Consider the following 115,343-nt stretch of genomic DNA (forward strand, 5'->3'; position numbering starts at 1 on the left):
GAGCGGATCTCGATAGATTTCAGGTTTTTCGCGCAATCTATTTAATGAATCGTTATGTTTTTCAATATCCACCTGCACTTCCTCTATTAAACTGTGAAGCTCTGTTTGTGGATTGGAGATAAATCTGTTAACATCCCACTTTATCGATTCCTCAAACAATTCTAATTGCTGTATAAATGAATGGATTATTTCCCCTGCTATTTCACTATAATCGGCATTTTCAATATAGTTTTTATATCTGCTATGGAGCATATCCTTATTTTTTGAAATGGAGCCTAACACTTTTCCTACACCTTTTAATAACAGTTGAGAAGGATTATTTCGTAACAATATATTCACCTTGTCAAAACGTAGCGCTCCTCTTGATATCCGTTCGATATCTCGTTTCCAGTCATCCAATACTTTAAAGTCACCCGACAATACCATTTTCTCTTCATGAAATTGTTGGTTCATACTTTTGGCTAATTCAGTACATCTATTTTGGCTGTCTTGGAACTCTCTTTCGCAATCCTCTATCCATTCCTCAAAGTTTTGTTTAAACTTGATTAGAACATCATTCTCCATGTAGTCCGCAATCCGCTTATTCATTTCTTCATTTAAGACAATATGGAGTTTGGAAAAATCACTGTCCTCCTTCACTAATTCAGAACAATTTCGAAGGATTTTAGGCAATTCCTTCTTAACATTATTGCTTACACTATTTTTTAATTTACGGAACGAATCTGCCATAATAGTGGCTTTTTCTTTTTCCATCTTACCTAACAGACTTTGAATATCATGCAGTTCTGTTAGGACTTCCTCGTTCCAATTAATTTCTTCTAAAATAACATTTTCCAATTCTACCTTTTGTTCCAACATAAATTCGATTGCAGCTTTAATCAAATTCCGTATTCTGGATGGACTTGCCACATCCATATTGAATTCATCTAGCATAGGCTTTATATATTCAGATAAATCTTCTAACAAACCTTCTTTCTCCGCCCATGATTTAATCGAATCGAAAAATTTCATTCCTTCTCGTCTGCCATTATGGTTAGGTGTTGAATTCTCAAAATGGTGTTCGGCCTCATGAATCAAAGTGGCAGCAAGCTCAGTTGGAAAAATCTCTTCCCAGGCAAGTATTGCGGTTGACGAAGCTAAAGTATCTGAAACAGAAGACAACTCAATCCAATTCGTTAAATGATTCTTTACTAAATTCGAAATATCCTCTATTAAAAGTCCTCCGCTAATTAAATAGAAATACGATTCTTCAAATAAGTTCGGAAGCTTCTTGCAAATATAAGAGGCTTCCATGCGATGATTCAATAGAAGTTGGTTAATCGCTTCTAGCCATGGAACATAAACGTCACTTTGCTTATAACTGTTCCACAATCCTTCCGTCAGACTTTCAAAACGGTATGGATCGATGTGTAATAATGTTACTAACACTTCATTAAAATAGTTTGGTTCAAAGTTAGATGTGAAACCTTGTCTAGCATATCCTTCTAAAATCTCAAACCATGAAAGAGATTCCGTTCGTATCGCCTCATTAACTGCAAGCTCTACCGCGTTATCCCAATCTTTGATATCCTCAAAATAAGTCTGAGCTATTTCTGTCACATTGGTATAATCTGGATTTAACTTAACAGCTTTTTTAAGGCTATTAACAGACTTTTCGTGTTGACCTTGTTGTATGTACAGTGAAAATAACTGTAGCAATACTTCCGACTTCAACTTAACGGATTCCGTTTGAACTTCCATATAAAATTTTTCTGCATGTTCCAATAATCCCATTTCCATATGGGTATCTGCTATATTTTTCTGAGCCCATGAAATGAATTGTTCGTCTAAAGGATATTGCCACTTATAAATCGCCGCTTCATAATCATGATTCAAGAAGTAAACTTCCCCTTGAGCAAAACGAATAGCGGATAGTTCTGGCCGTTCCTTTTGCATTTCCTCCTTGTACATCTCACCCAAAATCTTGATTGGGTGTTCTTCTTTGTTTGTATCTATAATCGTTTGATAATAGGATTTATTAATTAGTTCGTTCTCGGTTGACACGATAATCCCCCACATCATTTTTATTTTTTATGTGATTACAATTTTCTAGGATACATAATTAAAATGAATCTATCATTCTCGTACCAATCACCATTTTAACAGTAATATCACTTTTTACAATTTACTTCTCCTTGTTTTTCTATCATAAGGAATACAAATTGAGGATGGAATAGTTACTATTATTCATATTATGTATGGAGGAAAGGACATCGAGCCAGAGCTGAAAAAGATTAAGTGAATGATTAAGTGGAATCTATTAAGCATAATTTAGGGTCAGTCCCCTACTACGTTAAAACTCTAACGCAGTTGGAAACTAACCCTATCATGCTTTAATGTATAAAATTCCTTCCCATTACCAATTACCAAAATCCTCCGAAACCCGTGTAACCATCGAGTTATAATCATCCTTTTTGCTAACAGGGTACGTAATACGTAGATGATAAATAACATCATCTCTCAGCACACCTTTAACATATAGGATTTGATCCCCTTTCGTATAGGATAGAACATACCAATTATCACCAAGTCTCTCATACGCAATAGAACTGGATATATCTTGAAGTGTCCGATTGTAATAAGTTTCGATTGTTTCATTTTCTTCAAGGATATTGGCATGACCTCCATAAACTACAATCGTTGCTTCTCCATTGGAAAATTCTCTACCGTCATCATTGGTAGGCGGCTCTCCTTCTATAAAAGAAGTAGGATGTTCCACTGTAAATCCAAACCTTCCATTGATATATGTCTCATACGTAAAAGATTCTCCTTGTTCCGAATCCGGTTCCTCTTGTTCATAATCATAAACGATGCTCGTATCTTTTGAGCTAATGGCCATATAATAATTATCCATTTTAAATACATATGCTTTACCTGACGCTTCTTCAGAATGATACTCTTTTACAAATTCAGGTGATTCGTAAAAGGATTCCAGTAATTTTGCAGCTTCTTCTTTTGTAAGCTTAATATCCTTGCCATACAGTGACTCTGATTCCCAATGATTGATTTTCCAACCATTCTCTTCTTTAAGTAAACGAATTTTCCACAATATACCCATATTATCTATTTCTGTCGCTGGAGCTACCGCTGAAACAGATAGTTCATCTTCTTTTTTCTGTTCAATTGTAAACTGCGCATCATAGTTAATAAACGACGGTAGAAAAATTTGATCACATTCACAATAAAACTCTGTCGACACTTCTTTCAGCGTGGAATTTATAAAATCCTTTGTTGCGTAATTTGTAAAATCGAGTTTCATTTTTTCAAATTCAGCTGGATTCTCGAAACTCCAATGATGATCTTCTCCCGATTTGATAAACACATTCGTTATTTCATCAATATTTTCCTTTAAAATATCTCGGACTTCACTTTTATTTAATTTTACAACTTCTTCTTTTTTTATCCCTGAATTTGACTCTTTTTCAACCTCATTTGATGAATTTGTTTCTTCTGAAATCTCATCTTTTTCTGTCGAATCCGATTCTTCTTGAATTCCGTTGCTTGTTTGTTCTTGATTGGAACAAGCTGTAAACAACAAAAGTAAAAGTAATAAAAGAACCCCCAACGTACGCTTCATTTTCTTCCCCCTTAATATTAAAAAAGCATTTCGTAAATACAGGAAAATAATACCACTAAATTATACCAATTTTCTTATCTAGGTCATAGTACTTTAGGACATAACTCCTCGTACCATCGAGCTACATCAAGATACAATACATAACGATTTTGTTGATAAACAACTAAAAATCATGTACTCTTTATTAATGCAATAAAAAATAAGACCTTTTCTTCTTTTCAAGAAAGAGATACTGGTCCGATGAATCATTGGCGGTTGAACTTCTTGATTAAGTTTCTTTGTGAAATCCAGCAAGCTAGGCTGAGAGATAAGAGGAATTTTGTATAGATATGAGGCCTTATTGTTTTAAAATGAGGTCTTTTTTTCGGGTCATAGAATTAGACAAAGACGTATCCCGTTTTACTTTTTGGAGGTAGACAATGAAGAAAGGAAATCCATGGGCGCTGATCCCATTTGTTGTTTTTTTAATTTTATTTATCGGTTCAGGGATTATCGCAGGTGATTTTTATGCCTTTCCTGTTATTGTAGCCATTGCCATTTCAGGTGCTGTGGCTCTGGCAATGAACCAGAAAGAACCGTTCGCGAAAAAAGTTGATATTTTTTGCCAAGGCGCCGGAAACGTAAATGTCATGCTAATGGTCGTTATTTTCCTCTTGGCTGGGGCCTTTTCTGAGGCTGCAAAAGGCATGGGCTCGGTGGACTCCACGGTTAATTTTGCTTTATCGATCATTCCACAAAACCTGCTTGTCGTAGGCTTATTCATTATCGCCGGCTTTATCTCCCTATCCATGGGTACATCGGTTGGAACAATTGTTGCACTGGCACCAGTTGGAATAGGGATAAGTGAGCAAACCAATCTTTCCATGGCTTTAGTAATGGCAGCAATTATTGGCGGTTCGATGTTTGGCGATAATTTATCCTTTATTTCCGATACAACAATCACTGCGGTTCGTTCACAGGGCGCTCAAATGAAGGATAAATTTAAGGTGAATTTTTGGATTGTATTGCCCGCAGCTATTGTAACGTGCATTATTTTAGGGGCAATTACAATGGGTGAAACGGCACAAGTAGAGCATCTAAGCTATAATTGGGTAAAAATTCTTCCCTATGTTTTAGTTATTATTTTTGCGTTAGCTGGTATGAATGTTTTCCTTGTTCTGGCATCAGGGATTGTGCTCGCCGGGGCTGTTGGCTTAGCGGATGGCAGCTATAGTATTATGAGTTTTTTGCAAAAGATTGGTGAAGGAATGGTAGGCATGTATGAAATGGCCTTTCTTGCCATATTAATAGCTGGAATGGTAGAAGTTATTAAATTTAACGGTGGAATCGACTACCTGCTTCACCTTGTGACACGAAGAATTAAATCGAAAAAGGGTGCTGAATTTAGTATTGCCGGTCTTGTTGGCCTAACGGATTTATCAACTGCTAATAATACGATTGCTATTTTAATTGCCGGCCCACTTGCAAAAAACATTGCTGATCAGTATGAAATTGAGCCGCGGAAATCTGCAAGTCTATTAGATATTTTCTCCTGTGCGATCCAGGGCCTTCTACCATATGGGGCCCAGTTCCTGGCAGCTGCAAGCGTAGCCGGAATATCGCCAGTCAACATTTTGCAATACTCTTTCTATCCAATCCTCATAGGAATCTGCGGAATCATCGCAATCCTCATTGGATACCCAACAAAAGAGACATAGGGACAGTTCCTCGTCCCGGTTATCAAGACTGAACAAGAACAACTGCAGCAAACTATCCACTCGGGTAAGGTGCTCCTACCTGAAAACCTGCTTTAAATGATAACGAACATTACTTTAGTCCTTTGTCAGCATTCATTTGCGACAAAGGGCCTTTTTATTGGTCTTGAAATAATATTTAAGCATTGCTTGAAAACTTGACATTCGTAAACGTTACAGCGAATGCCAAGTTTTCTAAAGTAAGTCCTATTATGATTTTACAAATTGTTATCTACCTAAACTTTTCATTTTCCCAGCAATTCAGCCCCAGCTATTCCGGGATGCGTCATTTCATCTGGATTTAATATCAAATTTAACTCTTCTTCTGTTAATACACCAGACTTTAAACATAGTTCCCGGATTGGAGTCCCGCTTTGTATTGCCTCGTGTGCAATTCTGGATGCTTGCTCATATCCAATATGGGGGTTAACTGCAGTAATAAGTCCGGCACTCTTTTCAACGTACGCTTGCAATCTCTCTTCATTGGCCTCGATTCCTTTTAAGCAATTGTCTGTAAACGTATCGAAAGCATTATTCATCATCGTGATAGATTGTAGCAAATTAAAGACGAGTACAGGACCCATGACATTCAATTCTAGCTGTCCTGCTTCGGATGCAAGTGAGATGGTATGGTCGTTACCTATCACTTGGAATGCCACTTGATTAATCACTTCCGGTATCACTGGATTTACTTTTCCGGGCATGATGGAAGAACCAGGTTGCCTTGCAGGTAAACGGATTTCACCTAAACCAGCTCTTGGACCTGAAGCCATTAAACGTAAGTCATTCGCAATTTTTGACATATTAGTCATACAAACCTTCAATGCGGATGAGACTTCTGTATAAGAATCTGTGTTTTGCGTGGCATCGACAAGATGTTCCGCGCCAACTACCGGAAGACCGCTAATATCAGCAATGTAAGACACAACTAATTTGATATAACGGGGGTCCGCATTTAAACCGGTGCCGACAGCGGTTGCTCCCATATTTAATTCATATAAATGTTGGCGCGATTGTTTAATCCGTTTGATATCGCGTTCCACTACACGGCTATAGGCTGCAAACTCCTGACCAAGTCGAATTGGCACGGCATCTTGAAGATGGGTGCGTCCCATTTTAATGATAGGATCAAATTCTTTTGCTTTCAGCTGAAAAACAGAATGCATATGCTCCATCGTTGCTAATAACTTTTCCAATAGTTGGAGCACCGCAAGATGAATCGCCGATGGAACGGCATCATTCGTCGATTGTGACATATTGACATGAGTATTCGGGCTGCAATAGGAATAGTCCCCTTTTTCCTTTCCCATTAATTCAAGTGCGCGATTAGCAAGAACCTCATTTATATTCATATTGATGGAAGTTCCCGCCCCACCTTGAATAGGATCAACTATGATTTGATCATGCCACTTACCCTTCATCATTTCATCCGCAGCCTTGGCGATTGCTTTACCAACAGCCGAATCGAGCCGCTTCACGTCCATATTCGCAAGCGCGGCTGCTTTTTTTACAATAGCCATTGCCGTAATCAAATTTTCATGGATACGGTACCCTGTGATAGGGAAATTTTCAACCGCACGAATGGTTTGAACTCCATAGTAAACTTCAGTCGGAACTTCCTTTGTCCCTAGGAAGTCTTTTTCCATTCTCGTATGACTCATTGTGATTGACAACATTCTCACTCTCCTACATATATAAAAACCGTTCCTATTTTTTTAAAAAACAGGAGCTATTCGTTTTTTCCCAATTTAATAGTTAAATCCCCTGCCATTGATGTTTCCATAATCTCTTTGACTTTAGCTAAAGAATCCGTTTGTCCAAGCGCCCACATTAATTTGGCAACGATGGCTTCTGTGTTCATATCTCCGGCTAAGATAACTGGATGCTTGGAAGCCTTGCGTCCCACTTCATACAGCAGCAAATCCGCTCCTTCTTCTAGGCATTGAGTCGTAATGACAATAGCAATACCTTTTTCTGTCAGTTCCTTAACTTTTGCAAGCAGATCTCTTCCTAAAAAAGGCAACCCACCACTTCCAAAACTTTCAATAATAATGCCTTTATAGGACTTACTCAAGTAATCGAAAATCTCAGGTTTCACTCCAGGATACAATTTCATAACAAATACATCTGGGCATAAATCCGTATTATATACAAGCTTTTGTAGAGAGGGCTCTAATTTTTGGTGATAAGTCACTTCCCCTTCCTTGACATACGCAACATACGGAGAATTAATGCTCTCAAACGCATCGTAGCTTTTTGTCCGCATTTTAATCGCCCTCGTTCCTTGTATAACACGTCCATCAAAAACGACAAACACACCGCCAATATCCTCGCAGGCGAATCTTAGTGCATCTGCAATATTTTTCTCAGCATCGTTTTCCTTAAAACTGATTGGAACTTGTGAACCGGTCAAAACAACTGGTTTATCCAATCCCTGAAGCATGTAAGACAGTGCTGCCGACGTATACCCTAACGTATCCGTTCCGTGCGTAATCACAAACCCGTCATAATGTTCATAATTATTAAAAACGGACTCAGCAATTTTTACCCAATGCTCTGGCTGCATATTGGTACTATCTATACTCATTACTATTTTACTATCGATATTCATCTGGTCATGTATTTCTGGAAGGAAATACAGTAATTCCTTTGCAGTTAATTCCGGAGCAAGTCCCTCATCTCCGACCACAGAAGCAATTGTTCCACCAGTAGCTAACATTAATATTTTCTTCATATGCAATCTCTCCATAGTCATTCGCCAGAAATGCGTAATTATAATTTTTATAAATGTATTACTCTAAAATAATATAACATACTAGCGGGACATAGGGACAGGTTCCTCGTCCCAAAATGTTTCTTCAAGATCTGCTACCTTGCTCATTATATTTTCGTATGCATTTTTCCTCGATCTATGGTAAAATACAACTAAATCAATAAGGTTATCAAGAGTGAACGAGAGTCCTGGCTCAACGACTTCACAGCAACCTACCCCAAGGGTAAGGTGCTCCTACCAGCAAAGCTTGCTTTGAATGATAACGAACGGTGCTTTAGCCCTTTGTATGCATTCATATGCTGCAAAGGGCTTTTTCATTGGTCTTGATACCTATTGATAAACAATAGGAGGTTATACAGATGAATACAACAGGATTTATTCGTGGTTATATGGCCAAAAATCTGGAAGGAGAAAAATTTTTAAATCATGTAATCGAGGTCATTGAAAAACAACTTCAAGAGTGGAATGAAAACTATAAAATCGAGGTAACTAAAACGGAAGGCTACAGCCTATCTGTCCAAGATAGTACGCAAACTGCAAAAATATCCATTTCCAATTCTTTGTTAGAATCGCTTCAGCTTCAATCGCCTTACTCCTTGGACCGATATATTTGGATTGAACTAAAGGAAAACGGAGTGGAAATTGGAGATGCGAATGATAATTACTTAGATTATGTATTTAGGTAAGTAGCGGGATTTTCCCGCTACTAATAAACGCCCTTAGTAACAAACATTCAACCTTTAAGTCATTGCCGTTAAATAAGGTGTGTAAAAAACCACTTACTAATTTGCAAGTGGGTTAATCCATGTGTTATTTTGAACGGGTGTCTAAAAACATTATCAATCTATTTATCTCTGTTTTGAAGGAAAAATCGTATAGGACCATGAATATATAAAATCGATAATAAACACTAATCCCCAAACCATAGAAATCCCATATAACGTTTCATTGGAGTATGGTGTTTCTTCAACATTTTCAGTACCTACCCACGATAAGTCTGTTAAATAGGCTAACGCTTGTTCCATACTATCTAGGCTATAAGACAAAAATATCAATTGTGCAATCATAAAAAGCAGAAAATGAATCATAGAACTATAACGATATTTTTTAGCAATATACCTAGGATCCTTTTGTTTCTTTATCACGTATTTATCTCTTTCCGTCAGTAGATCTATTCCTCGCCAATTCCCTATTTTTAAACGCATCCAACGATCAAGCTTCTTGAAATCACTAATCCCAAACGTACAGGCATAAATAAGAAATATCGTAATGATGATTTGAAATGTAGAAAATTCACCTGTTTCCATATAAATAAAAAATGCTAAACCAGCTTCCAAGAATAGTAATAAAATAAAAACAAATAAAAAAGATAAGCTTAATTTCTGTTTGTTAAATCCATAACGAACAATACCAAATAACAAAATGAAAACTACTGATAAAACTTCCACTAAAATAAATATTTCCCACTGGTATCTCAAAATAACATCCATTTTTACTTCCACCCTTTATATATAAAGTCCATACATATCCGAAGTATATAGTTACATCATATATATGTCAATGATTAAACTGAAAATTCTGATAACCCACTTTTAACATATTACATACGAAAATTTCCCTGTTAAAAATTTTTTTAATCGAAAAACAGTGTGGAAATCAACATATCGCACTTTTTGTATCAATAGCTCAAAGTATAGTAATTTAAAAATTTTGATTTAGAAAAAAATCGAATACTATAATCTTTATGCTTTAGCATTCGAATAGAAATCCTATTTCTGCTTTACACCGCAAGAACCGAATACTTATTATTAAGCGTTTTAACAATGCTGCCTATGTAGTATTACAGGGGGATTTTAAAAGCAAAAGAATATAGCTTTTCAGCTAATTAGTCTCAGTACTTAACACTTCTAGCATACGAACTGGATCAAATCCAAAAACCCACTCCCCATTAATGTTTGTTTGAGGAACAGTGAATCTTCGCGTTTTTCCAATCAGTTTTATCATCACTATTGGATTAAGGTCCACATTAATTTCTTTATAGTCTATATTCATATTGGTCAAAAAGTCCCTAACCATACCACATACCGGACACATTGTGGTGGTATAAAGTATTACATCTTCATTCATACTGCATAGCCTCTATTTCAAATATTTATTTTAGAAAAGCAGTCCCGTCATTGGTGGGACTGCTTATGGTATTACCTACTTTTATTAAAACTGACACTGCAAATCAAAAAAAAATTCTCTTTTTAAGTTTCTTCAAGTGATTGAATAAACTAATTAAAAATCGTTCAAGTGAGCGGTGGTAACATTTATGTTGTGCGTGCAACATGATTCAAACTTTAATTAGCACTTTCGACTATGGAAGTTTACTCTCGGTCGAATTCAACCTCTTTTCATAACCTCTCGACCGTGACAGAGCTTCTCTCGGTAGAGTTCAACCTCTTTTCATGTCTTCTCGACCGTGACAGAGCTTCTCTCGGTAGAGTTCAACCTCTTTTCATGTCTTCTCGACCGTGACAGAGCTTCTCTCGGTAGAGTTCGACCTCTTTTCATGTCTTCTCAACCGTGATAGATCCTCTCTCGGTAGAGTTCGACTTCTTTTCATGTCTTCTCAACCGTGATAGATCCTCTCTCGGTAGAGTTCAACCTCTTTTCATGTCTTCTCGACCGTGACAGAGCTTCTCTCGGTAGAGTTCGACCTCTTTTCATGTCTTCTCAACCGTGATAGAGCTTCTCTCGGTCGAATTCAACCTCTTTTCATGTCTTCTCGACCGTGATAGAGCTTCTCTCCGTAGAGTTCAACCAATAAAAGCTCCACCGCTTTACTCGGTATTACCACTCCAGTTATTCATTCCACCAACCATATCCTCAACCTTATAGCCTAATGCTTCGAGAATTCCACAAGCAGCTTTACTACGGTTACCAGATTGGCATGTGATAATATAAGTTTGATTCTTATCTAATTCACCCTTGCGTAAAGCAAGTTGACCTAATGGAATATGCCTTGAACCGGGGATTTTACCGGTAACTACTTCGCTAATTTCACGAACATCAATAACCGTTACTTCTTCCCCATTCTGAATACGTTCAGCTACCTCTTCTGGTGTTACTTTATTCGCCACGGTCTTCCACCTTTCTTATAGCCAAGCACTCATGCCACCCTTAACATTGTAGATCTTATCAAAGCCTTGTTTCTTAAGAAATTTTGCCGCCTTTGCACTTCTCATTCCACTTTGACAGATAACAACGACCTCTTTTTCCTTATCCAGTTTATCTATTTTGTTACCCAAATTTGATAAAGGAATATTTTCAAAAGGTTTGCGGTGATTTGCTTTATATTCACCAGGCGTACGAACGTCAATAAATTGTACTTTGTTATCCTTGAATTTATCTTTTGCTTCTTGAACACTTATATTCGTAATGCCTTTAACTGGCATAAATCGATTAATTAAAAATGCAATAACGATAATTAAAAATATCCATTGTATGATATCCATTATTATGCTCCTATTTCGTGATAGTTTAATAGAAATGAAGTATTTACTCTATTTCTCCTTCCCAGTCAAGCATGCCCCCTACCATATTTGTCACATCATAACCATTTTGGATTAATAATTGACATGCATTACCACTTCTACCACCTGAGCGGCATACCATGAAGTAATGTTCATTTTTATTTAACTCATCTAGGCGTTCCGGAATTTGGGCTAGTGGGATATGTTTTGCGCCACGGATTTTACCAGTAGCGACTTCCTCATCTTCTCTAACGTCAATAATATTCAGTTTTTCACCTGAAGCTAACTTTTGTTCTAATTCTTTTGCTGTAATTTCTTTCATTTTAAATACCTCCAATTACTTAATTTTAATATGAATTACATGGACTTATCTATATTTTAAAAGTAAATCTATCACTTTGTTAAAAAAATTTCTGTATAATGACTTCTCTTTGCAACATGTCACCTACATTAAAATATCAAACCAAATCTTCATTGCAGTACCCGCAATCATCAGCGCTAATACAACTTGTAAAATTCGTGTATTCGTCTTTTTGCCAACTTTTGCCCCAAGTGGTGCTGCTATGAAACTCGCTATAATCATAATTAACGCCGGCCAAAAATCTACTTGGCCAGTAACAAGTTTACCAATACTTCCCCCAATAGAAGAAATAAATGTAACGGCTAGACTTGTTGCAATGGTCATGCGTGTTGGTATGTGTAGTATCGTTAACATGATAGGTACGAGTAAGAATCCTCCTGCTGCACCAACGATTCCTGAACCGATTCCAACGATTAACGCTAGTATTGCTGCCAGTGGCTTATTAAATGTCACTTCATCTAGTCGCTTATCATCTACTTGCTTTCTCGGAACAAACATCATGACAGCGGCAATTAATGCCAAAATGCCATAAACAACATTAACAGCCTCTTCTGATAATAGACTTGATCCATAGCTACCGATAAGACTACCAATAATAATAGCTCCGCCCATATATAGAATCAGTTGTTTATTTAAATAACCACCTTTACGGTATGCCCATACCCCTATAAGCGAACTAAATAAAACTTCTATAGCACTAATACCCGAAACCTCATGCGCTGTAAAAGCCGCCAATCCAAACATAGGTGGGATATACAGCAACAATGGATATTTAACGATTGCCCCGCCAATTCCTAACATTCCCGATAAAAATGAACCTATAAAACCAAGGCCAAAAATGACAATAAAAAACGTCAGATCCATTCGTATATCCTTCTTTCTATCTAATGAAAGTCATTACTACTCGCCTATTTAATTATGCTTTTTGAATATGGAAGATAATAACATCAGCTTCTTCTCTTTGATTGATTATGGAGTGACCTCCCGATTTTGCCCATGCTGGAATATCATTTAATGCACCTTTATCTGTTACTTGTACTTCTAATACTTCACCAGTATTAATAGCATCCATTGCTTTTTTCGTTCTAACAATTGGCATTGGACATGCTAATCCTTTTGCATCTAATGTTTTTGTAATGTTCATTTGATTTACCTCCACTGTAGTTTTTTTCTAAACTGCGCCTTTTCTTGATTCAACGCTGATTAACTTCAATTAGCGAACCGCACAACGATTTGGTCCAATTTCCATTTCGGTTTGTTCGTCATGATCAGGAGTAATTTTCCCCATGTTTACTTGACGAATTTTTTCATATGCATTTGGCTGTGGTGGTAGATTATCTGTAACCGTACGACGGAATTCTTCTTCGTCCTCGATGTTAAGACCATGGTTTTGTTTAAATAGGTCTCCTAGTCTTCTAGCTACGGTACCATCTTCATTTAATTCATCAATAATCATGAAATGTGCAGGTAATACTACTAAGTCTACTGCTAGTTCACGATAACGGGAATATAATGTTTCTCGTAGATCACCAACCCAATCTTCTGCAAGTCCTGCTAAATCTGGACGACCAATAGAGTCGATAAATAAAATATCACCTGTTAATAAAAATTGATTGTCAATAACAAATGAAGTAGAACCAATCGTATGACCAGGTGAGTATAGGGCATTTACATCAATTTGAGATGAACCAATCGTAACATGTAAGCCATCTGTTAATGCTGTATAATCAAACACTACTTCAGTCGCATCTTTTGGTGGTAAATAGTAGGTTGCGCCTGTTGCTGCAGCAATTTGACGTCCACCTGAAATATGATCTGCGTGTAAATGTGTATCAAAGACATGTTTAATTTCCACACCCTTAACTTTCGCAAAGCTTGTAAATACATCCGTGAAGCGAACTGCATCAATAATTGCAGCTTCCCCTTCCGAAATCACCATATAGGATAGGCAACCTTTACCAAGGCGAACAAATTGGTATAGTTCACCACCATTTTCTAAATCAGCCACTTTGATTGGTTCTAAGTAGCTACTCCAAGCCTTCATTCCACCTTCAAGATAGGCTACTTCACGTCCCTCTTCTGATAACATTTCAGCTACCATAATAGAAGATCCTTCTTTCGCACATACGACTAGAACTTCTTTATCCATTGGAAGCTTAGGTAGGATTTCTTCTACACCATCTAATAATTCAAAGTAAGGAATATTTAAATACTCAAATTTATGTCCTTCTATTTTCCAATCGTTAAAAGCATCTGGATTACGTACGTCTAAAATAAATAATTCTTCATTATCAATTACTTTTCGAGCTACTTTTGCTGCAGTCCATTTATTTACAGTCATTTAAACAATTACCCCCTTAGGTATATTTCTGTTAATTTTTTTGCAGTGGAGAATCCCCCACTGCATGATGTTTTTCAAATCAATTAGAAAGTTAATGTCGGTGCTGCATCTTTCGCATATTCTAGGAATGTTACCGCTCCACCAACTTCGATTCCATCCACGAAATCTTCTTTCGTAAGACCCATAACATCCATAGTCATTTGGCAAGCAATAAATTTAACCCCAAGCTCTTGAGCCATCTCTACTAGTTGTGGAATAGTAGGAACGTTTGCTTTTTCAAACCCTTCAGCAAAATGTTCTTTACCTGCTGGCATTTCTAATGCATGCATTCCTTGTTTGTGAATTAAGTTTAATCCTTCAAAAGTGAAAAAGATTTGTACCTCTTTTTCTGAAGCTGCTGCTGCCGTTGCGATATTGAATACTTTGTATGCATCAAACATTCCACCGTTTGCTGCGATAATTGCTACTTTATTTGACATAATTAAATTCCTCCTAGACTTCTTTTGATATTTTACCGTTCCACTCATTCATACCTGGTAGAACGTTATAAACTTTCGTAAAACCATTGTTAGCTAAAAGTTGTGCCGCCAAATCAGAACGTCTTCCTGTACGGCAAATCACATATAATTCTTTCTCTTTATCCAATTCGTCCATGCGAGATTCTAATTCTCCCATTGGAATAGAAATGGCACCTTCCATATGACCAAATGCATATTCCGCTGCTTCGCGTACATCTAGAATGAATCCATCACGTGATTCCAGTTCGTCAAGTGACACAGTGTGTTCAAATGTTTTTTCCACTTCCAGCTCATTCGAACCTTTGCGAATGTAATGGTAGAGTACTTCGCCATCTTCCACTGTTCCTAAATATTGGTGTCCGACAGAACTTGCCCAAGCAGCTAAATCTGCTTTTGACCCTTTGTCAGTTGCTTGAATTTCCAATACTTGACCTTCTTCCAAATCAGTGATTGCTTTTTTTGTTTTTACAATCGGCATTGGACATGCAAGACCTTTTGCATCAAGCTGAAGATTTGTTTGAATCATACAATTACCCCCCAAGGTATTATTTCAACTAAAAAAAATGAATGGTTGATATTTATTTAAATATTTTCCACTGATTTCATCCGTGTAAATCAACTACATGTCTTATAATATACCCCAAGGGGTAAAAAGTCAACCCTATTATCGATATTCTTTTTACCGTTCATTTAATCGCAACAGACATCGTTTTTTTTCCAGCTTTCTAGCTCTTTCCCATCATATCTTACTAGATAATTTTAAAATTTGGTTAGGGGAATAGTAAAGTGAAACTCATTCAGTCGGGGTTTTCTTTCATCCCACCAACTGAATGATAGTTGAGCTTATCAGGGCGCTACTGGCTGTTGTCCCCCACTTAAATTTCTTGGTTTTACTCGACTTTTGAAGTGGGGGTCTTACGAGGCACAAAACATTACAGTGGGACGAGTAATCGGAGTCCCAGGACGTGCGAGTGCTGACATTGCAATAGGACATTGCGCTTATAGTCAGCCAAGCCAGCCAGTTAAGACGTGATAAAAAGAGACCATGATAATTCTTAAAAAAATATTTAATGCTAGAATGTGTTTATTTTCATAGATTAATTCCCAAATATGAAAAAAACCTCATAAGTGTTGGCAATCAACATTTATGAAGTTTCATAAACTTATTCCATTTCTTTCTTATTTTGTTTACGTAACACGATTAAAATTACTGGAACTAGTAATAAAGAAACGAAGCCACTTCCTAACGATAGAACAGTAAAGCTTGAACCTGCTACGATCATACCAGATAAAGCACCGCCAGCAGCACCGGACAATGCGATAAGAACATCAACCGTACCCTGAACTTTTGCCCGATTGGTTGGTGTAGTACCATCAACGATAAGTGCTGTTCCACTGATTAAACCAAAATTCCAACCTAGTCCTAAAAGAATTAAAGCTACAGTTAGCAGAACAATTGATTCCATAGGAGCAAAAGCAGCAAGTAATCCAGCTAGTAATAGAGTTATACCTGAGGCAATTCCCATTACCTTTCGTCCAACTTTATCTACAAGAACTCCCGTAACAAGTGACGGCAAATACATGGCCCCAATATGAAAGCCAATAACTAATCCTACTGCCGAGAGCCCGTGGCCGTGTTCCTCCATGTGTACTGGAGTCATCGTCATAACAGCAACCATCACAATTTGCGTCACTACCATAACTGTTGCACCAATGGTTATCGTTCGTTGATTCAGTTTTGAATCATTCACTGTTTGATGATTTGTTTTCTCTTCGTTCTCATCCTTACTTTTTGAGATTGCTTGTGCAACTTTAAGTGGATCTGGGTGAAGCAAAATAAGAAACACTAACCCAGCCAACAGAAATGCAGCACCAGCTAAAATAAATGGTCCTGCTAATGCTGGTACACCAATTGACAACGCGAAATTACCCATAACATCCACTAGGTTTGGCCCTAATACAGCACCAAATGTTGTGGATACCATTGCCATACTAATGGCAGTAGCACGTTGCTTGTCACTAGCTAAATCCGTTCCAGCATAACGAGCTTGTAAATTCGTAGCTGTACCTGCACCGTAAACTAATAAGGCGATAAAAAGAAGTACAACATTATGAAAGATAGCGGCAAGCACAACACCTACTGCACCTAAGCCACCTGTGATAAAACCTGATGCAAGGCCAATACGACGACCATAGCGTTGAGAAAGATTTCCGACAATCAACGCTGCCCCCGCCGAACCTAACGTAAATAATGCAATAGGTAAACCAGCTAGTGTATTAGAACCTAACATATCTTCAGCAAGTAAAGCACCTACTGTAATACCGGCTGCTAGACCAGCCCCACCAAGGATTTGAGCAATTATAATAATAACTAATGTACGTTTGTACAGTTGTTTTTGTTTTTCAGGATTATCTATATAGCTTTGAATTTCATCTATATGTTTATCCATATCTTATATCCCTCCTAAAGCAATCCACCAACATACCCCTATGGGTACATCAGGAACATACTTCATTATATATTTACGCAAGAAATTTTGCAACATGTTATTTAGCTTTATGAATTGAAGTTGGATTTGCAGCGTCGGAAAAGATGTTGTTGCTTTTATAGTAGCTTCTATGTACATTTACTGCTTGATTATCTTGTTTTTTATTATCTTTTACTTGTTCCGGTAACATTTAGCATAGCCCTAGTAAGAAACCAACAAATATTGGCAAAAATCCCCTAACCGCTCTACCAAAGTTAAAAATAGTATTTGTCGCTGTACTGAGGGTTTGTACTGGATAAAAACTACTGCTTATTAATGCTCCGTAGCTCGCAAACATACCATTTGAAAAGAATCCTACGATGGCCCCACGGATTTCGAGTAGGCGATATAATTACTAACCATACCTTTCACAGTGCCAATATGTACGGACGCACCTAATACATGTAGCCCTTTCAGACGTATATGATCTAAACTATAATACCTCCCACTCCTATTGTTATTTAAAAAATGTTCCATGTAAAAAACCTCACAAGCCCTAGATTCAGCTAGTGAGGTTTGTATGTTGTCGATTACGTAAGGCATTTCTAATATTTTTAGCCTCTTCAGGAGTAATCGTTGGTATTTTCATAATGAAGTAGTAATGTTTAATCATACAAAGAACAATCATCATGATTTTGACAAATAGAAAGTCCACATATATAACAGAAAATAAAATAAAGGAATCGGCAATTAGGTTAATGCGAATTTTTTCTTTTCTTGTCATACCTTTATTTTCCCGAATTCGTACTACATATTCCATGTAAAAAGCCGTGCCCTTGAACCAATTTTCCACCCGTTTGGAACTTCTAGCAAAGCAAAAGGCTGCAAATAAGAAAAACGGGCCTCCCGGAAGTACAGGTAGTACTACACCAGCTACACCGATTCCGAACGAAATAAAGCCTAAAACAACGAATATGAAGCTTTTTATTTTTCTTATGGTAATCCACCTTACCTTATTTATGTTCTTGCATTACTGCTATAGACATGATTGTACACGGAATTTGACTTTAAATCAAAGGAAGAGAAAGTGGTATTTTATTACATTTTCCTTCATTGTTTAGTGTCGGACCTACTAACGCTTACTACTATTGTAGTTTAAAAAAGGGCCCTTCCAAAACAGAAGAACCCCCCAAGAAAAACAGTCTTATAATTTATTTAAAATTTCTTTAATAAATGCTGGCTCATCCTTTGGTGTACGAGAAGTGATAATATTTCCGTCCACCACTACCTCTTGGTCCATAAAGTTAGATCCAGCATTTTTCAAATCATCACGGATTCCGATAAATGAAGTTGCTTTTACCCCATTTAGAATGGATGCACTAATCATTACTTGCGGGCCATGACAAATACCAGCTATCACTTTGCCTTGTTCATTTGCTTGTTTTACGAATTCCACTACTTTGTCATTTACTCGAAGTGCCTCTGGTGCTGATCCACCAGGAATAATAACTGCATCATATTCGTCAGCCTTCACTTCGCTTATAGAAAGGTCGGAAGTATAAACCGCTCCTTTCTTTCCTTTAAGTTCAGCTCCTTTTACAAGACCTACAACAACGGTTTTGTGGCCTGCCTCATTCATTGCATCATAAGGGTTTTTCATCTCCGAGTCTTCATAACCATCAGCAAGTAAAAAGCATACATTTGCCATTTTGTATCCTCTCCTATGTCATTTGGATTTAATTATATTTTAAATGATTCTTAAGGGCACTTCAATCAAAGTGATGCCTTGGAATAATACATGTCTTTTTCGTAAGCAAAGAAATATTTATACTATCCATATTCCGGATAAATATCATCTTCAAGACCCAGTTTAGAAGCTTAAGCGCCCCTGGGTATAGTACATATCATCATTTTCTCTTTTTTATGAGTCTGTAACAGGCTTTAAAGATAATATAAAGAATGCCAAGTGGGGCTATGTAAAAACTTAAATAATAGATTAACACATGAATGGCAAACCTAAACTGGTAAAAATATCCAGATAGGAACGACTGCTTTTTCGCTTTATAATCAAATTTGAATCCCAACAGGACATCATAAATGATTCTCGCAAAGGGATACAATATAAACGAAACAATAAGAAACGGTATATAATCATCATCATTCGCCCAATAAAAAAAAGAAATGTAACACCTGTCAAGATTAAACTGAATCCGTATGATTTCAATATATATTTTCCATTAACTTGTCTATAAGATTTTTGTTGTTTATTATCAGCATTCATTTGATCATAAAGTTGATTATAAAATTCATTGGCATGCCTATTTAATCTATCTAATTCGTACACAAGTCTGTCTCTATCTTTGCGTTTAATTTGCCCCCACGCAATAGCAAACGGAGAATAATTCATTACATCATTAAGCTTATTGAGCTTTCTCGTTGTATTGGACATACGTTCACGATATTTTTCCTCATCTTGTAACATAATTTCTATAAATTTATTAAAATGGACATTTTGAATGTTATAGCCTTTTATATCCTCCCATTTAATAGGAACCGCGTTCTTGGATGAAGCACTAATAATTAATTTTTCTTCCGTTAAAATGAGGTAAGGTTTAGGACTCAGTATTTTTTTGAATATACCTAAGATCAATAAGCCAAAAAACAATGCAATAAATGCGCCCACACTACTAATAAAAAAATCCCCCTCTTTATAAGCAACCCCGCATATCAATCCACCAAATACTGTAAAGACCAGCACCATAATGAATAAAAGAAAGTTTTTTACCTTTGGTGAATAAAAATATAAATCTTGTGCATTTTCCATAGTAACCTCCATAATTGCTGGCATGATAATATCCTAAGGTTCTAAATTAAAGTTTGGTCAAAATTGGCGTATAAAAAGAACATAACCATTCATAATATACATCTATTTATTATTAAATTAGCATTCTATACAACTATCATATAATGAAAAAACCTACTGGATATTGGAAAGAAATATATTCATGTGTATCATGTTAACTAGGAAAAAGCATCTTATAGTTTAGGGGAAATGAAGGGGGATTTTATGATAGTTACTAAAACTTGGGTGTCAGTCCTCCACTTTGTTAACGTACTGGAGGACTGACGCTTTTAGATTTTATCCTGTTCCTGGAGGTTTTATGAAATAAACCCCGCCACGTTGTTACTCTTGGGCTGACGTCTAAATACGCATCAATGCGCCATTAGACTTTGGCAACTCCTGATCCCTTATCTGATTCATTTTACAGAAATGTTCAAAAAAGCGTTGTGCCAGCTCCCGTTCCTGTGGGTCACTTTTCAAGGAAATGATATCAAACAAAATTTGGGCCATCCATAAATTATCGAAATAACGATATTTTCCTGTATTCCATGTCATTTTGTGGGGGAATTTTTCATTAACATAATATTTCCAAAAAAGCATCTGTTCCGATTCTTGTTCTGTAAGTTGGAGTTTGTATTCAGTGTGAGCAGGAATATATCCATCTTCACAAAGCTTACCGATAAAATCTTCATTCACCATATAGACTCCTAAGATACGTCTGTCCTTTTCAGGCATGCTGGAATCTCTCGCTGTTAAAAGGCAAGCGCTATTTTGGTGCATACGGATGGGTTTGTTTGGCTTCCCTTTGTTAGTACCACTTTTTATAACGCCTGAAAAAACCTTCCACTCTGAAAAAGAACTATTCTGTTCTTCCGTGTCACACCAAAATACCATTTGTGATTTGGGATGAAGTTTATGATTTTTCATAAGTTTTTCATGTTCCAAGCGAAGTTGCTGTTCTTTATGTTGTCGTATTCTCTCCTCTTCCTTCTTCCATTCTTCCTTCTTTCGTTCCATTTCCTTTTTTTGTATTACTTTTTCGAGTGAATTAGCAGCATTTTCATCATGCAGTTTTAGGTGCCTTCTAAATACATCGGGGAAAACAAACTTTTTATTTTCCGTTGCGAAATGTATTTCAATAAAAGAATCATTATATTTAACTATACTACCTGTGCCAAAAAACTTGTGTGTAACTTTCTTATTGATTAGATTCATTACCCTAGTCCTCCTTGTAGTATGAAAAATCGATTCACTATAAATATAAGATAACAATTTATAATTCCTATCAACTAACTTCAAAACCACCAATTGTTTAAATCTTAACTTTGTTGCAGTAGATGACTTCACCGGTAATATTCATATTCGAGCACCTTTCCATTACATAAAAAAGAAAACAAAAAACGTATTCCATCTAAAAATAGGAATTGAAATACGATTAAAAAACAATTATAAGACTATTGTAACATTTATTTGGAAATATCACAAATTTCTTATTGACAATACATTTTATTGTAAGGTAAAATAAAAGATTATTTGAAGCGCAATTAGAGTTCTGATGCTATTTTTTTATTAGAAAACTTGGCATTCGCCAAGCCTTTGGGCGAATGACTTAGTTGCACTTATGCATATCTTTACGGTGGGGCGAGTAACCGAGCCCAGACGGGAAAGATTTTATGCTTTCCTATCTGCTAAAAAATAAATAATCCCTCACTGACTTTTTGCAGTCACACAGTGAGGGATTGCACATTGTTAGTTAGCTTCAACCACTACTCCGAAAAAACTTTCTCATTTCTATCCTTTATAATATCTTGAATGATTTCAATATGAGTGGCAGCCCACGCACTCTCGCGAAAATGTAAAATAACACTTATTGCCAAAAAAAGTAAATAAATGAAGCTAAAGAACAACCATAGCATACTCCCATCTTTAAAAAGAAAATCTTCTAAATGTGTGGAAAATAAAAAGAGCAGCCATGGTATCGCGGTTACAAAGATAGGTATCATTCCTGATCCATTCTTTTCTTTGATCATGCGATAATGGATCAATTTTAATACGTCAGTCTCTACGGATTGATAAAAAGTACGGATTTCTTCAATTTCTTTTAAGTATTTTATCTCCCGAATCTGATGAGGTGTTTTTCTTATATGGTAGTAAATTTTATGTGCATCCCCACGCAAATTAAACATATCACGACATCCTTTTTCATTTGAATAAACTATAATTTTTTATTTCTTCTAAGATTGGAAAGTTTACTCATTTGGCTTTAACTTATGTTTTTAGCTTGTGTGGAGTTGTAAATATTTATTCTAGTGAGGGTAACTTTAAAAGTTAGGCTTTTGGTTGGATATTTTTTAACAACATACAAAAACTAACCCTAGTTATCTTGGATAGTTTGAAGAATGAACTAAATTACACACTGGCACCCATTGGCCTTATGGGTTGCGGAGCGCTCGTTTTTCTCTTGCGTTCCGGCACTCATTGGTCGTATGAGTTGCGGAGCGCTCGTTTTTCCCTTGCATTCCGGTACTCATTGGTCGTATGAGTTGCGGAGCGCTGGTTTTTTCCTTGCGTTCCGGCACTCATCGGTCTCATGAGTTGCGGAGCGCCGATTTTTCTCTTGCGTTCCGGCACTCATCGGTCTCATGAGTTGCGGAGCGCTGGTTTTTTCCTTGCGTTCCGGCACTCATTGGTCGTATGAGTTGCGGAGCGCCGGTTTTTCTCTTGCGTTCCGGCACTCATCGGTCTCATGAGTTGCGGAGCGCCGATTTTTCTCTTGCGTTCCGGCACTCATTGGTATGATGGCAAAACTAAAGAGAACATAATAAGAGCATATACGTATGATATAGACTTTTTGCATTCATCACTTCTCAATCAGTCCAAACTCATCTATAATGGTTAGTAGGAGGTGAAAAAATGGAACAGGAAACTATATTAAAGGAAATTCTACATGCATTAAACATTCATTCAGAACAAATCGAGAAGAAATTTGATGTATTGAATTCTAAGATGAACAACCTTGAATCTAGAATGGATAACTTTGAATCTAGAATGAACAATCTTGAATCTAGAATGGATAACTTTGAATCCAGGATAGATAATTTGGAATCTAAGATGGATAATCGCTTTGATCGACTTGAAAAGAAGGTCGATGGAATACGAGTAGAATTAACAGAAACACAAGAAACTACGGATTATTTGTTGAGTAAAACTGCTCAGCACGAGAGAAAACTTCGCGAACTTTCCAAACAGCAACGATAACCTACCTCATGTTGCATTTCCTCAATCAAACAATCCCTTCCCAAGGTTTCTCAAACTAGCAAATTGATAATGATAGTTAAGGTTGAAAAGCATTTCCTATTACATTAATGAGAAAAGCTTTTTAACGATGTCCATGAAGATGAAATTTCAATTCTTTATCATTTTATATATGATTTTCGATATTTCCATAAACAAATCAGAACCTTTGACATTACATACTATTCATAATAGAGTTATAAGCTATATGCTTAAAATAAGTTTAAGCTTCTAAGATTAATAGAATAGATACATCATGTTAAAGGGAGTATTGGTATGTGTGAGAATTTCAATTTTATATGAAGATAATCATCTATTACTTGTGGAGAAACCAATAAACATACCTGTCCAGGAAGATCGTACAGGTGATACAGACTTTCTTTCTATGTTGAAACAAGATTTAAAAATTAGATATCAAAAACCAGGAAACGTTTTTCTTGGCCTTGTTCATCGTTTAGATCGTCCTGTTGGTGGTGTAATGGTTTTTGCAAAAACATCAAAGGCGGCTTCACGTCTGTCGGATTTAATACGGAGACAGGCAATCAAAAGAAATTATTTGGCTGTAGTAAGGGGGGTACCAGAAAAAGATCAAGCAACATTGGAACATCACCTTATGAAGAACAACCGTGAAAACAAAGTTTATGCGGTTGCAGCCAGTCATAAGAAGGGAAAGAAGGCGCTTCTTGACTATAAAACGATTACCAAAACAGAAAAATTAAGCTTGCTTTCCGTTCAACTTCACACAGGTCGGCCGCATCAAATACGCGTTCAGCTTTCGGAGAATGGAACGCCAATATACGGAGATCAAAAATATGGACAAAATGTAAATCGACCTGGACAGCAAATTGCGCTTTGGGCACACTCGTTACGGTTCGAACACCCAGTAAAAAAAGAAATAATAGAAGTCATTTCCCATCCGCCAGAAGAACAATATCCATGGGGAATTTGTAAGAACTTGTTAAAAAAGTTGAAGCATGATGACGTTCTTTAAGAGAACAATCGATAATTTTACGCGAATGAAGGCACGATGAAAGCATCTATACTGCTCATTGTGCCTTTTCCTTGTTCTATATTTACCGGAAGAATGAAATCACTGAAGTAGCGCATCCCCCTCCGTTCTTTACAAATTTTACATATACCTTGCAAAATTTGTACTCTTCTATTACTAGCGTTAAACTAAATAAGGAATATTATTGAAGAATTGGAAAGGAGGTTTGAATAAGTAATGCGAGGGCAATCATTAGAAACTGAACAAAAAAGAGGTACATTCTTATTACTTGCTGGAATATTATTATTTGCCACTACTTTACGCGCCCCTTTAACATCCGTCGGTTCATTAATTTCCGTAATTCGTGATAGTCTAGGGGTTAGTAATGCAGTAGTTGGAATTATTACGACAATACCACTTCTCGCCTTTGCACTTGTTTCTCCTTTTACACCGAAAGTAGCTAATCGCTTTGGAATGGAGAAAACGATTTTCCTATCGATGATCGTGCTTTTTATTGGAATAATCATCCGTTCCGTTACTGGTGTTGAAACATTGTTTATCGGTACCGCCTTCATCGGGATTGCCATTTCTTTTGGAAATGTGTTATTACCAGGTTATATTAAAATGAGCTTCCCATTAAAAATTGGATTAATTACAGGAATTTATACCGTTTTTATGAATATGTTTGGTGGATTAGCATCGGGGGTAAGTGTACCGTTATCCAACATAGGCAAATTAGGATGGCAAGGGGCGTTAGGGGTTTGGGCGATTTTAATTATATTTGCGCTCATTCTTTGGTTTCCGCAATTACGTCATCCTAAAGAAACATCTAAGTCCGATTCAAATAATAAAAGAAAGAAAGCTACTATGTGGACTTCTTTTACAGCTTGGCAAGTTACTATTTTCATGGGATTCCAATCTCTCATGTTTTATACACCGATGACATGGTTGCCAGAAATATTACAATCAAATGGATACTCGGCGAGTGAAGCAGGTTGGATGCTATCGTTGATGCAATTCTCCCTCATTCCCACATCGTTTGTCTTACCGATTATTGCTGATAGAATGAAGAATCAAAAAGGGTTAGGTGCCTTTACAGGGGCTGTTTTTATTTTAGGTATATTCGGTTTATTAAATGGTAATCCTGGCTTAATTATGATTTCAGTGGTCATGATAGGTATTGGTTGTGGTAGTGGCTTTAGTTTATCCATGATGTTTTTTACATTACGAACAAAAGATGGATATGACGCGTCGGAACTATCCGGAATGGCACAATCATTCGGTTACTCACTTGCCGCACTTGGACCAGTATTATTTGGTGGGTTACATGACTTTACGGGAAGTTGGACTGCTCCATTATTAATGTTATTATTTGTTTCTATTATCATTCTTCTTGCTGGGTGGCTTGGAGGTAGACAGGTAATAATTAATGAATAAAAAAATGTCAATCCCCGCTTCTCTGTCCATTAAGTGAAGCGAGGGACTGATCCTAATTTTTCCGCCATTGAACTGAATCTCTTCTGTTTTTATAAAACAGGGTAGTCCTAAAGACTTAATTATGACTATACCTTATTTTTAGTTCCATTCATTGTCTTATGTATTCTACAATCTAATACTCCCAATAATTTACATTTCTACATACATATGATAAATTAGTATTAGGAATAATTACTTAGTAAAAAGTGAAAAAGGCAAACCTTTTCGAAAGAGAGGGACGCAAAGCCACAGGTCTAATACCGATTGGTCATGACAGCTGGGTTACCGTATTCTTTTTAATACTTTGATGTTAAATGTAGTTCTACATGGATAAAAGTTGCGCCATTTGAAGACTATCTAAGATTACTAACTTTAATCATTCATGTTTAGAAAGAGTGAGAGGCTATCCCAAACTTGAGATAGCCTCTTTTTTTGTATTTGTGTCCGCTTTGCTGTTTCCAATTACTACTATTTTCATTGTAAATAATGAGAATCACAAAACATCTCAGAAGGAGGATACATAAATGCAGCATATGCATGGAAGTCATAACGGATATTTGGTTGCTCTTTCCTTTTTTATAGCGTTTATGGCTTCTTTGACGGCGCTCGATATTGCAAGGAGAATCAATTTTTCAAAAGGATGGAATAAGAATTTATGGTTATTAAGCGGGGCTATCGCCATGGGTATTGGTATTTGGGCTATGCATTTTGTTGCTATGCTAGCTTTTCGATTACCCTACTCTATTCAGTATGATATATTTACTGTTATTATTTCTATCCTTGTGGCTATAGTTGCTTCATTGTGTGGACTATATTTCACAAGCAGACAGAATACAACCATTGTTAAATTAGTCATTGGTGGTTTGTTCATGGGAATCGGAATTAGTAGTATGCACTATATTGGAATGGCTGCTATGAAAGGAGTACATATTACCTATGATCCTTTACTTTTCACTGCCTCAATATTCGTTGCAATCGTTGCATCGATTGTGGCATTGATGCTAGCATTTAAGTTTCGTGAAAATCAAAAGGGAATGGTCTCGGTAGAAAAATTAGGTAGTGGACTGATTATGGGTCTTGCTATTGCAGGTATGCATTACACCGGAATGGCAGCAGCATCTTATGTGCCTGATCATGAAGAATTAAGTAATTTTACCTCTTCTTTAATCAACATTCATACCATCGCTGTCTTAGTATCCATCGGCACCATTGTCATACTTGGGGTTACAATAACCATTTCTACTATCCTAGAAAGAAGGCTAAAGCAGGAAAAGGCCTTTAAATTATCTATTCTTGAGTCTGTAATAGACTGCGTAATGATAATTGATCACCAAGGAAATATTGTAGAATGTAATCCTGCAGTCAGTAGAACATTCGGTTATTCCCAGGAGGATCTTATAGGCCAAAATATGGAGAACACACTATTAGCACAGGCGCTCACGTCCAACGACAAAGACATTGTACTAGGAAAACGAATGGAAGTTACAGGAAAGCGGAAAGACGGTACTGAGTTTATACTAGAGATGACAATTACTAGAATTAAAAAAGAAGGATCACCTGTTTTCACTGTATACGCCAGGGATGTTACCGACGCAAAAGAAACAGAGGCCACCATTCGAAAACTGGCTTATAACGACACTCTAACCGGTTTACCTAACAGAAGATTTTTTCATAAATACATAACAAAATCATTAGAGGAAACAAAAAAAGGAAAGTCGCAAGCTGCTGTATTATTTTTAGATTTGGATCGATTTAAAATGATCAATGACTCTTTAGGTCACGATTTCGGTGATTTATTGCTAATGGATGTAGCTGAAAGATTGCGCGGTTGTATAGGGGGTAAAGGGATTGTTTCCCGAAATGGAGGAGATGAATTTACCATCTTTCTTCAGGATACCAATAAACAAGAAGCAAATGTTATTGCTAACCTCATTATTCAATCATTAACCCATCCTTACCATATAAAAACCTTAGAAATATTCATCACGACTAGCATTGGAGTGGCGATGTATCCAAGGGATGGTACAGATAAAGATTCTCTTATTAAAAACGCAGATACAGCTATGTATGACGCAAAATCTCGAGGAAAAAATCGACTCTCCTTTTTCCAACAAGAAAGCGAAACGGAGAATAAACAAAACCTTCATTTAGAAAGTGAATTACGAAGAGCTTTAGAGCAGAAAGAATTCGTTTTATATTATCAGCCTCGACTTCATATTCAGACTGGAGAAATTATTGGCGTGGAAGCATTAGTGCGTTGGATCCATCCAGAAAAAGGCATTATTCCACCTGGTAAATTTATACCTCAAGCTGAAGAATCGGGACTTATTATACCAATTGGCAACTGGGTTTTGAAAACAGCAATTGCACAGTGTAAACAATGGCAGGAAAATCTATTTCCCATCCAAATGTCAGTTAATCTTTCTGCCTTACAATTCAAACAACATAACATTGTAGATGTCATTTCAGAAGCACTTGAAAAGGAGCAATTAGACCCTTCACTGCTAAATCTTGAAATTACAGAGAGCATGGCGATGGATGTGGAGAATTCTGGAAAAGTATTAGCGGATTTGAAGAAATTAGGATTACATATTAGTCTCGATGATTTTGGTACCGGATATAGCTCCCTTGGCTATTTAAGAAATATGCCAATTGATCATTTGAAAATCGATCGATTATTTATGAATAATATCCAGGAAAACAGTAGTGACGCCACTATTGTAAAAGCTATCATCTCCATGGCACAAAGTTTAGGTATTAACGTAATAGCAGAAGGTATCGAAGAAGAAAATCAACTTACTTTCCTTAAACAATGGCAATGCAACGAAATGCAAGGCTTCCTTTTCAGCCCACCCGTTCCACCAAAGGAAATAGAACAATTGGTTAGTAAGTCACAGGATAAAGTAAAGCATACGATAACTTAATGGTATTAATACAATTATAAAAGCACTCATAAAGACTGGTTTGATAATCTTTATGAGTGCTTATGATATTTATATTCTTTATTAAACAAATTTAGTATTGTTTATTCCCCTGTTTCTGCAAATCGTTTCATTCGCTCGCCTATCTCATCACGCACACGCTGAAATATGGCCCACACTTCTTCTTCGGTTCCTTTTGCTTTAGCAGGGTCATCAAAACCCCAGTGTTCCCTTTTTACATGTGGAGGAGTCACGGGACAACGGTCTTTCGCATCTCCACATAATGTAACCGCAAGCGTCGCATGATTTAAAAACTCGGTATCTATCATTTCTGAATGTTGATCAGAAATATCAATTCCAACCTCACTCATTGCTTTTACCGCTTTTGGATTTAGCCCATGCGCTTCGATACCAGCACTCCTAACTTCCCATTCATCACCAAGATATTTTTTTGCCCATCCTTCCGCCATTTGGCTTCGGCATGAATTTCCTGTACATAGGAAGTAAATTGATTTTTTAGACATATCGATTCTCCTTTTCAATTTTCCGTAGTATTAGCTAAGTCGTTCTTTCAAGAAAATACTAACGTTAAATATAGGCCAATTAGTGTAATAAATAATATTGGGATTGTTAAAATAATCCCCGTTTTAAAATAAGTTCCCCATGAAATCTTAACCCCTTTTTGCGATAATACATGAAGCCACACTAATGTAGCTAAGGAACCTATTGGTGTGATTTTTGGCCCTAAATCCGATCCAACCACGTTTGCATAAACCAGGGCCTCTCTTAATGCACCGGAAGTATTGGTTTCAGCAATGGCTAAAGCATCTATCATGACAGTTGGCATATTGTTCATGATGGATGATAGGAAAGCAGCGATGAATCCCATGGTAACTGTTGCTACAAATAAACCTTGTTCTGCTACTGTTTGAATGACACTTGCTAGTGCGGAAGTAAGTCCCGCATTACCTAATCCATACACGACCACATACATTCCAATGGAAAAGAATACGATATCCCATGGCGCCCCTTTAATCACTGCTTTCGTATTAACAGCTTTACTATTTCTTGCCATAAGGATGAAGAATATCGCGATAACGCCTGCTACTATAGAAACAGGAAGCGTAATAAACTCACTAACAACGTAGCCGACAAGTAGTAATCCTAGAACATACCATGATAAGCGAAACATTTTAAAATCTTTAATGGCAGTTTTTGGATCACTTAATTGAGAAACGTCATATGATTTTGGAATACTTTTTCTAAAATAAATGAACAATACAGTAATCGTTGCTACTAGTGAAAATAAGTTAGGAATAATCATTTTCGAAGCATATTCCACAAACCCTATTCCAAAGAAATCTGCTGATACGATATTCACTAGGTTACTAACGATAAACGGCAATGAAGTCGTATCCGCGATAAATCCACTGGCCATAATAAATGGAAAAATCATCTTTTCTTTGAAGTTTAAGTTCCTTACCATGGCGAGAACTATTGGTGTAAGAATTAATGCCGCACCATCGTTAGCGAAAAAAGCAGCTACAATTGCACCTAAAATACTGATATAAACAAACATTTTTGTTCCGTTGCCCTTAGCAATTCGAGCCATATGTAATGCTGCCCACTCAAATAACCCAATTTCATCTAGTATTAAAGAAATAAGAATAATAGCAACAAATGCTAAAGTGGCATTCCAAACGATTTCCGTTACTACTATTACATCACCAAATCCTACTACTCCGACGAGTAAAGCAATTACAGCTCCCCCCATTGCGGACCAGCCAATGTTTAATCCTTTTGGCTGCCAAATAACTAGGATGAGGGTTGCAACAAAGATAAATATTGCGAATAAAAGCGTTGCTGACAAAATAATACCTCCAATTAACAACAAGAAATTCGTGTCCCTTTTTCTTCCAGCTCTTTTAATTTATATTCTTGATTAGGAAGTTGATCAAGAATCGGCTTAATAAATGGATAATACTCATTGCCTTTATCTACAGAATAAAAGATCCATTGTCCTCTTCTTTCTTCCTTAACCAACCCTATGTCTTTTAGTTTCCGTAAATGTTGGCTAATGGAAGGTTGGCTAGTTTGAAAAATCTCCACAAATTCACATACACAACAAGCTTGATTATCTATCAATTTCATGATAGTTAATCTTGTTTTATCACCTAGTAATTTCAAAACTACCGAAGCTTTTACAATCTCAACACTTGTTTGTGGCATATTAATTACCCCTTCTAAGTTCATCAATGTATTAGTATATAACTATCTACTTATATAATCAATAAAGAAACTCACTAACATACTTTCCACTGTATTTTACAGCACTTTTTACCAACTAAAAAACACTTAGTAAACATTGATAAATTCAATGTTTACTAAGTGCCTATACGTACCAGTGCTACCTCAGCTCAATTCATTTTTAGCTCAGCATACCTTGATTCTGGTATCGATAAACTTAAATGTCCACGAAGTGTCACATCACTATATTCCGTTCTGAACACCCCGCGTTTTTGAAGTATTGGGATAACTTGTTCAACAAAGTCGGATAAGCCACCGGGAAAGTATTGGAACATTAAATTAAAGCCATCTGCTCCCTTCCCAATAATCCAGGACTCTAACTGATCCGCTATTTGTTCTGGTGTACCAAAAATGGTCCAATGTCCTCTAGAACCTGCTATTCGTTTATAAAGCTGTCTAATCGTTAAATTTTCTCTTCTTGCTAGATCAATAATTAATTCCCTTCTACTCTGGTTTCCATTTGTTTCTGGGATAACCTCTGGGAGCGGTTCATCAAGTGAATAATTAGAGAAATCCATCCCCCCAAGATAATCCGAAAGAAAATCTAGTCCAACCTCAGGTACAATTAAATCTTGCAATTGTTCATATTTCTTTCTTGCCTCCGCCTCTGTTCTACCAATAAAAGGGGAAACGCCTGGCATTATTTTCACTTCATCTGGGTTTCTATCAAAATCGATAACCTTTCTTTTCACTTTTTCATAAAATTTTTGCGCATCTTCAAGTGTCTGTTGTGCAGTAAAAATAACATCTGCCGTTTGTGCAGCTAGTGTTGTACCCGCCTCTGATGATCCCGCCTGTATAATGACAGGACGTCCTTGTGGGGAGCGAGAAGAATTCAATGGTCCCTTTACATAAAAATGCTTCCCTTCATGATTTAGCGTATGCAATTTGTCTGGTTCATAATAAACACCCGACTTTTTATCCCGAATTAAAGCTCCTGCTTCCCAGCTATCCCATAATCCCTTCACAACTTCAACAAACTCAGTTGCACGTTCATAACGTAAATCATGGGCTAGATGCTTATTCTTACCAAAGTTACCCGCCTCATGTTCGTAATAGGACGTTACTACATTCCATGCCGACCTCCCATTACTCAAATGATCCATAGAGGAAAATTTTCTTGCAATATGGAACGGTTCATTATAAGTAGTAGATGCAGTTGCTACAAGGCCAATTTTTGACGTAACAACAGCTAAAGCAGGAAGAAGAGTAAGCGGATCAAAACGAACGATTTCAGCCGGGTGTGACAATCGATTAAAAGATAAACCATCACTTAAAAAAAGCATATCCAGCTTTCCTTTTTCTGCAATACCGGCAATTTCTTGGTAATATTTAAAATCCTCAAACCCATCTGCTGGAACATCTGGATGTCTCCACGATGCCATATGATGACCTGTACCCATTAGAAAAACACCAAAGTGTATTTGTTTCTTAACCATGTCAGACACTCCTTACTTTTTCATTTGATAAACTGGACTCCATTTTAATAACCTAGCCTCTAAAAGTTTTGCTAGGGAATCTGCAACTTTTCCTAAAATAGCATATAAAAGGATGGCTAAAACGACAATATCCAGTTGCATAAACTCCCGGGCATTATTGGACATATAACCAATTCCAGAAGAAGCCGCTATCGTTTCGGCGACAATTAACGTTACCCACATGGTCCCTAGTGCATAACGAATGCCGACAAGTATGGATGGCAACGCACCACGTAGTATTACTTTTGAAAATAAATGCCATCTCGATAATCGATATACGTTTCCCATTTCGACTAGCCCTTTATCGACAGACCGAATTCCGTGGTAAGTGTTAATATAAATTGGGAAAAATACACCAATGGCTACTAAAACAACTTTTGATTCCTCTCCAACACCAAACCAAAGTATAATGAGCGGAATCAAAGCTAAATGTGGAATATTCCGAAACATTTGGACGGTTGTATCTAAATGTTTCTCCACAAACGGATAGGTTCCATTTAACATTCCAATAAGGATGGCTAATCCCCCACCAATGACAAAGCCTGTTAAAGCACGACTAAAGCTAATATAAATATGGGTCCATAAATCCCCACTAATGGCCATGGAAATTCCGGTACGGATCACCTCAAATGGGGGCGGCAGTATACTCCCAGAAACCGATTCATTCATTGTAAATAGCTGCCACCCTATTAATAGCAATACAGGAATAATCCACGGCGCTAAACGATTATATATGCTGCCAGATTTCTCATTCAACATCTTCACTCCCTATAGACTAAAGTCCACCTCATTCATAAGACGTTTTTATTCACTAGTTGGATGCCAAATATTATCAGAAAAATCAATTTCACTTTCGATTAAACCGATATCCAATAAATCTTTTGCTTCTATTTCTAAATCCTCAATTGCTTGATCATCCATTAGTTCTGCATTCGACTGTTTCCTTTTCAAAACTGTTTCCCATGTAGCGGCGGGAATTTTTGTCGCTTCTTCTAGTAATTTCGATGCTTCTGTTGGGTCCTCGTCGATTTGCTTACCAGCTTGCGATAAATGCTTAATAAATAATTCAACTACTTCTTGATTTTCATTTACTAATTCGGAGGTTGCAAAGTAAAATGACCTAAATGGAACAATGTCTTCCGCAGTTTGTAAAACCCTATTCCCTCTAGATTCTGCATCAGCCAAATATGGATCCCAAACGACCCAAGCATCCACTTCTCCTTTTTCAAAAGCTAGACTTGCATCGGGAGGATTTAGATGGACTGTTTCAATATCATCAGTGGATAAGCCTACGGAATCAAGCAACTTGGTTAATAAATACTGAGCAATGGATGCATTGTTGTAAGCAACCTTTTTCCCTTTTAAATCTTCTAGTGATTCAATCGTAGAATCTTCACTTACTAATATCCCTTCCGTTGTTGGAGCAGACGGTTCACTGGCAATGTATTGAAAGTCACTCCCTTTATCAAGCGCAAAAATAGACGGGATATCACCTGCATTTGCTAAATCAATACTTCGAGCGTTTAATGCTTCAAGAATAGAACTCCCCGTATTAAACTCCGACCAAGTGACTGTGTAACCTAACTCCTCCAGTTCCTTTTGAAATTCCCCATTATTTTTTAACGTTAACGTTGGACCACCTTTTTGATAGCCGATGTTAATTTCATCCTTTGTTCCCGCAGATGTACTACTGCACGCTACTAAAACGAATGAAAATGATAGTATTACAAATAAAACAAGTACATTTTTATTCCTAAGGTGATTCAATTGATTTACCCCTTCCTTTAAACAGTTTGCCTTGAAGCAATAATTTCGTGGACTTTTGGTATAACCTTTTCTCCTACTTCCTGAATGGTTTCCAAATGTGGAAAACCGCGCAATAATACTTTATCAAACCCTAATTCAACAAACTCGACAATTCGGTCTGCCACTTGATCTGGCGTTCCGACAAGTGCAATCGAGTTTCCGGATAATACTTGTGTTAATCCTGCCCATAAATTAGGGCCAATCTTGAAATTATTTTCTTTTCCACCTTCCATTAACTGGTGAAGCCTTTTCACACCAATGGATTCGCCCTTTGCTGTAGCCTCCCTTTTATCATTTAGCAGGTTTACATCTGCTTTAGTAAGTAGTCTTTCCGCATTTTCAAAAGCTTTCTCTTCCGTCTCTCCTAACACTACTTGAAAAGAAACACTATAACTTAATTCACGGTTATAAGCTTTAGCACGTTTTTTCATTTCATCAATACGCTCTTTGGTATTTTCCAATGTCTCTCCCCATAGCATGTATACATCTGATTCCGCAGCGGCTACATCTTTCCCAACGTCTGATGCACCACCGAAGTATATTTTTGGGGTTACTTTAGGTTTCGGAAATAAGGAAGCCCCTTTCAATTTGTAAAATTCCCCTTCATGATTGAGTTGCTCCTCCGTGAACAACCGCTTCAATATTTGAATATATTCACGGGTTCTCTTATACCTCGTTGCATGATCTAGAAAGTCTCCGTCAGCAGCCAAATCTACTGGTGATCCTCCTGTTACGACATTGACTAACGCTCTACCTCCTGACCAATAATCCACGGTTGCAAATTGCTTAGCAAATATAGTTGGCTGTATGGACCCAGGTCGAATCGCAAATAGAAATTTCAGATGATCCGTATGGCCGATTAAATTAGCAGCAACAGATACGGAGTCCAGGCATGCCCCACCAGTAGGTAATAACAGTGTCGAAAAGCCAGCTTTTTCGGCTGCCTGTGCAATATCTCTAATATATTCAAAAGTCGGTTGGCGTTCTGCAGCTTCATCTGTTCCAGTCCAAGCACTTACTTTTCGTGACGAATTATTGTTCACCGCTCCCACAAACTCTCCATCTCCTGATGTTGGTGCCATCGTGATAAATTCAACCATTTTAAAACCTCCAAGTGATATATATTTTTAAGAAAAGAATGTACTAATTTTCAACCTTTCTAAGTCTAGGCTCTAGTAAATCAACCTGTTCTCTTCCTAGTACATGACCAAGCAGTTCTTCTTCCAATTTTGCAAATGCTGGATTCAATCGATTTCTTGGACGTTGTAAATCTACAGGTAAGTCCATTTTCACAGCACCTTCTTCGATTAAAATCACCCTATCTGCAAGTGTAATTGCTTCGTTCATATCATGCGTAACAAGAATCGTTGTAAATTTCTGTTCCAACCAAAGACTTTCGATAAGCGACTGCATTTCCAGCCTTGTCAATGCATCAAGTGCGCCTAATGGTTCATCAAGAAGCATTAACTTCGGATTAGACGCTAAAGCTCGAGCTAAAGCAATACGCTGTTTTTGCCCACCTGATAAAATGGAAGGCCAATCCTCTGCCCGATTTTCTAAACCAACCTGTTGTAAGGCCCATTGCGCTCGTTCTTTCCATCCTTGTTCTAATCCTAATCCAACACCCACGTTTTCAAGTACGGATAACCATGGTAATAACCGTGCATCTTGAAACATAATTCGAGCCTGATTGTTTAACCCATCTAATGAATGTTGATTCTGTATAATCTCTCCAGCAGTTGCTTTTTCAAGTCCAGAAATATGTCTAAGCAATGTACTCTTTCCACATCCACTTTTCCCTACTATTGCAATAAATTCACCGGACTTAATATTTAAATCAACTTTTTGTAAAACGGCCAAATGCCCAAATGATTTCTCCAGTTGTTTAATTTGTAACTCAACACCTTTTTGAGTCACTCTATCCCCTCCTTCTACCACACTCTTTAAAAGCTTGGCGCAATTTCGTTATCTGGTAATTCTGATTGACTCCATAACTGGTTGGATTTAATCTTTTCTTCAAATTGCTCGAATAAAATGGATTCTTCTAGTTGGTAAAATTGGATTCCATCATTTTTAGCTTTTTCATAGGATAGATCACAAAATGTCTGTGGGGGTGCAACAAATGCCTCTGCACCTTTTTCCTTGGCATAGCCTAAGGCTGCGCCACGTCTACCTTCTTTCAAATAGATTGCTGGATTTTCGAGGTCCTCATATGTTTTTTTCTTCGAGTTGTAAACTCGGAGAACTTTTCCTTCAACAATTGGTACAATAATCTTCTTTTCATTTAGTACTGCAGCAATAATCATAAATTCCTCTCCTTTATGTTAACCCTTAAAAATTTCACATGTAGACGTCGTATGGTCACTCTACTAAACTAGCTTCTACACTCTTTTGTAATGCCTGATCGATATCCGCTTTTATATCCTCAACATCCTCAAGCCCTATTGATAAGCGGATTTGATCTTTCGTTACACCTGTAGCAAGCTGCTCTTCAGGCGATAATCTAGAATGTGTTGTACTTGCAGGATGAATTACAAGTGTTTTGGAATCACCAACATTCGCAACATGAGAAAGTAACTTTACGGAATTGATAAAGGTTTTAGCAGATTCATATCCACCTTTTATCCCGAATGTAAAAATGGCTCCCGCACCTTTTGGTAAATAAGTTTTAGCAAGTTCATATTGGGTGTTATTTTTTAATGTTGGATAATTCACCCAAGCAACCTGACTATGCTCTGCTAAATATTCGGCTATCTTCTGTGTATTTATAACATGCTGTTTCATTCGTAGGGATAGTGATTCCAACCCTTGAATAAATAACCAACCATGAAAAGGTGACAGTGCTGTACCAAGATCATGGCCCAGTTCAAATCGGGCTTTTGCAATAAAAGCACTCGCATTAGAAAGATTGATATAAGATTGATTATTTAAGGATTTTTTTGGTTCTGTAAATTCAGGAAAGTTCCCATTAGCCCAATTAAATTTGCCAGCATCGACCATAATTCCACCAATGGCAGTTCCATGACCGCCTATAAATTTTGTTGTAGAATGAACGACAATATCAGCCCCAAATTCGATCGGCTTTTGTAAGAATGGTGTAGTGAAAGTCGAATCAACAACTAATGGCAAACCATGATGACGAGCAACTTTACTAATCATTTTAATATCTGCAATTTGTAATCCAGGATTACCAATTGTCTCTGTGAAAATGGCTTTTGTCTTTTCATTAATTGCATCTTCTAACTCTGAAAAATTCCCGCCATCTACAAAACGAACCGTTACCCCAAAGCGTTTAAAAGTTTCTGCGAAAAGATTATACGTTCCCCCATATAATGCGTTAGTCGCTACAATCTCATCTCCTACTTTTGCGAGTGTTAATAAAGCTATCGTGACGGCTGATTGTCCTGAAGAGACAGCAAATGCATCAATCCCCCCTTCTAGTTCTGCTAATCTTTTTTCTAAAACACGATTGGTTGGATTCACATTTCGAGAATAGATATATCCCTCTTCCTGCATCTGAAAAAGAGATGCAGCATGATCCGTACTTTTAAATCCATAAGATGCTGTTTGGTAAATCGGCACTGCTCTGGCATTTGTAAGGGGATCTAACTCTTGACCCCCATGCTGTGCAACTGTATTACATTTGAACGTATATGGATGTTCATCCATTATTTCATCTCCATTCTATTTCGAAGTTAACTAGAACTTAATTCTAAGTAAACAACTAGAAAGTAACTCAGTATTTAGTGGTTGTTAGGATTTCCGTCTGTTTCTTGCTTACTATTTCCGCAAAATACTCCACTTGCTTTGTTAATCGTTCATGCGCTTTTGTGTGTACGATAGGATTAGCAACTTTTGTCTTATCTATTTGATGATCTACGAGATAAACGCCCTTTAAGTTCACCCCCTTTAGCGAGGCTAATAACGGTTTCAATGTATATTCCATGGCAAGTAGATGGGACGGACTTCCTCCCGTCATTAATGGTAATACCGGAGTGTCTTCTAACACATCCTGTGGGAGGATATCTAATAATGCCTTTAAAACCCCAGAATAAGCAGACTTGTAAACCGGTGTTCCAACAATCACTCCCTCCGCTCCTTGGATAAGAGAAGTTAAATTCTGAATAACAAGGCTATTAAATTCTGCTTTAAACAATACATCCCATGGTATATCTCTGACAGATATATGGGTTACTAGGAACTCTTTTTCCTGAAGTGTTGAACCAATATATTTTAAAACTACATTCGATCTGGAGTCTTCAGATGGACTCCCAGATAAAACAACAATCTCACTCATCTACTTCATCCTTTCTGTTAACTTTCGTATATTCGTGTATATAAATAATCTTAGAAACCTTGAATTTAGCCAAACTTATCAATAATAGCCTTAGTACACTTTTCACAATGATAGTTTTATAGTTTTCAATCTACAAAAATAAAAAGACATCTTTCATCCGATTATTTAATATCGAATGGAAGATGCCTTTAGTTGTCTAATAGGCATTGATATATGAAATTTTTAAGAACGATTTTTCGTTAAGGAAAAACGTTTTTTCTCGGTCGTGTCTATTTGTGTAATTTTTCCATCATGAACAGTAATGACTATTGATCCATATTCTAGTTCTTTTAATGCGGTTAAAATATGGTTTAGTTTTGCATCATCAATCTTTACCAAGCCAATTTCCCTCCTATTTAAGAAATGTCATGAATGACAAAAATTCATTAAAATTCTGTTTTCTGCATTGCATGATTTCCTAAATCATGAGCTTAAACATAGAATGCCTTTGGTAGTCCAATCAGCAATATAAAAAGAAAAAATCCTACTTCTAAATAAGAAAAGAATTTGACTCAACATGGTTCACTTTACTCTTCTTATTTTTCAAGATAAATACTTGTTGGAATTGACACAGTACTTATGTAAGTCTGTTTCCAAGGGTCAATCCCTCCACCCCCTCTACATAGGTTATTATTCCGAGTGGTTTAATTGTATTTATTAGTTTACATAGTATCTTTTGAAATGTCAATCGTTATTTTGAATTTTTCTAATTTCATAAGTTGATTAAATTTAATGAATAGAGAGGTTTCATTCCACATCAAAATAGAATAAGACCTTGATATTATTCAAAGTCTTATTCCATAAAGGTAGTTAAAGCATTTTTTTATATCTCAATCAAAATCGGAATAATCATCGGTTCCTTTCTCGTTTTCTCCTTTACATACTTCCACACTAATTTCTTAATCTGTTTCTTCTTCGTATTCCATGAATAGCGATTGGCCCCATGAAGCTCGCTAATGGTATCGATAATAATCTGGTTGATCCCCTTCCTTATTTCAGCGAAGTTGTTATCCAGAAATCCTCGAGAAACAATTTCAGGCTCAGACAGCAGTTCCCCTTCTGCTTTACTCATCGGAAGAATAATCATAAGCATGCCATCTTCCGAAATTCGTTTACGATCCTGTAATACAAATTTCATAACACCTTCATCCACCCCATCGACATAGGTACTGCCTACCGGTATGGTTCTTGTACTACGAGCAGTGGAATTTTCAATATCAACGACATCACCATTTTTTAGAATAAACGTATTTTCCGCCTCAACGCCAACGGATTTTGCGAGCATTCGGTGATGGTGGAGCATACGATATTCACCATGAATTGGGATAAAATACTTTGGTTTCATCAAGGTAAGCATAAGCTTTAAATCCTCCTGATAGCCATGGCCAGAAACATGCATGCCAGAACTGCTTCCAGATCCATAAATGACATGGGCACCTAATTGATATAAGTTATCGACAATAGTTGTGACATTCTTTTCGTTACCAGGAATTGGACCAGCAGCAAGGATGACCGTATCTTCCGCTAGAATTTCGACACCACGAAAATTCCCTGTAGAAAGACGACTAAGTGCAGCCATCGGTTCTCCCTGACTACCGGTACAAAGAATCGTCACCATTTCCGGGGCAAAATCATTAATTTCATCCGCTTCAATTAACATCCCTTCAGGAACGTTTAAATAACCTCTTCCCATCGCAACTTTTACGACATTTACCATCGAGCGTCCAAGCAAAGCAATTTTCCGATTTGTCTTTTTTGATGCATGAACAACCTGCTGAACACGACTTACATTGGAGGCAAAGGTGGAAACTATCACTTTTCTTTTAGCTTTTATAAACATATTTTCTAAATTTTCACCGACCATTTGCTCTGATGGCGTATATCCGCTACGCTCCGCGTTCGTACTTTCAGATAGCAGTAACAGAACTCCTTCGTCCCCAATCTTAGCCATTTTATGAATTTCCGGACGTTCCTGATTAGTAGGGGTCAAATCAAACTTGAAATCCCCCGTATGTACGATTGTTCCCTCAGGGGTATGGAAAACAATTCCTAAACAATCGGGGATACTGTGATTTACTTTGAAAAAATTAATATTCATCTCACCAATTTCAATTTCAGAATCGGAGTTCACTTCATGAAGTTCACTTTCTCTTAAAATCCGAAGTTCTTTTAATTTGAGTTCTATCAGTCCAAGAGTGAATCTTGTCGCATAGACAGGAACGTTAACTTTTTTTAAGAAGAAAGGAATTCCGCCAATGTGATCTTCATGACCATGTGTAACGATTAAAGCTCGGACCCTATCTTGATTTTCGATGAGATAAGAAATATCTGGGATAATCAAATCAATTCCTAATAAATTTTCGTCTGGGAACTTATTTCCACAGTCGATAAGTACAATGTCATTTCCGTATTCAACCGCATACATATTCTTTCCAATTTCATTTAAGCCTCCAAGGGCATAAACGGATAAGATTTTATCTCCTGTTTTCATTGCATACCCTCCTGCTTTAAAATATCTATTATTATGCCCTTAGAATTTACTTTTATTTACAATTAATATTTTATTTACAACAATTACTTTACAGCACAAGAAATCATTAGATTGTTCTGAAGGAGTTTTCCTTCACGATTTATCCATTTAAAATAACTAATAATTTTTTAAAAAAGGTGAAAGATATACTTGTTTAATGAAGTTTAATGAATTACAAAGGAGAGATTATTATGACTCAACAACCAATTGATGTAAACCAATTAACCCAAGCAAAAGCAAATGTTGCATTAACACAGGAATTGTTAACACAAGCTATTGAAAAATCCTCATCTGACCAGGCGTTGGCGCAACAGGCTATAAAGCAGGCTACGAATGAGATAGCTTCAGCACAAACAGCGGTCAGTCAAGTACAAAGTGCTCTTATAGCACAACAACAACAATCCAGTTCTGAATAAAAAAACAGGGGGGTAATCCCCCTGAATTATAAACAAAATGAAGATACAAAATGAACAATTTGTTTGGTTTGTTCATGTAACAAAGGTTTAGCCTGTTCCATACTTTCTTTTAGGCTTAATGGTTTATTAACAATCGAAAAACATCCAGAAAATCTTTCCCTTAAGACGTCAAAGTTTCCTATAAGAGCCCCCGATAACAAAACAGTTGGTACACCATATTTATTGGCCAAGGAAGCAACATAGCCCGGTGCTTTCCCGTACAATGTTTGTACATCACTTTGCCCTTCTCCAGTTATGACAAGATCTGCTCCTTCCATAACTTCCTCTAATCCAATAACTTTCGCTAACAATTCAGCCCCGGAAAGAATGTCTGCCCCAATTGCTAGTAGGGCAAAACCAACACCGCCTGCTGCACCAGAGCCTGGTACATCTTTTAAGGGCCTGTTTATTTCTTTTTCAATTAAACTTCCATAGTTTTCAAGTGATTTATCAAACTGTTGAATTTGTTCTTCTGTTGCCCCTTTTTGTGGACCGAATACTTTACTTGCTCCCGTACTCCCACATAGTGGATTATCGACGTCACAAGCAACCTTTAATTCTACTTTTTGCAACCTGGGATCTAAATCTTTAAAAGTAACTTTACTCACTTCACGAAGATCTTTCCCAAAACCTTCTACTAATACCCCCTTCTCATTCCAAGCCTTCATCCCCAAGGCTAGGAGCATCCCTAAACCACCATCATTCGTCGCACTTCCTCCTATCCCGATTAGAATCGAGGTACAGCCTTTATCTAGTGCATCCCTTATCACTTCACCAAGGCCATATGTAGTTGTGAAATCTGGATTTCTCATATTCTCAGGTACTTGAACTAAACCTGAAGTCATTGCCATCTCTATAACGGCCTTACTCGAATCTAGTATGGCATAGGAGGTTTCTATTTTTTCTCCAAGGGGACCCGTACAACGAACTGGTACCTTCCTCCCCTTTCCGGAAACTAACATCGCTTCCATCGTTCCCTCTCCACCGTCTGCCATTGGTTTCATCACTACTTTATGATTATTATTGATTTCCAAAATAGCTTTTTCCATTGTTTTAGCTACTTCCAAAGCTGTTAAACTACCTTTAAATGAATCTGGTGCTAGAATAATTTTCATTTTTAACTCCTTTTCTATTGATATTCTAATGAAACTATAGAATATTAACGCCTATAATTTCAGTTTCACAACATGTTCATTCCTCATGATATCTATATCCTAATTTTACAATACTTTTACACCAAATTTTTACCTATAAAGTATCATTTCATGTTAAATTATATAAGGCTAAGTAACATGAAAGTAAAAGGAGGATTTATTATTTGAAAGAGAATAATGGAACAAAAAAATATGAATATTTGTCGGATAACCCGGATGTTAAAGTGATGCCAATTATGCTCTCATTAATTATTGGCGCTTTTTTTGCAGTACTAAATGAAACATTATTAAATATTGCACTCACCACCTTGATGCATGAGTTTAATATTTCATTACCTACTGTGCAGTGGATGGCAACAGGATTTATGTTAGTAATGGGGGTTGTTATCCCAGTATCGGCCTTATTACTACAATGGTTCACGACAAGACAATTATTTCTTGGAACGATGATTATATTTACTGTTGGGACAACAATAAGCGCAGTAGCACCAACTTTTCCAATTTTGCTAATTGGTCGGTTAATTCAAGCAATTGGAACAGGGTTACTGATGCCAATCATTTTTAATGTATTTCTACTAATCTACCCCCCACATAAACGTGGTAAAATAATGGGGTTAATTGGTCTAGTCATTATGTTTGCCCCTGCAATTGGTCCCACACTTTCGGGGATCATTGTTGAATATTTAGGCTGGCGCTACTTATTTATTACGGTTATCCCGTTCGCTTTGTTCTCCATTTTGTTTGCTTATAAATATTTAATTAATGTTTCTGAAGTTACAAAACCAAAGATAGATATCCTATCTCTCATATTCTCAACCATCGGATTTGGATCAATCGTATATGGTTTTAGTGCGGTAGGAGAAAGTGAAGCAGGCTTCCTGAGTCCTAATGTTTATATTACAATTATTATTGGGGTTATTGGAATCTTCTTGTTTTCCATTAGACAGTTAAAATTAGAAGAACCTGTCATGGATTTAAGAGTTTTTAAATATCCGATGTATACACACGCAGTTATCATGTTTTTAATCATTATTATGGCGATGTTTGCTTCGGAAATCATTTTACCAATCTATATGCAAGGACCATTAGCCTTAACCGCTGCAACAGCGGGATTGGTTCTATTACCTGGTAGTATTTTAAATGGTCTTATGTCACCATTTATGGGGCATCTCTTTGATAAATTTGGACCTCGAGTGTTAATGATTCCTGCAACATTTGTTTTATGTGGGACGATGTTTATGATGAGCAGATTAACGATTGATACATCTTTGTGGGTCGTAGTTGTTGGATATATTCTAATTATGCTATCTGTTTCGGCCATTATGATGCCCGCTGAAACGAATGGGTTAAACCAGCTACCTAAACACTTGTATCCGCATGGAACAGCTATTATGACAACTTTACAGCCAGTTGCCGGTGCGATTGGGGTTTCTGTATTTATCAGTATTATGAACGCTAGACAGCTTCATGTTTTACAAAATGCGAATAATCCACAGGACCCTTTAGCAACAAATCAGGCAATGGTGGCTGGTGTGGAGCTTGTCTATTTCATCGCATTTGCTATGTCCATCCTAGCTGTTATTCTAGCGTTTGTTGTTTACCGTGCTGAACCGAAAGAGCTGGAAGAAGTACCGCAAAATAAAGGGTAAGATTAGGATTTAATACATGGATCATTTCGAAATCAACTTTAAATGTTTATGTGGAAACCCGTTGTTACCCAAGCATTAATACCAATATCAGAGGATCTAAAAAAGGCTTTGATTAAGTCTAACGGGGTCAGTTTTTGAGAAGAAAAATATTTAATAACAGAAATATTTAGCAGCAATAACAGTAAGCAATAACGCTCAGAATTTATCTGAGCGTTATTTTGTTGTTAATTTAATATTCTTCTTCAACTAAGCTGCGTAATTAATTCTCGTGACAAAAAACCGTCCAGACGGTACAATGATTATTATAACCCACTTAATAAGGAGTGATTTTAATGGAATCAAAGGCAGGTAAGAAACGGCGTCTTATTTTAGATACAGCAAAACAAATTATACTTGATAGTGATTTTAGTTCGCTCACATTGGATGCCGTTGCAAAAAAGGCAAATATTAGTAAAGGTGGATTACTATACCATTTTCCAAATAAAGAATCGTTAATAAAAGGATTAGCACAATATATTTTTGATGAATTCACCTTTCTTTTTTACAAATATGCCGAAAATGATATGAATGAGACAGGTAAATGGACTCGTGCGTTAATAGAAACAACAAAATTTGACTTAGAACATAACGGCGAGTTAAATGTAGGAATTCTCGCAATTTCTTTTTTAGAACCTGAAATAGCCAAAGATATATCTGAAAGTTATATGACCATCTTAAAAAAATTAGAAGATGACAAGATAAATCCTTTAACTGCAACTATTATTCGACATACATTAGATGGAATTTATTACTCGCAATTATTAAATGTAGCTCCATTAAAAAAAGAAAAGACAGATGAAGTATTTCAACACTTGTTGAAAATGACAAAAAGCGAGGAAAAAAAATGAATGCTTATATATTCTTGGCACTATCTATTGTATGTGAAGTTTTTGGGAGTTCCATGCTTAAAGCAACAAACGGATTTAAACGAATCCTACCTACTATTGGAGTTATAGTCGGATATGGAGCTGCTTTTTATGGATTATCTTTATCTTTAAAGACGTTACCAATTGGAACTGCTTATGCTATTTGGGCTGGTTTAGGAACAGCACTAACAGCATTGGTTGGAATTATCATTTATAAAGAGAATTTTAATAGCAAAACGCTTTATGGATTAATTTTAATTATTGGCGGGGTTACTTTATTGAACATTGGTTGAGTTCATGAATTTTATAGAAAGTAGGAGTGGTTATGAAAAGCTATATTGTTTTAGCAATTTCAATTATTGGAGAGATTTTTGCAACTTCAATGCTCAAATTGTCGGAGGGATTTACCGTCTTATCCCCCTCTATAGGAGTAATTATAGGTTATGGACTATCATTTTATTTTTTATCTTTGTGTCTAAAAACAATTTCTTTAAGTTTAGCTTATGCAATTTGGTCAGGAGCAGGAACAGCGTTAACTGCTTTAATTGGAGTTATTTTATGGGGCGAAGTTTTCACTACACTGAAGATATTAGGAATTCTATTGATTATAGGAGGAGTTGTCGTATTGAACTCGTCAAGAAATAAAGAAATAGAAAAAGAACCTATTGAAGAATCTATATAAGGTTTACTAATTTTCCTTATTTAACTAGAGATTAATATAGAGTTAAGACACTATAAAAGTGAAAAAAGGAGTGCGAAACGCTATGCAATTTGCACTCCTAAATATTATGTTATTTAATTTGTTTTATCCCCTAGAGTTGAACCGGCTAGATTGAATAAAACCCTTTTAGTAGTAATCTACTAATAATCAGAAGGATACACATCTAAAATCCGCATTCGATATACATTCATCGCCGTTTCAGCAAGCTGATCCATTAAATTATAGTTTGCATAAGCACCGACAATTGCCCCAAATCCAGGAATTAATTGAAACATTTTTATTAAATCAATGTGATCACGGTATTCTTGCTGGAACACACGCCAATCCATATCTACAAGCTTTTCTTTTTGTTCCTCCCAATTTTCAATATAGAATAATGTTTCCCTCCGTTTTTCTTCACTCGAAAAAGCAAGCTGGAAAATATGAAGAATAAATAAACGTTCTTCATATTTACTCGTATCAAAGCCATAAACCTCTGCTGCTTCAAAAAGAAACTTCATTTTAATCGACAACAACAAAGGAAAATCTGCCGCTCCAAGTAAAATTCCACCAGCACCAGTTCCAGCACCTTCAACTACTGCTGTCTTACGGTAGAACGAATGCTTTTCTTTAAAAAGCTCGTCTCTTTTCATAAGACTCATTTCGGTACCTATTCGTTTCTTAGTTGTGATGTTAGAACCAACTAACGTTGCTTTCACCATTTGTTTAATACTATCCGTAACAATTTTATGAACCTTCTCTGGAATCCAACTATTTATCTTATTTTGTGCTTGTTTCGATAATCTGTTTATCATTCCCGAACGTTTCATGATTTTCATACGCCAAGTCTGTACTTCTTCATATGCTTTTAATTCGTAAGTATTCATTTTACCATCCTCTAATTGATGCTTTATTATATGATACGTATGCGTAACGGGAAAGTTTCAATGATAGATGATTCCATCTCTTGCATCAATACTCTACAGTGTACGTACATTAAATTGCCAGCATCTCTTTTTGTACAGTGCGACAATCATTGTCAACTATATCTATATGATGATATGCCTTTAGCTTGCCTTCATACACCAGTTCCATTTTGGAAATCATCTGTAAGTCATAGGGCGCTATAAGGGATGACGGTTTTTCGAAATCTATTATGTCACACTCCTTTAGTACAGATGCAACAAATTGTGAGCAGAAAAATGCTTTTTTTCTTTTTATTGGCTTATTAACTATAAATCCTAATAAACCAAATAAGTTATATCGATAACATTCCTGTTCAACCTCTATTTCGTTTATATAACGATTCATCTTTTTCATTTGATATTCTGATATTGTAATAGAATAAATTGCACAATCCGCTTGTTTAAACAAACCTTTCTTCACGTCTTCTTTGACAAAACCACCAATAAATGGATTCCAATCCGTTTTCCTTCCAAAGCTATATACCTCTGATAAAGTATAGTCGAAGGATATGGACGCATGGTTGTACGGTTTTTTTGTATATAGTTTAATCAAATTTGTAAATAATGTACCAGTATCTGTAAAAAGAATATAAACTTTTTTTCTCGCCATCATCATTCTCCTCATTCATTATCAAAGAAATTTTCTATTATCAATATACCTACAAAATATAACCTAAGCTTTAAGGATTTCTTAAGAAAACGTTAAGTTTTTTCATGCTACTATTTTGATGTTTAACTTTAAGCCAATAACGAACTGTAAGTCGATTTCATTAGGATAAACAGAAGATAACGATATTATATAAAATTATAATGTTTATGAAAATGAACTAGAGCCTAATATATCTCTAAGACCTCAGGCTTATATAAAGTTCCTCTGAACTAGATGAAAAAATAAGCCAAGCAAAATGCTTGGCTTATTTTTCAAACAATATCAATCACTTTTCATTGAGTTTTTTATCTATAATTTGATATTCTAAATCCGCTACTTTCTCTATAAACTTCCTAATCATGTGATACGAACAGAATCATTCCTTTATAAGAAGTAACAAACCGTTCCAACGCTTCCATTGCCTGAACGTCTAAAAAATTTGTTGGTTCATCTAACAATAAAATATTATATTTCCCTAAGAAAAATTTGCAAAGTTGAAGACGAGTTGCTTCACCACCGCTTAACGAATTCACACTTTTTTGTAGATCCGTTCCATCAATCCACTTCCATTGCTTCCAGTAATAGCAATGTTTTTACCTAATGGCATTTGGAAACTAACATTCTCCAATAACACTCTATTCTCCACTTTAAGATTTAGCCTCTCAGCCATAATCGGAAATTTATTATGAAGTTCCAGTGCTTTGGAGTATCGGAGTTTTTAATTTATCAAAGCAATCACCGATTACTTCAAGTAACATACCACCCACAATTAGTCCAATAGCAAATACAACCTAAATTGAATACTCAAACCTGCTCTCTATTTCAAAAATACTTTCAAGCTTTTAGACTACAAGCATGTCCGTATCGTTATTCATCCGTTTCCACCTTATGGAACAACGCCTCCGGAATCATTTCAAAACCTTCAATCATCGTATTTTCTTCTAGTTCAATCATTAAGTATAACTTTCCGTTTAAATGGATTTGACGTACATGTCTTAATTCTTGTGGACTAATAGAAAGATCTGCTACTTTTGTCTTTACTTTGATAGATTTTGACGTATATTTCGGTACGACATTACTCGCTTTTATTTCGTAGCTATTATCATCAATCACCGTCTTAAATGCGGTTTCCACCTTTTCTGTGTCAATATTTTCTATTCCACTACTTTTTAATACTTTTTCCACATCTTTGTAGTCTAATTTAGGTTCTTCTTCCTCTTCATTTTCTTCTATGACCCGATTGATTTCGTCATACATGTTTGATAGTGTGGTTGTATCAATTTGAGGACCAGCAACTTTTTTCACAATTTCTTCAAATACTATTTTATCATCCTCTGCCGTCATCGTTTCCTCAGCATTTAATACCTCTTCAATGAAATGATAATCCAATTCATACGCTTTTCCGGCAGAATAAAGAACATGGTTAACATCCGCAGCATTATCTGTAAAACATGGGAATAAAAATCCTGATATCGGCTGTTTTAGATTGATGATTGGGTTCACGACAAAATTATATTTAAATTCCTTCTCTACATAATCAAACAGCAATTCTTTTTTAGGGTCTTGTGTTTTATTCATGCTACACAAAATGAAAGGATGAGAATAAACCGTATCTCGTTCACTTTCTTCAGACTCTTCACTTCGTCGTTTCATTGGTTTCATATATTCCCCACGAATGAAAGTAACGACAATATCCATTTCATATTGCTTATCTTTTAACATCTTTTCTACAAGAAGAAGCATTTGAGCAATCCATTCTTCCGTTTCATTACTTAATAAACCTTGATGTAAAATAAGTTGACTATTATCCTCTACTTCACGTTGAAACTTTAATTCAAATAATTTTTCATCCAACTGACCGGACAATACTTTTTTAAAATTACCCATAAATAATTCTTTTTGTTCTTCTTCTAACATTTCAAAGGGCATACTTTGATAATGATAGACCTCACTTGATTCTTTCATAATGTATACATTAAAGATCTCATGAATTTTTAACAAATCATTATTTAATTTAAATTGTTTACGAATATTTGCAACATCCTTCTTATTCAATCCCATTCCACTCCTTGAGCCAGAGGGACAGGTACACTGTCCCACCATAGTATCATAAGAAAAACACCCACAATGGTGATTTTACAACACGATTTGTAGATGTTTCCATTTTAAATCCCATATTAAATTGAGTATTATTTTGGACTATACTAGTATAACATTTCAATCATAAATATATAATAGATATCTATTTCGATTTTTTCACTAAAGTTCTTTCCACTTTTCAAATTGTGGAAAAAATAACGCCCGCAACCGTCACTAATTTGACGTCTACAGGCGTTTGGAATTATTTTACTAAATTATATGCGAAAATTAATAAGACATGCACCATTTTTACGATATTTTAATCAAGTTTTTATAAATGGGGCCATCTTCTATAATCCCTTCTTTAGCGTTTACTTCAATCTTTCTCTCCATCATTAATGCAATTAACCTCATACAAAAGTATATTATTTTCTTTTAAACAAACTCTAATTAGAAAATAGGAGGTATAACATTGAAGGCAGTAACGTATCAGGGAAAGTATAAGGTCGAAGTAAAAAAAGTGGCTGATCCTATTATAAAGGATCCTGAAGATATTATCGTTAAAATTACTTCCACCGCCATTTGTGGATCTGATTTACATTTATATCAAGGTAATTTTCCCCTTCCAATCAATTATATTATTGGTCATGAACCAATGGGAATCGTGGAAGAAGTTGGTCCAGAGGTTACTAGAGTGAAAAAAGGCGACCGTGTCGTTATTCCGTTTACCGTAGCATGTGGCGAATGTCCCTATTGTCATAATCATTTAGAAAGTCAATGTGATCATTCCAATCCTCACTATGATTCCGGTGGTTATTTTGGCTATTCGGAGAAATTTGGAAACTATCCTGGAGGACAAGCAGAATATCTTCGAGTCCCATTCGCCAACTATACCCCGTTTGTCATTCCTCAAGATTGTGAATTAGAAGATGAATCTTTGTTATTCCTATCAGATGTATTACCAACCGCTTACTGGAGTGTAGAACATGCTGGAGTAAAAGAAGGTGACACTGTAATTATCTTAGGTTGCGGGCCAATCGGATTAATGGCACAAAAATTCGCCTGGCAAAAAGGCGCAGAAAGAGTCATTGCGATTGATTATATCGATTACCGCATAGACCATGCTAAAAAGGTAAATAATTCGGAAGTATTTGACTTCACAAAGGATGAGGATATGGGTGAAACATTGAAAGAATTAACAAAAGGCGGAGCAGATGTTGTTATTGACTGTGTCGGAATGGATGGAAAAAAATCTCCACTCGAATTTGTAGGTCAAAAATTGAAGCTTCAAGGCGGAACGATAGGCCCGATTCAAATCGCCACAAAAGCTGTTAAAAAAGCTGGGACATTACAACTTACTGGTGTTTATGGTGGGTTATATAATATGTTTCCGCTCGGCCCATTTTTTACAAGAAATATCACTATAAAAATGGGACAAGCCCCTGCACGAACTTACATGCAAGAGCTCTATAATCAGATAATAGCTGAAAAATTTGACCCAACGGATATTATTACGCATAAACTTCCACTTGATCAAGCAGAAAAAGCTTATGATATCTTTCATGAGAAGAAAGATGATTGTATTAAAGTCATCCTTAAGCCATAACTTTTAACAGTTTATTCATATGACCGAAATCTAATTCTGCAAATTTTTCTTGTACTTTCGTTTCATCCATATTCCAAATTGCTTCATGAAGCGAACACTCAATTGGAACATCACACTTAATTTCAGCAAGTTTTCGCGATAAATGAAGCATTTCCAAATCGTTTTTTACTTTTGTTTGAATACCTTTAGATAATTGATCAATGTTCGTCAATAAATGTTCAATCGTTTCATATTCCTGGAGTAATTTCAATGCCGTCTTTTCCCCAATGCCTTTTACTCCAGGATAATTATCTGATGTATCCCCCATTAGACCTTTCATGTCGATTATTTGTCTCGGATGAATTCCTTTTTTATCATAAAAATTTTCAATTGAAAATACTTCATAATTCCCAAGGCCCTTTCTCATAATCGCAACATGAATTCCATCATCAACAAGCTGCAAAATATCTTGATCTCCTGTTAAGATGAACACATCATTTTCTTCATTTGCATAACTTCGTGCTAATGTTCCGATACAATCATCCGCTTCATAGTTTTTTAAACCGATATTCGGTATATCAAATGCTTCTACTACTTCTTTAACTAAATCAAATTGCGGAACTAATTCTACAGGTGGTTCACCACGATTTGCTTTATATCCAGGAAAGAGTTCCGTACGAAAAGTTTTACTTCCCATATCCCAACAACATACAACATGTGACGGTTCAAATTGATCTACCGCATCAAGTAAATAGCGTAAAAACTGATAGATTCCATTAGTAGGCACACCTTTACTATTTAACATAAAATTCCCTCTAAATGAAGTGGCAAAAAAGCCACGAAATAATAAAGCCATTCCATCTACTAATAAAACCTGATTTTTTTTCAATTAGGACACTTCCTCTATACCATGATTTCGTAATTCTGTTTCCATGATTTTTTGCTTATCTTTAAGTTCAGAAATATTTACTTCTGTGTTCATCATAGCTTCATAGTTTTTCACTTGAAGATCACTTGTTAAAATTGCTTGTTGTTTCATTTTTTCAACTAAGTCTTCCCATTGCGGGATATATCCAGCAAACATCACTTGTTTATTTTCTTCAATATAATTTTTTGCTAGTGGTGAAAGTTGGTCAAAAATCGCTTCTTTCATTTGTTCTTTTTCATTTTTTTCAAAAAAAGCTTTCGTTCCTTTAAAAGAAGAGATTGCTTTATGAAACAGGTTCCAATCAATATCGGTAAACGCACCTTTATAATCGGGCGTTTTTAATTCTTCCTCTTGCCAATTTGGTAATTCAAATAATTGATCGATATGGATACATTGTTTCTTAATCGATTCATAAAAATCATTACCCTGCTGTTGAATATAAGCTTCTATTCTTAAGGAAACGGCTTGAAGTTCTTGGATTAATTCAAAGCCAACGTATTCGATTAGACTTTCCAGGTTGTTCCTTAGTTGACTGATTGCTTTTCGACCTGATTCCGTTACAGTAGTCGGATTAAAATGCTCCTTGAACATATCATGGAATCGAATCTGCAATCTTTCTAATACATAATAAAGTTGCTTATCCATTTTATCACGAATCTGATCATGAAGGGTAGATGTTTCGACATTTACCATTTGTTTCTTCAGTATTTGTTTTTTAGAATGAAGTTCTTCTTTCCTTTTCCGTTTGGAGTCTTCATCTAAATTCATTGAATCAATATAGTCACCTAATTTATGGTAAGTTCTTTGCATATCCCAAAGTGCTGATTCTACAGTTAGCGTCGTTAAATCATAATGAATAAATTGATAAAAGGATTCTTCAAAAGTAGACATTTGTTCGTTTATTTGATCTTTGTTTTGTTTTTCTTTTAGTGATTGTTTACTAGAAACCGGATATAGTCTTGGTAGTCTTACCCCTAGTTCCAGTAATTGCTCACCCACATATTGAACAACTAAAGAAAGCTCCTCATCGTCCCGTGCTAAGTCAGCTGCATTCACAATAAAGAACATCTTGTCTAGCTGGAATGCTTCTTTTACCCTTCCTAACTGCATCAGAAAATCTCGATCCGCACGTGATAATGCATGATTATAATACGTTACATAAAGAATTGCATCGGCATGCTTAATATATTCAAATGCAACATTCGTATGTCTTGCATTTACTGAGTCTGCACCTGGTGTATCTACCAGAGTAATCCCCTGCCTTGTTAAGGAACAATCATAATATAGGTTAATAGATTCGATATAACAGGCTTTTGTTTCATCGGTAACATAAGAACCGAATTCTTCTAATGTAATTGTTTGTCTTTTTCCAATACTTTCCTGTATATAAGAATATCCATTCACCAAAGCTAAAAGATAGGATTGATACATTTTATTTAATTTAGGGCTTTCATAAATCTTTTTATCTTTAACCCAATGTATAAAAGATTGTAAATCAGACTCTTTTGGGCTAAATTTCTTCGTTATCATTAATAAATCATTCATTAATGCCTCTTCATCTTTTAACATAACAACGACTGTTCCATGTTGGTAGTCGTCTGTCACTGGACAAATTCGGTTAACAGTAGCTGTAGTTGGATTAGGTGAAACGGGTAGTGCATTTTCACCAATTAAAGCATTAGCAAAGGATGATTTCCCCGCACTAAACGCACCAAATAGTGCAATCGTATAGGAACGGTTGGATAATCGCCTTTTTTTCTCGTTTAAATCCCTTTGTAATATATCAAATCCTGGGAGGTTAGAAATGGTTTGAATCACTTTTTCAATACTAGTTACAACATCTTTTGTCGCTAATTGTTGCTTATATCCTTTATTCTCTTTTGATAATTCAACTTTTTTGAATTTAGTTGTTTCAGCAGGTAATTGTTTTGGTACTTTAACCTTCTTTATTTTATCTGTCCGTTGATTCAATGCATTTTCTACCTGATTCCAAGCTGATTCATCTAGTATAGGATTTTCTAGTATTTCTTTCAACATGTGTAAATCTTCATTTAATTTAATTTCCATATGATCTTTAAAGTCTTTATAATCTCGCACATATTCAAGCTCGGATAATCGTTCTTTCAGTTTACTTTCTTTTTCATTATTTCTTTGTTCGATCGATTGCTTTATGTCACTTAGTAACTGACTTGCTATTTTCCTATATTTTGTTTTTATATCATTGGCAACTTCTTTTGTGTAATTAAGGACATAATCTCCATTTACCTTTGCACCCGTGTTGATTAATTGGATTAAATCTTTCTCTTCATAATCTAATTTCAATGATTGGATCTCTTGTTTAATAGATTCGTCCGCAATTTCATAATTCTTAATGAGCCCGGAAAATTTATCCCTTAATTTCCACTGTATCGAAGCTTCGATATTTTCTTGTAAAGGTTGTAGGAATTCCGCTAATCGTTTTTCTTTCTCCATAGATGTCTTTTTCTTTGATCCAAATAAACCAATTTTAAAATTACTTTGTTGTGACTCTAGGAAATCATTTGCTTTATCCCGTAAAACTGCTGGCATTAAATAAGCGTTATTTAATGTACTTTGTAAATCCTGATTATACTTACTCTCCAATTCTAGGACTTCTTTTTGAAGGGTATTCAACTGTAAATTCAACTCGTACATTTCTTCTAAACCATCGTCCAAATCAGCATCATTTAACTCACCATCTAATTGGTTATCATATGTATGATTTAAATATTTTTCATGATTTTCAATCACTTGAAATACGGAGTGTTGAATCGTTTGTGATTTTTGATTCATAATCTTTGCAAGAGTTTCCTGAACCTCTTTAAATTGATTATGTTTGACATCTTTATCCAATAAAGATGTATAAAATATTTGTTCAGGCAGCACATTCCATTGTTGGAAAGTTAGTTCTATACTTTGTTTAAATTGTTGAAAAGACAATTCTGTTTCATCATGTTTGTCAATTTGATTAACAATGACATAAAACGGAATCTGTTTTTTCTGGATAGATTGTAAAAATTGTAAATTCACTTCAGATTGGACATGATTATAATCCATCACATAAAACATGACGTCCACCAAATGTAAAGACGACTCTGTCATAATTCTATCTGCATCATCAGCCGCGTCTATTCCCGGTGTGTCCATCACAGAAAAGTTTTCGGGTAAAATAAGCTTTTTCGTGCTTATCTCTATTTTTTTTATCGTGTCTTTATCCTTCGAGTAATCTTTGATAAGATCCATATCATAAGGTTCCTCGAACTCTAATATATCCCCACTATGCAAATGTACGCGCGCATACCCACCACCAGAATTAATTTTGACTACGTTGGCACTTGTAGGTATTGGGCTTTTTGGTAAAATATCTTCCCCCATTAAAGCATTGATCATCGAAGACTTACCAGCAGAAAAATGCCCCGCGAAACTAACAACTAATTCGTTATGTTCAAGTTTCTCATATAAATCTAATATTTTTTCCGCATTTTCAAAATCCCCATTGTTATTAAACAATGGATACAATGCGGCAAGATGTTCTAACTTAATTTCAATCGATTTATCTCTAACTTTCAAACTATTCATGATTGCCTTCTCCCTTAATCTTAACTTACCAACTATTATACGGAAGATATTTAGTGAATACTAGCAAAAAAATTAGAATTATTATTCTATTATATATAACTTAGGTTTCAGTAACTTTCACATAAATTAGATATTGAAAACAAAATAAGGTCAACCAAAAATTGGCTACCCTTACCTTGTTCATTTCCATTAAACTGGATACACGCCATGTTTTCTTTCTGTAAATTGGACATTTTTGTCTTGATAAATGGAATACCTTTTAATTAACTCCTCCCTCAATGTGTCAGGTTGGATAATATCATCAATCACCATTTCCGATGCAAGTCGATAAATATCAATTTCTTCCCGATACTCTTCTTGCTTTTCCTTAATAAATGCCAAGCGTTCCTCTTCTGGAAGCTGTGCTATTTTATTTGCATATACCGCATTTACTGCCGCTTCCGGACCCATTACTGCAATTTGCGCATCAGGAAAGGCCAACACACAATCCGGTTCAAAAGCCGGACCTGCCATCGCATATAATCCTGCACCGTACGCTTTTCTGACGATAACGGAAATCTTAGGGACAGTTGCTTCACTCATTGCAGATAACATTTTTGCACCATGACGGATAATTCCTTGTCGTTCTACTTTTGTCCCTATCATAAATCCGGGAACATCAGTTAGGAATAAAAGCGGAATATTGAACGCATCACATAATTGAATAAATTTAGCTGCTTTATCAGCTGTATCGGTAAATAGAACTCCACCTTTTACTCGTGGCTGATTCGCTACCACACCAATTACTTGACCATTGATCCGTGACATTCCAGTTATTAATTCCGGGGCGAATAATTTTTTTATCTCACAAAAAGTTCCTTCGTCTATAATTCGATTGATTAAATCAAACATATTAAACGGTGCATTTTGATTTTTAGGGATTAGTTCCGATATAGGCTTCTCATATGTTTGGACTTCAAACGCCTGCATTCTATTTGGCTTACTTCTGAAATTAGCCGGAAAATAAGTAATATATTTACGTGCATAAGTAATGGCATCTTCTTCGGATGAAACTAATACATCCCCAACTCCAGACACACTTGCATGCATTCTTGCGCCACCCATTTCTTCTAACGTCACTTTTTCACCGATAACTTTTTCAGCCATACGCGGAGAGCCTAAATACATCGATGCATTTCCTTCTACCATAATAACGATGTCACAGAAAGCAGGGATATAGGCACCACCCGCTGCCGATGGTCCAAATAGCAAGCAAACTTGTGGAACACGTCCAGATAATTTGATTTGATTATGAAAAATTCGGCCTGCACCACGTCTACCAGGAAACATTTCGACTTGATCCGTTATTCTTGCTCCAGCCGAGTCTACTAAATAAAAAATCGGTATTTCTAGTTTCATAGCTGTCTCTTGAATTCGCAAAATCTTTTCTACCGTTCTCTTCCCCCATGAGCCTGCTTTAACAGTAGAATCGTTTGCCATTACACAAACCTTTTGACCATTTATTCGCCCTATCCCTGTTACTACACCATCAGCTGGGAAATTCTTATCAAGACCGTTCGCAAAAAATGCATCCTCTACATCTACACCATCATCCAATAAAATTTCCAGACGTTTTCGAACGAATAATTTCCCCTTATCTTCATTTGCTTGATGATATTTTTCCGGGCCTCCTTTTTCTATTCTTTCCTTCGTTCGGTTCAAGTCTTCGTTTCTAGACATACGTTCTAACCTCCCCCTTTATTGCCCTTTATAATTAGGTTTTCGTTTCTCACTGAATGCCTTTAATCCTTCTAATCTATCCATTGTAGGAATCGTTTCACGGTAAGCCAGATGCTCAATCGTAAGTCCGGTATTTAAATCTGTTTCCATCCCTTTATCCATTGCCAGTTTAGCTTGTTGTAAAGCGATAGGTCCGTTACTAGCAATCGTTTTTGCCAGTAACATAGCTGTAGTAATCAGTTCATATTTCTCTACAATTTGCTCTACTAAACCAATCGATAACGCTTCATCTGCTGTAATTGGTTTTGCAGTATAAATAAGCCGTTTTGCCTGTCCTAATCCTATTAATCTAGGTAACCTTTGTGTGCCACCAGCACCTGGAATAATAGCAAGCGATGTCTCGGTTAGACCTAGCTTTACATGGGAACTTGCAATCCGTAAATCACAGGCTAAAGCTAGTTCAAGACCACCACCATATGTCACTCCGTTTATTGCTGCAATGACCGGCATACGTAATTTCTCTATGTTAGATATTGTTTCACCAATATAACGAACCGCAGCAATAACTTGACTATCACTCATTCCCTTTCGTTCTTTTAAATCCGCACCTGCACAAAAAGCTTTCTCCCCTGCCCCAGTCAGAATGACACAATATATGTTTGGATTCTTATGAATTAAATCTATTTTTTCATTTAGTAAATCAAGAAAAGACGTTGACAATGCATTTGCTGCCTCTAGACGATTTAAGGTAATTATCGCAATATGTTCATCTTTTATCTCGAGTCGAATCATTGCCTATCCCCTTTTTCAGTTTTATACTACAATATTGACCAAGAACACGCTTTAGTTCTTTTTTCAATCGAAACTAAAGCGTCTATTTTCAATCTATAACAATTAAAACATCATCCTCGTTCACAAAGTCATCTTTAGAAACTCTTACCTCTTTGACCGTCCCTGTTACTTCAGAGGCTAATGGAATTTCCATTTTCATGGATTCCAAGATCACGACATCTTGACCTTCTTCAACCTTATCTCCAACCTCGACACAAACTTCCCAAACACTTCCCGCCATCATCGCTTTTAATTCGTGCACATCTATTCCTCCTCATTTTTATAATAGAATCCTTCTTAACTGTGGTCGCTGTATTACATTTTATTAATTTCACCTCATATTAAGAACAGGCTTAAAGAAGTATTATTTGGATTATCTTTTGTTTTCGTTTTTCAATACGTGTCTAAAATTATTGGTCCTAAAATGAGGGATTTCGGAAATTTTTCAAGTAGTTATTCTATTATGCAGATTTTTTGATCTAGTGGGGTATTTATTGTGGTAGTGGGTAACTTGTCATATATCCTGTGGTCCTAACAACCTAATTCTCTAGCAATAATTAATCTTTGAATCTCGGACGTACCTTCGCCTATTTCTAATAGTTTTGCATCCCGTAAATATCTTTCTACTTCATACTCTCTCATATAACCGTTTCCTCCAAGAATTTGAATTGCTTGATTTGCGGCTCGAAATGCAGTTTCTGTTGCAAACAGTTTTGCATAAGCTGCTTCTTTGCTGAAAGCTTTACCTTTATCTTTTAACCATGCTGCTTTATATACCATGTTTCTAGCAAGTTCAATTTCCATTGCCATATCCGCTAACTTAAACTGTATCGCTTGGAATTTAGCTATCGGTTTTCCAAATTGCTCCCTCTCTTTTGCATATTGTAGTGCCTTATTCAATGAAGCCTGGGCCACACCTAATCCAAGAGCTGCTATCGATATCCTTCCCCCATCTAATGTTGTGAGAAATTGGTTAAATCCTTTATTGGCTTTTCCTAATATGTTCTCTTTTGGTACTCTGACATTTTCTAATACAATTTGTGCGGTATCCGATCCACGGACACCCATCTTATCATAATCACTTGTAATCGATACACCATCTGTATTCGTTGGTACTATAAAAGCGGTTATTAAATTTCTCCCTTTTTCGTTTTTTCCCGTCACCGCTGTAACAATTAATAGTTCAGCATAACTAGCATTCGTAATAAAACACTTTTCCCCATTTATGACATATTCATTTCCATCTAAATATGCAGTAGTTTTTGTTCCTCCTGCATCGGAACCCGCATTTGGCTCTGTTAATCCAAAAGAAGCTAAATATTTCCCTTCCGCTAGTGGGGTTAAATATGTTTGTTTTTGTTCCTCTGTTCCAAAATAATAAAATGGACTTGCACCAAGTGATACAGCGGCAGCATAACTAAGCCCGGTGCTCCCGCAAGCGTTTCCAATTTCTTCTACGCAAATGGCGTAAGAAACCGTGTCTCCGCCTGACCCTCCATATTGTTCTGGAAAGGGAATCCCCATTAATCCTAGTTCACCCATTTTTTGAAAGATATCTAATGGAAACTTCGCCTCTTTATCAATCTCAATTGCCCTTGGACGGATAACTTGATTGGCAAATTCACGAACAACAGATTGGATCATCTTTTGCTCTTTCGTTAACTCAAAGTCCATAACCTTGCACCTCTTTACCTTTATTTGCAGTAAGGAAAGTATAAAATCTTTCCCGTCTGGGGCTCCGATTACTCGCCCCACCTTAAAGATTTGCATAAGTACAACTAAGTCATTCGCCAACCTAATAGCGAATGCCAAGTTTTCTAATAAAATAGATAATTAGGATGGCCATCCTAATTATCTACCTAAACCGTTATTAAGGATAATAATAAAAAAGTGTTACATTAAATCATATTACAGAATCAGTCATTTGATTCATTAAAAGGCGTTTGATATGAAGATTCTTTCCATACTTCTGTTACTTCGCCATGTGAATCACTATCGATAATAAAGGATCCATTACTATAACGATCACTCGTTGTTAACTCTAATGGATACACACGATGCAATTCTCCATCTTCTGTCATAAATTCCAGACTTTCATTTTCATGGACAATAAAGAAACCTTTTATACGATGAGGCTTATTCTTTAATTCTCTTAGCATAACTAAGCCACGTTTTGCACGGCTCGTTTTCTCAAATTCATTAAGCTTCATTCGTTTACATGCACCACGTTGAGTGATGACAACTAATGATGGTTCAGATAATTCGTCAAAGACTTGACCATTTACTACATATTCATCATTTTTTAATTGAATTGCTTTTACTCCTGCTGCTCGTTGACCGACGATATTTATTTCCGATTCATGATACCATAATCCATAACCTTTATTAGAAGCAATAAAGACGTCACAATTGCCATTAGTTTCAAAAACACTCACAAGTTCATCCTCACCTTTTAAGTTTAAAGCAATGAGTGCTTTAGAATGTCTTTGGGCATTATAAAGTTTTAATTCACTACGCTTCACCATTCCGTTCTTCGTAAAGAAGACGAGATATGCTTGGTCTTTAAATTCACGAATTGGGATTGATTGGACGACATGTTCACCATTTTCTAATGTAGCTAAATTAGAAAGATGTTGACCCATATCCTTCCATCGGATATCTGGTAATTCATGAACTGGGATGGACAGATATCTACCTCTATTTGTAAAAATTAATATATGGTCTGTCGTATTTATTTCCAATAGTCCTATGATATGGTCTTGATCTTTCATAGCGAAATCCTCACCATTAGAAGCGGTATAGGATCTAAGGCTCGTACGTTTTATGTATCCATCTTTTGTCACAGATACAAGAACATCTTCACTTGCCACAACGACATCAATGTCTATTTTTATTTCTTCAATCTCATCTTCTATAACCGTTCTTCTTTCATCAGCAAAGGTTTTCTTAATATTTCTTAAATCTTGTTTAATCGTTTGAAATAGTTTCTTTTCGCTGTTTAAAATTTCTTCCAATTGATTAATTTCTTTTTTTAATTCATTAGCTTCTTTTTCTAACTGTGTAATATCGGTATTTGTTAAGCGATAAAGCTGTAACATAACGATTGCTTCAGCTTGCGCATCGGTAAAATCATATTTAGCAATAATTTGCCTTTTCGCATCTTGTTTATCTTTAGAAGCACGAATCGTTGCAATTAATTCATCAAGAATGGAAATAGCCTTGATTAAGCCTTCCACAATATGCGCTCTGTCTTTCGCTTTTTTCAGATCAAATGTTGTTTGTCTTGTCACTACATCTTTTTGGTGATTAATATACGCATCCAGGATTTGCGGAAGAGAAAGTAATTTTGGTGTCCGATCCTTGATGGCAACCATGTTAAAGTGGTAGGTTACTTGAAGATCGGTATTCTTGAATAGGTAATTCAAAACTCCTTCACTATTTACTTCTTTTTTTAGCTCCACCACGATTCTTAATCCTGTCCGATCGGTTTCATCTCGGACTTCTGCAATCCCTTCTACTTTTCGATCTATACGTAATTCATCCATTTTTTTCACTAGATTTGCTTTATTTACTTCAAAAGGAATTTCATCAATGACAATTTGTTCACGATTTCCTCGAATCGATTCAATCTTTGTTTTTCCGCGAACGACAATTTTCCCTTTTCCTGTTTCATATGCCTTTTTAATTCCTTCTACACCTTGAATAATTCCACCAGTTGGAAAATCAGGGCCTTTAATTGCGGTCATTAGTTGATCTACCGTTACAGTTGGTTTATCAATTTTCATAATGACTGCATCTATTACTTCTGCCAAATTATGCGGTGGAATATCTGTTGCATATCCAGCCGATATTCCTGTTGAACCATTCACAAGTAAGTTTGGAAATTTAGCTGGAAGCACAACAGGTTCTTGAGTGGATTCATCAAAGTTTGGAATAAAGTCTACCGTTTCTTTATCAATATCACGTAACAATTCAGAAGATATCGCAGAAAGTCTTGCTTCCGTATAACGCATCGCTGCCGGTGGATCTCCGTCTATACTTCCGTTATTCCCATGCATTTCAATAAGCATATTTCGATTTTTCCAATCTTGACTTAGACGAACCATCGCTTCGTATACGGATGAATCTCCATGTGGATGGTAATTACCGATAACTGTACCAACTGTTTTAGCCGATTTTCGGAATGCTTTGTCATGGGTATTTCTTTCTACATGCATTGCATACAAAATTCTTCGTTGTACAGGTTTTAATCCATCTCTAGCATCTGGCAGTGCTCTATCCTGAATAATGTACTTACTATATCTTCCAAAACGGTCACCAATTACTTCTTCTAACGGAAGATCTAGAAATTGTTCTATTTCTGCCAAAACAATCCCCCCTTAATTCCTTGAAATTTTATCATTTGCTAATATCGTATCGTCTTCTTCTAGACCGAATTGTACATGGGATTCAATCCATTTCCTTCTCGGTTCTACCTTATCTCCCATTAACGTTGTAACATGTCGTTCGGCACGGGCCAAATCATCAATCGATACACGAATTAATGTCCGGGTTTCTGGGGACATAGTCGTTTCCCATAGCTGATCTGCATTCATTTCACCTAAACCTTTGTATCGTTGAATGAGATAGCCATTTTTAAATTCCTGAACGGCTTTCTTCATTTCTTCTTCATTCCAGGCATAAGCTATTTTTTCATTTTTCCCTTTTCCTTTTGATATTTTAAAAAGTGGTGGCAATGCAATATATACTTTACCTGATTCAATTAATGGGCGCATATAACGATAGAAAAAAGTAAGCAAAAGAACTTGTATATGGGCACCATCTGTGTCTGCATCTGTCATAATGATTACTTTATCATACTGAACATCTTCTATATTAAAGTCCGCTCCAACTCCTGCACCGATTGTATGAATGATAGTTGAGATTTCTTCATTCTTGAATACATCTTGCAGTTTAGCCTTCTCTGTGTTAATAACTTTACCTCTTAGTGGAAGCACAGCTTGGAATTTTCGATCTCTTCCTTGTTTCGCAGAACCACCAGCGGAATCACCCTCCACTAAATATAGTTCATTTCTTTTTGGGTTTTTCGATTGTGCAGGAGTTAACTTTCCACTTAAAAGTGTTTCTTTACGTTTACGTTTTTTACCTGTACGAGCTTCTTCTCTAGCTTTCCTCGCCGCTTCCCTAGCTTCTTTAGCCTTAATTGCCTTTTTAATTAACATGGTAGCTGTATCCGCATTTTCTTCTAAGAAATAAGATAGATGTTCCGAAACAACCGCATCTACAACAGATCTAGCTTCTGTTGTTCCTAATTTCCCCTTTGTTTGACCTTCGAATTGTAACTTATCTTCAGGAACACGCACAGAAACTATAGCAGACATTCCTTCTCTAATATCAGATCCGTCTAAATTTTTTTCTTTTTCTTTTAATAAAGAAACTTTTCTAGCATAATCATTAAAGGTTCTTGTTATACCAGTTCTTGCGCCTGATTCATGTGTTCCACCGTCTCTTGTACGAACATGGTTTACGAAGGATAACATATTTTCTGTGTAGCCATCATTAAATTGAAAGGCGAATTCTACTTCAATCCCTTGTTCTTCCCCTTCAAAGGCAACAACTGGATGTAATGTATCCTTTTCCTCGTTTAAGTAGTCCACAAAGGATTCAATTCCATTTGGATAAAGAAACGTATCCGTTCTTCCTTCATTTCGTTCATCTTTCAGTTTAATAGTAAGGCCTTTTAATAAAAAGGCAGATTCTCGTAGACGTTCTGAAAGAATTTCATAATCATACGTTATAGTCGAAAAAATGGTTGGATCTGGTTTAAAGTGGATTGTGGTTCCTGTTTTCCTTGTGGCTCCCCTTTTTTCTAGTGTTCCGTCAGGTTTTCCGCCATTTTCAAAACGTTGGTAAAAGATTTGTCCATCTCGATAAATAGTTACTTCAAACCATTTGGATAATGCATTTACTACAGATGCACCTACACCATGCAAACCACCACTGGATTTATAACCACCCTGTCCGAATTTTCCACCGGCATGTAGGACGGTAAATATGACTTCTGGAGTACTTTTACCGGTTCGATGCATACCAGTGGGAATACCTCGTCCTTTATCAATTACTGAAATACTATTATCCTTATGTATGGTTACATTTATTTCATCACCGTACCCTGAAAGTGCCTCGTCAACGGCGTTATCAACAATTTCAAATACCAAGTGATGAAGACCTTTTGAGTCTGTACTTCCAATATACATTCCCGGTCTTTTTCTTACAGCATCTAGGCCTTCTAAAACTTGAATGGATTCATCTGTATATTGAGTAGATTGCTTAGTCAATAAATCTTCTCTCCCCTCAAAATCTGGAACATTCTTATATATATTAGAACAAATGTTTCTCATTGTAAATTAGCATTTAAATTTAAATAGTCATTTTATATTTTAATGGAATGTGATAATAAGTATACTATAAACTCAAGTTTCATGCATAATCCAGCCGTATTTATACATTTATATTAAGGCAGCAAAAAAGGATGACATGAATGAAGTCATCCTTTTTCCTTCTTTATTTGTTAACTAATACAGCATGAACGACTTTAATACACAAATCCATTATAACGGTAAAATCTCGTTCTTTTAAATAATCATACGCCTCTTGATTTACGATTCCTTGTTGAGCCCAAAATATACGTGCGTTTGTTTTGGCTGCTTCTTTTGCAACATCTGGTAAATGTTCAGGTCTTCTAAAAACATTAATAATATCGAATTCTTCAGGTATATCTGTTAAAGAAGCATAAGCTTTTTCTCCAAGAACTTCATCTATCGTTGGATTTACTGGAATAATTCGATATCCATTTTCTTGCATAACTTTAGAAACTTGGTATGAGGTACGTTCTGGGTTATTAGATAGGCCAACTACTGCAATTGTTTTCTTTGTTTCTAAAATTTCCTTTAGTTCCTCTTTCGATGGATTTTCCCACACCATTATAAATCCTCCTGTTTTTAAAAATATTTTAAAAAAATGCTTGTCTTCATAGTTATATTCATTTATCTTTATAGTTGTCACTTTTACTATATCATAGTTATCTATCATTTTTCATTTCATAACCATTGCTCTGATGGATTTAACCAGGATTACGTCATCAATCTAAAGTTTCTCTTTATTAATGTTTATTTCATGCTAAAATAAGATTAGCTTAAAATTTAGATTTCATACGGAAAGTAGGACTGATTCATGGAATATGTGTTATTTGGACTAATAGCTTACGTACTAGGATCGATTCCCTTCGCCCTCATAGTTGGGAAATTAGGCTTTCAAATAGACATTCGTGAACATGGTAGTGGAAATCTAGGTGCTACGAATGCATTTCGCGTACTAGGAAAGAAAGCGGGAATTATAGTTACTCTATCTGATATTTTAAAAGGCACCATAGCTGTTCTTATTCCTTTAATCTTTGATGTGGAAGTGTATCGATTGATTATTGGCCTTTTCGCAGTTATTGGTCATACATACCCACTCTTCGCTAAATTTAAAGGTGGAAAAGCTGTTGCAACCTCATCAGGGATTATTCTTGGCATCAATCCTTTACTTTTCATTATAATGATTGCAACATTTCTTATAACACTTTATATTTCTAAATATGTTTCTTTATCTTCCATGATTACCGGAGTGGTTACTATCCTAGTTTCCATTTTTTTCAAAGATATTGGTTTAATTATCGTTATATCTGCACTTACTATTTTCGTGTTTTATCGACATCGCGAGAATTTAAAGCGGATTAAAAATGGAACGGAACCTAAAATAAAGTGGATGTGATGTTGTATCATTAATGAGACTTTAAAAATTCAGGTGAAAAGTAATGAAATACATTTTTATGTTTTTAATTAGATTTTATCAAAAGGCCATTAGTCCCTTTACACCGTCAACTTGTAGATTTTATCCTACATGTTCGTCGTATAGCTTAGAAGCTTTTCAAAAGTTTGGTGTCATAAAAGGGTTATATTTAAGTATTAGAAGAATCAGTAAATGTCATCCCTTCCATCCGGGTGGAGTTGATTATGTCCCAGAAAAAGTTGAAAATCCTATAAAAAGCCGATATAAAAGGAAAAAATAGATTCCTTTTATATCGGCTTTTATTATTTTTATTCGTTTAGATTAAATCGTTTTAACTGATCCCACTGTTTTTCATTTATTAATACTTGCTTTTGATGTCCCCCAAATAAATCAAAATGTGGGAATCTTTCATCTCTATGTATCCATTTTGGATCTAGCCCATATTGCTTCCCCCATTTTATTAATTTTTCGACATCCATACAGCCAACCTTTGTCACGGTATAGCTATCAGGAAATCTTTCATCCATCCAGTAATGTGTTAAAATCCCTATATTTCCACTAGATACTGTCTTCTTCCAAGCTATCAGTTCATCTCTTTTTACACCAAATGCCATTTTTATTCTCCTTTATTACAAGCTTTCGGTTTAACTATATTTCAGGGAAGTTTAATGAAAACTCCTCTATATTAGATTCAGTTTTTCCACTATTTTATCATGAAACAAACATGGAAGTGAGTATATTTGCATATAAAAAGGCACCTTTAGCTGTTTTTAAAGGTACCTTCTACAAAAATTCAACTAGTGGTATTCATCTTTGATTTCTTCTCTAAATCCTTCTATCGCTTCTTCTCTTCGTTTGTTTTTAGCCATAATTTGTTGTTTATCTTCCCCACTTGAATTTTCAAGGGTTTCTTCAGACTTTTCGATATTTTGTATCGTATCCTCAATCATATTTTGCAATTTTTCTTTATTATCGCTGCGATCGTCTGGATTTGGTTGAAAATGTTGCTTCTCAGTCATAATTTTTACTCTCCTTTCATTAATCAATTATATTATCTCTAAATTGTTTTTTCTTATACTTTCTTAACGTAAAAAAAGCCCTTTTTAAGGGGCCTATCAAAAACTACTTTGCTTCTTTAAACTTGTCTTCTAACCTTTGTTCAATTTTATCTAGTAATTCTTTATCTTCTAATATTTGTCTTCGATTTTGCTGAACCAATTCTTCAAAATTCAGCTTCTTTTTTAAAGAAATGGCAATTCACTCCTTTATTCTTTTTACCCACTAAATAGAAGTATAGCCATTTCTCTTTAATTTTATAATAATCTTTAAAATTAATTTATTTATGTTCACTATATTTTACTGCCTTCTCCAGCATTAAAAAACACTCATACAACTTGTGTACGAGTGTTTTAATATCTTACTTACGCATGTGTATGCTCAACTTTATTACGTAATACCATTTGAAGAATTCCGCCGTGACGATAGTAATCAACTTCCACTTCACTATCAAAACGCGCAATTGCTTCAAAAGCAGTTACTTTTCCAGTTTCTACGTCTGTTGCTGTTACTTTCACTAGGTCATGTGGTTTAACTTTTTCATCGATTTCAACATTAATCGTTTCTTTACCGCTTAAGCCTAGTTTTTCAGCACTATCCCCTTTTTGGAATTGTAGTGGAAGAACTCCCATCATTACCAAGTTTGAACGGTGAATACGTTCGAAACTTTCTGCAATAACTACTTTAATTCCTAAAAGGTTTGTACCTTTAGCTGCCCAGTCACGAGATGACCCCATACCATAGTCCTTACCAGCTAAAACAGCAAGTCCAGTGCCATACTCTTGATATTTCATAGCCGCATCATAAATAGGCATAACTTCTTCTGTTGGCCAATAAGTTGTATAGCCACCTTCCGTTCCTGGAGCAATTTGGTTACGAATACGAATATTCGCAAATGTCCCACGCATCATAATTTCATGGTTACCACGACGAGAACCATAAGAGTTAAAGTTACGTGGTGAAACACCTTTTTCTTGTAGGTATTTACCCGCTGGCATATCCTTAGCAATAGCACCTGCTGGAGAGATATGGTCCGTTGTGACTGAATCACCAAATTTACCGATGACACGTAAATTATTTAAATCTTCTACTTTTCCAGCTTCTTTAGATAAACCTTCAAAGAATGGAGGATTTTGAATATAAGTGGAATCTTCATCCCATTCGAATAATGGTTCATCCGTTGTAGCAATTTCGTTCCATTTTTCGTTGGAATCGAAAACATTTTCGTATTCTTTACGGAAGATTTCTGGTGTTACTACTTTAGCAACTTCATCTTTAATTTCTTGCATAGTAGGCCAGATATCATTCATATAAACATCGTTTCCAGCAGCATCTTGGCCAATAGGATCTTTCGCTAGGTTAATATCTACAGTCCCAGCAAGTGCGTATGCAACTACAAGTGGTGGAGAAGCTAAATAGTTAGCTTTTACCAATGGATGAATACGCCCTTCAAAGTTTCGGTTACCTGATAATACGGAAGAAGCTAGTAAATCACTGTCTTGAATCGCTTTCTCAATATCTTCACGTAATGGGCCTGAGTTACCGATACAAGTTGTACATCCATAACCAACTAAGTTGAAACCTAATTGATCCAAATAAACCTGTAATCCAGCATCTGCTAGATAACGTGTAACAACTTTAGAACCTGGTGCTAGAGATGTTTTCACATATCCAGGAACTTTTAAGCCTTTTTCTACAGCTTTCTTCGCTACTAACCCAGCACCTAGCATTACATATGGGTTAGATGTATTCGTACAAGAAGTAATCGCAGCAATTGCGATAGATCCAGTTTTCATAACAGAGTTAGATCCATCCGGATTACTGATTGATACTTCTTTATCGAATTCTGATTTGTCCATACCGAACCCTTGGTTACCTTCAGGCGCAGTTACTGCTTTATTAAATTCTTTTTGCATCCCAGATAGAGGAATTAAGTCTTGTGGACGTTTTGGACCAGAAAGGTTTGGTTCCAACTCAGATAAATTGATTTCCACAATCTCAGTATATTCTGGATCAGCTTGATCTGCAGAATACCATAAGTTATTTTCTTTACAATATTTTTCTACCAGGTTAATTTGTTCTTCACTTCGGCCTGTTAAATGTAAATAATTTAATGTTTCGGAATCTACAGGGAAGAATCCACAAGTAGCACCATATTCTGGAGCCATGTTAGCTATCGTAGCACGATCCGCTAGTGGCATATCTTTCAGACCAGGACCAAAATACTCAACAAATTTACCTACTACATTTTTCTCACGTAAAACTTGTGTTACTTTGAGAGCTAAGTCAGTTGCTGTAGTTCCATTTGGAAAACTTCCAGTAAATTTAACCCCAATAACTTCTGGTGATGGGAAATAAGATGGTTGTCCAAGCATTCCTGCTTCCGCTTCAATACCACCAACACCCCATCCGAGTACTCCTAAACCATTAATCATAGTAGTATGGGAATCGGTACCTACAAGTGTATCTGGATATGCATCATATTCACCGTTTTCATTTTCAATTCCGTGAACAACGTTAGCAAGGTACTCTAAGTTTACTTGGTGAACAATACCAGTTGCAGGTGGAACAGCACGGTAATTATCAAATGCTTTTTGTGCCCAGTTTAAAAACTCATAACGCTCTGCATTACGCTCAAATTCTAAATCCATGTTTGCTTTTAGTGCATTAGCAGTTCCATATTGATCCACTTGTACGGAATGATCAATTACTAAATCTACTGGTACTTCCGGATTAATTTCTTCTGGTTTACCACCTAAATCAACCATTGCTTTTCTTAATGAAGCTAAGTCCACGACAGCCGGGACACCAGTAAAATCTTGAAGGATGACACGGGAAGGTTTAAAAGGTACATCTACACCTTCACCTTCTTTTGTTCCCCATTTAGTAAGCGCTTTTACATGTTCGTCTTTTATTTGGTGCCCATCATATTGACGAACAACTGATTCTAATAATACACGAACGGAAAACGGTAGACGTTTAATACTACCTAATCCAGCCTCCTCAAGAGCTTTTAAATCATAGTAGTTATACTTTTTACCATTCAATTCAAACTGTTTCTTCGAGTTAAAGTTGTCTTTCCCCATATTTCTGCCCCTTTCTACATAGCCGCGTTTCTAGTTGTTAATCTGACAATAAAACGCAAAATTCTCATAAACTATAAAAATATAAATATATTTACACTTCTATCTTATAGGATTAACGACAATTAGACAAATATTTATTGCATGTCAACCTATATAAAAAAATTATGTAAAGTGATAAGTTTTTCTTATCACTTTACATAATCTAATTCATTTTCTTTAATACAACTAGTAAAAAACACCCTAAAGCCAGTTCCTCTTAAGGGTGTATTTTTAATAAAAGCCTCTATATTTCTTTTGGAAAACTTAATTTAAAGGTACTACCTTTATCTTTATTTTTATAGATTTCCAGTAATCCATGGTGATCTTCCAATATATTTTTGCATATCATAATGCCTAGCCCAGTTCCATTTTTCTTCGTGGTAAAGAAAGGTTCCCCCAATTTATGTAAAATTTCTTCTGGGATCCCAGGACCTTCGTCTGAAATATGTACATTGACATAATCATTTGTCGTTTGAACACTAATCGTTATTTTACCGGGTTCTTCCATTGCTTCAATAGCATTCTTCACTATATTTAATAATACTTGTTTAATTTGCGACTTGTCACAGTAAATGGATTCTATGATAGGCTGTTCCACCAAGATTTGGATATTTTTAAGCTTAGCCTGTGTCTGTAATAAATTAATCGTATCAGTGACCATTTCATATAAAGATTCCAATCGTTTTAAATCAGTTAAAGGCTTAGATATGAATAGTAATTCAGAAGTGATTTTTTCCATTTTCTCTATTTCTTCTATCATAATTTTATAATATTCTTCCTTACGATCAATCCCTGCTTGTAATAACTGCAAAAATCCCTTGATAGATGTTAAAGGGTTTCGTATTTCATGGGCAACCCCGGCAGCTAATTGACCTGCTATTGACATTTTTTCCGATCGAATTAGTAATTTCTCCGCTTCCTTTTGTTCCGTAATATCATTTAACAGAGAAACATAATAGATTTTTTGATCTTCAACAATCTTACAAAGACTACATTCTGTCAGCATTTTTCCGCCATTTTTGTCGGACAAACTAATAATGAATGCCTGACTCCTATTTTCGATTCCTTCATAGTTATCGGATATGTAACGTTTCTCTTCACGCGTTAAAAGCTGATACCAATACTTACCTAAAATATCTTTTGTGTTATATTCTAATATTTTTTCAATGGAACTAGAAACAAAAATAATTTTTCCGCTTTCATCATAAACAACTACAATCTGACTTTGGTTATTTTCAATCCAATCAAATATAGATAAGGGTAGCATAGAGTATTTCGCATTAAGCACTTGTTTATCTATCTTAGAATTACAATTTGGCAGTGAGGAACTTGTATCTAGCTTGTTCGTTATCACATTTTCCAAACCCATTACACCCTCCCCTTCTTCATTAATTTTAGCAGGTAGAAAAGTATAAAAATCTTTCCAATCTTGGGATACGATAAATCTCCACCGTAAAGATTTGCTTAGGCACAACTAAGGCAAGCCCTTTAAAAGTTTGGCGAATACCAGGTTTTTATATCTCTATTTCATATATATGAAAAAATCTATCGAATATGATACTTGTTTGTCTTATTTATGAATATTATAATTAAATGTGTAAACACATATGTAATTTCGTTATTATTATGTAATGATACTATATTTCCTTTAAAAGTAAAATAAGTATTTAAAATTTATACACTTTCTTAATGAAAAAAATATTCAAGAAAAGGTGAAAATATGGGATTTTTATTAGTTGGTTGGGGTGTTCTACTTATTACTCTTCTTGCTATAGGTGGATTTTTTATGTTCCGCAAATTTTTGAAACAAATACCAAAAGCAGATGGAAAATCGATGATGGATTGGGAATTACATTATCTCAATCAAACAAAACATATGTGGAATGAAGAAGAGAAAGATTTATTAAATGAGTTAGTCTCTCCTGTTCCTGAACTGTTTCGTGATGTAGCAAAACAGAGTATCGCAAGTAAAATTGGAGAAGTTGCATTAAAAAAAGGGAAAGATATTATTGATCAAGAAATTTTAGTAGAAGGATATATCCTAGCAACTCCAAAGCGTGACCACAAATTCTTAAGAAAAAAACTAAATGAAAAACAAATAGATGTTAACCCATACGAATATCTATTTCATTTGTCAAAAGAAAACTACGCTGACAATTGGGAAGAAAAGTATAAAAAGAAAGAAGCGACTAACAAATAAGTTAGTCGCTTTTAAACTATACTTCTTCTAATTTTCAAAAATTGGAAAAGCATCACAATTCTCCAAGTTACAATCATCCCTAGTGCTAACAAGAAGAACATTCCTGTTGTTTCCCCAAATGAAATATAACTTCCTATTATTAGTTTAACAACTAATCTTACAATGAGTAATCCAAACAAAATAAATGGGAAAGCTTTGGATGGCATTAAATACACCTCAGTATCTTTCACTTCAAACTTGGAAGTTTTTATTAAAAATATCGAACAAATAATTCCTAAACTTAAAGCTTCCAATACTTGCAGCCATTCCACACGAAATTCTGGAATGATAAACATCCAAGCCCCTGTACTCATCATAATTGGGGGCAAAATAATTTTTTTAATAGAAGCTGGCTTTTTTGCAGCTTTTAATCGAATAAAAATCATAAATACGGCCATTCCGGCAAAAACAATAGTGCTAGAAATCAACCAAAACACAAAACATCACTCTCTCGAAGCTCTCATATACAAGCTTTCTTAGTAATAAGTAGGTACATTTCAAACTTTTTGATCATTTGCAATGGTTAGTATAGTAGTCATTACAGATCCAACTACTGTAAAATAAACCCCTAAATCAAAAAGCATTGCTGTTGCTAATTCTACTTCCCCAAAAATCGGAAAATAAAAGTATCCAAATGTATGTGTTAAAAATGGTACATTAAAAAGAAATGATCCGGCTCCAGTAGCAAGTGCAGTAGCTAATCCAATAGGAATTAGAATTCTGAAATTAATTGGAAGCATTTTATCTACTGACTCAATACCATATGCCATATAAAGTAACAATACAGCTCCCGACGTCATTAATCCACCAACAAATCCACCGCCTGGTGAGTTATGACCAGCAAAAAACAGATAAATGGCAAACCCTAATAACAAAAACGCAATTAAAGTCGTCGTTGTACGTAATATTAAATTATTTTGTTGCATCTTACACCTCTTCTAAAACGTATTCAAAATTAATAGAACCATTTAGTGGAGTATAGTTACATCTAATACAGATGTGATAAATTATACCACGTGTTATTAACCTTTAAAACCCCGAAAAGCCAAAGAATCCGGCTAAAAATGCTGTAAATTTCGTCATCCAGTCAAAAAATAGCGCAATACCAATAACTATCATAACATAACCACCAATTTTAATTAATCGTTGACTATGCTTTTTAATCCAATTAAGTTTCCCAATAAAATAAGATAAAAACAGAAATGGAATAGAAAAACCTAATATGTAAGCTACCATCATAATTAATCCAATATTAGGATTTGTTGCAGCAAGTGAAAGGACAATTGCTAATATCGGACCAGTACAAGGTGTCCAACCTAATGAAAACGCCATCCCTATAATGAATGATCCAAAAAATCCAGTCGGACGATTTTTAAAAGTTATTTTTTTATCTTGCATTAAAAATTTAAAATTTAAAACTCCTACAATTACTAACCCGAAAAAGATGATTAAAATAGCACCTATTTGTCTAATGATATTCTGATACGTTAAAAGAAAATCAGAAATAAAGCTTGAGGTAAAACCAATCATAATAAAAATACTGGAAAAACCAAGTAAGAAAAAGACTGTATGAATAAATGCCTTCTTGTTTAATTTTTTATTTTCATCATTAATTTCACTTACACTCATTCCGGTAATATACGATAAAAACACAGGAAATAAGGGTAAGACACATGGTGAAATAAACGAAAGGAACCCTGCGCCAAAAGCAAGGAAAACATTAATTTCTGACATGGAAAAATCCTCCTTTATATTATTTTATCAAATTGTCCCTATACCTGGGCAGACAATTATGACAAAACAAGGAAATATACATTCGAATGGCATTCACTAACGATATATACATATTAAAAACCACCCTTTCTAGTTAGCTAAAAAGAAAGAGTGGTTTTCTTAGAAATTAACCAAATAAATCTAAAAGTGTTAAGATCGTTGACACCTAAAAACATCATCAAATCTAAAAATTATTAATTAATTCTTATCCATTTGATTGTTCATTGCACGCATCATTTGATTAATTTTCTTCTGTGATGGCTTTTGACCCATCTGCATCATTAAGGTACGAAGCATTTGCTCATTAATCGGAGGATTCTTTTTCAAGTAATCCATCATATATTTCCTTGCAAGGAAAAAACCAAGAGCAACACCAGCTATTAACGCTGCTATAGCAATTAGTACGACCCATATAGTAGCCATGATAAGTTTCCTCCTTCGTGTTGTCTCTTATACAGTATATTAAATCAACGACAAGAATACAATACTTGATTCCTATCAATATTTCTAGGAAATTTTATAGGAGAAATCCAACCGTAATTTTGATCACGATGTCCGACAACAAAAAAAAGTGGGTGGATTAGTCGTAATACTGGGAATAAAAATTCTTCTGCATCTTGAAGTGATCTACTTCGAAAGTTTAATTGTTTTTTATCAATATGTAAAGAAATAAAGTGTCCATTATCATATATTTCGCTAGTAGAACCATTTTGCTTAATTTGAACATCATCTTTCAAGTTATATTTTAATATAGAAATAATGGTATCTTTTTCAATATTTTTAGTAATATATAAAAATTGCTTTCTTAAATCTATACGATTTTTATTGTGATGATATTCTTCAAAGAAGCGGTACAATATATCACTTTTATGGAAATAGTGGTTTGCTATTTCTTGTTTAATCCAATAAATAGAGTAATCATACATCTTAATGCCTCCCTTTCACTCCATTATACGAATCAAGCGATAAGAATTGTGTCACATTAAGATGCAAACTATCACTAGTTTTGTCGAGAGGCGAATTTATTGAGGAATACTTTATTTACGAGGATTGACCATGCAATACTTATTTAAATAAAACTAGATTGGCATGGGTAGTTTTAAAAGAGACGGTTCTTATCCTTAAGAACCATCTCCTTATATTATTTGACAAGTGCTTCTACTTGTTTCACCACATTTTCAACTGTAAACCCATACTCTTCAATCACTTTTTCTCCGGGTGCTGAGGCGCCAAATTTATCAATAGCTAACACAATACCATGATCTCCAGCATATTTATGCCAACCTAACGAAGATGCCATTTCAATAGAAATACGATTTTTTACTTGTGGAGGAATCACTTTATTTTTATAAGCTTCATCTTGTTCATTAAATCGGTCCCATGATGGCATGCTTACAACACAGACATCAATACCTTTTCCTTGAAGAGTTTTTTGAGCTTCAACAGCAAGCGAGACTTCTGAACCAGTTGCAAGAAGTAGCGCATCTGGAGTTTCTTTTTCAGCTTTACTTACAATATAAGCTCCTTTTTTCACACCGTCATATGCGGCTTCTTTCGTACCATCCAATGTAGGCAAATTTTGTCTTGTAAGCACAAGTGCTGTTGGTCTGTCAGTTGATTCAAGTGCTATACGCCATGCCGCTTGCACTTCATTTCCATCAGCGGGTCTTATAACAGATAATCCTGGCATTGCTCTCAAGGCTGCTAATTGCTCAATTGGTTCATGTGTTGGTCCATCCTCTCCAACTGCAATGGAATCATGAGTAAATACATAAGTAACAGGCGTATTCATGATGGACGCGAGACGAATAGAAGGCCTTAAGTAATCACTGAATACGAAGAAAGTACCACCATATACTTTTAAACCACCGTGCAAAGCCATTCCATTTAAGGCAGCCCCCATAGCATGTTCACGTACTCCGAACCAAATATTTCTTCCAGCGTAGTTATCTCTTGAGAAATCTTCTTCATCATTCATGTATGTTTTATTTGAACCTGCTAAATCCGCACTTCCACCAAAAAAGCTAGGAACAGATTTTGAGATAGCATTTAAAACTTCCCCTGATGATGCGCGAGAAGCAAGGGAAGAACCCGTTTCATATACAGGGAGATTCCTTTCCCATCCATCTGGCAATTTATCATTTATAGCTAATTCTAACTCCTTAGCTAATTCAGGATATTTTTCTTTATACGAACTTAATAATTCATTCCATTCCGCCTCTTTATTTGAGCCATTTTTAACAATCTTCTCATAAAAATCAGCATAAACTTCGTCAGGCACATGAAAATCATCATGGGCCCATTCGTAAAATTCTTTTGTTAATTTAACCTCATCCACTCCAAGAGGAGCTCCATGAGAAGCGGCTGATGCCGATTTATTAGGTGACCCGTATCCAATTACAGTTCTTATCTCAATAAGAGTAGGTTGTTCTGTATTTGCTTGAGCTTCTTTTATTGCATTTCGAATTTCTTCAATGTCATTTCCATCTTCCACTCGAAGAACTTGCCAGCCGTAAGCTTTAAAACGTTGCTCCGTGTTATCAGAGAATGATTTATGTAAATCACCATCTAATGAGATATCATTGGAATCATAAAGTGCTATCAGTTTCCCTAATTTAAGATGTCCAGCTAATGAGGCAGCTTCATGGGAAATGCCTTCCATTAAATCCCCATCACTAATAAGTGCATAAGTATAATGATCCACAATGGAAATGTCTGCCTGATTAAACTTACTAGCTAAATGCGCTTCTGCCATCGCCATACCTACAGACATTGCAATACCTTGGCCTAAAGGTCCTGTTGTTGCTTCTACTCCGTCTGTATGATGAACTTCAGGGTGCCCGGGTGTTTTTGAATCCCATTGGCGAAATTCTTTTAGATCTTCTATAGTAACCTCATAGCCAGATAAATGAAGCATACTATATAAAAGCATGGAACCGTGACCCGCTGACAAAACAAAACGATCACGATTAAACCATTTTGAATTCTTTGGATTATGATTCATAAAATCTGTCCATAGTGTATACGCCATTGGAGCTGCTCCCATAGGTAAACCAGGGTGCCCAGAATTAGCCTTTTCTATTGCATCAATTGATAATGTACGAATCGTGTTAATTGACAAGTTTTCCACGTTTGACAAAATAGTTAACTCCTTTCACTCATGAATAAGTCTTCAGCATATTCCACATTAGTATGTCACAAGCGAAGTTAGTTTATTTCTCAAACAAAAAAATTCTTAGTAACACTATCGAATTATTAATTTTTTCTATTTCTCTCTTGTAATTCTCTAACTCTCTTTGGAGTTACATCGTTTCCTCTAGGATCGATTACAGTCATTGATTTCATATGATTTTTAAAAGAGCTTCTGACGTTTTTTAAATAATCTTCACGTAATTCCTTTTGTTCTTTTACTTCTTCCTCAGTCAGTCCTACACTCTTTGATTTTCTAGCTAATTCATTGATACGATTTAATTTTTCTTTTGAAAGCATATAAAATGTTTTCCCTTCTATTTAAATAAAGACAAGAGCCTTTTTTAACAATCTTTTTAAGTTCTTGCCATAAATCTTACTATTCCATATTAACATATTCAAGTATTATGGTACTCTTGGTATCTTCTATGAACAGTTGCTTTTGATACATCAAAACCCATTCCATTTAGTGTTTTTGTAATTTCTTCAAAGGTTAAATTATTTCCCCTTAATCTGACTACTTCTTCAATCGGAAACTCTACCCTTTCCCTACCAATTGCTTTATGTTGATTTGATAGATTTCTAGAGGGGTTATATCCTTTTTCAATTGCTCTTTTCATTCCTCTTTTTATCTTTGCATTATGAATTTTTCTTTGATACTCCTCCACAATACCTACTATTTGCAAAACCATAGAATCTGATTCCGACAATTCTAATTCCCCATCATGAATTGCAGTATAAATAGGTATTTTTAACTTATGTAATTGATGAAATAATGCAATTTTTGTATTTCCTCTTCCAAGTCTAGTTTCATCCTGTATCAATAAACAATCCGCTTTCTCTTCAGAAAAAAATTCTAACATCGCAAAAATTCCATCTCTATTAATTTCATACCCACTAGCCTTTTCCTCTATACACTCGATAACTTCTATTTGATGTCTACCTGCTAATTTAAGTAATTCATCTTTCTGACGACTAAGCGACGTTTCTTGTGTCATTTTATCTGTACTAACACGACAATATATTATGGCTTTCATTGATTCCTACCTACCTAAGCACTAATTATAATAGAAACATATACAAATCCTAACGTTAATCCAAATGAAACTAAATAAAAAAGATCCGTTTTCGTAATATTTCCAAACATAAAATGTCCTCCTATCCAATAACAGAACCTTTGTTCGTTTGTTAAATCCATTATCACACGAACGTATGGTCTTGTCAACTATTATTCGAACGAGTGTTTGCTTAAATTAGATAATAATGGTAAACTATCAATATTAAATGTTATGTGCGAGGTGAGTAATAGATGACAAAACTTTCTAATAGACAACAAATGATACTCGATTTTATAAAAGAAGAAGTAAACACAAAAGGTTATCCACCTTCCGTTCGGGAAATAGCTTTAGCGGTAGGACTTGCATCTAGTTCGACAGTTCACGGTCATTTAGAAAGGTTAGAGAACAAGGGGTATATTAGAAGAGACCCTACTAAACCTAGAGCAATTGAAATTTTAGATCAATCAGAAGAAAGTAATATTCCAAAAGATGAAGCTCGTTATGCACCTGTCATAGGGAAAGTAACAGCAGGGGTACCAATTACAGCTGTTGAAAATATAGAAGAATATATTCCACTTCCATCCTCAACTACAAGTCCTGATGATAATTTATTTGTCCTTATTATTGATGGAGAAAGTATGATAGAGGCTGGTATTCTAGACAAGGATATGGTTATTGTTAAACAACAAAGTACCGCTAATAATGGGGATATTGTTGTCGCAATGACGGAGGAAAATGAAGCAACCGTAAAACGATTCTTTAAAGAAAAAGACCATATCCGATTACAACCTGAAAATGCAACGATGGAACCTTTACTGTATAAAAATGTAAGTATACTAGGAAAGGTTATCGGCCTATATCGACACGTACACTAAGACTCCAATAATATAAATTTAGAAACTAAATTAAGATTAAAAAAGAGAATCGACGGCGGATTCTCTTTTTTAATCTTATTAATATATAGACATATATTGTTCCCTTTCCCAAGGATGCACTTGAAGTCGAATTCTGTACTATGTTTTTTTAACTTTTCAAGACCTATCATAAACAACAGTAAAATTGTAAATTTCATTTTTGTTTATTTAATATTTTCATTTACTATCAAAAATAATGGGGTGAATACGGGGTAAACTTGGGGTGGAGTTTTATTTTGATACTATAGTTGTAGTTTGCTATATTTTTTCTTAGGCTCAACTACTTCAATTTTATTACTCTTTTGAATTTTTAATTCATACCCAAGTAAATTAATGTTTATCCCCTTTTTTACCATATTAACAGAGATACACAAAATATACCCGAAAAATAAACCTGATATTAATCCTAAAGCAAAATAATAATACATAACTTTTCCTCCCTTTTTAACGAATTTAGTTCTATTTACGCCCACGCCCTCATAAACTGTGTAGTGTAGGCAAACAGTTTTTATAGCACCTCTATACCCTTCCGACATGAAGGGCTTTTTTATTGCAAAATTAGATGTAATTAGATGATATGTTATGCAGGATTGCACAGCATTTAAGCGAATTTACATATTGAGGTGATAATATGGAATGCCGATTAAAAGAATTATTAGACGGACGGACAATCGCATGGCTTTCCGATAAAACTGGAGTACATAGAAATACAATTACTTCTTATATAAGAGGTACGGCGCCGCAATTGGATAAAGCTTATTTAATTGCAGACGCATTAAATAAATCCGTATATGATATATGGCCTCCGAATTAGGATGCCTATTTTTTTATCATTTTTGACGAAATTTTGTGCATAAAATAAAATGTAATCCCATATCATTTAATAACATGACATGGGAGGTAATGAAATGACAACGATGAAGAATAAGCCTATATCGTTTAATTTAGATAACCCCGGTGATAAAAAGCTATTTGAATTTGTTAAAGATATTAAGAATTTTTCTGGTTATGCAAAATCACTTATTTATAATGACTTAAAAAGAAAATCAGAAATTAAAGTGGAAGTTGGGAATAAGTAATAAGAACTGCACCTACAGCGATAAGAACCCACGGTAACATCAGGTATCACCTCTCTTTTTTATTAATATGGACGAAATTTTGTGCAATTATGCATAGGAGGGTTATAAATGATTGTTAAATTAAATGGTAATTATTGGTTTGATACGAATGAAGGCCATTCGGATGAATTGGTTGTTGTTCAGCGATCTAATAAACTAAAAAAGTTTGCTCTCACACTTTGGACTGCATCAGGAGTCTTTGCTTCTAATAAAGCTCACGCCGAAACAGAAAGCTTTTACGAAAGTATGCGACCGTTGACTCATGTATTTCAAGATATTGCTTTAGGATTAGGTATTCTCTTTGCGTTGACTGGATTTATCTTATTAGGATTTAGAAGACGTTGGGGAGAAACAACGCTAAAAACCACTGGATTCGTAGTAGTTGGAGTATTTCTTGTTCCCAGCCTTCTAATGTTAGTGGCTATTGTAGGTACCTTATTAAACGAAGCATTAACAGATGCGTTTGAAAATGTAAGAACGGGAGTGAGTCAATAATGAGATTCTTTGCTGGACTAATTTTTGGTTTTATAGCCGGGACATTTTACGCCTTGTATCAGTCTGTAGAAGCTTCGGAAAGTAAACTAATTAATATAATGGAAAGTCTTAAAGCAATTATGGGGGTGTTTTAATTGGAAATGGTATGGCATGGATCCACTTTAAAAATTAATTTTCCTTATGCATCCCAGCCGTTAAAAAAGTTACCTAATAAGCCTAAACCTTCATTTAAAGTGAAAGTTAATAATAAGGAAGTCCCTTTGAAATTAGTTCATCAAAAAACCATTCATTCACCATACAAAACATTCCAAATCATCCCCCATTCTAATGTCAAAAATGACAAAGTAGAGCAGTTTTCAGATATTCTTGCAGATTCGTTTACGGAGTTATTTGAACGTTTTAAAAGCGGAAAAATTAATGACCCAGACCGTGTATTTTTTGAAACAGCTATTACTAAGGATTCTTACCAAACATTTATCACTACTAACGACGAAATATACGATACCATCAAACAACAAGCCCAGGTAACATGGAAAAATGTTACCCTCCAAGAGAAAAAACAAAAAGAAAATTTTAAAGAGAAAGATTGTCTAGCTTATGGTTATAAATTGAAATACCCCTTCTTCCTATCGTTAAAGACAGATAAAACGATGCAACAGATACCATTAGAAGAACTATTGGAAATATCACGTTTTATGGACGGTATGGATAAAGTATTTATCCAATTCGGCATACAATCTGCTGAAGAGCATTGGTATAAAGATGCGGAAAAAGAACGAGAAGAATTTGAAAGAAAACCTCCTAAACGGTGGATAAGAAAGGAATTTCATAAGTCAACAGAAATGAAACCAACTTACTTTGGTTTTGATTTTACGCTACGGTTTATTGTCCAATCGCAAAACGAAAGAAGAAAAAGAAGGATAGCAAGAGGTTTAAACCTGGCACTAAAGCAATTGAATCAAGATAATGAATTAAAAGAGAAGGTTATTAAACCTTATAGGATGAATAAGTTTATCAATAAAGTGACAAATCGTCATATTTCTATTCCTTTTATATTTGGTAGAAGACAAATACTTACACCACCAGAGATTAAGCATTTTATGAAGCTGCCACAAAGACATCTACAAGATGAATATCCGATTATAGAGACCGTAACAGGAAAGGAAACGGATATACCGGAAAGAATTAAAAAGGATGGATTAGCTTTAGGAGAAGTGACGTTTAAGGGTAAAAAACATAAAGTTTTCATGCCGACGAATAACCATGATGAATTGTGCTTACCACAAATTGTGATAGGATCCATGGGGTCAGGTAAAACAGCTGGATTTGGGGGTAACTTATTGGTTGAATCTGTTAAAAATGGATTCGGTGGTCTAGCTATCGACCCTAAAGATGGTCAAATTAGAAGAGAATTAGAAATAGGTCTCCCAGAAGATAAAATAATTAAAATTAAATTTGGTGAGGTTCCTATTAGTTTAGACTGGAGAGAAGTAAACCATAGTTCTAAAGCGAAAAATAGATTAGCAAATACTATTTTATCATTCTTTAATACAACAACGGACGAAACAGGAGCACAGACAAGTAGATTTTTAAGAGCTGCCACCATGGCCATGCAAACCGGAAAGTTGTCGGAAGTCTTGAAGATTCTTGAAGATAAGGACTATAGAACCGAAGTTATGGAACAAGTAACAAATCCAATCCATAAATCCACGCTTAATGATTTAAATGAAATGAGTGACGGCAAACGAGCGCAAATATTATCCCCTATCTATAATAGGCTGGACGTTATACTAGGTGACGAATATTTATATGAATGCATGGAAAGCGAAAACGGAATTGACCTAGTTGAAATAACAAGTCAAAGGAAAGCATGTATAATCGATGTTCCAAAGGATTTACTTGGAAAAGAAGGTGTCGAGATAATTGCCAGCCTTATATCTACCAAACTAGATTTAGCTATGACTTTGAGGAAAGAAAAGGACAGATTCCCTTATAAAATTGTATTCGATGAACCACACCAATTTAATAAAAGTTCAAAGTTGTGGAAGAGCGCTGCTGTTGAATCGAGATATTGGAAGTACGCTTACTGTTGGATGTTCCACAGCTGGGAGCAAATTCCACGTGATCTCGCTGAGATAATTAAGGCAGCTGGGCCGCACTATCACCTGTACCCATCTTCTAAAAAGACTTTTACAGATTTAGCCGAGGAAATAGCTCCGTTTTCGGTAAGTAATGCTTTAAAATTAAAGAGATTTCACGCTATCAATATAATAAGGTCAGGTGGCGAAGTTGTTACACCTTTTATAGCTAAAATGGCTCCCCCGCCAAGCAAAAACAACCCCTAACCAAACGGCTAGGGGCTATTCTATATTTACATCTAAAACATTCATTAACTTTATTTTAGCATAATCATCAAACTGCAAAAAGTTACCCACAGCATCAATCTTCTTTAATTTACCTTTTATCAATTTATAATCATGATCTGAAAAATATTTAACCTCAACAGTCAAGTCATTGTGAATTGCCATTTGCAATTTCATCCCTATTTCTTCTAACTCTTGTTCATCAAGAACAGGCTTCTGTTTATATTCCGTGGTTTTCCAGTAATCATTTAACATTTTAATCTGTTCAGGCATCATGATTGATGTCCATTTAATGGTTCCTCTATCGTTAATATTACTCATTTTAAGCACCCTTTCTTGTTTGTCCAGCTGAAAGGATATTGTCTAATTTAAACGTTCGTACCTTCTTTCGATAGTAACAATAAGCGAGTGCATAATCATTCTGAAGCTTCATTACTCTTATATAGCGCTCTGTCACCTTATTATCCCTATCCATATAAAAGATGATAATTTTTTCTTTATTATCGATAGACCTCTGAAATAAACCTTTCACACCAAAGACCTCCTATTTAAAGAACATTTGTTCCTATTATATGCGAACGCTTGTTTTATTTCAATAGTAAAATATGGTTAATAAATTTCAACAAAGGACTTATGCACTATTTGCAGAATAATGTAGGTAGAATATATTATAAAGGAGAATAAAAATGTGGATTGGTTCTTATAAAATGAGAAAGGATGTAATTCCGCCATATTATGTAATTGATTCACTTAGAGCAAGGATAAGAAAATTATTTGATAGGTTAAAAAGGAAGATTGGAGGCGAATATAAAGTTTGGTTGGAAATTAGCCATCAAAGTGAGGCTGCGTACATTTTTATATCGAATCAAACAATCACTTATAAAGTATCGTTTAGAAATCATCTTCAAAGAAGAGAACAATCTTACGATAAAGGGATTTATTTGTGGGCATATCATACTTGGGATGAATGTGAGAAGTATTTTTTCAGTTATTTCTTGGATAAAATATTGGAAGATATAAATAAGTTGAGGTTGGTTTAAGAGTAAAATTGAAGGCTAGGCGTGAAAAACCTAGCCTTTGTCCTGCCATACCCCATAAATTTTTACATCAAGGATTAAAAAAATGAGATTAATGAAGTAAAAAAACAGCACTTTTCATGAGCGTGTTATATTTCTAAATCTAGTTTTTTATTGGCATCACGGCGAATTAAAAATATATTGTAACTAAGTTTTCTAACATTAACTCTTTCCTTTTCTAATAATTTTAATTCATTGATATTATAATTTGATATTATTACTTTATGTTCTTCAGCGATATAAATATTAAACTGAAAAAATAAAAATAGCGGATTTAAGTAAACGAGGCTATTTTTAACATAAATAAAACCTAACAAACTAAATAATCCTAAATTAACGAACAAACTACTCATATCATTAACATCAATTGAAAGTATCGGAACTAAATAAGTTACTACATAACTAAGTAAATTATCTTCAGTTCTTTTAATATCTTGAAAAGAATATCTTTCATTATGTTGTAATTTTTTTAATACTATAACTGATGCTATAGATATAGTTATCAATATAATAATAACAACAAAAAATAAAGATTTTGTTATATCTCTAAATAATATTATTGAAAATAAGTCACTCTTATTAATCCAAAACTCTATATTGTCAATAAAAAGCAAAATGTAAAGAGGAAAAAAAGAAGAAATATATAAACCTATTCTATAGAAAACAGTAATCATTTTTCCTCCTCCTTATAATCTATAAACTATCGTCTACACCTTCTCGTTCTCCGATTATACTTCTGTAGAACGAATCTCTGATTACCCTAGTAAAATCTAATAACTGAGATTTATTTTCATAAACTAGCTTAGAATTTTCCTCTATAACGTCAATTGAGAGTTCGAAAATTTCTATAGCGTGAATAACTCTTTCGAAATTCTGAAATACTTTCTCCACACGTCCTTCTTCCATTAAAATCTTTGTTAAAATTCTTGTTACCCTTTTATCATTTAGACAGTCTTCCTTGAAAGCTTCAAAATTCTCAATTCTATTCGATTCTTCCACTAATTCTAATGTTTCCATAGCTTTTTCTTGATACTGAGTACTAATAGAAAAAACTCTTTCTAACCCGATGTGGTTAATTATTAATATTTCATTATTGTATACCACTAAATCAATATTCTTATCAATTCCAACAAGATCATCATCGAGTTCATTAAAATCCCCTGTTGTAAACTTACCTATAAAGCCTTTCCTTGTTAGGGTACTAAATTTATTTAGTCTTCTAAAAATAAGAATTTCTCCATTTTCATCATCCACATCAATTCTCAAGCAATAGAAGTTCAGTCTACTGACTTCCGGTCCCTTCGGACTCCTTCTTTGTACCACTTCTTCTTCTAGACTTTTATAAACTTCTCTATAACTTGCTACTTCTCTCGTTGAATAAGTCTCAATATATCCTTCTTTACTACCAATTGGACTAAATGGCATCTGAGGAGTTTCCGTATAATCATACAATGTATCTAATACCATCCCAATCATTTTATCTTGCAAATCAGCATCAATACTAGGCGAATAAGACACGCACCTACCCGATTGTTTCTTATCAGTAAAATATAATCTAACGCTTGAGTTTTCAGGATCTCTCTCTTCAATTAAATCAATAACTTCATTCACTTCCATAATACCTCTCCTATTCATCTTTTTCTAAATTAGTATTCGACAAATAGGGACTATTTTCCTGCTTGTTTATTATTTTCTTCAAAAACATAGTTAGATATACCTTGAATAGAAAGAAAGGTATATTAATAGTTTCTAATCAACAATATTGCTTTACTTCCGTCTTTATCTTATTCCCCTCTAGCCATCTACAGTTAGAGAGGAATATATTTCATTTTAAAACGTACCGTTATTTAACCTTCTTTGCAATTCTTTAATTACTAATGATGGTCTGCTCAGTTTACCATCTACAACAGTACCTAAGTAACTCTGTAAAGCACGTACCGTATCAGGGCCTAAATAACCGTCTGCTTTGGCACCAATTTTCTTCTGCAATGCTTTAATTACTAAACTACCGCCACGCCCCCAAGTAACACCACCATAGAGGGCTAACGTAACTGCATTTTTCAACTGATTACTTAACTTTCCATCTACCGGAGTACCTAATGCTATTTGTAAGGCTCTTATAGTAGCACTGCCTAATTTACCATCGACCCTTAAATTAGCTTTTTGTTTAGAAGTCGCTTGTGGTTTATGTTTAGGCTTGCTAGCAGGTTTTTGGATAGGTTTAGACTTATTGCCTTCGAGACTATTCAATTCGCTCTCAATCGCTTTTTTTACATCATTCCAACGACCTTCATCTAATACACGGTGAGGACAATACTTCCCAGACCAATCTTGATGTTTTTTAACACGTTCTACGCCCCAACCTCTTTCGTGTAACAATTGAGCAATAAATTTAATTGCTAGTTTTTCAGCTTTACGGTATTTCTCCCCGCCAGATTTAGAATAACAAACTTCTACACCGATTGATTGTCGGTTTCCCGTTCCACTTCCCCCATCTCCACAATGCCAACCATTGCGATTTAACGGCAATCCTTGCACCACTTCTTTATCATCAACCGCAAAGTGGTAGGATACTTGATTATTGTTGTTAATCATATAACTTATTTCATTGTTTGCAGAAGCATCATTTGCCGTATTATGAAATGTAATATATTTGGCAGTCATTTGATAAGGACACTTAACGTTATATTTACTTGAACTCACCATTTTTTGTCGTGGATTAATAGCCATTATTTAACCTCTCCTTTTATAAAATAAAAAGACACCCGTATTGGATGCCTTATTTCAAACCTTTTTTATGCAATTCTTCATTTTGCCTTTGTGCTTTTTTGCCAGTGAAAGTATTTTTCCAAACAGTATATATACCAACAATAAGCATAATAGCTGCGGAAATCATTACACCAAATGCACTAATACTAGCATCAGTTAGCCATTGGAACTCAATGTTTAGAGTGGCTAGAAACCCCATAACAGCTTGTAAAAATCCTACTAATAGAATTACAATACCTTTTATTTTGTCGTTTTTTACGTCTCTTTCATACATTCAAATCATCCTCCTTAAAAAATATTAGCAACCACTACACCGATTACTCCTGCTATGACAGCAGTGATTGTGGCTGTAATGATTGCTCCTGTGATTTTTCTTCTAATCCAATTTGTATCTTCTTTAATCTCTGATAACGTTTCTTTTAAACTGGAGATCTCTTTATCTTGTAATTTGTCCGATAATTGGAGTTTTTGGATATCATTTTTCATGTTGTCTTGATTATCTTTTAATTGAGTATGGCTACTTTTTAAATTTGCGATATCCTGGTTAACTCGGTCTTGCCATATATCCATTGGAACCACCTCTTCTGTTTTTTCCATCATTGACCCCCTCGTATCTCTTTTTATCCATAAAAAATACGCCTTATTTGGCGCTATTTCTCGCTTTTTTCTTTACCAGCTAACTGTTTCCTTAATTCCTCGTTATCTTTCTCTAATTCTTTAATTCTCTCATCTTTCTGTTGCAGTTGAATAAAATACTCTCCCAAAATGGCATCACCTTCAGCGACTTTAAGAGACGCTTCTGATAATTGGTTCCGTAAAGAATTAATCATAAAATCTTTATTCGGCCCTTTAGGCTGCTGCTGTTTCTGTTCCTTCTCCATTAGCTAATACCTCCATCATTAATTCTAAATCTTCCACACGTTGTTCTAAGCCTGTACGTGCTTTGTATTCCTCCTGTAACGCTTTTACTGCATAACTTAACATTTTATATAGGTTAACAGCTTTCATATCAGTAGTAGCAACTTCCGGAGACAATTCACTTATCACCCCTACTTGCCAATTGTTGTATCTTCCTTGGTCTACATCTGACTGTAAAATAAACTGTTTAATTTCTAAGTTGTTAATAACGTCCAAAGCGTTTACTTGCAAGTCAGATATGTTTGTTTTATACGTAATAGATGATCCGTTATTATACTCACTTGCCCTAACAGGGCGATAAACGATTGGGGAGTTATTCCCCATACCTCTAGATGTTACTAGCAACTCTAAATCTGTACCAATATAAGCATTTAAACCTACATCGGCGCTTAAAAATTGTCCGAAATAACCATTCGCTCTCACGTTGCGATAAACGCCACTTAAACCTTTATTGACAACTCTTAATTCATCATCCGTACCGACATAGGCGTTTGTTGTCCTGGTAATCATTGCACGATTATAAATATCATTAGCGTAAATATCTCGATAAATTGGACTACCAGAACTATCTTCCGCATAGCCTTTATTAACAATGTGCATTGCGCTATCTGTACCCATCCATAAGCTTCTGGAGGTAGTAACAAAATTATTACTGTGGATAGCTCCTGCACGTAAAGGTCTATAGATAATTGACCCATCTTCACGGACAAATCCCGATGAGGTGATTCTAACTTCACCTTCCGTACCAATGTATCCATTGGCTCCGGGTCCAAATCTAAGTCCTTGCGCTCTTATAGGTCTGTAGCTGTAATTTTCCGCTACCCCATCGGATGGAATGCTAGAAACATCAACCACACGTACCTCGTTATTAGAATCTGGAGCGAGGTATACATTGGAATTACTTGTTCCTAATGCAGCACTTGTTACTAATAGATTGTCAGCTCGGAAACGTTGGGAACCACTCGAATTATATCCGAATAAACCATCGGGATTTACATGAACATAGTTACCATTATTTCTAGTTAATTTTACATTGCCGCCTATTATTTCTAATAAGGTATTACCATCACTTGAAAATAACTTACTACCATAAATCTCAACAGCTTCAATTAAGATACTTCTTAATGTCCCTGTGGTAATAGCATCGGCAACTATACCCTCATAAGTTATCGCTGACCGATATGTTTTACCACCATCTCGGCTAAATCCTAAACCATCTGTATTAAACCTCATATAGCCGTTAGGGTTTCTTTGGTTAATACCAATGATTTCACCAGCACCATACTTAAACAAGCTGTCATCATTTCCATTAATGATTTCAGAAGCACGTCTGACCGCATCGGGTAACCAATTATACTCTAGTTTTTTACGACCACTTTGAATGTCTCTAAAATCCGCAATAGTATTATATTGTTCCGTTTTATATTGAGAAGCAATTCCTTCATTACCAACTGTATAATTAACGTCTATAATGTTACCTTCCCAATCAAAATATTCTTCAATTTCCATGACTCTAACTCGTTGATCAAGATTTAATCTACTTACAGATGCCCAAACTCGATCGCCTTCTTCTAAAACCATTTCTGGGTAACCGTTATTAGTTAAGTCAATCGCTTCAATTGTTGAAGAAATTGTATAACTGTTTTCGACTTGGTTTTTAACGGCTTCTCTTAATTCGTTTTTATCTTTATATCTTCCATCTTTTATTGCAGGACCTTCAATTAATCCGTATTTTTCAGCCAAAGGAGATATATATTCAACTTCTAGTCGATAATCACCATCTTCTTCCCCTTCTGGCAAGTCTCCATAACCCTTTGCCCATGTATGGAATCCACTTGCATCTACATCAATACTTACACTATTGACGTTTAAATCTTCATGCAGAATTACATCTTTATCACTACCAACTTGACCATAAATATACGCTACTTTTCCTTGTACTTTATATTCACCTTTAAACCGGTCAATACCATACAAGAAACGTTCTGTTTTACTTTGGTTATCCTGGTAACTCAAGGTGTTAGATGCCAAGTTGTCGACCAATACATACGTATAAGGTGTACCCTCGAATAACCCTCTAAAATAATTAGCAGCTGTAAATGATTTATTCTCTACGGTATCTTGTAGGTAATAACCATTTAAATCTACAAAGAAGCTTAGTATTGCCGTTACATCGATTAACATATATTTCCCATCAGTTGCCTTGCCTGTGTGGGTTATAGTGTACCATTCACCATCAAATAAAACCTTCCAACCAAACTCCAATTGATTCATAAAGTCTTTATTTACTTCTGTATACAAAAAAGACAACGATATTTCACGCTGTCCATTTACTCGTTTATTTCTTTTTACTTCTGCAATTGCTGGGTATTCACGACCTGTTAAATCTTTTAAGAACACTGCGGGTTGTCCGGTATTGTACAAATTATCACCTCCAATTAGCACATATTACCGTTTTGCTCTGAAGTGTCCTCTTAATTATCTTTGTATGTGCTAACATTAAAATCACTAGCGTACAATGGATGAAATACTTTTTCGTCGTTTTTTGTATCGTCAAATACATACAAACCATTACTGGTATATATTACTCCTCTTTTATCAGTAGTAAGTCCTACATGATGACCGTTCGAATATCCTTCTGTTTTCCCCTCGTAGTATCCTTCTCTAAAAGAATCACTTTTAGCTTCTTGTAATATTCGATTTAGTTTTTTCTTAGAAATAAACATAAAACCTCCTCCTTTTTATTAAAAAAAAGACACTCTAAAATGAGTGTCTTATCTTAGTTATTCTTAATTCAATACATTAACAATCTGTTCCGATTATAAATCAATAAAATAAACCACCCCATCAATTTGTAATAAATACCCTTTATTATTGTAGTTTTTGTTATAAAATGTAAAATAGGTATATCTTATTAGAAATAACTCAAAGAAAGGTAAGTAATAATGAAAATCTTAAAATTGTCGTTTTTCCTAATGTTTTTATCCTATTTTGCTTTTTATTTAGAACTGGATTTTAATAGAATCATGTTTAAAGCTGTTTCTATGATTATTTTATTTTTTTCCTTTCTGTATGTTTACAGGAATAAATTAAACAAACCATCCAAGTCACAGGTTTTATTCTTTTTAATGTTTAACGCTTTGGGTTTAATTACTAGTCTTTATAGTGAAAACACTTATTCCAGTTTAACATCACTAATGACTTTTAATCTGTTTTTTATTATCTTTATTTTTGCAAAGAAAGAATTGCATAATGCTACTAGTTTTATAACCTTCAACAACATAGTAATTATCAGCAGTTTAATTGTCACAAGTTTTGCGTTTATCGGTAATATACCTTTATTGATTGAACAATCAAATTCCTATTTCTATGGGCGTGTTCGCATATATGGAATGTTTGAGCATCCAAATTATTTAGGAGCTATTTCGTTTGTTACTATAATGGCTGCCATTTTAAATATGATAATCAATCACAAAGTTTCAAAGAGATATGTTTTGACAATACTTATATATTCAACGTTTTTATTTATTTCTGATTCTCGTGGCGCAATGTATTCCTTAGCAGTTTTCGTTGTTTGTTATGTTGCTTTTAAGTATTTTAATTTTTTAAAAAGTCCTTATATAAAATTGGCGTTCATTTTGTTGTTTATACCTTCTCTAATACATTTTTCTAATCTTTTTATAAATAACTTGAATAACGATTACTTACACGATTTTACAAGTGGAAGAACAACAAATTGGGAGTATATTTATGATACTTTCATAACAAACGATCTACAAACTTATCTATTTGGTCACGGACTATCGTCCGTAGATATTTTAGTAAATAAGAAAATCAACACAGATAACGGTTTTATTGTTTGGTTTTTTGAAGCTGGATTGTTCAACTTACTTCTCATTTTATTATTAATATTGGTGTTCTTTATTCGCAATATCCGCGGTTTGAAAATAAACCTTTTAACTGTTTCATTGATGATAAGTTACCTTATCTACGCAAATGTGGAAAATTTCTTAATGAACCTTGGTCACATTGTTCCTTTTTATTGCTGGATAATCATTTACTCTCAGACTGGTGTGTTTAAACAAACTCGATCAGAATATGAAAAAACATGAAAATATACCAAAAGGGCTAATCTATAAAAAGATAGCCCTTTTGGTATCAGACTGATTGACCATTTGCATCCCGCCATATATCACCGCCCCAAAATATCGGTTTAGCTAAGTCGGTATCAAAATACGTTGTTCCTACTTGTCTTGAAGTAGGTCTCTGAGAAGATGACCCGTATTGAATTCTCGCTAACTCAAACCAATCCTGATTGGACGAATTATCAAATGATAAAAACACTCTTTTAGTCCCAAGTACATTTGCAAGTATGCCAGGGCGTTGGGGTAATACTGAACCTCCTGGATTACCAGAAAGATTCATGAATCCAGCTGCATTAACGTTGTCTTTATTTATATCCCTATTTAATGCAACATCCCAACTACCTGTTAACCAAGCACCCACCGTTATATTAGATGAAGCCTTTTGTATCTTTTTATAAGAAGTATTTGTGTCGATTGCATCTTCATTATGAACTCTTAATTTATTGTTATATGCAGAATAAAACGTATTACCAACTGTATTTAATACAATAGTTGTATTTGATTTATTTACACTAGCGTTGAAGGCATATAAATAAAAGTCTGAATCTCTCAAATAAGTGAAATTTGAGTTGACAACATTCATTAATAGTGTAACATCTTGAATTTCATCAAGTTCAAATAAACTTGAACCATGTATGTCATCGTCTATTACTACTTGTTTTGGTTCAAAAATCAAATTAACTAAGTTAACCACATTGTTTCTTTGTTGAACGGATATTGGAACGTTTTTCAACTTAGCATATAACCCTATTTCCTTCACATCTTCAAATCTTAATCTACCATCAACATCGGTAAAATCTATACTACCACCGATTTTTAAAGTATCTAATGCTGAGAATTTGGTTCTTGTCAATAATCCTCCATTAAAATAATTCACCCCGACTATATCACATTCGTCAAACGTAATACTTGATGGTGTATCTATCCCTCTACCATGTCCAGAGAATTCGGTTTGAATGCCTAAAAAAACTTTTGATTTATTAAAGACAGCGTTTTTAAAAACTGTCCTTGTATTATCATGAAATTTATATTCTCCACCATTGATTAAAATGTCAGTATAAGAGTCTCCTGCGCTTACGATAGATCCTTTACAGTTATCTAATACAATTTTTACACTCATACTAGCAAACCATAAAGAACTATTACTGAAGCCGAATACCCCCTCGCAATCCCTAAAAGTAATATCATGTTCAGCCATTGAGTGTGTACCGATTGTTTTGTGAGAGTAGGTAACGGATGATCTAACTCTTTCTCCTAAACAAAAAGCCGATGCCGAGAAATCTAAAATCGAATTACCATCGTTACCTTCAATATCTTTGGCTGTACATTTTATACTTCCGTCATAGTGTACAGCATAACCTTCCCCGCCACCGTGACTTTCTGGTTTTTCTAATTCTATCTTTTCGACATCTGTTTTATAAGAAGATTGAATCATGACTAGTGGTAATTTCAACCCTTTACCACGTATATTTTCAGCCTTACAGTTTACTGCGAAATGGAATCCAATTCCACTAACTAACTTATCTCTATTTGGATTATCCCCTGTAATACCTTTTGGTGCTTCATAAGGAGAAACATCCTCGATATAAGCATTTTTAATTGTTACGTTATTAATAGTTTTTATCTTTTTAACCCAACTAACAGAAGGTATATCAACCTGTGAAAAATCGTAAGGATTATGATAATCGACATATACATCGTTACCAATTATATGGAGGATTTTACACACAACATTAACAGTTGGTTTAAAAACAAGCCAATAGTCTTCGTTTCCCGATGCGTTAGCCTGTCCAACTGCAAAGTGAATAAAATCTCCTTCCGATAGTCCTGTTACGTCAGCAAGTGTTAATTTAGAACATTTCATTGTCCAACCATCATGATTTTCTTCAGGAACAATATGCGTAGGTAACGATAATTCTTGTTCCCAAGCGATAACTGACTTTTGAGTAACTTCCGTGTCATAACCTTCACTCATTGCAGTAAAAACACCATAGTGCATAATACCTCGATTTGTAGTAACGGTTTCTTGACCATTCCATATTATTTTTGAGTTTTGTAAATCAATTTCAAAATCAGAAGCTCCGTTTAACCATATTTGTTTAGAAATAGTATATTCGCCATAAGGAACAACCAATTTCCGGATACCTTTCTCTATGGATTTACTAATCATCCTTCTGAAACTTTCAGTATCATCAATATCCGTTGGTTCTTTTAAATTATTAGGATTAACAACAAGCGTAGTTTGGGCCATTTGTAAATCTGTTGAATTCAGTCTATCTCCTAAATCTTGATGTTTTCCCCGTGCTCTTACTACTTCTGGAACAACGTCACCACCGGCGGTTTGTTCGCGAATAATGTTAATTAATTCTTGTCTTGTGGTTTCTGCAATATCTTTAGCGAGCAAACTGTCCGCAACTGCTTGTACTGCTTTTTCTCTCGCTTCCTTCGCATTTATTCCTGCTCCTGTGTATTCTTTATATAATTCTTCAAACATGGCATTCAATTTATTACGTCCAGCATCACTCAATGGATTGTCTATGTTGTATCGTGCCATTCTATCACCTTCTTTTAGTCATATTTGAATCTGAAATCAAATGCAATGATGTAATTTGACAATCCTTCTACTTTCATTTTGTTATCTCCGGGTAATAAGTTTAAAAAATATCGGTTCGTTCTTTCTAATATTGGTGTATTATTCAAAGTCATATAGTGACCATTTAAAATAATCTTGCTTCCAGAAGATAAAACCCAATCGTCATTTTTCATTGGATTATATTCAAAATATCTACCTGTCGCATCATACAATCTAAAATTATTGACTGACTGCAAAACATCAATTACAATCATGCAATTTCCTTTTTCTTGAACGGTCTTAATCGGAACTGTCCCGGCGTTATATATATTAAATGACGTTTTATTACTGTGTACGTAGGTTAATCTATCTGGGTCAGTGTCTAACCCCATACCAAAAGACCAATGATTATTAAAAGGAACACCCTTTTCATCAAGATCTAAACTTGTAAAACGACTTATCCAATATGGTTGTCCGTCAATTTTTAAAGGTATATCGAATGTCGTTAAGGTTTGTACGCCATTTTGTATTTCTGGTGAATACTGTTCGATTACCCTTACCTTCATTAATTTGTTTCCTTGACGTGTTTCAGTCACGTAAAAAGAGCCTAATCTTTTAAAAAAAGAATAGACTCTATCGCGTTTTAATAAAAAATCTGTATTGTCTTTTGACTCTAACCAGGCCTTTAAAGATATTTCTCGTTCAGCATCTCTAACGCCTGTTATGATAGTACCAGGCAGACCAGGTATACTATGTTCTGTTACTTCTTGGCCTACAGAAGATACTACTAAACCCATACCTTTTAGACCGTATTCTAGCTCATCTTTTGGTAAAGGTATGGGTTTAAAATCTAAATCATATATTTGGAATAAATCTTGCATCTATTCACCCCCTTGGCCTTCCAGTGAAGATTGAATGATTGATTGCTTCCCGCGAATCACGTCTGTCATATTCCCTTTTAATATCGCTACCAGATAAAACAGGCTTATTTTCAATTGCTCTCGTGATGTTTTTGTGACCAGCTTCTACTACCCTTGCTATTCTCTCTAATTCAGAAAGCATTTGTTTATTGTATTTGTCATCCGTAAACCCTAACCTGTCACCCGTTTCTTGCCAAATACGTTGCTGCCTTACACGTTTAGAAGGATCATGACTAATAATAGATTCAGCCCAACCGCCTTCAGCAATCCAAGCAAGTTGTTTCATGTTTACAATGCCCCCATTAGCGTAACCAACACCACGATATGCACGCGTTAAGCTACCATATCTACTAACCGCATATCTAATGGATGCTAGAATATTGTCTAATGGATTCCAAATATTATTGAACCCTGGCATTTTATAAGCTTGGAACGTTGGATCAATTACCTGCATTAATCCTTTCGAAGGAATACCACGTTTAGCATTGATATCCCACAGGTTTATAGCTCTTGGATTTCCGCCGGATTCTGTCTGCATTTGATAGAGTAGACGCTGTAGATTAGCAGCAGTGTATTGATTTGTCATTCTTAACGCGTTAGTTGCCACTCCTGCCCAACGTTGGACACCACTTCCTGCTGATGGCGCGCTATCCATGAAGTTAGTCATTTTATCTTTGATGAAACCAACAGCCTTATCCTTAACCATAGTGAATCCAGCTTTAGCCATGTCACCAATTAGGTTTCCGCCTTTTGGTACATTAACACCTAAAGTTTTAAGTGCGATGTCAAGAAGTTTACTAGGGTTTTCGATATAATCCCAAACATTTCCGGCCCATTCACCGACTTTTTGGGCGCCTTTTTTAACGCCTTTTCCAACTGCTTTACCCGTGTTGACGGCGAAGTCTTTTGCCTTACCAACACCAGACTTGATACCTCTTCCTAAATTGCTGGCGAAATTACCAATTCCTTTGGCGTACATAGGAATGTTTGATAAATACTCTTTAGTTTCGTCACCTGGCAAAACTGCGGTCCCTTTAGGTAGGTTCATTAATATATTTCTGCCTTGTGGCATAAACGTATTTCCGTCTGGAGTTTGAATAAGTTCCTGATAGTCTGAACCTTTTGCATCGTTAACCACCGCTAAACCACCTGGATGACCTTTTGTTCCTTTTGCGTATTGAGGAACAGACCATTCGTCAATATGATTCTCTTCTTCTACACCAATTCGTTTAAGCACCCAGTTGATACCGCTGATAACGCCATTTACACCACTTCCAAGTGTTCCGGCTAACTTGTTGACAACCTTTTTCACTCCATCAGTGACTTTGTTTGCCATTTTTCCAATTCCATCACCAATACGACCGGGTAGTTTCTTGGCAGCATCTACAATGTCATCAAATTTCCCTTTGATACCGTTATAGATATCCGTGAAAACTTTTGTGGTATTATTCTTCAAATCATTCCAAGTATTTTTCACTCGATTGAAGATATCAGAAACTCGATTTCGGATTCCGTTATAAATATTACTCCATATATTTTTTAAAAAATTCCAAATGGTAGTAAAAACAGACTTGGTATTATTGTAGATATTATTCCATCCGGTTTTAAAACGGGTGAATATGGCGGAAATTGTATTACGTATAAAGTTTGAAACGGTTGTCCAAATGGATTTTAGGAAATTCCAAATGTTAGTGAAAATAGTTTTTGTTGCGTTCCAGATTGTATTCCATCCATTGCGAACAGCTGTCCATGCGGCGGTTATGCTTCCTTTAAACAAGTTAACAACGCCATTCCACATGCTGCGTAAACCCGAACTGAACGCCGTTATAAATGTTTTTGCGCCTTTTAGAATACGTCCAATGAATAATAGTTGAATATAATTCCAGATAAATTGAATGGCGCCAAAGAATATTTGTTTTAACCCTTCCCACATTTTGGAGAAGTCTCCTGTAAACAAACCAGTAAAGACTTTGACCAGACCCATAATGACGTCAAGCGCACCCTGGATGACTCCCTTGATGTTGCCCCAGACTGATTTAATGATGCCTAGCACAAGTGGCATAACAAAAGCAATAATTGATTTAATAAAATTAAATGCGTTCCCAACTGCATCAACAATTTGTTGACCGTTCTCTGCCCAAAATGTTGTGATCTTTCCTACAATCCCACCGATAAATGACACAACAGATGATAGTGCCTTTCGTACAGTAGGCCAAATAGCGATAAACGTTTCTTTGACAGACTTTCCTACCCGTTGCAATGCAGGAACAACTATATCTCGTATACGAGATAAATTGTGCTGAATCAAGTCCCCAAATTTGCCAATGCTTTTGACTTCAGCATCTGATAAGCCGAGCCTTTTTAGAATAGAAGAAGCTTTGTCATTGTCACCTTTAAAAGCATCAAATACGCTTTTAATTACATCACGCAATGTTTTAAATTTGTCCGCAACAACAGGAATATTCCCGACAATCCAAGAAAAGGTGGTTTGTACTCCTCCTTTTATATTGTCAATTATTCCAGAAATACTGCCTACTCCACCCAACTCTTCATCAATAGCACTGATAACATCCGTTGTACCTTTAACAATAGCTGTATTCATGTTTGTCCATGCTGTTTTAATCCCAGCACTAGAAGTTTTTGCTCTATCAGCAAAACCACCAGTAGAATTACTTAACTCGATCAACTTTTTATCAAATTGTTCAAAGGTGACATCACCGTTCTGCAAGGCATCATATAAGTCGTTTTGAGCCGATGCACCTGCAAAACCGAAAGCTTTCGCGGTATCATTTAACGCGACGCCCATTGTTTCTTGAAGCGTTCGCCAAGATTGTAAATCAACTTCTCCACGGGAAAGCATTTGTACATATTGTTCTAGTCCTCGCGATGCATCAGCACCACTCGCACCCGAAGTTATAAAAGCGTTATTTAATGCTAATGTTGTTTCAACAGCGCCGTCTAAGTCCCCGGTCATAACTGCAATACGCTGTGTTATTCCGGCCACACTGTCTAGGGTAGTTGGCAATCCGTCTATCCCATCAGACAATTTTTTAATTGCATTTTCTGAATCCCCAGCAGAAAAACCTATTTGCTGTAAAACTGTTGGAAACCCGGTTAAGGTATCATACCTTGAAATGGCGCCATCTAATGATTTTGTAACCATATTGATAGCATTCGAAACTAACGAATATACTCCGATTGATGCAGCAATCGAACCTACTGCGCTAGTGAAATTTCGAACTGACCCGATAGCGCCTGCGAATGGTGCAGTTATCCCACTTTTTATCGATTCACGAACACTTCTAGTTGATTTACCGACATTTGATGCAACTTCGTCAAAACTCTTCCCAGCATCAGCTGCACTCTTCTTGGCGCTCTCACCCATTCTTGTAACTACTTTATTAACATCGGTTACCGTTTTATCTACATCACCAACACTTTTAACTACACGTTTTGCTGCTATTGGAGTGTTAGAGAAACTCTTATTTAATTTATAAACACCTTTGTTAACAGTGCTAATGCTTTGATCTACTCTTTTAGCTGTTTTAGGTGTTTTATCCAAACTTTTATTTAACGCATATACTTGTCCACTAGCCGTTTTAAATCGTTTTGTAGTATCGTCTGTCTGCTTGTTCGTCTTTTTAAAGGCTTCACTTAGCGTTTTGTTACTCTTAGCTAATGCATTAGCATCCTTCTGAATGGATTGAAACGCTTTTTTGAGCGCTTTTGCTTCAGCAGTAAACCTCGTTCGCAGTTCCCTAATAACTGCCATAGGTTACCTCCTTTCTATCCGTTATTTTCAATAAATTTAGTAGGGTCAAAATCCCACTCGTACGCTTGTTTAGGCTCCTTTTGCTTACCTTTACTATTTGGCATTAACAAGCTTTCAAACTCTTTCTTAGCCTTTAGGTATTTAGGGTCTGGCTTGTCCATCTGTGGTTGAGAAAAAATATTTGATAGATACTGGATATACATTTTTGCTTTTTCTTGTTCAGCTTGATTTCTTTCTTCTTCCAACGCCATATCCATATATTTAAACAACTCAACAGCAGGGCTAGTTACAACCTCATTCCGCCCACCTAATTTCTTTGAAAGCTTGAATATAAAAGCTTCCTCTATGCTTGCTTCTGTTCCGTCTGATTGCCCCGGTTGAAAAGATTGATAACTTTCACCTGTGATTTCGTCAACGCCAAAGACTTTTTTGCGCGTTTGATTAATTTTTCAATGTCATTTACTTGGATAACTGCATCGTAAATATCAAATACATCATCTGGTTTTTGTTGCATAAACACTTCATATTCAACGTCTGAAAGAATAGCTAATAGTTCAAAAGCTTTTTCTGGGATTTCTGCCAAGAGCACGTCCATAGCACCTATTAATTTTTGAATAAAGTTTTGATCTAAATTGTCAGCGTTAAGACCCTCTTCCTGTTCTGCATCGAAGATGTCCTCAAATAAAGCCTTTAAATTCTGGTCTTCTTGCGCTAATTTCATAACATCTTTGATGACCTTAATAGCACGTGTGATTTGGATTAGATTTAATTCCTCAATTTCATGCTGTCTCGTTTCTACCGTATTTTCTTCTTTGATTTTTAAAGTTACTTTCATGGATTTACTCCTCCTAGAATTTTAGTATTTAAAAAGAGAGCCCAAAAGGACTCTCTTTGGTTATGCTCCGGCTCCAGCATCTGCGTTCGGGTCTACGCCACCTCGAAAAAAGAAGTTACCTGGTTTAGAAGCGTCAAATCCGACTCTAGGCATCATGGTAAGGGTGATAGTTACATTTCCTTGTTCTGCGTTGTATTCGCGTTCAAATCCCTCTGTAGATGCCGCATTGTAGATTGTCCAGTCCATATCTTTAACACTCTCAGGCAATACCCTTGGATGGATGTTGACTTTACGCCCTTTTAATTTCGTTCCTATCTTGGCATCCATCGCACCTACTACTTCACTTGAAGTGGTATCAGTTATTGGTTCCGTTGAAGCGAGTGCCAACTCTAAAATTTCCGCATCTTCTTGTCCTGCGACAATTGTTACTGTGCCTTCCCAACCAGACAAACGCCGTTCAACAACGGTTTCTCCAAAATCTACAAACGTAAATTCTGTATACGTTGGCGTTAGGTTCAATGAGCCACCTTCTGCTTGCAGATAATCTTTGCCATCAAATTTGATTTGGTTTTCACCCTCACCGATTGTTATATCGGCTACACCAAAGATATATTCTTTATTTTCAGCCACTGATTTCTTCCTCCTTTAGTTCTTTCAAAGTCACGTCAAAGTTGACGCTGTATTCCATAATTCCGTTGTTGTCTCCAATGCGTAACGGTTCACTTGCAGCCACAACAAAAAAGACAAGATAATGTTTGGTTAACACTACTTGTCCATCTTTCTCGTAATCTACTGCAACTCTAAAATTACTTTTCTTATGCAATTGTTTATACGTTAATTCTGCTACTAGTTTGGCATAATCCCAATCGCTGGAACGAATCCATACTTGATAGCCAGGATAACGGTATTCTGTGTCATAACGGTCTGGTTGACCACTTGCAGTCGAATAGACCGTACCTGTGTTATCGTCAGCAAAATAATAATCCACCGTCCAGGTTAAACCAGGAATGACAGCTTCAAGTTCATGCATTAACGCTTCCTGTATCATGATTTACTCCTTAAAATGCGGTCAATCGCCTTTGCATTTGTTTTGTCGTAATCTGGCTCGGTTGCTTTAATGGCGTTTTCAAGATACTTACGACCAGGTTGATACCCACGCCATGTTGGTTTACCTCTTGTTCCTCGCCCTCGTCCATCTACGTAATAACCGGGATAATGCCTGCCACTTTCATATTTGTCGCGAATTCCCGGACGATAAGGTTCTTCATGCCTTCTTAAGGCATATTCAAGATTAGATCCACCTTCAACAACTACAGCTGGCCCGGCTCTCTTTGCTTTATCAAAATTAATCGAATCCTCCAAGTCACCATGATCATGGTGCACAAGCGCCTTGGTTCCCTCTTCAACCAACATTCCATATTTCGTGTATTCATCTATCAGAACCTTATGGACATTGCTATCCATCATTTTTAAGTCCTTAATGTATTTGTCAACGCCATTAAATTCAACGTTAAACGCACCTTTCTTAGCCATCGACATACACCGTCCTATAATAGACTTTGCTACCAGATAGATTTGTAGCTTCATCTTTGGAAACGATGGTGCCAGTACCGCTTTTCCCATCTATTGTCACGTAATCTAATTCAATCCCGCTATCAGGGTTAAAATCACGCGGTAAATCAATTTCAAGATTAACACGGCGTTCTTGTCCATTTGCATCACGGATTAATTGTGACTTAAATTGCACTCTTGCTTTCGAATGCTTTTTCTCTGTTTTTGGTCTACCATACTTATCTGTTATTGGTTGCCCGTTTCCATCAAAAACAGGCACGTTTGCGGTGACTTTTTGGCGCATGGGAGGAATCATATTAAACGCCCCACTTTCGCCTTGGGAGCAGGCTCTAGTAATTGAATAACCGATGGTGCTATTTCTGTTCCATCAAAGGAGACAGATACACCTTTCACGCTATAGCTCGTTACACCATGGCGTTTTAATTTGGAGAACTCCTCTTCTTCTCCTTCAAGCATATAAAGGACTTGCAAGGCTACTGCACGGCGGGAAATAGAATCCTCTTCAAAATAATCTTTTAACAATTCATGGGCGCTAAATATAACATTTTCTTGTTGTTCTGGTTCCAATTCTTTAAACAAACCATTCCCATACATACGATCAAGATAATCCTTAATAGCTTCATTCGTAATCATAATGATCACTTCGTTTCTTTTTTAGCTTTTGAATCCTTTTTAGGCTCTTTCTTAGGTTCATCAACAAGTGTTACTTTATCACCTAAACGGTCACCTTGTTCTTTGGTCAATTCGACTTTTCCACCAGTAGGAATGATTTTTCCTTGGTGCAATAAATAACCATTAGCTATATATTTCGGCATGTTATTTCCTCCTTTAAAAACTAAAAGAGCGTCTAATTAGACGCTCATAATTACGATAGATTGCGGACGTTTTAACGCTGGGAATACCGCTTCCCCAACTACTACAGATTCCTCTGGTGGGTTCGTTTTCACTGTAGGCACTGCAAATTTACCTGGAGTGTAGTTGTTTTCTACGGTTGGTCCCAACATCGTTTTTCCTAAATCGCTTCCGATAAGAACCGCTTTGTTATCTTCAAGTAATTGTACTTCTTTATCATCAATTACAATTACATCGTCATTAATTTGGTAAGGCGGTAATCCTAATGCACTAAATACATTTTGGATATCTGCTTTTGTTAACAACCGTTGTCCACTATCTTTCCCGTACACTTGAGTACGGATTTGTTCGTTTTGTAATAAGTTTGCTTCTGTGGCGCTTGTAATATGCATTACCACAGGTTTACGACGTTGGTTCTGTTTCTTAAATTGCTCAACCCCTGCTTGTAAATCAGATAATGGAGTAGAACCAGCTTCGCTCCATGGTGTGGTTGCACTTACTTTGTTTTCACTTGGAATATCAAAGTCAATATTGATATGAATGTCGTTTTCATCATCATCATATTTTAATTTTCCAGTATAAACCGCCTGTGCTCTCATGTATTCTTCAATATCATCTACACCTTGGGAAAGTTCATCAGTAGATTGATAGATTTGTTCAACTACTGCATTTGCTTCATCTGGTGTACGTGGGCGGTTGTATTGGATTAGTTGCGTTTCATCCAAACGAAAACCGTGTTGTACTTTCGCAACTTGACCGAACGCTTTTTCAATTTCTTTCGTATCACGTAATGGAGCAGATGCATTCCATCCGGTAATACTAGCTGCAGAAGCATATTTTCCATTGATTACGTTGTATGCAAAGTTAATGTCAAATACGTTTTCTGTTGGCAAGAATTGACGTAATAGGTACTCTCTAGCCTGTGGCACGTTTTGTACGTAACCAGTTAATTGTGGTTGTTGAAATTCTGGTAATCTTAATGGCATATTTTATATCCTCCTTTTAAATGTCAAAAACGATGCGGCCCTTTGTAGCTTCTTTAAATGCATCATTGACTCCTGTACATTTTGATTCGATTGGATGACCTGCAGATAGAACACCAACAATAGGGTTTTGTCCTGCAATCACCTTTACATCGTGAGAAGTTAATCCAGCGCCTTTTGCGGTTGCAGCAGTACCGGTTTCTGGAGTTACATCCCACGGTCGATAAAGTCCATTATCCCCTAAATAGACTGCGGTTCCGGCGTTTACGTATCCTTCACTGAATGCGGATGCATCTAATGTTGCCCCACCTGTTTTATATTCCGTTCCTACTGCATTACGTAAGAACTCTTTTTGACCTACAATTTTTTGTTTGTATGGTTGTAAGTTCATAATTATTTTTCCTCCTTCTTATGTCGTTCAAGTGCTTTTTGTCTCCCTGCTTCATATGGGTCGACTTTCTTTTTCTTATTACTCTTTTGACGAGCGCCAGGAACGAAAGTAGATTTCTTCTTTCTGTCTGGTTCATCTTCTGTATCTTCATCATCAGAAGCACCAAGATACTCTGGGAATTCTTCTTCCAATTCTTCAAATAATTCTTCTAGGTTTTCGGCTTCCCCGTCTTCATCCAATTCAATGTCATCCACGTTGATCAGACGTGCTAATAGTTTTGGATTAACTTGGTTATCTACAGCAAACTCCTTAACCATAGCCCGTTTTTCCCTGCGTTCAGCACGTTCAATACGCTTTTCTTTTTCGGTCAGCTGGGTTTTAAGAGTTTCTAGTTCGTCCTCGTCATCATTGTCCTGCTTATCATTCTTTTTACCTGCCTGTTCTTTGAGCCGGCGATACTCATCGGGATCAATATCCTTGTATTTTTTCATGCGTTTACTCAATTGCCCTTTCAATTTAGCGTTATATTGCTTCTTAAATTTTGGGTCTTTGAGCAATTCATCCAAGTCCGGGATATCGTCCTCGGGATCTTCTTCTGGGTCATCTTCTAAATCGTCCTCTGGATCATCCTCAGGGTCTTCATCAGCAAAAAATTGCAGGTTCAATTTCAAAGGCTTGATTTCCTTTGTTTCCTCTTTCGTTATCGTAGAAAGGTCACGCTCAAATAATGAGATAAACCATGTAATTAATCGTTTCAACATCTCAATTTCCTTCCTCTGCTTAGGTGCAGGAGCCATTACTCATGTTATTCTTTAACGCCTATAAGCATGGAAAAAGGCATAATAAAAGCACCTAACTTTTGACTGCTAGGTGCACTTATTCCAATTCTAAATAAACTAACGAGTCAGCTGGAGAACTGAATAATACCTTGTTTTCTTTATCGTATAATGTATATACACCTTCATCGATAACGATATATTCTACTTCACTTACTCTTCTGTTTGTCACATAATCGCCATTAGCTACCACTACTAAATATTTCATGCAATCACCACCTTTTAGCAGAATAAAAAACATCCTTAACAGATGCCTACTTACTACTTCCAGCTTCCTTAATAGTCTTATTGAACTTTTTTAAATACTCTTTTCTAACATCTTCGGGTATACGCTTATCCTCTGTAACTTGATGAATAAGAGTTGTCATGCCTGTTATAGCGTCAAGCACATTTTTCATTTAATTAACCTCCATTATTTAATAGCTTTCAAAGCATCCTGGTAATCCTGCAATAACTTCTTGTAGTTATCCGAATTTGAACGCTTCATCCTTTTAAATGCCCCTATCCCTTTAGGCATACGTTCCTCGCCTAAAATAGACAACATTTCAGCATAGCGCTTCTTATCATAATTATTGATGCGGTGCAATCGTTGTTGTTCTTCATAAGCTTCTTTTTGGCTTTTAGATCGTGTGTCTTTATCGGGATTAAATGCCTTAGATTCTCGTTGTGCCTTTTTGATTTCCGATTCTGTCTTATATTCTTCCACCCAGACAGACATAGAGCAGTTGCAATTGGGATGTCTTATGATATCTCTTGGATTCATATAGGTGTAATCTTTCCTATCTGGATTCAAAGTAAAAACGATACCTCTTAAAGGCGCGCACTGATGACATGTAGGAGTTCCCCCGGTTACTGTAAATAAATCCATGCCATTTTCTCGGTATCTTTCTCCTGCCCCTTTGGTGTGAGCCATTTTTATATTGGTTCGCACCACAGTTTCGGAATAAAAATCCAACGGAAGACGTTTGCCATCAATCGTTATAAAACTAGTCATTCCTTCTTTTGCGAATGATTCTGAAACCCTTTGAGTAATAACTCGCCTTGCCTTACCTTGAATAACGCCTTTTTGTAAATCCTCTTTTACGTCTTGCAAAGTAGTCATCAAAGTAAAATAAGTGTTTTGCTGTGCCGTCCGTATTGCCGCCTTTAAATCAAGCATGGTATTGTCTGTGATTTCTGCAATGGCGTTCATATGGACCTGGGTAGCAAATGCAGAAGCTACTTGCCCGCTTGTGGATATACTGGCACCTAGTCCGCCAATCGGATTAATTCCTGCTGCACTCAATGCCTTTGTGGCTTCATCTACACCTTTAAAATAAGAACGTAGGGTATCTTCTGGGATGACTTCCTCTACCTTCAACCCTAAACGCTCGAACATATCATCAATCGTTAAAATAGTGAGTTGCGCTTCTTTATCACTGGATAAATTGGCGTTAAGGATGATATCCAGGATTTCTAGTTTCATAGCTTTCGTGACTTCGATTAGTTCATCACTTTTCATTATTCATCACTCTACTTTTTCGTAAGTAGCTTCAAAAATATCTGGTTTGCATGGATAGAATTCATTTTGGACACCTTTAATGATGTAATCACCTATAGAAACTTCCATCATGCCTTCTAATGTTTGAATATAGTATTTATCATTAGAAATAATTACTGGATCAACCCCCAACGCATTCTTAACTTGTTTAGGTGTTGTTCCTTCTAATAATTGAACAGCTTCAATAACAACTGGTTTCTTGCGGTATTTTGCCATTATTCCTCATTCCCTTCATTTTGTATCGGATTTCCATTTGCGTCACGGTTACCCATAAAGTTAGTTAACGTTTGTCTACCCCTCAGCAGACTGAATGAGTCATCATTTGTTCGCTCCGCTTCAACTCTCGCCAATTCTTCCTGTATGAATTCTTCACTCGCATTAGGATTGTTGCGTCTTATTGTCACTTCTAATGATTGCGTACCTTGTACATAAGCCATGTTATTTTCTTCAATCAATTCTTTGCGACTAATCGGAATCATAGATTTAAGCATCACTTCTGGTTCTTCAATTACTACCGCATCATCATTGAAATTGGCAAGCCATAGCGCACTCTCAATCAACTGCTGCAAGAAGTAAATATATTCAGATTGGATTTGCTCCGCCTTAATCAATGACGTAAACAAATCATAGAACTTAGCCACACCCGATTGAGCACTTGATGCATTATTATCCATGTAGAAATCGACAACCTTTTCTGATGTCTTGGTTTCCATCAACATAAGCTTCATCAAGTCCTTAACCCACTGAATATCACCAATCTTAGTGATATCAATCTGAATGACTTCCATCGCTTTCCCGTTATCATCGTAGGTAGTGATTTCTAAATCCCTGTGATCTATTTTCGCTTCGTCTCCGTAACGTTCCAGCGCCCTTTCTTGAAGTGCTGCCATTATCTCTTTGGAGATAGCAATTCTTGGCTTCCCATTACGTTCAAAGGTGATAGCGTTTCTAGTAAGTGTCCAGTTAATCTCATCTTGCTTCCCATCTTGCCCTTTTAAACAAGAAGTACCAAGTGGATTCATGAATGTTTTTTCATTCGGCCAATAAATAATAAAAGGTCTACCGCGTCCTGGGTACACCTTTTCTAACTCTTTCATGCCAAGAAGTTCCTTTGCTTCATCTTCTGACACTTCTTCTGTTTTTCGTTGTTCATTTAGCAGATAAAGCATATGTTTCGTATGCAAGTCACCATCAATCACCTGTTCACGATAGATATGCAAGTATTCTTGTTCGTCTATTTCAATTTCATAAGCCAAATCAATGCCCATTCCATCATCATGAGGATAGTATACGTCTCTTGCTTTAAATTCCACTCGTAGTCCTTTTTCATCCAACCACGGCACACCTACAAGACCGCCATCCAATTGCTGTTGTAAGATATTCCCCCAATGTTCAAACGCTAGATTACTATTCTTTTGAATCTGATTAATAATTTCCTGCTGAACATGGATTATTTCACTTACATCATCCCGTGGCTCGTCCACTATTTCATCTGTATAAGAATTAATATTCTCCGCTTGAAAATCATCCGGAGATAAGGAAGACTGTATATTCCCTATAGAACGACTTACAAGCATTGCAGGTATCTCGGGTATTAACTTACATATGTTTGCCACCAAGTACGGCGTTTTAACGTTCTGTGCCCTTTGCGTACCGTACATGATGTTGTCTACAATTTCGCCTTTTTCGATTAACTCTTTAGCCCTGGGGAATATCTCTGAATGCTCCCCCTCGTACAGCTTACGGTAATAAAATATGTTACCGTGTGTTTTCTCAATTACAGAAGCATCAAATTTTGTCCAGTTTGGCATATGTTCACCTTCTTTCTTTTACCAAGCGCTCGCACTACTAATGCCAGCTTTAGGAGCAAATAAAATTGTATTGACAAAGTACCTATCTGAGTCCATTAAATGGTCGAATTGTTTAACCGGCTTATCTTCTCCACGATCTGCTGCTTTTTTGTCCCAAATATAAGATGAAAATTCTCTAAATGTTTCCTTACAACAATCATTGAAGTAAATCATTTCCTCAATTAACGCCGTTTGAACGTTTCTAATACCGTCCAGAACATCGTTTTTAGCTTTAATAACATAGAAACCATCTTTCTTTAACTGTGCTATAAAGCTTGAAGCAGATGGGTCTACGATAATACCTCTAACGCGAATCCCTTTAACGAATGCTTTTAAATCCTTGCTATATTCAATGTCAGTCTTTTGTCTAGAAGAATTACGTCCATCATAAAAGTACTCTTTAACCTTGTACCATTTGTTATTATATTTACCCCACAATCCAAATGTAGTAGGGTTTTGCGTTCCGTAGTCAATCGATACGTAGTACTCTGTATATCTTCTTTCTTCCGTTTTAACAACATGCTTGTCTTTATTGAACATGTCATATATAACGCCTTCCGCAAGCACCCATAAGCCCAGGATAAACCGTTGATAGAAAATACCAGAAAACATTCGTTTATAACGATTTTTAACCCTTTCAGATAAAGAAGGGTTATCATCCATTGTAAAATGTAATCTGATTAGGTTTTTTTCTTCTAACTTATCAATGTATTTTTCTTTAAACCAATGAAAGGGACTAGCGGGGTTACAGTTATACCAATACTTTGAGCCATCTACAGAACAACGTGCTTCCGCCTGACTAACAAATGATTCTGGCATTAGTGCTGCTTCATCAAAGAACATTCCAGCTAGAGTAATCCCTTGTATCAAATCTTGCGAACTCTCATCCTTACCACCAAAAACATAAAAGTAATTGGTTACACCGTTTTTGGTAATGGTCAAATAGTTATCTGCTCGATGGTCTTTTACTCGATAACCTCTAGACTTTAGCATTCGTTTTAAAGGTGTAATAACGTTACGTCTGAAAGAACCTATCGTTTTTCCGGCCATACCAAAGTTTTCTTCGTTAAATGTTTCCATCGCCCACATAACGTAAGACAGAGACATAACAACTGTTTTTCCGGCACGAACGGATCCATCACATATAATTCCATCTTTATCATTTACAGGTGATTTTTTATTCCACCAGGTCAACACTTTCAATTGCTTCTTTGAAAATCGTTTGAACTTGAATAATGCAGGTTTAAGCTTCTTCGGTTTCGGCGCTTCCATCGTCGCTGTCGTCATCGTCCCACACCTCCACCGCCGCATCTCCTAATGCTTCAATAAAGCCATCATCTTCATATTCATCCATTTCCTCGCCCTTAACTTTAGCAATCTCCGCTTTAAGTTTCTCTTCTTGGAGACGTCTCTTATCATTATCGGATAGCAAGTCAAAGTATTTCGATAGCATCTCAAGAGCCTTCATTTTGTCGGCTAGTTTAACAGATATACCATCTCTGCCTTGTTTAACCTCTGTAATGATTGTTCCATCAACCTCATCGGATTCATTTAAATCAACATAGGAGTGAGTATCCATTATTTGTTCGCCATTTTCATCTGTAAGAATTTCACCAGTATATTGATCTCTCATTGGTGATTCTCTGTTTCCGAATACTACATAATCAGTTATGTCGGCAAAGGCTATATCAATGTATTTTTGTAATACATCACGAACATCTAATTTTAATTCATTTGCTTGTTCTGCTTTAAGCCTGTCTATTTCAGTGCTTATCTTAGGCTTTCTTAGATGTCTATGACCTTCCACCATCGCTGTTGTATAAGCACACTCATAAGCCTTTTGATATGCTTTGGTAGCATTGAAATACTTAATATAATAAATACAAAAAAGCCTTTGTTTATCAGTGAGTTCATCACTTTCCACAATAGGCTCAACTTCTTTCTTTGACTTAGTTGCAACTTTCTTTTTAGGGGTTGCATCCTTTTTCGTTTTGGTTGCATCCTTTTTTGGAGAACCTCTCGACCAACCTTCACGACTTTTTCTGCTCTTTAATGTACCTAATTTAACATCATGCTTTTCAGCTAACTTTGCTAATGTAAACTTTGTCGTTTCCCACTCTTTCCTAATCTCATCCCAGTTTGGCATTTACATCAACCCCACACCTCCGGTAATAAAAACGCACCCTTGTTAGGATGCGTTTTTAGAATCTCGACGTTCTTCAAAGTATTTAAACAGCAAATCTATACCCTCTATAAAAGCTATTAATATTACTACAACATCTAAACCTAAATCGTTTGTCAGCAGCATTGTGCCATAAGCTAAATACCAAATAGACTTTACCAGATTGTTATATCTAGAATACTTAACTCCCCACTTGTATATTAGTAACCTGAAAAACAAATAAGCAAAAAACGAATATGGCATTAGAGCATTTCCTAGTTCACTAACTTCATATCCAATAACCTGTAGTTTCTCTCCTAGAATGACTATTTTATCATTTAACCCTTTAATATTATCCCCTCCTAATTCCATAATAATTAAAAAAGGGTTTTTTCTCATTATATAAAGACCGTAAGGTCTTAAAAGAACACGTTCCACTTTATTATAGTGCTCTATCTAAGACCCCTTCTAACAATAGATAATTCGTACGTCAATCGTACGTCAAGAAGCGACTTTTTCCACCTTTTCCCTCGCTCTTTCAATGTATTGCTGGACAGTGCGCTTTTTAATTCCTAAACGATCAGCAATCTTTTTCATACTTAAGTTTTCAGCTTCATACATGATATAGCACTGTCGCTCCCTATCCGAAAAACTTTTAAATATATTTATTAATTTAGCTTTTTGGCTAGCGTTTAAATAAAATGGTTCCCGCTCTTTCCGTAACTCCTCATTTATATCTGGAATAATATCCATATCCTCATATTGTTTTAACCGATAAGCATTACGTTTATCAATTCCCCTATATAAACCCGGTTGCCGTCCTGTTTCCATCCATTCGATAGTGAACGACATGCTATCTATCATGCTATTAATTTGCTTTTTATCCATAAACAATTCGGGTTCGAGATCGTTTTTCATTCTTCCTAAATCCCTGCGCTCTTCCTTGTATTCTCCTAATAATTCGTCCGCCCAACTTTCTAATTGTTGACTGTTCATCAAAAATCCACTCCCTCAAGTGTTTTGCTAATCAAAAAAGGACACCAAACAACGCTTATTGCGTCATTCAGTGTCCTCCAGATGGCTGGTAGAACTATTGTTTCTTAATAAAATCCATTATTTTATTGTTTAGCATTTCAAGCTTTTCTATCGAGGCATGCAAATCGCGTTTTGTCTCTTCTTTTTCCCTATCATTTCTAAATATATCGTGTTTGTATACATCAATATAAAATCCAAGACCTGATAATTCATATATTAATTCTTCAAAATCATCTGCTACTTCACTGGGAATATAATTAGTAGGTATTTCCGATAAATACTCTTTAGTTTTACTAAAGAGCTTTTCATTAGTTACATATAGATGTCCCAAAACCCCATCTTTATCCCAAATTTCTTCAAGGTCCTTAAGTGCGCTTAGGGTTATTCCAATCCATCTACTAGCCTGTTTATATTCCACTTTGAAAGTCGTTATCTTTTCTTTCTTTGATTCAAATAATTCTTTCTTAAACAGAAAATATGCTCCTAATATCCCTAATACAGCACCTAAAAATGCACCGATAAGAGTACCTACCCCTGTTACCCACGCATCAGGAGTGACGCAATTCCAAAAACCCTCACATTGCTTTATACTAACTGGTATTGCTTTCAAAACTCTTCTCCCTCTTCCCTCCGCATTCGTTTCACCTTCCCTTGATGTGTAACAATTTTATATTCGCCAAATGGTGGAAGCTCCCTCAATTTAGCTTTACCATCGCAAATCACTATCACACAACTGGAAGGAATATTCATTATATCAAATTCTAGCTTATTGGAATCTAAATCTAGTTGAATTTCTTCTTTGTTTTGCTGCATTGCTAGATCACTCCTATGATATGTTTTTGCTTATAAACTCCCTCAATTTCTCGTTATCCTCTTGCAACCTAAGTATCTCGCTTGAAGCTTTAGCCATGATTACTTTAGAATCGTCCAACGCACGTTTATCCAACTCGTCCATTGCATATACGCTATTCAGAAGACTTCTGCCACGTTTTAGTTCTTCTATCAGTTAACTTCCCATCCCTTCCCAGTTTTCTTAGCAATCACTAGTTCGTGTCCTGTTTTAATTTCAAACAGCTTTTTTCTTAGGGTAAAGTCTTTAGATGTCGGCCCACCTTTAACATCAATTACCTTTATTTCACCATCGATGTATGTAACTTTGAAGTCTGCTGTAAACTTTGCGCCCGATTTTGTACGAGTGCCATATCCTTTACACAAGGTGCATTTGTTAAGATTGAGTGTTTTGGTATTCAATACCTTTCCACGACCGTCACACCTACCGCATTTTACTTTATACGGCTTGATAATTTGATATTCGGGTTGCAATTCGATGTCTTGTACACTTTTGTCATTTTTAAGAATGAGATAATACTCATATTCAGCTTGTGAATCGAAAGTTACGCCTTGAAACTCTATCTTTCTAGCATTGTATTTGTTTTTAGGTTTTCTCCTTACCCTCATAAAATCACCATTCCAAAGAACAACCCTATAGATCCCATTGCAAAAATACCTGTTAAGAGATAGATAACTTCAAGTGTGTCTAATAGTTTTTCCATGTTGGTTCACTCCTTTAAGTCACTTTCTTTCACAAATACGCCGTTGACCATTTTACCCTTGCGTCCAGATATTTCTTGATAAGCTGTATTTAGACACCTTTCAATGCTTAAATTGTTTTGTTGCCCCAATATAATCAACGTAACAATAACATCGCCTATTCCGTCCTCTAGAGCATCTCTATCACTTCTTGCTAATGCTGCAGCAACTTCCCCTGTTTCCTCTGACACCTTTAAAAACTGCTTGCTACTGTCAGCTTTGTCTAATCCTTTTTCAATACTCCATTGCTCCACTTTTTCAACTAATTTATTTAAATCCATTGTCTTTCCTCCTCGCTTGTCGTCATCACGAAATTACTAAATCATCATCTTCAATAAGTTCATCCTCATCAACTTGCGAAACTGGTCTAAAATCACTTCCTACACGAACCCATACTTTTTGATTCGGACTATACATTTTTAATTCCTCAATCAATTCTTCAACTGTCATAATTTTCACTCCTTCACAATCTCTTCGAAATGTTGATTAGATATATTTATATAAATCCTCGTAAAAGTCACTCACGTCCATTCCGAAAAAGTCTTGACCATTCCAAAACCATAGAGTTTTATCTGCAATGTCGTAATAAAGTGAATAGAATTCAAATGCTTCGATAAGTTCTAGGTTTTCCTTTTTTAAATCAAATAGTTCTTGTCCTGTCAATTGCACCCCTCCTTTAGTCGAAATGTTGGTTACTTTTCTTTAGATATTTCTTTTACCAACATTTTAAAAGCGGTTTTATATTGAAGTGCTTCTGATTCGGCTTGGTGTAACTCCAACGTAACTACCTTTATTTCTTCATTCAACTTGTGGTTCTCTTCTTCCAACATTTTATTCATCTCTTCTGTTGTCATTGGTTTATTGTTGGAACTGACTTCTTTTCCTAGCTTCATCATTTCATCTACACTGGGCGGTCTCATTATTTTCACCTCACTATTCAACAATTGGTTTCATTTCCAAACTAATACGTCCCGTCCACAACCATTAAACCAGGATGCACCCTATCCCAATCCCAGATTGTTGGATTAGGACTGTTATCAACTTCCACCAGCAAAAAATCATCACCAGATAGTTTTGTAATCGTACCTTTGTTCCCTTTGCGGTCAACCAGTTCCATTCCAACTTGCAAAAATCCTAGTTCTTTCACTGATTTCATTGTTTCGCCCCATCTCCATACTTTTCTTGATACTTCTCATCCCATTTAGTTAATCTATCCATGATCTCATGCAAGTTCTTTATTTGTGTCTTGTTTAGTGCTTCCACCGCAATATCCATATTGATGATTGTTTTTACCTTTGTTCTGCTTAAAGCTTTATGTTTATTTCCGCCGGCCATGAAGTCACCTCACTTAACCCACACGACATAACTAACTTTATTTGGTTTACTAGGTAATACTTTTATGACTTGTAACTTATCTCCATCTGCATTACGTTCAACTGTTTCAGTTACGTATCTTTTCATTTGGATTCCTCCAATGCTTGACGTGCTTTTTTCCCACCATCCATATCCACTTCCGATTGGTCATGAATTGGCTTGTCGTCCTCTGTGTATAAAAGTGGGTAAACATAGTTATCTTCATCCGCATAAAACTCCAAAGCTTGTTTGAAGCGTTGGTTTTGTTGTTCTAAAATAAAATTAGATAGGCTCGAATCATTCGAAATCTTCATTGCTTCATTTGCCATTTTTAGATGGTGTTCCAATTCCCCCACACGCTTCTCCAACCGTTCATTTCTGGCTTGCGTGACGTCAATTTGCTTTAATGCTTCATCAGTTACTTTTTTAGATGACTCCACACGTTGGATAAGCCAATAAGGATACGTATCTTTAGGAAGTCTGCCACC

Annotated in this window: 127 protein-coding genes, 2 pseudogenes and 2 riboswitches (2 of these 131 running past the window's edge); of the genes and pseudogenes, 23 read left to right on the forward strand and 106 right to left on the reverse strand. The window is 35.8% G+C overall.

Annotated elements, in window-relative coordinates:
- Positions 1–2,043, reverse strand: partial view of a tetratricopeptide repeat protein gene (locus tag A9178_RS01725; RefSeq protein WP_068672190.1) — the 5' portion only. It extends 54 nt beyond the left edge of the window; 2,043 of the gene's 2,097 nt are visible here — the first part of the coding sequence; its start codon is at positions 2,041–2,043; its stop codon lies beyond the left edge, outside the window.
- 352 nt (positions 2,044–2,395) lie between these two features.
- Entirely contained in the window at positions 2,396–3,616 is a 1,221-nt protein-coding gene (locus A9178_RS01730; protein WP_068672191.1) for a hypothetical protein, read from the reverse strand.
- Positions 3,617–4,035: 419 nt separating this feature from the next.
- Between A9178_RS01730 and A9178_RS01735 the strand changes: the two genes are divergently transcribed.
- Positions 4,036–5,313, forward strand: coding sequence for a Na+/H+ antiporter NhaC family protein (locus A9178_RS01735; protein WP_068672192.1), 1,278 nt, complete (start codon positions 4,036–4,038; stop codon positions 5,311–5,313).
- A gap of 281 nt (positions 5,314–5,594) precedes the next feature.
- On the opposite strand, the gene aspA is transcribed toward A9178_RS01735, so the two are convergent.
- Both aspA and A9178_RS01745 read right to left on the reverse strand, forming a co-directional pair.
- Positions 5,595–7,010: an aspartate ammonia-lyase gene (gene aspA / locus A9178_RS01740; protein WP_197482147.1), complete on the reverse strand. Its 1,416-nt coding sequence runs from the start codon at positions 7,008–7,010 to the stop codon at positions 5,595–5,597.
- A gap of 68 nt (positions 7,011–7,078) precedes the next feature.
- Entirely contained in the window at positions 7,079–8,083 is a 1,005-nt protein-coding gene (locus A9178_RS01745; protein ID WP_068672194.1) for an asparaginase, read from the reverse strand.
- 202 nt (positions 8,084–8,285) lie between these two features.
- A riboswitch (SAM riboswitch) is annotated at positions 8,286–8,388 on the forward strand.
- A gap of 93 nt (positions 8,389–8,481) precedes the next feature.
- On the opposite strand from A9178_RS01745, the gene A9178_RS01750 reads away from it, so the two are divergent.
- On the forward strand, positions 8,482–8,808 hold the full coding sequence (locus A9178_RS01750; RefSeq protein ID WP_068672195.1) for a hypothetical protein: 327 nt from the start codon (positions 8,482–8,484) through the stop codon (positions 8,806–8,808).
- A gap of 162 nt (positions 8,809–8,970) precedes the next feature.
- On the opposite strand, the gene A9178_RS01755 is transcribed toward A9178_RS01750, so the two are convergent.
- The 18 genes and pseudogenes from A9178_RS01755 to A9178_RS01830 form a co-directional block, all read right to left on the reverse strand.
- On the reverse strand, positions 8,971–9,612 hold the full coding sequence (locus tag A9178_RS01755) for a hypothetical protein (protein ID WP_068672196.1): 642 nt from the start codon (positions 9,610–9,612) through the stop codon (positions 8,971–8,973).
- Between the two features lie 391 nt (positions 9,613–10,003).
- The gene (locus A9178_RS01760; RefSeq protein ID WP_068672197.1) at positions 10,004–10,249 is read right to left on the reverse strand and encodes a glutaredoxin family protein; all 246 of its coding nucleotides are present in this window, start codon (positions 10,247–10,249) and stop codon (positions 10,004–10,006) included.
- A 698-nt stretch (positions 10,250–10,947) separates the two neighbouring features.
- Positions 10,948–11,247 (reverse strand): rhodanese-like domain-containing protein, encoded by a 300-nt coding sequence (locus tag A9178_RS01765; RefSeq protein WP_068672198.1) that lies wholly within the window; start codon positions 11,245–11,247, stop codon positions 10,948–10,950.
- Positions 11,248–11,262: 15 nt separating this feature from the next.
- Positions 11,263–11,622, reverse strand: coding sequence for a rhodanese-like domain-containing protein (locus A9178_RS01770; RefSeq protein WP_068672199.1), 360 nt, complete (start codon positions 11,620–11,622; stop codon positions 11,263–11,265).
- A 43-nt stretch (positions 11,623–11,665) separates the two neighbouring features.
- The gene (locus A9178_RS01775) at positions 11,666–11,962 is read right to left on the reverse strand and encodes a rhodanese-like domain-containing protein (RefSeq protein WP_068672200.1); all 297 of its coding nucleotides are present in this window, start codon (positions 11,960–11,962) and stop codon (positions 11,666–11,668) included.
- 123 nt (positions 11,963–12,085) lie between these two features.
- Positions 12,086–12,865 carry a sulfite exporter TauE/SafE family protein gene (locus A9178_RS01780; RefSeq protein ID WP_068672201.1) on the reverse strand — a complete coding sequence of 260 codons (780 nt, stop codon included), beginning with the start codon at positions 12,863–12,865 and terminating at the stop codon, positions 12,086–12,088.
- A gap of 52 nt (positions 12,866–12,917) precedes the next feature.
- Positions 12,918–13,145 carry a sulfurtransferase TusA family protein gene (locus tag A9178_RS01785; protein ID WP_068672202.1) on the reverse strand — a complete coding sequence of 76 codons (228 nt, stop codon included), beginning with the start codon at positions 13,143–13,145 and terminating at the stop codon, positions 12,918–12,920.
- A 69-nt stretch (positions 13,146–13,214) separates the two neighbouring features.
- Positions 13,215–14,342, reverse strand: a complete 1,128-nt coding sequence (locus A9178_RS01790; protein WP_068672203.1) for an MBL fold metallo-hydrolase — start codon at positions 14,340–14,342, stop codon at positions 13,215–13,217.
- 83 nt (positions 14,343–14,425) lie between these two features.
- Positions 14,426–14,821, reverse strand: coding sequence for a DsrE/DsrF/DrsH-like family protein (locus A9178_RS01795; protein WP_068672204.1), 396 nt, complete (start codon positions 14,819–14,821; stop codon positions 14,426–14,428).
- Positions 14,822–14,834: 13 nt separating this feature from the next.
- Positions 14,835–15,386, reverse strand: coding sequence for a sulfurtransferase TusA family protein (locus tag A9178_RS01800; protein WP_068672205.1), 552 nt, complete (start codon positions 15,384–15,386; stop codon positions 14,835–14,837).
- A gap of 637 nt (positions 15,387–16,023) precedes the next feature.
- Entirely contained in the window at positions 16,024–17,310 is a 1,287-nt protein-coding gene (locus A9178_RS01805; protein WP_068672206.1) for an MFS transporter, read from the reverse strand.
- Positions 17,311–17,407: 97 nt separating this feature from the next.
- On the reverse strand, positions 17,408–17,539 hold the full coding sequence (locus A9178_RS19470; protein WP_255376702.1) for a hypothetical protein: 132 nt from the start codon (positions 17,537–17,539) through the stop codon (positions 17,408–17,410).
- 12 nt (positions 17,540–17,551) lie between these two features.
- Positions 17,552–17,722: pseudogene (locus tag A9178_RS19270) on the reverse strand (MFS transporter); the annotation flags it as partial.
- A 168-nt stretch (positions 17,723–17,890) separates the two neighbouring features.
- A complete protein-coding gene (locus tag A9178_RS01810) occupies positions 17,891–18,349 on the reverse strand; it encodes a YbaN family protein (RefSeq protein ID WP_369801941.1) in 459 nt (152 codons plus the stop codon).
- 183 nt (positions 18,350–18,532) lie between these two features.
- Positions 18,533–19,036 (reverse strand): type 1 glutamine amidotransferase domain-containing protein, encoded by a 504-nt coding sequence (locus A9178_RS01815; RefSeq protein ID WP_068672208.1) that lies wholly within the window; start codon positions 19,034–19,036, stop codon positions 18,533–18,535.
- A gap of 288 nt (positions 19,037–19,324) precedes the next feature.
- A complete protein-coding gene (locus A9178_RS01820) occupies positions 19,325–20,152 on the reverse strand; it encodes an STM3941 family protein (protein ID WP_068672209.1) in 828 nt (275 codons plus the stop codon).
- A gap of 378 nt (positions 20,153–20,530) precedes the next feature.
- Positions 20,531–21,385 carry a malate synthase gene (locus A9178_RS01825; protein WP_068672210.1) on the reverse strand — a complete coding sequence of 285 codons (855 nt, stop codon included), beginning with the start codon at positions 21,383–21,385 and terminating at the stop codon, positions 20,531–20,533.
- A gap of 551 nt (positions 21,386–21,936) precedes the next feature.
- Entirely contained in the window at positions 21,937–22,356 is a 420-nt protein-coding gene (locus A9178_RS01830; protein ID WP_068672211.1) for a hypothetical protein, read from the reverse strand.
- A 727-nt stretch (positions 22,357–23,083) separates the two neighbouring features.
- Here A9178_RS01830 and A9178_RS01835 point away from each other — a divergent pair.
- The 4 genes from A9178_RS01835 to A9178_RS01850 all read left to right on the forward strand — a co-directional run bounded on the left by A9178_RS01835 (position 23,084) and on the right by A9178_RS01850 (position 28,852).
- On the forward strand, positions 23,084–23,428 hold the full coding sequence (locus A9178_RS01835; protein WP_068672212.1) for a hypothetical protein: 345 nt from the start codon (positions 23,084–23,086) through the stop codon (positions 23,426–23,428).
- 316 nt (positions 23,429–23,744) lie between these two features.
- Positions 23,745–24,455: an RluA family pseudouridine synthase gene (locus A9178_RS01840; protein WP_068672213.1), complete on the forward strand. Its 711-nt coding sequence runs from the start codon at positions 23,745–23,747 to the stop codon at positions 24,453–24,455.
- Between the two features lie 234 nt (positions 24,456–24,689).
- Entirely contained in the window at positions 24,690–25,889 is a 1,200-nt protein-coding gene (locus tag A9178_RS01845) for a CynX/NimT family MFS transporter (RefSeq protein WP_068672214.1), read from the forward strand.
- A gap of 243 nt (positions 25,890–26,132) precedes the next feature.
- Positions 26,133–26,218, forward strand: a riboswitch (cyclic di-GMP riboswitch).
- A gap of 234 nt (positions 26,219–26,452) precedes the next feature.
- Entirely contained in the window at positions 26,453–28,852 is a 2,400-nt protein-coding gene (locus tag A9178_RS01850) for a bifunctional diguanylate cyclase/phosphodiesterase (protein ID WP_068672215.1), read from the forward strand.
- A 101-nt stretch (positions 28,853–28,953) separates the two neighbouring features.
- On the opposite strand, the gene arsC is transcribed toward A9178_RS01850, so the two are convergent.
- From arsC to A9178_RS01915, 13 genes are all read right to left on the reverse strand, one after another.
- Complete coding sequence (gene arsC, locus A9178_RS01855; protein WP_068672216.1) at positions 28,954–29,373, reverse strand: arsenate reductase (thioredoxin); 420 nt, start codon at positions 29,371–29,373, stop codon at positions 28,954–28,956.
- Between the two features lie 47 nt (positions 29,374–29,420).
- A complete protein-coding gene (locus tag A9178_RS01860) occupies positions 29,421–30,719 on the reverse strand; it encodes an arsenic transporter (RefSeq protein ID WP_068672217.1) in 1,299 nt (432 codons plus the stop codon).
- Positions 30,720–30,733: 14 nt separating this feature from the next.
- Complete coding sequence (locus A9178_RS01865; RefSeq protein WP_068672218.1) at positions 30,734–31,078, reverse strand: ArsR/SmtB family transcription factor; 345 nt, start codon at positions 31,076–31,078, stop codon at positions 30,734–30,736.
- A gap of 188 nt (positions 31,079–31,266) precedes the next feature.
- The gene (locus A9178_RS01870) at positions 31,267–32,595 is read right to left on the reverse strand and encodes an LLM class flavin-dependent oxidoreductase (RefSeq protein WP_068672219.1); all 1,329 of its coding nucleotides are present in this window, start codon (positions 32,593–32,595) and stop codon (positions 31,267–31,269) included.
- A 12-nt stretch (positions 32,596–32,607) separates the two neighbouring features.
- Positions 32,608–33,393, reverse strand: a complete 786-nt coding sequence (locus A9178_RS01875) for an ABC transporter permease subunit (RefSeq protein WP_068672220.1) — start codon at positions 33,391–33,393, stop codon at positions 32,608–32,610.
- Positions 33,394–33,438: 45 nt separating this feature from the next.
- Positions 33,439–34,401 carry an aliphatic sulfonate ABC transporter substrate-binding protein gene (locus A9178_RS01880; RefSeq protein ID WP_068672221.1) on the reverse strand — a complete coding sequence of 321 codons (963 nt, stop codon included), beginning with the start codon at positions 34,399–34,401 and terminating at the stop codon, positions 33,439–33,441.
- A 17-nt stretch (positions 34,402–34,418) separates the two neighbouring features.
- The gene (locus A9178_RS01885; RefSeq protein WP_068672222.1) at positions 34,419–35,540 is read right to left on the reverse strand and encodes an LLM class flavin-dependent oxidoreductase; all 1,122 of its coding nucleotides are present in this window, start codon (positions 35,538–35,540) and stop codon (positions 34,419–34,421) included.
- Positions 35,541–35,583: 43 nt separating this feature from the next.
- Entirely contained in the window at positions 35,584–36,357 is a 774-nt protein-coding gene (locus A9178_RS01890) for an ATP-binding cassette domain-containing protein (RefSeq protein WP_068672223.1), read from the reverse strand.
- 26 nt (positions 36,358–36,383) lie between these two features.
- Entirely contained in the window at positions 36,384–36,746 is a 363-nt protein-coding gene (locus A9178_RS01895) for a NifB/NifX family molybdenum-iron cluster-binding protein (RefSeq protein ID WP_068672224.1), read from the reverse strand.
- A 55-nt stretch (positions 36,747–36,801) separates the two neighbouring features.
- Positions 36,802–38,109: an O-acetylhomoserine aminocarboxypropyltransferase/cysteine synthase family protein gene (locus A9178_RS01900; RefSeq protein ID WP_068672225.1), complete on the reverse strand. Its 1,308-nt coding sequence runs from the start codon at positions 38,107–38,109 to the stop codon at positions 36,802–36,804.
- Positions 38,110–38,176: 67 nt separating this feature from the next.
- Positions 38,177–38,737, reverse strand: a complete 561-nt coding sequence (ssuE, locus tag A9178_RS01905) for an NADPH-dependent FMN reductase (protein ID WP_068672226.1) — start codon at positions 38,735–38,737, stop codon at positions 38,177–38,179.
- 222 nt (positions 38,738–38,959) lie between these two features.
- Positions 38,960–39,115 (reverse strand): YezD family protein, encoded by a 156-nt coding sequence (locus tag A9178_RS01910; RefSeq protein WP_369801930.1) that lies wholly within the window; start codon positions 39,113–39,115, stop codon positions 38,960–38,962.
- Between the two features lie 484 nt (positions 39,116–39,599).
- Complete coding sequence (locus A9178_RS01915; RefSeq protein ID WP_068672227.1) at positions 39,600–41,267, reverse strand: ribonuclease J; 1,668 nt, start codon at positions 41,265–41,267, stop codon at positions 39,600–39,602.
- 230 nt (positions 41,268–41,497) lie between these two features.
- Between A9178_RS01915 and A9178_RS01920 the strand changes: the two genes are divergently transcribed.
- Positions 41,498–41,722: a hypothetical protein gene (locus tag A9178_RS01920; protein ID WP_068672228.1), complete on the forward strand. Its 225-nt coding sequence runs from the start codon at positions 41,498–41,500 to the stop codon at positions 41,720–41,722.
- A 26-nt stretch (positions 41,723–41,748) separates the two neighbouring features.
- On the opposite strand, the gene A9178_RS01925 is transcribed toward A9178_RS01920, so the two are convergent.
- Positions 41,749–42,876 carry a glycerate kinase gene (locus tag A9178_RS01925; protein WP_068672229.1) on the reverse strand — a complete coding sequence of 376 codons (1,128 nt, stop codon included), beginning with the start codon at positions 42,874–42,876 and terminating at the stop codon, positions 41,749–41,751.
- A gap of 266 nt (positions 42,877–43,142) precedes the next feature.
- Here A9178_RS01925 and A9178_RS01930 point away from each other — a divergent pair, with 266 nt between their 5' ends.
- The 4 genes from A9178_RS01930 (at position 43,143) to A9178_RS01945 (ending at position 46,151) form a co-directional block, all read left to right on the forward strand.
- A complete protein-coding gene (locus A9178_RS01930) occupies positions 43,143–44,564 on the forward strand; it encodes an MDR family MFS transporter (RefSeq protein WP_068672670.1) in 1,422 nt (473 codons plus the stop codon).
- Positions 44,565–44,896: 332 nt separating this feature from the next.
- Positions 44,897–45,451: a TetR/AcrR family transcriptional regulator gene (locus A9178_RS01935; RefSeq protein WP_068672230.1), complete on the forward strand. Its 555-nt coding sequence runs from the start codon at positions 44,897–44,899 to the stop codon at positions 45,449–45,451.
- Positions 45,448–45,762 carry a DMT family transporter gene (locus A9178_RS01940; RefSeq protein ID WP_068672231.1) on the forward strand — a complete coding sequence of 105 codons (315 nt, stop codon included), beginning with the start codon at positions 45,448–45,450 and terminating at the stop codon, positions 45,760–45,762. Before A9178_RS01935 ends, A9178_RS01940 begins: the two co-directional genes overlap by 4 nt.
- A 32-nt stretch (positions 45,763–45,794) precedes the next feature.
- Positions 45,795–46,151 (forward strand): DMT family transporter, encoded by a 357-nt coding sequence (locus A9178_RS01945; protein WP_068672232.1) that lies wholly within the window; start codon positions 45,795–45,797, stop codon positions 46,149–46,151.
- Between the two features lie 179 nt (positions 46,152–46,330).
- Here the strand turns inward: A9178_RS01945 and A9178_RS01950 are convergent, their stop codons facing one another.
- The 4 genes and pseudogenes from A9178_RS01950 to A9178_RS01965 all read right to left on the reverse strand — a co-directional run bounded on the left by A9178_RS01950 (position 46,331) and on the right by A9178_RS01965 (position 49,838).
- Positions 46,331–47,056 (reverse strand): EcsC family protein, encoded by a 726-nt coding sequence (locus A9178_RS01950; protein WP_068672233.1) that lies wholly within the window; start codon positions 47,054–47,056, stop codon positions 46,331–46,333.
- Between the two features lie 109 nt (positions 47,057–47,165).
- Positions 47,166–47,744 (reverse strand): hypothetical protein, encoded by a 579-nt coding sequence (locus A9178_RS01955; RefSeq protein ID WP_068672234.1) that lies wholly within the window; start codon positions 47,742–47,744, stop codon positions 47,166–47,168.
- 325 nt (positions 47,745–48,069) lie between these two features.
- A pseudogene (locus A9178_RS18510) lies at positions 48,070–48,495 on the reverse strand (ATP-binding cassette domain-containing protein); the annotation flags it as partial.
- Positions 48,496–48,650: 155 nt separating this feature from the next.
- Positions 48,651–49,838 carry a DUF4317 domain-containing protein gene (locus A9178_RS01965; protein ID WP_068672671.1) on the reverse strand — a complete coding sequence of 396 codons (1,188 nt, stop codon included), beginning with the start codon at positions 49,836–49,838 and terminating at the stop codon, positions 48,651–48,653.
- 496 nt (positions 49,839–50,334) lie between these two features.
- Here A9178_RS01965 and A9178_RS01970 point away from each other — a divergent pair, with 496 nt between their 5' ends.
- Entirely contained in the window at positions 50,335–51,468 is a 1,134-nt protein-coding gene (locus A9178_RS01970; RefSeq protein ID WP_068672236.1) for a zinc-dependent alcohol dehydrogenase, read from the forward strand.
- Here the strand turns inward: A9178_RS01970 and A9178_RS01975 are convergent.
- The 9 genes from A9178_RS01975 to A9178_RS02015 form a co-directional block, all read right to left on the reverse strand.
- Positions 51,458–52,336 carry a 5'-3' exonuclease gene (locus A9178_RS01975; RefSeq protein WP_068672237.1) on the reverse strand — a complete coding sequence of 293 codons (879 nt, stop codon included), beginning with the start codon at positions 52,334–52,336 and terminating at the stop codon, positions 51,458–51,460. The genes A9178_RS01970 and A9178_RS01975 overlap by 11 nt on opposite strands.
- Positions 52,337–55,972 (reverse strand): dynamin family protein, encoded by a 3,636-nt coding sequence (locus tag A9178_RS01980; protein WP_068672238.1) that lies wholly within the window; start codon positions 55,970–55,972, stop codon positions 52,337–52,339.
- A gap of 189 nt (positions 55,973–56,161) precedes the next feature.
- Positions 56,162–57,691: an acyl-CoA carboxylase subunit beta gene (locus tag A9178_RS01985; protein ID WP_068672239.1), complete on the reverse strand. Its 1,530-nt coding sequence runs from the start codon at positions 57,689–57,691 to the stop codon at positions 56,162–56,164.
- An 18-nt stretch (positions 57,692–57,709) separates the two neighbouring features.
- Positions 57,710–58,483, reverse strand: a complete 774-nt coding sequence (locus A9178_RS01990) for an enoyl-CoA hydratase (RefSeq protein WP_068672240.1) — start codon at positions 58,481–58,483, stop codon at positions 57,710–57,712.
- Between the two features lie 88 nt (positions 58,484–58,571).
- Positions 58,572–58,784, reverse strand: coding sequence for an acetyl-CoA carboxylase biotin carboxyl carrier protein subunit (locus A9178_RS01995; protein WP_068672241.1), 213 nt, complete (start codon positions 58,782–58,784; stop codon positions 58,572–58,574).
- 269 nt (positions 58,785–59,053) lie between these two features.
- Positions 59,054–60,196 (reverse strand): acyl-CoA dehydrogenase family protein, encoded by a 1,143-nt coding sequence (locus tag A9178_RS02000; RefSeq protein ID WP_068672242.1) that lies wholly within the window; start codon positions 60,194–60,196, stop codon positions 59,054–59,056.
- Positions 60,197–60,438: 242 nt separating this feature from the next.
- Positions 60,439–62,889 carry a DNA topoisomerase IV subunit A gene (gene parC, locus A9178_RS02005; RefSeq protein ID WP_068672243.1) on the reverse strand — a complete coding sequence of 817 codons (2,451 nt, stop codon included), beginning with the start codon at positions 62,887–62,889 and terminating at the stop codon, positions 60,439–60,441.
- A 12-nt stretch (positions 62,890–62,901) separates the two neighbouring features.
- Positions 62,902–64,860 carry a DNA topoisomerase IV subunit B gene (gene parE, locus A9178_RS02010; protein WP_068672244.1) on the reverse strand — a complete coding sequence of 653 codons (1,959 nt, stop codon included), beginning with the start codon at positions 64,858–64,860 and terminating at the stop codon, positions 62,902–62,904.
- Between the two features lie 226 nt (positions 64,861–65,086).
- The gene (locus A9178_RS02015; protein WP_068672245.1) at positions 65,087–65,506 is read right to left on the reverse strand and encodes a CoA-binding protein; all 420 of its coding nucleotides are present in this window, start codon (positions 65,504–65,506) and stop codon (positions 65,087–65,089) included.
- Positions 65,507–65,755: 249 nt separating this feature from the next.
- Here A9178_RS02015 and plsY point away from each other — a divergent pair, with 249 nt between their 5' ends.
- Both plsY and yidD read left to right on the forward strand, forming a co-directional pair.
- Positions 65,756–66,337 (forward strand): glycerol-3-phosphate 1-O-acyltransferase PlsY, encoded by a 582-nt coding sequence (plsY, locus tag A9178_RS02020; RefSeq protein ID WP_068672246.1) that lies wholly within the window; start codon positions 65,756–65,758, stop codon positions 66,335–66,337.
- Positions 66,338–66,380: 43 nt separating this feature from the next.
- Positions 66,381–66,635: a membrane protein insertion efficiency factor YidD gene (gene yidD, locus A9178_RS02025; RefSeq protein WP_068672247.1), complete on the forward strand. Its 255-nt coding sequence runs from the start codon at positions 66,381–66,383 to the stop codon at positions 66,633–66,635.
- A 28-nt stretch (positions 66,636–66,663) separates the two neighbouring features.
- Here the strand turns inward: yidD and A9178_RS02030 are convergent, their stop codons facing one another.
- The 5 genes from A9178_RS02030 to A9178_RS02045 form a co-directional block, all read right to left on the reverse strand.
- Positions 66,664–66,969: a hypothetical protein gene (locus A9178_RS02030; RefSeq protein WP_068672248.1), complete on the reverse strand. Its 306-nt coding sequence runs from the start codon at positions 66,967–66,969 to the stop codon at positions 66,664–66,666.
- A gap of 183 nt (positions 66,970–67,152) precedes the next feature.
- On the reverse strand, positions 67,153–67,374 hold the full coding sequence (gene tlp, locus A9178_RS02035) for a small acid-soluble spore protein Tlp (protein WP_068672249.1): 222 nt from the start codon (positions 67,372–67,374) through the stop codon (positions 67,153–67,155).
- A gap of 103 nt (positions 67,375–67,477) precedes the next feature.
- Complete coding sequence (locus A9178_RS18515) at positions 67,478–67,612, reverse strand: FbpB family small basic protein (protein ID WP_369801942.1); 135 nt, start codon at positions 67,610–67,612, stop codon at positions 67,478–67,480.
- Positions 67,613–67,776: 164 nt separating this feature from the next.
- Positions 67,777–70,497, reverse strand: coding sequence for an aconitate hydratase AcnA (gene acnA / locus A9178_RS02040; RefSeq protein WP_068672250.1), 2,721 nt, complete (start codon positions 70,495–70,497; stop codon positions 67,777–67,779).
- Between the two features lie 283 nt (positions 70,498–70,780).
- Positions 70,781–71,905 (reverse strand): ATP-binding protein, encoded by a 1,125-nt coding sequence (locus A9178_RS02045; protein WP_082918059.1) that lies wholly within the window; start codon positions 71,903–71,905, stop codon positions 70,781–70,783.
- Positions 71,906–72,256: 351 nt separating this feature from the next.
- Here A9178_RS02045 and A9178_RS02050 point away from each other — a divergent pair, with 351 nt between their 5' ends.
- Entirely contained in the window at positions 72,257–72,736 is a 480-nt protein-coding gene (locus A9178_RS02050; RefSeq protein ID WP_068672251.1) for a DUF2621 family protein, read from the forward strand.
- Positions 72,737–72,747: 11 nt separating this feature from the next.
- On the opposite strand, the gene A9178_RS02055 is transcribed toward A9178_RS02050, so the two are convergent.
- From A9178_RS02055 to A9178_RS02090, 8 genes are all read right to left on the reverse strand, one after another.
- On the reverse strand, positions 72,748–73,212 hold the full coding sequence (locus tag A9178_RS02055; protein WP_068672252.1) for a CcdC family protein: 465 nt from the start codon (positions 73,210–73,212) through the stop codon (positions 72,748–72,750).
- Positions 73,213–73,272: 60 nt separating this feature from the next.
- The gene (locus A9178_RS02060) at positions 73,273–73,701 is read right to left on the reverse strand and encodes a Na(+)/H(+) antiporter subunit B (protein ID WP_068672253.1); all 429 of its coding nucleotides are present in this window, start codon (positions 73,699–73,701) and stop codon (positions 73,273–73,275) included.
- 103 nt (positions 73,702–73,804) lie between these two features.
- Complete coding sequence (locus A9178_RS02065) at positions 73,805–74,509, reverse strand: cytochrome c biogenesis CcdA family protein (protein ID WP_068672254.1); 705 nt, start codon at positions 74,507–74,509, stop codon at positions 73,805–73,807.
- 237 nt (positions 74,510–74,746) lie between these two features.
- A complete protein-coding gene (locus tag A9178_RS02070; protein WP_047186125.1) occupies positions 74,747–74,971 on the reverse strand; it encodes a YneF family protein in 225 nt (74 codons plus the stop codon).
- A 44-nt stretch (positions 74,972–75,015) separates the two neighbouring features.
- A complete protein-coding gene (gene sirA / locus A9178_RS02075) occupies positions 75,016–75,474 on the reverse strand; it encodes a sporulation inhibitor of replication protein SirA (RefSeq protein WP_068672255.1) in 459 nt (152 codons plus the stop codon).
- 215 nt (positions 75,475–75,689) lie between these two features.
- The gene (gene tkt, locus A9178_RS02080; RefSeq protein WP_068672256.1) at positions 75,690–77,690 is read right to left on the reverse strand and encodes a transketolase; all 2,001 of its coding nucleotides are present in this window, start codon (positions 77,688–77,690) and stop codon (positions 75,690–75,692) included.
- A 113-nt stretch (positions 77,691–77,803) separates the two neighbouring features.
- Positions 77,804–78,037: a DUF896 domain-containing protein gene (locus A9178_RS02085; RefSeq protein ID WP_068672257.1), complete on the reverse strand. Its 234-nt coding sequence runs from the start codon at positions 78,035–78,037 to the stop codon at positions 77,804–77,806.
- Positions 78,038–78,135: 98 nt separating this feature from the next.
- On the reverse strand, positions 78,136–78,774 hold the full coding sequence (locus tag A9178_RS02090) for a YneB family resolvase-like protein (protein ID WP_068672258.1): 639 nt from the start codon (positions 78,772–78,774) through the stop codon (positions 78,136–78,138).
- Between the two features lie 272 nt (positions 78,775–79,046).
- On the opposite strand from A9178_RS02090, the gene lexA reads away from it, so the two are divergent.
- Complete coding sequence (gene lexA / locus A9178_RS02095; RefSeq protein ID WP_068672259.1) at positions 79,047–79,670, forward strand: transcriptional repressor LexA; 624 nt, start codon at positions 79,047–79,049, stop codon at positions 79,668–79,670.
- Positions 79,671–79,951: 281 nt separating this feature from the next.
- On the opposite strand, the gene A9178_RS02100 is transcribed toward lexA, so the two are convergent.
- On the reverse strand, positions 79,952–80,137 hold the full coding sequence (locus tag A9178_RS02100; RefSeq protein WP_068672260.1) for a hypothetical protein: 186 nt from the start codon (positions 80,135–80,137) through the stop codon (positions 79,952–79,954).
- Positions 80,138–80,340: 203 nt separating this feature from the next.
- Here A9178_RS02100 and A9178_RS02105 point away from each other — a divergent pair, with 203 nt between their 5' ends.
- The 5 genes from A9178_RS02105 (at position 80,341) to A9178_RS02115 (ending at position 83,667) form a co-directional block, all read left to right on the forward strand.
- Positions 80,341–80,523 (forward strand): helix-turn-helix domain-containing protein, encoded by a 183-nt coding sequence (locus A9178_RS02105; protein ID WP_068672261.1) that lies wholly within the window; start codon positions 80,341–80,343, stop codon positions 80,521–80,523.
- A gap of 94 nt (positions 80,524–80,617) precedes the next feature.
- On the forward strand, positions 80,618–80,788 hold the full coding sequence (locus A9178_RS18825) for a hypothetical protein (protein ID WP_156520674.1): 171 nt from the start codon (positions 80,618–80,620) through the stop codon (positions 80,786–80,788).
- A 108-nt stretch (positions 80,789–80,896) separates the two neighbouring features.
- Positions 80,897–81,322 carry a hypothetical protein gene (locus A9178_RS02110; protein ID WP_068672262.1) on the forward strand — a complete coding sequence of 142 codons (426 nt, stop codon included), beginning with the start codon at positions 80,897–80,899 and terminating at the stop codon, positions 81,320–81,322.
- Positions 81,322–81,456: a hypothetical protein gene (locus A9178_RS19475; RefSeq protein WP_255376703.1), complete on the forward strand. Its 135-nt coding sequence runs from the start codon at positions 81,322–81,324 to the stop codon at positions 81,454–81,456. Before A9178_RS02110 ends, A9178_RS19475 begins: the two co-directional genes overlap by 1 nt.
- Entirely contained in the window at positions 81,457–83,667 is a 2,211-nt protein-coding gene (locus A9178_RS02115) for a type IV secretory system conjugative DNA transfer family protein (RefSeq protein ID WP_068672263.1), read from the forward strand.
- Between the two features lie 15 nt (positions 83,668–83,682).
- Here the strand turns inward: A9178_RS02115 and A9178_RS02120 are convergent, their stop codons facing one another.
- On the reverse strand, positions 83,683–84,006 hold the full coding sequence (locus A9178_RS02120) for a YolD-like family protein (protein ID WP_068672264.1): 324 nt from the start codon (positions 84,004–84,006) through the stop codon (positions 83,683–83,685).
- A 1-nt stretch (position 84,007) separates the two neighbouring features.
- Positions 84,008–84,217, reverse strand: a complete 210-nt coding sequence (locus A9178_RS02125) for a WYL domain-containing protein (protein ID WP_068672265.1) — start codon at positions 84,215–84,217, stop codon at positions 84,008–84,010.
- Positions 84,218–84,371: 154 nt separating this feature from the next.
- Here A9178_RS02125 and A9178_RS02130 point away from each other — a divergent pair, with 154 nt between their 5' ends.
- Entirely contained in the window at positions 84,372–84,725 is a 354-nt protein-coding gene (locus tag A9178_RS02130) for a hypothetical protein (protein WP_068672266.1), read from the forward strand.
- 125 nt (positions 84,726–84,850) lie between these two features.
- On the opposite strand, the gene A9178_RS02135 is transcribed toward A9178_RS02130, so the two are convergent.
- From A9178_RS02135 to A9178_RS02170, 8 genes are all read right to left on the reverse strand, one after another.
- Positions 84,851–85,435: a hypothetical protein gene (locus tag A9178_RS02135; RefSeq protein WP_068672267.1), complete on the reverse strand. Its 585-nt coding sequence runs from the start codon at positions 85,433–85,435 to the stop codon at positions 84,851–84,853.
- Positions 85,436–85,454: 19 nt separating this feature from the next.
- Positions 85,455–86,378 (reverse strand): Kiwa anti-phage protein KwaB-like domain-containing protein, encoded by a 924-nt coding sequence (locus tag A9178_RS02140; protein ID WP_197482139.1) that lies wholly within the window; start codon positions 86,376–86,378, stop codon positions 85,455–85,457.
- A gap of 213 nt (positions 86,379–86,591) precedes the next feature.
- Positions 86,592–87,491, reverse strand: a complete 900-nt coding sequence (locus tag A9178_RS19550; RefSeq protein WP_082918060.1) for a peptidoglycan recognition protein family protein — start codon at positions 87,489–87,491, stop codon at positions 86,592–86,594.
- A gap of 49 nt (positions 87,492–87,540) precedes the next feature.
- Positions 87,541–87,804 (reverse strand): phage holin, encoded by a 264-nt coding sequence (locus A9178_RS02150; RefSeq protein WP_068672269.1) that lies wholly within the window; start codon positions 87,802–87,804, stop codon positions 87,541–87,543.
- A 14-nt stretch (positions 87,805–87,818) separates the two neighbouring features.
- A complete protein-coding gene (locus tag A9178_RS02155) occupies positions 87,819–88,127 on the reverse strand; it encodes a hemolysin XhlA family protein (RefSeq protein ID WP_197482140.1) in 309 nt (102 codons plus the stop codon).
- A 53-nt stretch (positions 88,128–88,180) separates the two neighbouring features.
- The gene (locus tag A9178_RS02160; protein WP_060668207.1) at positions 88,181–88,411 is read right to left on the reverse strand and encodes a hypothetical protein; all 231 of its coding nucleotides are present in this window, start codon (positions 88,409–88,411) and stop codon (positions 88,181–88,183) included.
- Complete coding sequence (locus A9178_RS02165) at positions 88,380–90,872, reverse strand: phage tail protein (RefSeq protein ID WP_068672270.1); 2,493 nt, start codon at positions 90,870–90,872, stop codon at positions 88,380–88,382. The genes A9178_RS02160 and A9178_RS02165 overlap by 32 nt, the downstream gene beginning before the upstream one ends.
- A 50-nt stretch (positions 90,873–90,922) precedes the next feature.
- Positions 90,923–91,174: a hypothetical protein gene (locus A9178_RS02170; protein ID WP_068672271.1), complete on the reverse strand. Its 252-nt coding sequence runs from the start codon at positions 91,172–91,174 to the stop codon at positions 90,923–90,925.
- 219 nt (positions 91,175–91,393) lie between these two features.
- On the opposite strand from A9178_RS02170, the gene A9178_RS02175 reads away from it, so the two are divergent.
- Entirely contained in the window at positions 91,394–92,560 is a 1,167-nt protein-coding gene (locus tag A9178_RS02175; RefSeq protein ID WP_068672272.1) for an O-antigen ligase family protein, read from the forward strand.
- 46 nt (positions 92,561–92,606) lie between these two features.
- Here the strand turns inward: A9178_RS02175 and A9178_RS02180 are convergent, their stop codons facing one another.
- From A9178_RS02180 to A9178_RS02315, 33 genes are all read right to left on the reverse strand, one after another.
- Positions 92,607–95,147, reverse strand: a complete 2,541-nt coding sequence (locus A9178_RS02180) for a hypothetical protein (RefSeq protein ID WP_068672273.1) — start codon at positions 95,145–95,147, stop codon at positions 92,607–92,609.
- Between the two features lie 14 nt (positions 95,148–95,161).
- The gene (locus A9178_RS02185) at positions 95,162–96,046 is read right to left on the reverse strand and encodes a phage tail domain-containing protein (protein ID WP_068672274.1); all 885 of its coding nucleotides are present in this window, start codon (positions 96,044–96,046) and stop codon (positions 95,162–95,164) included.
- 4 nt (positions 96,047–96,050) lie between these two features.
- Entirely contained in the window at positions 96,051–99,857 is a 3,807-nt protein-coding gene (locus A9178_RS02190) for a tape measure protein (RefSeq protein WP_068672275.1), read from the reverse strand.
- A 14-nt stretch (positions 99,858–99,871) separates the two neighbouring features.
- Entirely contained in the window at positions 99,872–100,114 is a 243-nt protein-coding gene (locus A9178_RS02195) for a hypothetical protein (RefSeq protein WP_156520676.1), read from the reverse strand.
- 86 nt (positions 100,115–100,200) lie between these two features.
- A complete protein-coding gene (locus A9178_RS02200) occupies positions 100,201–100,692 on the reverse strand; it encodes a hypothetical protein (RefSeq protein ID WP_068672277.1) in 492 nt (163 codons plus the stop codon).
- A 60-nt stretch (positions 100,693–100,752) separates the two neighbouring features.
- The gene (locus A9178_RS02205) at positions 100,753–101,322 is read right to left on the reverse strand and encodes a hypothetical protein (RefSeq protein ID WP_068672278.1); all 570 of its coding nucleotides are present in this window, start codon (positions 101,320–101,322) and stop codon (positions 100,753–100,755) included.
- Positions 101,315–101,740, reverse strand: coding sequence for a minor capsid protein (locus A9178_RS02210; RefSeq protein ID WP_068672279.1), 426 nt, complete (start codon positions 101,738–101,740; stop codon positions 101,315–101,317). The genes A9178_RS02205 and A9178_RS02210 overlap by 8 nt, the downstream gene beginning before the upstream one ends.
- Positions 101,737–102,225, reverse strand: coding sequence for a hypothetical protein (locus tag A9178_RS02215; protein WP_068672280.1), 489 nt, complete (start codon positions 102,223–102,225; stop codon positions 101,737–101,739). The genes A9178_RS02210 and A9178_RS02215 overlap by 4 nt, the downstream gene beginning before the upstream one ends.
- Complete coding sequence (locus tag A9178_RS02220; RefSeq protein WP_068672281.1) at positions 102,218–102,559, reverse strand: hypothetical protein; 342 nt, start codon at positions 102,557–102,559, stop codon at positions 102,218–102,220. Before A9178_RS02220 ends, A9178_RS02215 begins: the two co-directional genes overlap by 8 nt.
- Positions 102,556–102,897 carry a hypothetical protein gene (locus A9178_RS02225; RefSeq protein WP_068672282.1) on the reverse strand — a complete coding sequence of 114 codons (342 nt, stop codon included), beginning with the start codon at positions 102,895–102,897 and terminating at the stop codon, positions 102,556–102,558. The genes A9178_RS02220 and A9178_RS02225 overlap by 4 nt, the downstream gene beginning before the upstream one ends.
- Before the next feature lie 5 nt (positions 102,898–102,902).
- On the reverse strand, positions 102,903–103,079 hold the full coding sequence (locus A9178_RS18830) for a hypothetical protein (RefSeq protein WP_156520677.1): 177 nt from the start codon (positions 103,077–103,079) through the stop codon (positions 102,903–102,905).
- A 36-nt stretch (positions 103,080–103,115) separates the two neighbouring features.
- Positions 103,116–104,102, reverse strand: a complete 987-nt coding sequence (locus A9178_RS02230; RefSeq protein ID WP_068672283.1) for a major capsid protein — start codon at positions 104,100–104,102, stop codon at positions 103,116–103,118.
- 16 nt (positions 104,103–104,118) lie between these two features.
- Entirely contained in the window at positions 104,119–104,490 is a 372-nt protein-coding gene (locus A9178_RS02235) for a hypothetical protein (protein ID WP_068672284.1), read from the reverse strand.
- 2 nt (positions 104,491–104,492) lie between these two features.
- Positions 104,493–105,251 carry a coiled-coil domain-containing protein gene (locus A9178_RS02240; protein WP_068672285.1) on the reverse strand — a complete coding sequence of 253 codons (759 nt, stop codon included), beginning with the start codon at positions 105,249–105,251 and terminating at the stop codon, positions 104,493–104,495.
- A gap of 115 nt (positions 105,252–105,366) precedes the next feature.
- Positions 105,367–105,534, reverse strand: coding sequence for a hypothetical protein (locus tag A9178_RS18835; protein WP_156520678.1), 168 nt, complete (start codon positions 105,532–105,534; stop codon positions 105,367–105,369).
- Between the two features lie 46 nt (positions 105,535–105,580).
- Positions 105,581–105,724: a hypothetical protein gene (locus A9178_RS18840; protein WP_156520679.1), complete on the reverse strand. Its 144-nt coding sequence runs from the start codon at positions 105,722–105,724 to the stop codon at positions 105,581–105,583.
- A gap of 14 nt (positions 105,725–105,738) precedes the next feature.
- Positions 105,739–106,827, reverse strand: a complete 1,089-nt coding sequence (locus A9178_RS02245) for a phage minor capsid protein (protein WP_068672286.1) — start codon at positions 106,825–106,827, stop codon at positions 105,739–105,741.
- A 6-nt stretch (positions 106,828–106,833) separates the two neighbouring features.
- The gene (locus A9178_RS02250) at positions 106,834–107,082 is read right to left on the reverse strand and encodes a hypothetical protein (protein WP_068672287.1); all 249 of its coding nucleotides are present in this window, start codon (positions 107,080–107,082) and stop codon (positions 106,834–106,836) included.
- On the reverse strand, positions 107,082–108,677 hold the full coding sequence (locus A9178_RS02255; protein WP_068672288.1) for a hypothetical protein: 1,596 nt from the start codon (positions 108,675–108,677) through the stop codon (positions 107,082–107,084). The genes A9178_RS02250 and A9178_RS02255 overlap by 1 nt, the downstream gene beginning before the upstream one ends.
- Positions 108,678–108,695: 18 nt before the next feature.
- Entirely contained in the window at positions 108,696–110,003 is a 1,308-nt protein-coding gene (locus A9178_RS02260; protein ID WP_156520680.1) for a PBSX family phage terminase large subunit, read from the reverse strand.
- Complete coding sequence (locus A9178_RS02265; protein WP_068672289.1) at positions 109,960–110,862, reverse strand: terminase small subunit; 903 nt, start codon at positions 110,860–110,862, stop codon at positions 109,960–109,962. Before A9178_RS02265 ends, A9178_RS02260 begins: the two co-directional genes overlap by 44 nt.
- 42 nt (positions 110,863–110,904) lie before the next feature.
- A complete protein-coding gene (locus A9178_RS02270) occupies positions 110,905–111,315 on the reverse strand; it encodes a hypothetical protein (protein WP_068672290.1) in 411 nt (136 codons plus the stop codon).
- Positions 111,316–111,378: 63 nt separating this feature from the next.
- Positions 111,379–111,873: a sigma factor-like helix-turn-helix DNA-binding protein gene (locus A9178_RS02275; RefSeq protein WP_068672291.1), complete on the reverse strand. Its 495-nt coding sequence runs from the start codon at positions 111,871–111,873 to the stop codon at positions 111,379–111,381.
- A gap of 94 nt (positions 111,874–111,967) precedes the next feature.
- On the reverse strand, positions 111,968–112,522 hold the full coding sequence (locus A9178_RS02280) for a hypothetical protein (protein ID WP_068672292.1): 555 nt from the start codon (positions 112,520–112,522) through the stop codon (positions 111,968–111,970).
- On the reverse strand, positions 112,519–112,725 hold the full coding sequence (locus A9178_RS02285) for an XtrA/YqaO family protein (protein WP_068672293.1): 207 nt from the start codon (positions 112,723–112,725) through the stop codon (positions 112,519–112,521). Before A9178_RS02285 ends, A9178_RS02280 begins: the two co-directional genes overlap by 4 nt.
- A gap of 189 nt (positions 112,726–112,914) precedes the next feature.
- A complete protein-coding gene (locus A9178_RS02290) occupies positions 112,915–113,370 on the reverse strand; it encodes a DUF1064 domain-containing protein (protein ID WP_068672294.1) in 456 nt (151 codons plus the stop codon).
- A 101-nt stretch (positions 113,371–113,471) separates the two neighbouring features.
- Positions 113,472–113,783 (reverse strand): MazG-like family protein, encoded by a 312-nt coding sequence (locus A9178_RS02295; protein ID WP_068672295.1) that lies wholly within the window; start codon positions 113,781–113,783, stop codon positions 113,472–113,474.
- A gap of 25 nt (positions 113,784–113,808) precedes the next feature.
- A complete protein-coding gene (locus tag A9178_RS18845) occupies positions 113,809–113,952 on the reverse strand; it encodes a hypothetical protein (protein ID WP_156520681.1) in 144 nt (47 codons plus the stop codon).
- 36 nt (positions 113,953–113,988) lie between these two features.
- The gene (locus A9178_RS18850; RefSeq protein ID WP_156520682.1) at positions 113,989–114,165 is read right to left on the reverse strand and encodes a hypothetical protein; all 177 of its coding nucleotides are present in this window, start codon (positions 114,163–114,165) and stop codon (positions 113,989–113,991) included.
- Between the two features lie 29 nt (positions 114,166–114,194).
- On the reverse strand, positions 114,195–114,422 hold the full coding sequence (locus A9178_RS02300; protein ID WP_068672296.1) for a hypothetical protein: 228 nt from the start codon (positions 114,420–114,422) through the stop codon (positions 114,195–114,197).
- A 41-nt stretch (positions 114,423–114,463) separates the two neighbouring features.
- A complete protein-coding gene (locus tag A9178_RS02305; RefSeq protein ID WP_068672297.1) occupies positions 114,464–114,658 on the reverse strand; it encodes a hypothetical protein in 195 nt (64 codons plus the stop codon).
- Positions 114,655–114,837: a hypothetical protein gene (locus tag A9178_RS02310; RefSeq protein ID WP_068672298.1), complete on the reverse strand. Its 183-nt coding sequence runs from the start codon at positions 114,835–114,837 to the stop codon at positions 114,655–114,657. Before A9178_RS02310 ends, A9178_RS02305 begins: the two co-directional genes overlap by 4 nt.
- Positions 114,838–114,959: 122 nt before the next feature.
- A protein-coding gene (locus A9178_RS02315) for a hypothetical protein (RefSeq protein WP_068672299.1) crosses the window boundary here: on the reverse strand, positions 114,960–115,343 show its 3' portion. Its footprint extends 39 nt past the window's final position; only the last 384 of its 423 coding nucleotides appear in the window; its start codon lies off the right edge, out of view — the gene reads right to left on this strand; the stop codon is at positions 114,960–114,962.

Origin of the sequence: Oceanobacillus sp. Castelsardo (assembly GCF_001659985.1) — a bacterium.
GTDB lineage: Bacteria > Bacillota > Bacilli > Bacillales > Amphibacillaceae > Oceanobacillus.

Coding starts and splice junctions, on each gene's coding strand:
- A9178_RS02140 (WP_197482139.1), bottom strand. CDS start 86,378: ATGGAAGTGAATGAAGTTATTGATTTAATTGAAGAGAGAGATCCTGAA.
- A9178_RS02235 (WP_068672284.1), bottom strand. CDS start 104,490: ATGAACTTACAACCATACAAACAAAAAATTGTAGGTCAAAAAGAGTTC.
- A9178_RS01940 (WP_068672231.1), top strand. CDS start 45,448: ATGAATGCTTATATATTCTTGGCACTATCTATTGTATGTGAAGTTTTT.
- tlp (WP_068672249.1), bottom strand. CDS start 67,374: ATGACTGAGAAGCAACATTTTCAACCAAATCCAGACGATCGCAGCGAT.
- A9178_RS01730 (WP_068672191.1), bottom strand. CDS start 3,616: ATGAAGCGTACGTTGGGGGTTCTTTTATTACTTTTACTTTTGTTGTTT.
- A9178_RS01780 (WP_068672201.1), bottom strand. CDS start 12,865: ATGGATCTGACGTTTTTTATTGTCATTTTTGGCCTTGGTTTTATAGGT.
- aspA (WP_197482147.1), bottom strand. CDS start 7,010: ATGAGTCATACGAGAATGGAAAAAGACTTCCTAGGGACAAAGGAAGTT.
- A9178_RS02015 (WP_068672245.1), bottom strand. CDS start 65,506: ATGGTGTGGGAAAATCCATCGAAAGAGGAACTAAAGGAAATTTTAGAA.
- A9178_RS02310 (WP_068672298.1), bottom strand. CDS start 114,837: ATGGCCGGCGGAAATAAACATAAAGCTTTAAGCAGAACAAAGGTAAAA.
- A9178_RS02170 (WP_068672271.1), bottom strand. CDS start 91,174: ATGTTTATTTCTAAGAAAAAACTAAATCGAATATTACAAGAAGCTAAA.
- A9178_RS01900 (WP_068672225.1), bottom strand. CDS start 38,109: ATGGATGAACATCCATATACGTTCAAATGTAATACAGTTGCACAGCAT.
- A9178_RS02240 (WP_068672285.1), bottom strand. CDS start 105,251: ATGTTGAAACGATTAATTACATGGTTTATCTCATTATTTGAGCGTGAC.
- A9178_RS01805 (WP_068672206.1), bottom strand. CDS start 17,310: ATGGATAAACATATAGATGAAATTCAAAGCTATATAGATAATCCTGAA.
- A9178_RS01980 (WP_068672238.1), bottom strand. CDS start 55,972: ATGAATAGTTTGAAAGTTAGAGATAAATCGATTGAAATTAAGTTAGAA.
- A9178_RS02000 (WP_068672242.1), bottom strand. CDS start 60,196: ATGGACTTTGAGTTAACGAAAGAGCAAAAGATGATCCAATCTGTTGTT.
- A9178_RS02290 (WP_068672294.1), bottom strand. CDS start 113,370: ATGAGGGTAAGGAGAAAACCTAAAAACAAATACAATGCTAGAAAGATA.
- A9178_RS01845 (WP_068672214.1), top strand. CDS start 24,690: ATGCGAGGGCAATCATTAGAAACTGAACAAAAAAGAGGTACATTCTTA.
- A9178_RS02275 (WP_068672291.1), bottom strand. CDS start 111,873: ATGAACAGTCAACAATTAGAAAGTTGGGCGGACGAATTATTAGGAGAA.
- arsC (WP_068672216.1), bottom strand. CDS start 29,373: ATGTCTAAAAAATCAATTTACTTCCTATGTACAGGAAATTCATGCCGA.
- A9178_RS02180 (WP_068672273.1), bottom strand. CDS start 95,147: ATGGCACGATACAACATAGACAATCCATTGAGTGATGCTGGACGTAAT.
- A9178_RS18840 (WP_156520679.1), bottom strand. CDS start 105,724: ATGAAAAATGTGCTTGACGCTATAACAGGCATGACAACTCTTATTCAT.
- A9178_RS01830 (WP_068672211.1), bottom strand. CDS start 22,356: ATGTTTAATTTGCGTGGGGATGCACATAAAATTTACTACCATATAAGA.
- A9178_RS01800 (WP_068672205.1), bottom strand. CDS start 15,386: ATGATTCAAACAAATCTTCAGCTTGATGCAAAAGGTCTTGCATGTCCA.
- A9178_RS01950 (WP_068672233.1), bottom strand. CDS start 47,056: ATGAATACTTACGAATTAAAAGCATATGAAGAAGTACAGACTTGGCGT.
- A9178_RS02260 (WP_156520680.1), bottom strand. CDS start 110,003: ATGACGACAGCGACGATGGAAGCGCCGAAACCGAAGAAGCTTAAACCT.
- A9178_RS01815 (WP_068672208.1), bottom strand. CDS start 19,036: ATGGCAAATGTATGCTTTTTACTTGCTGATGGTTATGAAGACTCGGAG.
- A9178_RS02300 (WP_068672296.1), bottom strand. CDS start 114,422: ATGAGACCGCCCAGTGTAGATGAAATGATGAAGCTAGGAAAAGAAGTC.
- A9178_RS01875 (WP_068672220.1), bottom strand. CDS start 33,393: ATGTTGAATGAGAAATCTGGCAGCATATATAATCGTTTAGCGCCGTGG.
- A9178_RS02195 (WP_156520676.1), bottom strand. CDS start 100,114: ATGGATATGGCGTTGGAAGAAGAAAGAAATCAAGCTGAACAAGAAAAA.
- A9178_RS02065 (WP_068672254.1), bottom strand. CDS start 74,509: ATGTCAGAAATTAATGTTTTCCTTGCTTTTGGCGCAGGGTTCCTTTCG.
- A9178_RS01955 (WP_068672234.1), bottom strand. CDS start 47,744: ATGGCGAGAAAAAAAGTTTATATTCTTTTTACAGATACTGGTACATTA.
- A9178_RS02120 (WP_068672264.1), bottom strand. CDS start 84,006: ATGAGTAATATTAACGATAGAGGAACCATTAAATGGACATCAATCATG.
- A9178_RS18825 (WP_156520674.1), top strand. CDS start 80,618: ATGACAACGATGAAGAATAAGCCTATATCGTTTAATTTAGATAACCCC.
- A9178_RS02130 (WP_068672266.1), top strand. CDS start 84,372: ATGTGGATTGGTTCTTATAAAATGAGAAAGGATGTAATTCCGCCATAT.
- A9178_RS01945 (WP_068672232.1), top strand. CDS start 45,795: ATGAAAAGCTATATTGTTTTAGCAATTTCAATTATTGGAGAGATTTTT.
- A9178_RS01850 (WP_068672215.1), top strand. CDS start 26,453: ATGCAGCATATGCATGGAAGTCATAACGGATATTTGGTTGCTCTTTCC.
- A9178_RS01870 (WP_068672219.1), bottom strand. CDS start 32,595: ATGGTTAAGAAACAAATACACTTTGGTGTTTTTCTAATGGGTACAGGT.
- A9178_RS01915 (WP_068672227.1), bottom strand. CDS start 41,267: ATGAAAACAGGAGATAAAATCTTATCCGTTTATGCCCTTGGAGGCTTA.
- A9178_RS01990 (WP_068672240.1), bottom strand. CDS start 58,483: ATGATTCGACTCGAGATAAAAGATGAACATATTGCGATAATTACCTTA.
- A9178_RS02185 (WP_068672274.1), bottom strand. CDS start 96,046: ATGCAAGATTTATTCCAAATATATGATTTAGATTTTAAACCCATACCT.
- A9178_RS01795 (WP_068672204.1), bottom strand. CDS start 14,821: ATGTCAAATAAAGTAGCAATTATCGCAGCAAACGGTGGAATGTTTGAT.
- A9178_RS02200 (WP_068672277.1), bottom strand. CDS start 100,692: ATGAAAGTAACTTTAAAAATCAAAGAAGAAAATACGGTAGAAACGAGA.
- A9178_RS02155 (WP_197482140.1), bottom strand. CDS start 88,127: ATGGAAAAAACAGAAGAGGTGGTTCCAATGGATATATGGCAAGACCGA.
- A9178_RS02285 (WP_068672293.1), bottom strand. CDS start 112,725: ATGCAGCAAAACAAAGAAGAAATTCAACTAGATTTAGATTCCAATAAG.
- A9178_RS02220 (WP_068672281.1), bottom strand. CDS start 102,559: ATGATTCCTCCCATGCGCCAAAAAGTCACCGCAAACGTGCCTGTTTTT.
- ssuE (WP_068672226.1), bottom strand. CDS start 38,737: ATGAGTGAGATTGTTGTTTTATCTGGGAGTCCATCTGAAGACTCCAGA.
- A9178_RS01865 (WP_068672218.1), bottom strand. CDS start 31,078: ATGCCACAAACAAGTGTTGAGATTGTAAAAGCTTCGGTAGTTTTGAAA.
- A9178_RS01895 (WP_068672224.1), bottom strand. CDS start 36,746: ATGATTATTGCTGCAGTACTAAATGAAAAGAAGATTATTGTACCAATT.
- A9178_RS02030 (WP_068672248.1), bottom strand. CDS start 66,969: ATGGCATTTGGTGTAAAAAGAGATGAACTGATAGCTTGGAAGAAGACA.
- A9178_RS01735 (WP_068672192.1), top strand. CDS start 4,036: ATGAAGAAAGGAAATCCATGGGCGCTGATCCCATTTGTTGTTTTTTTA.
- A9178_RS19550 (WP_082918060.1), bottom strand. CDS start 87,491: ATGGCTATTAATCCACGACAAAAAATGGTGAGTTCAAGTAAATATAAC.
- A9178_RS01790 (WP_068672203.1), bottom strand. CDS start 14,342: ATGACTGTAAATAAATGGACTGCAGCAAAAGTAGCTCGAAAAGTAATT.
- A9178_RS02050 (WP_068672251.1), top strand. CDS start 72,257: ATGGGATTTTTATTAGTTGGTTGGGGTGTTCTACTTATTACTCTTCTT.
- A9178_RS02295 (WP_068672295.1), bottom strand. CDS start 113,783: ATGGATTTAAATAAATTAGTTGAAAAAGTGGAGCAATGGAGTATTGAA.
- A9178_RS02110 (WP_068672262.1), top strand. CDS start 80,897: ATGATTGTTAAATTAAATGGTAATTATTGGTTTGATACGAATGAAGGC.
- A9178_RS02265 (WP_068672289.1), bottom strand. CDS start 110,862: ATGCCAAACTGGGATGAGATTAGGAAAGAGTGGGAAACGACAAAGTTT.
- A9178_RS01820 (WP_068672209.1), bottom strand. CDS start 20,152: ATGGAAAATGCACAAGATTTATATTTTTATTCACCAAAGGTAAAAAAC.
- A9178_RS01785 (WP_068672202.1), bottom strand. CDS start 13,145: ATGAACATTACAAAAACATTAGATGCAAAAGGATTAGCATGTCCAATG.
- A9178_RS02045 (WP_082918059.1), bottom strand. CDS start 71,905: ATGGGTTTGGAAAATGTGATAACGAACAAGCTAGATACAAGTTCCTCA.
- A9178_RS02215 (WP_068672280.1), bottom strand. CDS start 102,225: ATGGCTAAGAAAGGTGCGTTTAACGTTGAATTTAATGGCGTTGACAAA.
- A9178_RS01930 (WP_068672670.1), top strand. CDS start 43,143: ATGCCAATTATGCTCTCATTAATTATTGGCGCTTTTTTTGCAGTACTA.
- A9178_RS01925 (WP_068672229.1), bottom strand. CDS start 42,876: ATGAAAATTATTCTAGCACCAGATTCATTTAAAGGTAGTTTAACAGCT.
- A9178_RS01825 (WP_068672210.1), bottom strand. CDS start 21,385: ATGAATCTAATCAATAAGAAAGTTACACACAAGTTTTTTGGCACAGGT.
- A9178_RS02150 (WP_068672269.1), bottom strand. CDS start 87,804: ATGTATGAAAGAGACGTAAAAAACGACAAAATAAAAGGTATTGTAATT.
- A9178_RS02305 (WP_068672297.1), bottom strand. CDS start 114,658: ATGAAATCAGTGAAAGAACTAGGATTTTTGCAAGTTGGAATGGAACTG.
- A9178_RS01750 (WP_068672195.1), top strand. CDS start 8,482: ATGAATACAACAGGATTTATTCGTGGTTATATGGCCAAAAATCTGGAA.
- A9178_RS01755 (WP_068672196.1), bottom strand. CDS start 9,612: ATGGATGTTATTTTGAGATACCAGTGGGAAATATTTATTTTAGTGGAA.
- A9178_RS02105 (WP_068672261.1), top strand. CDS start 80,341: ATGGAATGCCGATTAAAAGAATTATTAGACGGACGGACAATCGCATGG.
- A9178_RS01985 (WP_068672239.1), bottom strand. CDS start 57,691: ATGTCTAGAAACGAAGACTTGAACCGAACGAAGGAAAGAATAGAAAAA.
- A9178_RS18845 (WP_156520681.1), bottom strand. CDS start 113,952: ATGACAGTTGAAGAATTGATTGAGGAATTAAAAATGTATAGTCCGAAT.
- A9178_RS01935 (WP_068672230.1), top strand. CDS start 44,897: ATGGAATCAAAGGCAGGTAAGAAACGGCGTCTTATTTTAGATACAGCA.
- A9178_RS02175 (WP_068672272.1), top strand. CDS start 91,394: ATGAAAATCTTAAAATTGTCGTTTTTCCTAATGTTTTTATCCTATTTT.
- A9178_RS01760 (WP_068672197.1), bottom strand. CDS start 10,249: ATGAATGAAGATGTAATACTTTATACCACCACAATGTGTCCGGTATGT.
- A9178_RS19475 (WP_255376703.1), top strand. CDS start 81,322: ATGAGATTCTTTGCTGGACTAATTTTTGGTTTTATAGCCGGGACATTT.
- A9178_RS02100 (WP_068672260.1), bottom strand. CDS start 80,137: ATGTATTATTATTTTGCTTTAGGATTAATATCAGGTTTATTTTTCGGG.
- A9178_RS02255 (WP_068672288.1), bottom strand. CDS start 108,677: ATGCCAAACTGGACAAAATTTGATGCTTCTGTAATTGAGAAAACACAC.
- A9178_RS02135 (WP_068672267.1), bottom strand. CDS start 85,435: ATGATTACTGTTTTCTATAGAATAGGTTTATATATTTCTTCTTTTTTT.
- A9178_RS01885 (WP_068672222.1), bottom strand. CDS start 35,540: ATGGTTGAATTTATCACGATGGCACCAACATCAGGAGATGGAGAGTTT.
- A9178_RS01775 (WP_068672200.1), bottom strand. CDS start 11,962: ATGAAAGAAATTACAGCAAAAGAATTAGAACAAAAGTTAGCTTCAGGT.
- A9178_RS19470 (WP_255376702.1), bottom strand. CDS start 17,539: ATGTTACCGGAACAAGTAAAAGATAATAAAAAACAAGATAATCAAGCA.
- A9178_RS02190 (WP_068672275.1), bottom strand. CDS start 99,857: ATGGCAGTTATTAGGGAACTGCGAACGAGGTTTACTGCTGAAGCAAAA.
- A9178_RS02090 (WP_068672258.1), bottom strand. CDS start 78,774: ATGAAAGCCATAATATATTGTCGTGTTAGTACAGATAAAATGACACAA.
- A9178_RS01835 (WP_068672212.1), top strand. CDS start 23,084: ATGGAACAGGAAACTATATTAAAGGAAATTCTACATGCATTAAACATT.
- sirA (WP_068672255.1), bottom strand. CDS start 75,474: ATGTATGATTACTCTATTTATTGGATTAAACAAGAAATAGCAAACCAC.
- A9178_RS01770 (WP_068672199.1), bottom strand. CDS start 11,622: ATGGATATCATACAATGGATATTTTTAATTATCGTTATTGCATTTTTA.
- A9178_RS02250 (WP_068672287.1), bottom strand. CDS start 107,082: ATGGCAAAATACCGCAAGAAACCAGTTGTTATTGAAGCTGTTCAATTA.
- A9178_RS01745 (WP_068672194.1), bottom strand. CDS start 8,083: ATGAAGAAAATATTAATGTTAGCTACTGGTGGAACAATTGCTTCTGTG.
- A9178_RS02230 (WP_068672283.1), bottom strand. CDS start 104,102: ATGCCATTAAGATTACCAGAATTTCAACAACCACAATTAACTGGTTAC.
- A9178_RS18835 (WP_156520678.1), bottom strand. CDS start 105,534: ATGAAATATTTAGTAGTGGTAGCTAATGGCGATTATGTGACAAACAGA.
- A9178_RS18830 (WP_156520677.1), bottom strand. CDS start 103,079: ATGCCGAAATATATAGCTAATGGTTATTTATTGCACCAAGGAAAAATC.
- acnA (WP_068672250.1), bottom strand. CDS start 70,497: ATGGGGAAAGACAACTTTAACTCGAAGAAACAGTTTGAATTGAATGGT.
- A9178_RS01920 (WP_068672228.1), top strand. CDS start 41,498: ATGACTCAACAACCAATTGATGTAAACCAATTAACCCAAGCAAAAGCA.
- lexA (WP_068672259.1), top strand. CDS start 79,047: ATGACAAAACTTTCTAATAGACAACAAATGATACTCGATTTTATAAAA.
- A9178_RS02085 (WP_068672257.1), bottom strand. CDS start 78,037: ATGCTTTCAAAAGAAAAATTAAATCGTATCAATGAATTAGCTAGAAAA.
- plsY (WP_068672246.1), top strand. CDS start 65,756: ATGGAATATGTGTTATTTGGACTAATAGCTTACGTACTAGGATCGATT.
- A9178_RS02070 (WP_047186125.1), bottom strand. CDS start 74,971: ATGGCTACTATATGGGTCGTACTAATTGCTATAGCAGCGTTAATAGCT.
- A9178_RS02245 (WP_068672286.1), bottom strand. CDS start 106,827: ATGAAAAGTGATGAACTAATCGAAGTCACGAAAGCTATGAAACTAGAA.
- A9178_RS02225 (WP_068672282.1), bottom strand. CDS start 102,897: ATGATTACGAATGAAGCTATTAAGGATTATCTTGATCGTATGTATGGG.
- A9178_RS02210 (WP_068672279.1), bottom strand. CDS start 101,740: ATGATACAGGAAGCGTTAATGCATGAACTTGAAGCTGTCATTCCTGGT.
- A9178_RS02060 (WP_068672253.1), bottom strand. CDS start 73,701: ATGCAACAAAATAATTTAATATTACGTACAACGACGACTTTAATTGCG.
- A9178_RS02160 (WP_060668207.1), bottom strand. CDS start 88,411: ATGGAGAAGGAACAGAAACAGCAGCAGCCTAAAGGGCCGAATAAAGAT.
- yidD (WP_068672247.1), top strand. CDS start 66,381: ATGAAATACATTTTTATGTTTTTAATTAGATTTTATCAAAAGGCCATT.